The sequence below is a fragment of the Allokutzneria oryzae genome, assembly GCF_042429765.1.
Taxonomy (GTDB): Bacteria; Actinomycetota; Actinomycetes; order Mycobacteriales; family Pseudonocardiaceae; genus Allokutzneria; species Allokutzneria oryzae.
The window spans coordinates 468,771-584,113 of record NZ_JBHLZU010000002.1 but is presented as its reverse complement, the minus strand read 5'-3'; the positions used below and the strand labels follow the sequence as shown (position 1 = coordinate 584,113).

Annotated in this window: 98 protein-coding genes and 1 pseudogene (2 of these 99 cut by a window edge); 60 read left to right on the top strand and 39 right to left on the bottom strand. The window is 67.9% G+C overall.

Annotation, left to right across the window (positions count from 1 at the left end; all coding sequences use genetic code 11):
- Positions 1–473, bottom strand: the start of a protein-coding gene (locus ACFFQA_RS02990) for a UvrD-helicase domain-containing protein (RefSeq protein WP_377850003.1). 1,183 nt of this gene lie to the left of the window's left edge; the window shows 473 of its 1,656 coding nt (coding positions 1–473); the start codon lies at positions 471–473; the stop codon falls past the left edge of the window.
- Positions 457–2,361: an ATP-dependent nuclease gene (locus ACFFQA_RS02985; protein WP_377850002.1), complete on the bottom strand. Its 1,905-nt coding sequence runs from the start codon at positions 2,359–2,361 to the stop codon at positions 457–459. The genes ACFFQA_RS02990 and ACFFQA_RS02985 overlap by 17 nt, the downstream gene beginning before the upstream one ends.
- A 1,398-nt stretch (positions 2,362–3,759) precedes the next feature.
- On the opposite strand from ACFFQA_RS02985, the gene ACFFQA_RS02980 reads away from it, so the two are divergent.
- The 6 genes from ACFFQA_RS02980 (at position 3,760) to ACFFQA_RS02955 (ending at position 9,811) form a co-directional block, all read left to right on the top strand.
- The gene (locus ACFFQA_RS02980) at positions 3,760–5,553 is read left to right on the top strand and encodes a TnsA endonuclease N-terminal domain-containing protein (RefSeq protein WP_377850001.1); all 1,794 of its coding nucleotides are present in this window, start codon (positions 3,760–3,762) and stop codon (positions 5,551–5,553) included.
- Positions 5,554–6,260: 707 nt separating this feature from the next.
- Positions 6,261–7,022 (top strand): sigma factor-like helix-turn-helix DNA-binding protein, encoded by a 762-nt coding sequence (locus ACFFQA_RS02975; protein ID WP_377850000.1) that lies wholly within the window; start codon positions 6,261–6,263, stop codon positions 7,020–7,022.
- Positions 7,019–7,396: a hypothetical protein gene (locus ACFFQA_RS02970; RefSeq protein ID WP_377849999.1), complete on the top strand. Its 378-nt coding sequence runs from the start codon at positions 7,019–7,021 to the stop codon at positions 7,394–7,396. Before ACFFQA_RS02975 ends, ACFFQA_RS02970 begins: the two co-directional genes overlap by 4 nt.
- Entirely contained in the window at positions 7,389–8,135 is a 747-nt protein-coding gene (locus ACFFQA_RS02965) for a hypothetical protein (protein WP_377849998.1), read from the top strand. Before ACFFQA_RS02970 ends, ACFFQA_RS02965 begins: the two co-directional genes overlap by 8 nt.
- A 615-nt stretch (positions 8,136–8,750) precedes the next feature.
- A complete protein-coding gene (locus ACFFQA_RS02960) occupies positions 8,751–9,620 on the top strand; it encodes a helix-turn-helix domain-containing protein (RefSeq protein WP_377849997.1) in 870 nt (289 codons plus the stop codon).
- Complete coding sequence (locus tag ACFFQA_RS02955; RefSeq protein WP_377849996.1) at positions 9,617–9,811, top strand: DUF397 domain-containing protein; 195 nt, start codon at positions 9,617–9,619, stop codon at positions 9,809–9,811. The genes ACFFQA_RS02960 and ACFFQA_RS02955 overlap by 4 nt, the downstream gene beginning before the upstream one ends.
- A gap of 277 nt (positions 9,812–10,088) precedes the next feature.
- Here ACFFQA_RS02955 and ACFFQA_RS02950 read toward each other — a convergent pair whose 3' ends face one another.
- The 4 genes from ACFFQA_RS02950 to ACFFQA_RS02935 form a co-directional block, all read right to left on the bottom strand.
- Positions 10,089–10,382, bottom strand: a complete 294-nt coding sequence (locus ACFFQA_RS02950) for a hypothetical protein (RefSeq protein ID WP_377849995.1) — start codon at positions 10,380–10,382, stop codon at positions 10,089–10,091.
- Positions 10,379–10,840 (bottom strand): hypothetical protein, encoded by a 462-nt coding sequence (locus ACFFQA_RS02945; protein WP_377849994.1) that lies wholly within the window; start codon positions 10,838–10,840, stop codon positions 10,379–10,381. The genes ACFFQA_RS02950 and ACFFQA_RS02945 overlap by 4 nt, the downstream gene beginning before the upstream one ends.
- A 157-nt stretch (positions 10,841–10,997) precedes the next feature.
- Positions 10,998–11,507, bottom strand: a complete 510-nt coding sequence (locus tag ACFFQA_RS02940; protein ID WP_377849993.1) for a hypothetical protein — start codon at positions 11,505–11,507, stop codon at positions 10,998–11,000.
- Positions 11,504–11,818, bottom strand: a complete 315-nt coding sequence (locus ACFFQA_RS02935; protein WP_377849992.1) for a hypothetical protein — start codon at positions 11,816–11,818, stop codon at positions 11,504–11,506. Before ACFFQA_RS02935 ends, ACFFQA_RS02940 begins: the two co-directional genes overlap by 4 nt.
- Before the next feature lie 764 nt (positions 11,819–12,582).
- Here ACFFQA_RS02935 and ACFFQA_RS02930 point away from each other — a divergent pair.
- From ACFFQA_RS02930 to ACFFQA_RS02920, 3 genes are all read left to right on the top strand, one after another.
- On the top strand, positions 12,583–13,806 hold the full coding sequence (locus tag ACFFQA_RS02930; RefSeq protein ID WP_377849991.1) for an NsdA family TPR-like regulatory protein: 1,224 nt from the start codon (positions 12,583–12,585) through the stop codon (positions 13,804–13,806).
- A 103-nt stretch (positions 13,807–13,909) separates the two neighbouring features.
- Positions 13,910–15,010 (top strand): hypothetical protein, encoded by a 1,101-nt coding sequence (locus ACFFQA_RS02925; protein WP_377849990.1) that lies wholly within the window; start codon positions 13,910–13,912, stop codon positions 15,008–15,010.
- A 197-nt stretch (positions 15,011–15,207) separates the two neighbouring features.
- Positions 15,208–15,441, top strand: a complete 234-nt coding sequence (locus tag ACFFQA_RS02920) for a helix-turn-helix domain-containing protein (protein WP_377849989.1) — start codon at positions 15,208–15,210, stop codon at positions 15,439–15,441.
- Positions 15,442–15,490: 49 nt separating this feature from the next.
- On the opposite strand, the gene ACFFQA_RS02915 is transcribed toward ACFFQA_RS02920, so the two are convergent.
- The gene (locus tag ACFFQA_RS02915) at positions 15,491–16,945 is read right to left on the bottom strand and encodes a peptide deformylase (RefSeq protein WP_377849988.1); all 1,455 of its coding nucleotides are present in this window, start codon (positions 16,943–16,945) and stop codon (positions 15,491–15,493) included.
- 263 nt (positions 16,946–17,208) lie between these two features.
- Here ACFFQA_RS02915 and ACFFQA_RS02910 point away from each other — a divergent pair, with 263 nt between their 5' ends.
- From ACFFQA_RS02910 to ACFFQA_RS02885, 6 genes are all read left to right on the top strand, one after another.
- Positions 17,209–17,412 carry a hypothetical protein gene (locus ACFFQA_RS02910; protein ID WP_377849987.1) on the top strand — a complete coding sequence of 68 codons (204 nt, stop codon included), beginning with the start codon at positions 17,209–17,211 and terminating at the stop codon, positions 17,410–17,412.
- Positions 17,413–17,800: 388 nt separating this feature from the next.
- Positions 17,801–18,880, top strand: a complete 1,080-nt coding sequence (locus ACFFQA_RS02905; protein WP_377849986.1) for an AfsR/SARP family transcriptional regulator — start codon at positions 17,801–17,803, stop codon at positions 18,878–18,880.
- Positions 18,881–19,885: 1,005 nt separating this feature from the next.
- A complete protein-coding gene (locus ACFFQA_RS02900; protein WP_377849985.1) occupies positions 19,886–20,173 on the top strand; it encodes a hypothetical protein in 288 nt (95 codons plus the stop codon).
- Positions 20,174–20,401: 228 nt separating this feature from the next.
- Positions 20,402–21,511, top strand: coding sequence for an AAA family ATPase (locus tag ACFFQA_RS02895; protein WP_377849984.1), 1,110 nt, complete (start codon positions 20,402–20,404; stop codon positions 21,509–21,511).
- 27 nt (positions 21,512–21,538) lie between these two features.
- Complete coding sequence (locus ACFFQA_RS02890) at positions 21,539–22,795, top strand: hypothetical protein (RefSeq protein WP_377849983.1); 1,257 nt, start codon at positions 21,539–21,541, stop codon at positions 22,793–22,795.
- Positions 22,779–23,279: a VWA domain-containing protein gene (locus ACFFQA_RS02885; RefSeq protein WP_377849982.1), complete on the top strand. Its 501-nt coding sequence runs from the start codon at positions 22,779–22,781 to the stop codon at positions 23,277–23,279. Before ACFFQA_RS02890 ends, ACFFQA_RS02885 begins: the two co-directional genes overlap by 17 nt.
- Before the next feature lie 248 nt (positions 23,280–23,527).
- On the opposite strand, the gene ACFFQA_RS02880 is transcribed toward ACFFQA_RS02885, so the two are convergent.
- On the bottom strand, positions 23,528–24,262 hold the full coding sequence (locus ACFFQA_RS02880) for a MarR family transcriptional regulator (protein ID WP_377849981.1): 735 nt from the start codon (positions 24,260–24,262) through the stop codon (positions 23,528–23,530).
- Between the two features lie 343 nt (positions 24,263–24,605).
- Here ACFFQA_RS02880 and ACFFQA_RS02875 point away from each other — a divergent pair, with 343 nt between their 5' ends.
- From ACFFQA_RS02875 to ACFFQA_RS02810, 14 genes are all read left to right on the top strand, one after another.
- Complete coding sequence (locus ACFFQA_RS02875) at positions 24,606–25,067, top strand: hypothetical protein (RefSeq protein WP_377849980.1); 462 nt, start codon at positions 24,606–24,608, stop codon at positions 25,065–25,067.
- A 290-nt stretch (positions 25,068–25,357) separates the two neighbouring features.
- Positions 25,358–25,660 (top strand): hypothetical protein, encoded by a 303-nt coding sequence (locus ACFFQA_RS02870; protein ID WP_377849979.1) that lies wholly within the window; start codon positions 25,358–25,360, stop codon positions 25,658–25,660.
- 125 nt (positions 25,661–25,785) lie between these two features.
- Positions 25,786–26,340, top strand: a complete 555-nt coding sequence (locus tag ACFFQA_RS02865; RefSeq protein WP_377849978.1) for a restriction endonuclease — start codon at positions 25,786–25,788, stop codon at positions 26,338–26,340.
- A 397-nt stretch (positions 26,341–26,737) separates the two neighbouring features.
- Complete coding sequence (locus ACFFQA_RS02860; protein ID WP_377849977.1) at positions 26,738–27,886, top strand: pPIWI_RE_Y domain-containing protein; 1,149 nt, start codon at positions 26,738–26,740, stop codon at positions 27,884–27,886.
- Positions 27,883–31,248, top strand: coding sequence for a pPIWI_RE_Z domain-containing protein (locus ACFFQA_RS02855; RefSeq protein ID WP_377849976.1), 3,366 nt, complete (start codon positions 27,883–27,885; stop codon positions 31,246–31,248). Before ACFFQA_RS02860 ends, ACFFQA_RS02855 begins: the two co-directional genes overlap by 4 nt.
- A gap of 3 nt (positions 31,249–31,251) precedes the next feature.
- Entirely contained in the window at positions 31,252–34,008 is a 2,757-nt protein-coding gene (locus ACFFQA_RS02850; RefSeq protein WP_377849975.1) for an RNaseH domain-containing protein, read from the top strand.
- Positions 34,009–34,384: 376 nt separating this feature from the next.
- Positions 34,385–34,633, top strand: a complete 249-nt coding sequence (locus ACFFQA_RS02845) for a hypothetical protein (protein ID WP_377849974.1) — start codon at positions 34,385–34,387, stop codon at positions 34,631–34,633.
- A complete protein-coding gene (locus ACFFQA_RS02840) occupies positions 34,630–35,211 on the top strand; it encodes an RNA polymerase sigma factor (RefSeq protein ID WP_377849973.1) in 582 nt (193 codons plus the stop codon). Before ACFFQA_RS02845 ends, ACFFQA_RS02840 begins: the two co-directional genes overlap by 4 nt.
- Positions 35,208–35,756 (top strand): hypothetical protein, encoded by a 549-nt coding sequence (locus ACFFQA_RS02835; RefSeq protein WP_377849972.1) that lies wholly within the window; start codon positions 35,208–35,210, stop codon positions 35,754–35,756. Before ACFFQA_RS02840 ends, ACFFQA_RS02835 begins: the two co-directional genes overlap by 4 nt.
- Positions 35,757–36,230: 474 nt before the next feature.
- Positions 36,231–37,211 (top strand): hypothetical protein, encoded by a 981-nt coding sequence (locus tag ACFFQA_RS02830; protein WP_377849971.1) that lies wholly within the window; start codon positions 36,231–36,233, stop codon positions 37,209–37,211.
- Positions 37,212–37,543: 332 nt separating this feature from the next.
- Positions 37,544–37,879 carry a hypothetical protein gene (locus ACFFQA_RS02825; RefSeq protein WP_377849970.1) on the top strand — a complete coding sequence of 112 codons (336 nt, stop codon included), beginning with the start codon at positions 37,544–37,546 and terminating at the stop codon, positions 37,877–37,879.
- A 9-nt stretch (positions 37,880–37,888) separates the two neighbouring features.
- On the top strand, positions 37,889–38,488 hold the full coding sequence (locus ACFFQA_RS02820) for a DUF3558 domain-containing protein (protein ID WP_377849969.1): 600 nt from the start codon (positions 37,889–37,891) through the stop codon (positions 38,486–38,488).
- A gap of 76 nt (positions 38,489–38,564) precedes the next feature.
- Positions 38,565–39,695, top strand: a complete 1,131-nt coding sequence (locus tag ACFFQA_RS02815; RefSeq protein ID WP_377849968.1) for a hypothetical protein — start codon at positions 38,565–38,567, stop codon at positions 39,693–39,695.
- Positions 39,692–40,441, top strand: a complete 750-nt coding sequence (locus ACFFQA_RS02810; RefSeq protein ID WP_377849967.1) for an ESX secretion-associated protein EspG — start codon at positions 39,692–39,694, stop codon at positions 40,439–40,441. Before ACFFQA_RS02815 ends, ACFFQA_RS02810 begins: the two co-directional genes overlap by 4 nt.
- Before the next feature lie 197 nt (positions 40,442–40,638).
- Here the strand turns inward: ACFFQA_RS02810 and ACFFQA_RS02805 are convergent, their stop codons facing one another.
- The gene (locus ACFFQA_RS02805) at positions 40,639–42,558 is read right to left on the bottom strand and encodes an ATP-dependent nuclease (RefSeq protein WP_377849966.1); all 1,920 of its coding nucleotides are present in this window, start codon (positions 42,556–42,558) and stop codon (positions 40,639–40,641) included.
- A 503-nt stretch (positions 42,559–43,061) separates the two neighbouring features.
- Between ACFFQA_RS02805 and ACFFQA_RS02800 the strand changes: the two genes are divergently transcribed.
- On the top strand, positions 43,062–44,162 hold the full coding sequence (locus tag ACFFQA_RS02800; protein ID WP_377849965.1) for a DUF4238 domain-containing protein: 1,101 nt from the start codon (positions 43,062–43,064) through the stop codon (positions 44,160–44,162).
- Positions 44,163–44,489: 327 nt separating this feature from the next.
- Here the strand turns inward: ACFFQA_RS02800 and ACFFQA_RS02795 are convergent, their stop codons facing one another.
- Entirely contained in the window at positions 44,490–45,473 is a 984-nt protein-coding gene (locus ACFFQA_RS02795; protein WP_377849964.1) for a hypothetical protein, read from the bottom strand.
- Positions 45,474–45,981: 508 nt separating this feature from the next.
- Here ACFFQA_RS02795 and ACFFQA_RS02790 point away from each other — a divergent pair.
- Genes ACFFQA_RS02790 through ACFFQA_RS02775 form a run of 4 tightly spaced genes read left to right on the top strand, consistent with a single transcriptional unit; the run spans position 45,982 to position 53,402 of the window.
- Positions 45,982–48,414 carry a type I restriction-modification system subunit M gene (locus ACFFQA_RS02790; protein WP_377849963.1) on the top strand — a complete coding sequence of 811 codons (2,433 nt, stop codon included), beginning with the start codon at positions 45,982–45,984 and terminating at the stop codon, positions 48,412–48,414.
- Complete coding sequence (locus tag ACFFQA_RS02785) at positions 48,411–49,610, top strand: restriction endonuclease subunit S (RefSeq protein ID WP_377849962.1); 1,200 nt, start codon at positions 48,411–48,413, stop codon at positions 49,608–49,610. Before ACFFQA_RS02790 ends, ACFFQA_RS02785 begins: the two co-directional genes overlap by 4 nt.
- Positions 49,607–52,693: a type I restriction endonuclease subunit R gene (locus ACFFQA_RS02780; RefSeq protein WP_377849961.1), complete on the top strand. Its 3,087-nt coding sequence runs from the start codon at positions 49,607–49,609 to the stop codon at positions 52,691–52,693. Before ACFFQA_RS02785 ends, ACFFQA_RS02780 begins: the two co-directional genes overlap by 4 nt.
- Positions 52,680–53,402 carry a M48 family metallopeptidase gene (locus ACFFQA_RS02775; protein ID WP_377849960.1) on the top strand — a complete coding sequence of 241 codons (723 nt, stop codon included), beginning with the start codon at positions 52,680–52,682 and terminating at the stop codon, positions 53,400–53,402. Before ACFFQA_RS02780 ends, ACFFQA_RS02775 begins: the two co-directional genes overlap by 14 nt.
- A 459-nt stretch (positions 53,403–53,861) precedes the next feature.
- Here ACFFQA_RS02775 and ACFFQA_RS02770 read toward each other — a convergent pair whose 3' ends face one another.
- Both ACFFQA_RS02770 and ACFFQA_RS02765 read right to left on the bottom strand, forming a co-directional pair.
- Complete coding sequence (locus ACFFQA_RS02770) at positions 53,862–54,491, bottom strand: site-specific integrase (RefSeq protein ID WP_377849959.1); 630 nt, start codon at positions 54,489–54,491, stop codon at positions 53,862–53,864.
- Positions 54,492–54,507: 16 nt separating this feature from the next.
- On the bottom strand, positions 54,508–54,792 hold the full coding sequence (locus ACFFQA_RS02765; protein ID WP_377849958.1) for a tyrosine-type recombinase/integrase: 285 nt from the start codon (positions 54,790–54,792) through the stop codon (positions 54,508–54,510).
- A 40-nt stretch (positions 54,793–54,832) separates the two neighbouring features.
- Between ACFFQA_RS02765 and ACFFQA_RS02760 the strand changes: the two are divergent.
- A pseudogene (locus ACFFQA_RS02760) lies at positions 54,833–55,027 on the top strand (NlpC/P60 family protein); the annotation flags it as partial.
- A 348-nt stretch (positions 55,028–55,375) separates the two neighbouring features.
- On the opposite strand, the gene ACFFQA_RS02755 reads toward ACFFQA_RS02760, so the two are convergent.
- On the bottom strand, positions 55,376–56,677 hold the full coding sequence (locus tag ACFFQA_RS02755) for an alpha/beta fold hydrolase (protein WP_377849957.1): 1,302 nt from the start codon (positions 56,675–56,677) through the stop codon (positions 55,376–55,378).
- 98 nt (positions 56,678–56,775) lie between these two features.
- Here ACFFQA_RS02755 and ACFFQA_RS02750 point away from each other — a divergent pair, with 98 nt between their 5' ends.
- Together ACFFQA_RS02750 and ACFFQA_RS02745 are read left to right on the top strand one after the other, a co-directional pair.
- Positions 56,776–57,822, top strand: a complete 1,047-nt coding sequence (locus tag ACFFQA_RS02750) for a sensor histidine kinase (protein WP_377849956.1) — start codon at positions 56,776–56,778, stop codon at positions 57,820–57,822.
- A complete protein-coding gene (locus ACFFQA_RS02745) occupies positions 57,819–58,463 on the top strand; it encodes a response regulator (RefSeq protein WP_377849955.1) in 645 nt (214 codons plus the stop codon). The genes ACFFQA_RS02750 and ACFFQA_RS02745 overlap by 4 nt, the downstream gene beginning before the upstream one ends.
- A gap of 478 nt (positions 58,464–58,941) precedes the next feature.
- Here the strand turns inward: ACFFQA_RS02745 and ACFFQA_RS02740 are convergent, their stop codons facing one another.
- Both ACFFQA_RS02740 and ACFFQA_RS02735 read right to left on the bottom strand, forming a co-directional pair.
- On the bottom strand, positions 58,942–59,343 hold the full coding sequence (locus ACFFQA_RS02740) for a DUF1801 domain-containing protein (RefSeq protein ID WP_377849954.1): 402 nt from the start codon (positions 59,341–59,343) through the stop codon (positions 58,942–58,944).
- Positions 59,344–59,354: 11 nt separating this feature from the next.
- Positions 59,355–59,720: a DUF1761 domain-containing protein gene (locus ACFFQA_RS02735; RefSeq protein WP_377849953.1), complete on the bottom strand. Its 366-nt coding sequence runs from the start codon at positions 59,718–59,720 to the stop codon at positions 59,355–59,357.
- Between the two features lie 104 nt (positions 59,721–59,824).
- Here ACFFQA_RS02735 and ACFFQA_RS02730 point away from each other — a divergent pair, with 104 nt between their 5' ends.
- Positions 59,825–60,478 carry a TetR/AcrR family transcriptional regulator gene (locus ACFFQA_RS02730; protein WP_377849952.1) on the top strand — a complete coding sequence of 218 codons (654 nt, stop codon included), beginning with the start codon at positions 59,825–59,827 and terminating at the stop codon, positions 60,476–60,478.
- A gap of 88 nt (positions 60,479–60,566) precedes the next feature.
- Positions 60,567–60,902 carry a protein kinase gene (locus tag ACFFQA_RS02725; protein WP_377849951.1) on the top strand — a complete coding sequence of 112 codons (336 nt, stop codon included), beginning with the start codon at positions 60,567–60,569 and terminating at the stop codon, positions 60,900–60,902.
- A 36-nt stretch (positions 60,903–60,938) separates the two neighbouring features.
- Here ACFFQA_RS02725 and ACFFQA_RS02720 read toward each other — a convergent pair whose 3' ends face one another.
- The gene (locus ACFFQA_RS02720) at positions 60,939–61,385 is read right to left on the bottom strand and encodes a hypothetical protein (protein ID WP_377849950.1); all 447 of its coding nucleotides are present in this window, start codon (positions 61,383–61,385) and stop codon (positions 60,939–60,941) included.
- Positions 61,386–61,675: 290 nt separating this feature from the next.
- Between ACFFQA_RS02720 and ACFFQA_RS02715 the strand changes: the two genes are divergently transcribed.
- Positions 61,676–61,993 (top strand): DUF6355 family natural product biosynthesis protein, encoded by a 318-nt coding sequence (locus ACFFQA_RS02715; protein ID WP_377849949.1) that lies wholly within the window; start codon positions 61,676–61,678, stop codon positions 61,991–61,993.
- Positions 61,994–62,753: 760 nt separating this feature from the next.
- Here the strand turns inward: ACFFQA_RS02715 and ACFFQA_RS02710 are convergent.
- On the bottom strand, positions 62,754–64,163 hold the full coding sequence (locus ACFFQA_RS02710) for a cytosine permease (protein ID WP_377849948.1): 1,410 nt from the start codon (positions 64,161–64,163) through the stop codon (positions 62,754–62,756).
- A 109-nt stretch (positions 64,164–64,272) separates the two neighbouring features.
- Here ACFFQA_RS02710 and ACFFQA_RS02705 point away from each other — a divergent pair, with 109 nt between their 5' ends.
- Positions 64,273–65,838: a PucR family transcriptional regulator gene (locus ACFFQA_RS02705; protein ID WP_377849947.1), complete on the top strand. Its 1,566-nt coding sequence runs from the start codon at positions 64,273–64,275 to the stop codon at positions 65,836–65,838.
- Here ACFFQA_RS02705 and ACFFQA_RS02700 read toward each other — a convergent pair.
- From ACFFQA_RS02700 to ACFFQA_RS02675, 6 genes are all read right to left on the bottom strand, one after another.
- A complete protein-coding gene (locus tag ACFFQA_RS02700) occupies positions 65,802–66,683 on the bottom strand; it encodes a polysaccharide deacetylase family protein (protein ID WP_377849946.1) in 882 nt (293 codons plus the stop codon). The two genes, ACFFQA_RS02705 and ACFFQA_RS02700, sit on opposite strands and share 37 nt — an antisense overlap.
- Positions 66,680–67,798 carry an oxidoreductase gene (locus ACFFQA_RS02695; protein ID WP_377849945.1) on the bottom strand — a complete coding sequence of 373 codons (1,119 nt, stop codon included), beginning with the start codon at positions 67,796–67,798 and terminating at the stop codon, positions 66,680–66,682. Before ACFFQA_RS02695 ends, ACFFQA_RS02700 begins: the two co-directional genes overlap by 4 nt.
- Positions 67,795–69,030 (bottom strand): amidase family protein, encoded by a 1,236-nt coding sequence (locus tag ACFFQA_RS02690; protein ID WP_377849944.1) that lies wholly within the window; start codon positions 69,028–69,030, stop codon positions 67,795–67,797. Before ACFFQA_RS02690 ends, ACFFQA_RS02695 begins: the two co-directional genes overlap by 4 nt.
- On the bottom strand, positions 69,027–69,641 hold the full coding sequence (locus tag ACFFQA_RS02685) for a DUF1989 domain-containing protein (protein ID WP_377849943.1): 615 nt from the start codon (positions 69,639–69,641) through the stop codon (positions 69,027–69,029). The genes ACFFQA_RS02690 and ACFFQA_RS02685 overlap by 4 nt, the downstream gene beginning before the upstream one ends.
- A gap of 158 nt (positions 69,642–69,799) precedes the next feature.
- Positions 69,800–70,540: an SDR family oxidoreductase gene (locus tag ACFFQA_RS02680; protein WP_377849942.1), complete on the bottom strand. Its 741-nt coding sequence runs from the start codon at positions 70,538–70,540 to the stop codon at positions 69,800–69,802.
- 74 nt (positions 70,541–70,614) lie between these two features.
- Entirely contained in the window at positions 70,615–71,295 is a 681-nt protein-coding gene (locus tag ACFFQA_RS02675) for a TetR/AcrR family transcriptional regulator (RefSeq protein ID WP_377849941.1), read from the bottom strand.
- A gap of 95 nt (positions 71,296–71,390) precedes the next feature.
- Between ACFFQA_RS02675 and ACFFQA_RS02670 the strand changes: the two genes are divergently transcribed.
- Positions 71,391–72,368 carry a TIGR03557 family F420-dependent LLM class oxidoreductase gene (locus ACFFQA_RS02670; RefSeq protein WP_377849940.1) on the top strand — a complete coding sequence of 326 codons (978 nt, stop codon included), beginning with the start codon at positions 71,391–71,393 and terminating at the stop codon, positions 72,366–72,368.
- Between the two features lie 75 nt (positions 72,369–72,443).
- On the top strand, positions 72,444–72,872 hold the full coding sequence (locus ACFFQA_RS02665; RefSeq protein ID WP_377849939.1) for a hypothetical protein: 429 nt from the start codon (positions 72,444–72,446) through the stop codon (positions 72,870–72,872).
- 86 nt (positions 72,873–72,958) lie between these two features.
- Here the strand turns inward: ACFFQA_RS02665 and ACFFQA_RS02660 are convergent, their stop codons facing one another.
- Complete coding sequence (locus ACFFQA_RS02660) at positions 72,959–73,459, bottom strand: TetR/AcrR family transcriptional regulator (protein ID WP_377849938.1); 501 nt, start codon at positions 73,457–73,459, stop codon at positions 72,959–72,961.
- A gap of 291 nt (positions 73,460–73,750) precedes the next feature.
- Here ACFFQA_RS02660 and ACFFQA_RS02655 point away from each other — a divergent pair, with 291 nt between their 5' ends.
- Positions 73,751–74,950: a S1 family peptidase gene (locus tag ACFFQA_RS02655; RefSeq protein WP_377849937.1), complete on the top strand. Its 1,200-nt coding sequence runs from the start codon at positions 73,751–73,753 to the stop codon at positions 74,948–74,950.
- Between the two features lie 64 nt (positions 74,951–75,014).
- On the top strand, positions 75,015–75,962 hold the full coding sequence (locus tag ACFFQA_RS02650) for a hypothetical protein (protein WP_377849936.1): 948 nt from the start codon (positions 75,015–75,017) through the stop codon (positions 75,960–75,962).
- A gap of 516 nt (positions 75,963–76,478) precedes the next feature.
- Here ACFFQA_RS02650 and ACFFQA_RS02645 read toward each other — a convergent pair.
- The gene (locus ACFFQA_RS02645; RefSeq protein WP_377849935.1) at positions 76,479–77,168 is read right to left on the bottom strand and encodes a hypothetical protein; all 690 of its coding nucleotides are present in this window, start codon (positions 77,166–77,168) and stop codon (positions 76,479–76,481) included.
- Between the two features lie 45 nt (positions 77,169–77,213).
- On the opposite strand from ACFFQA_RS02645, the gene ACFFQA_RS02640 reads away from it, so the two are divergent.
- Both ACFFQA_RS02640 and ACFFQA_RS02635 read left to right on the top strand, forming a co-directional pair.
- A complete protein-coding gene (locus tag ACFFQA_RS02640; RefSeq protein WP_377849934.1) occupies positions 77,214–77,900 on the top strand; it encodes a response regulator transcription factor in 687 nt (228 codons plus the stop codon).
- Positions 77,890–79,179, top strand: a complete 1,290-nt coding sequence (locus tag ACFFQA_RS02635; protein WP_377849933.1) for a sensor histidine kinase — start codon at positions 77,890–77,892, stop codon at positions 79,177–79,179. Before ACFFQA_RS02640 ends, ACFFQA_RS02635 begins: the two co-directional genes overlap by 11 nt.
- A 211-nt stretch (positions 79,180–79,390) precedes the next feature.
- Here the strand turns inward: ACFFQA_RS02635 and ACFFQA_RS02630 are convergent, their stop codons facing one another.
- Entirely contained in the window at positions 79,391–79,591 is a 201-nt protein-coding gene (locus tag ACFFQA_RS02630; protein WP_377849932.1) for a hypothetical protein, read from the bottom strand.
- A 308-nt stretch (positions 79,592–79,899) separates the two neighbouring features.
- On the opposite strand from ACFFQA_RS02630, the gene ACFFQA_RS02625 reads away from it, so the two are divergent.
- The 4 genes from ACFFQA_RS02625 to ACFFQA_RS02610 all read left to right on the top strand — a co-directional run bounded on the left by ACFFQA_RS02625 (position 79,900) and on the right by ACFFQA_RS02610 (position 87,965).
- Positions 79,900–81,096 carry a CaiB/BaiF CoA transferase family protein gene (locus ACFFQA_RS02625; protein ID WP_377849931.1) on the top strand — a complete coding sequence of 399 codons (1,197 nt, stop codon included), beginning with the start codon at positions 79,900–79,902 and terminating at the stop codon, positions 81,094–81,096.
- The gene (locus ACFFQA_RS02620) at positions 81,093–82,265 is read left to right on the top strand and encodes an acyl-CoA dehydrogenase family protein (RefSeq protein WP_377849930.1); all 1,173 of its coding nucleotides are present in this window, start codon (positions 81,093–81,095) and stop codon (positions 82,263–82,265) included. Before ACFFQA_RS02625 ends, ACFFQA_RS02620 begins: the two co-directional genes overlap by 4 nt.
- A gap of 310 nt (positions 82,266–82,575) precedes the next feature.
- Positions 82,576–86,742, top strand: coding sequence for an nSTAND1 domain-containing NTPase (locus ACFFQA_RS02615; RefSeq protein WP_377849929.1), 4,167 nt, complete (start codon positions 82,576–82,578; stop codon positions 86,740–86,742).
- A gap of 38 nt (positions 86,743–86,780) precedes the next feature.
- On the top strand, positions 86,781–87,965 hold the full coding sequence (locus ACFFQA_RS02610) for a zinc-dependent alcohol dehydrogenase (RefSeq protein WP_377849928.1): 1,185 nt from the start codon (positions 86,781–86,783) through the stop codon (positions 87,963–87,965).
- Positions 87,966–88,098: 133 nt separating this feature from the next.
- Here the strand turns inward: ACFFQA_RS02610 and ACFFQA_RS02605 are convergent, their stop codons facing one another.
- From ACFFQA_RS02605 to ACFFQA_RS02575, 6 genes are read right to left on the bottom strand one after another with little or no spacing between them, the layout of a single operon-like run.
- Positions 88,099–89,508 (bottom strand): benzaldehyde dehydrogenase, encoded by a 1,410-nt coding sequence (locus ACFFQA_RS02605; protein WP_377849927.1) that lies wholly within the window; start codon positions 89,506–89,508, stop codon positions 88,099–88,101.
- Positions 89,505–90,569, bottom strand: coding sequence for a bifunctional 3-oxoadipate enol-lactonase/4-carboxymuconolactone decarboxylase PcaDC (pcaDC, locus tag ACFFQA_RS38015; RefSeq protein ID WP_446681668.1), 1,065 nt, complete (start codon positions 90,567–90,569; stop codon positions 89,505–89,507). Before pcaDC ends, ACFFQA_RS02605 begins: the two co-directional genes overlap by 4 nt.
- A gap of 44 nt (positions 90,570–90,613) precedes the next feature.
- Positions 90,614–91,915, bottom strand: coding sequence for a class-II fumarase/aspartase family protein (locus tag ACFFQA_RS02590; protein WP_377849925.1), 1,302 nt, complete (start codon positions 91,913–91,915; stop codon positions 90,614–90,616).
- Positions 91,908–92,432, bottom strand: a complete 525-nt coding sequence (pcaG, locus tag ACFFQA_RS02585) for a protocatechuate 3,4-dioxygenase subunit alpha (protein WP_377849923.1) — start codon at positions 92,430–92,432, stop codon at positions 91,908–91,910. The genes ACFFQA_RS02590 and pcaG overlap by 8 nt, the downstream gene beginning before the upstream one ends.
- Positions 92,429–93,133: a protocatechuate 3,4-dioxygenase subunit beta gene (gene pcaH, locus ACFFQA_RS02580; protein ID WP_377849922.1), complete on the bottom strand. Its 705-nt coding sequence runs from the start codon at positions 93,131–93,133 to the stop codon at positions 92,429–92,431. The genes pcaG and pcaH overlap by 4 nt, the downstream gene beginning before the upstream one ends.
- On the bottom strand, positions 93,130–94,293 hold the full coding sequence (locus ACFFQA_RS02575) for a 4-hydroxybenzoate 3-monooxygenase (RefSeq protein ID WP_377849921.1): 1,164 nt from the start codon (positions 94,291–94,293) through the stop codon (positions 93,130–93,132). Before ACFFQA_RS02575 ends, pcaH begins: the two co-directional genes overlap by 4 nt.
- A 406-nt stretch (positions 94,294–94,699) precedes the next feature.
- Between ACFFQA_RS02575 and ACFFQA_RS02570 the strand changes: the two genes are divergently transcribed.
- Entirely contained in the window at positions 94,700–95,800 is a 1,101-nt protein-coding gene (locus tag ACFFQA_RS02570) for a J domain-containing protein (RefSeq protein ID WP_377849920.1), read from the top strand.
- Between the two features lie 67 nt (positions 95,801–95,867).
- Here ACFFQA_RS02570 and ACFFQA_RS02565 read toward each other — a convergent pair whose 3' ends face one another.
- Both ACFFQA_RS02565 and ACFFQA_RS02560 read right to left on the bottom strand, forming a co-directional pair.
- Positions 95,868–97,673: an exo-alpha-sialidase gene (locus ACFFQA_RS02565; protein ID WP_377849919.1), complete on the bottom strand. Its 1,806-nt coding sequence runs from the start codon at positions 97,671–97,673 to the stop codon at positions 95,868–95,870.
- Between the two features lie 223 nt (positions 97,674–97,896).
- Positions 97,897–98,577, bottom strand: a complete 681-nt coding sequence (locus tag ACFFQA_RS02560; protein ID WP_377849918.1) for a FadR/GntR family transcriptional regulator — start codon at positions 98,575–98,577, stop codon at positions 97,897–97,899.
- Between the two features lie 101 nt (positions 98,578–98,678).
- Between ACFFQA_RS02560 and ACFFQA_RS02555 the strand changes: the two genes are divergently transcribed.
- Genes ACFFQA_RS02555 through ACFFQA_RS02520 form a run of 8 tightly spaced genes read left to right on the top strand, consistent with a single transcriptional unit; the run spans position 98,679 to position 109,843 of the window.
- Complete coding sequence (locus ACFFQA_RS02555) at positions 98,679–100,133, top strand: MFS transporter (protein WP_377849917.1); 1,455 nt, start codon at positions 98,679–98,681, stop codon at positions 100,131–100,133.
- Entirely contained in the window at positions 100,130–101,065 is a 936-nt protein-coding gene (locus ACFFQA_RS02550) for a dihydrodipicolinate synthase family protein (RefSeq protein WP_377849916.1), read from the top strand. The genes ACFFQA_RS02555 and ACFFQA_RS02550 overlap by 4 nt, the downstream gene beginning before the upstream one ends.
- A gap of 3 nt (positions 101,066–101,068) precedes the next feature.
- Positions 101,069–102,214 carry a sialidase family protein gene (locus tag ACFFQA_RS02545; RefSeq protein ID WP_377849915.1) on the top strand — a complete coding sequence of 382 codons (1,146 nt, stop codon included), beginning with the start codon at positions 101,069–101,071 and terminating at the stop codon, positions 102,212–102,214.
- Positions 102,211–103,527 (top strand): ABC transporter substrate-binding protein, encoded by a 1,317-nt coding sequence (locus tag ACFFQA_RS02540; RefSeq protein WP_377849914.1) that lies wholly within the window; start codon positions 102,211–102,213, stop codon positions 103,525–103,527. The genes ACFFQA_RS02545 and ACFFQA_RS02540 overlap by 4 nt, the downstream gene beginning before the upstream one ends.
- 5 nt (positions 103,528–103,532) lie before the next feature.
- The gene (locus ACFFQA_RS02535; protein WP_377849913.1) at positions 103,533–104,417 is read left to right on the top strand and encodes a carbohydrate ABC transporter permease; all 885 of its coding nucleotides are present in this window, start codon (positions 103,533–103,535) and stop codon (positions 104,415–104,417) included.
- Entirely contained in the window at positions 104,414–105,250 is an 837-nt protein-coding gene (locus tag ACFFQA_RS02530; RefSeq protein WP_377849912.1) for a carbohydrate ABC transporter permease, read from the top strand. The genes ACFFQA_RS02535 and ACFFQA_RS02530 overlap by 4 nt, the downstream gene beginning before the upstream one ends.
- A gap of 18 nt (positions 105,251–105,268) precedes the next feature.
- Positions 105,269–107,239 (top strand): beta-galactosidase, encoded by a 1,971-nt coding sequence (locus ACFFQA_RS02525; RefSeq protein ID WP_377849911.1) that lies wholly within the window; start codon positions 105,269–105,271, stop codon positions 107,237–107,239.
- Positions 107,240–107,278: 39 nt separating this feature from the next.
- Complete coding sequence (locus ACFFQA_RS02520) at positions 107,279–109,843, top strand: LuxR C-terminal-related transcriptional regulator (protein ID WP_377849910.1); 2,565 nt, start codon at positions 107,279–107,281, stop codon at positions 109,841–109,843.
- A 303-nt stretch (positions 109,844–110,146) separates the two neighbouring features.
- Here the strand turns inward: ACFFQA_RS02520 and ACFFQA_RS02515 are convergent, their stop codons facing one another.
- The 5 genes in view from ACFFQA_RS02515 to ACFFQA_RS02495 are tightly spaced (at most 17 nt apart) and all read right to left on the bottom strand, a layout consistent with a single transcriptional unit that may run on beyond the window.
- Positions 110,147–111,556, bottom strand: a complete 1,410-nt coding sequence (locus ACFFQA_RS02515; protein ID WP_377849909.1) for an amidase — start codon at positions 111,554–111,556, stop codon at positions 110,147–110,149.
- Between the two features lie 13 nt (positions 111,557–111,569).
- Positions 111,570–112,337: an SDR family NAD(P)-dependent oxidoreductase gene (locus ACFFQA_RS02510; RefSeq protein WP_377850208.1), complete on the bottom strand. Its 768-nt coding sequence runs from the start codon at positions 112,335–112,337 to the stop codon at positions 111,570–111,572.
- Positions 112,338–112,354: 17 nt separating this feature from the next.
- A complete protein-coding gene (locus ACFFQA_RS02505) occupies positions 112,355–113,791 on the bottom strand; it encodes an aldehyde dehydrogenase family protein (protein WP_377849908.1) in 1,437 nt (478 codons plus the stop codon).
- Positions 113,788–114,588, bottom strand: coding sequence for an ATP-binding cassette domain-containing protein (locus tag ACFFQA_RS02500; protein WP_377849907.1), 801 nt, complete (start codon positions 114,586–114,588; stop codon positions 113,788–113,790). The genes ACFFQA_RS02505 and ACFFQA_RS02500 overlap by 4 nt, the downstream gene beginning before the upstream one ends.
- A protein-coding gene (locus ACFFQA_RS02495) for an ABC transporter ATP-binding protein (protein ID WP_377849906.1) crosses the window boundary here: on the bottom strand, positions 114,585–115,343 show its 3' portion. It continues 213 nt past the right edge of the window; only the last 759 of its 972 coding nucleotides appear in the window; the start codon falls outside the window, past its right edge — the gene reads right to left on this strand; the stop codon is at positions 114,585–114,587. The genes ACFFQA_RS02500 and ACFFQA_RS02495 overlap by 4 nt, the downstream gene beginning before the upstream one ends.

Genomic DNA, 115,343 nt, shown 5'->3' with positions numbered 1-115,343 from the left:
AGGCCGCGGACCGCGTCACTGCGTTCCAGCAGCGTGGCAGCGGTGGCGGCGAGCTGGTCGAAGACGTAGCGGCCCTCGCCGGCCAGACGCAGGGTCTCCGAGGGCCAGTCGCCTTCGAAGTCGGCCTGGAGACGCTTTTCCTGGGCAGGGGTAATGAACCGGGCCGGGACCATGGTGAGCAGGCGACTGTGGCTGCGGACCAGGGACAGGAAGAACGCGTGGAAGGTCCTGATCTCCACGCGATCGGCGACCGCGCGCGGCAGGGTGGTGGCCATGCGGTCGGCGATCTGACGGACCGCGGCGCGGGAGAAGCTCAGGAACAGAACCTTCTGCTCCTCGGCGAGACGGGGCACTTCGTGGGCTGCTTTGAGCAGCGCGATCGTGGTCTTGCCGCATCCCGGTCCGCCCTCGACAAGCAGGTGTCCTCGTGCGGCAAGGATGTCGAGGCGGGTGTCGTCAAGCTCCATCGTCATCAACGCCGGTCTGGACGGTCTCGCTGTCCGGAGTGGTGGCCGATGACCGTAGGGCGGTGTCGATCCTGATGAGGAAGTCGACCAACGTCTGGGGCAGCTCTGCGGCGTTCGCACATGCGGTGATCAGCAGAGCCGCGTACCCGTCGTAGCTTCCCTTCCTTGCCTTGAGCAGCTTTCTTACATGTGCACGGATCGCCTCGTCGAACTCATCGGCCGGGGCACCGCACTCCCCCGGATAGTCGGTCCGGCCCTTGACCGTGGAGAGGAAGCGGCGTTGGGCAGCGATCGCGACTTCGTTGACCAGGAGGTCTTCGACACCTATGAACGGGATCACCTCGTAGCAGGTGAACTGTGTGGTCTTGGTCTGCAGTTCCTCATCGAACTCGTCGTTGGGGGTGTCATGGATACCGAAGACCGGCTTGCCCAGAGTGGCGAAGACAGGGGCATAGAGCGGCACCGACACGTCGTTTCCGGCATTGAAGATCGAGATCCCCGCGAGGTCGAGGTGTCGGTAGGCGACGCTGGGGTCGTCGTGGAGGATGGCGGCCACGATCGGGAGCAAGGAGGCTTCGGTCGCGCCTTCCACGACCAGAACCGCGCGGGCCAGAACCGCTTCGGCGAACTGCCGTCGATTGGTCAGGTACTTCTTGACCTTGTAGTCGGCAGGCAACGTCAGCGCGGTACCGGTGAGGTGACCGTCGGTGCCCCGGTCGAGAACGACGATCTGCTGATGGTCGAACTTCTCGATGACGTACGGGGAGTGCGAGGTGACGATCACCTGCCCCATCTTCTCCGTGACGTAGTCCACCAACCGGCGCTGCGCGTGCGGGGACAGCGCGATCTCGGGCTCCTCCATGGCGAAGATGACCGCCTGCTCACCCTGGAGATCGGCAATGTAGGTCAACAGCGCGAACACCAACAGGTTCAGCGACCCCGTGCTCAACCGGCCGAACGGCACACCATGCATCCCGGGCTGGGAGGCGATGAACAGACGCAGGACATCCCGCAGGTGCTCCCGCGTCAGCTCCGACACCCCGAGATCGACCGCATCCGGTCCGTCCACAAGATTCAGGAACCGATCGAGACGTTTCCGTACCTGGCCTCGAATCGAGGAGAAGCCCGACGCCTCATCAGTGATCACAGTCTCGCGGAGCCGGCCGAGGGCCGTCTCCCACAGCGGACCGGCCTGCTGTGATTCCAGGCGGACGATCGTGTCCAGCAGCGAGCCCCGTTGGAAGCTCAACGCACGGGAGCCGATGCGGTTGGGTCGGAGGTAGAGAAACCTGCACCACTGCTTGTCCTTGCGGGTGAACGACTTCAGACCGGCACCCAACTTCGACCGCTCCTCCTCATCGAGATCCTCCAGGGGCCTCGAGGGGTGGGCGAAGAACGTGCCGCCGACGAAGTCGTCCTCCTCCGGGTCGTAGCGGCCCAGGAACAGCACCGGCAACGCCCACACCGCATCCTTCGCGTCGGCCTGGGCCACGAGGTCGGCGGCCTTCGCCGTCGCCGTATCGGCGGAGGAGGCGGTGTCGGAATTCTCCGGTGGCTCCTCGTCGAGGAAGCGCGCCCGGGTCACCGACCAGCGTCGCATCTTGCTGTGGAAGTGGCGCTGCGCCGCCTCGGACAACTCGGTCAGCACGACCTCGATGCGCACCTGCGGCAGCACCCCGTCCTCGCCGACGTGATAGCGGGCGCCGTAGAAGTCGTACTCGTCGATCACCGGACGACGAAACATCCGCTCCGGTCCGAGAGTGAGATCCAGCGCCTCGCAGATCGTGGACTTGCCGACCCCGTTGGAGCCAACCAGTAGCGACTGCGCAGCCAGGGCGACCGTCCCGGCGCGCACACGCCGAAAGTTCTCCACACTGATGCGCGCGACCTTCATCGGGACCACCTCGAGAGAGACACCGCAGCCCGCACCACGAGGATGGCGCAAACCAGGGATGCTGCCGAGTCCGTCATCCGAGGAACGCTATGTCGCACCGCGGCGTCCACAAAGGACATTGGAGGAGGTCACACCAATAGCGCAATGCGGAAACGCACGGTGACCACGAGTACCGGGCATCTGCCCGGACATCCCGTACCCCGCCCACTGGCGCGGCACGCTCCGTGCAGCTAGCGACAGCACTGCCGACAACTTGCGGTCACGGGCTGAAGGGCATGTGCCAGCAGCGGATGCGCTCGGCGAGATTCCCCTGAATCCGCAAGGCCGTAGCCGCGGACGACACGAGCTGCACCAACTCCTCGACATCTGGCCTCACCCCAGTGAGCCCGGGAACGCAACCGAACCGGCGAACCTCGGGGTCTGGGATGAGCTGGGCCGGCCGCGCCTCTGACCCCCTACCCGACCTGCCCCTGGTGGCACCGTCGTCCCCATCGGTTCATCCCAGGAGCCTTCTGTGGAAGTGCTTCTTGGTGGGCGGCGCCTCCGAAGACCCAGGACGTGATCGACGCCCACCACACTCTGAGAGCGACACGGGTTGTCGAACAACGCTCGCGTCATAGGGAGAACCTGTGCGTGAATCATCCGCTGCACTCGCGCTGCAGCCATCCGGCTGATGTTCCTGGATCGACAGCCCACCAGCAGTGAGGATGATGACCATGGCCACCCAGCAGGGCAGTCCCTTCTCCGTACCTCACATCTGCGCGGCTTGCGGCAAACACACCAAGGTAAACCGGCGAACAGGACGTCTTTCCGTTCATAGGTCGGTGCGGGGAGAGGGAAACTGCGGTGCATCGGGCTCGCTGATCCTGGAACCTGATGAGAACTTCGCACCCGAAATGCCGCAGGGGTTCCGCAATCCTGACACCCAGCCGCACCTGTGTGGCGAATGTGGTGTGACGACCAGAGCTAATCGCCGAACCGGCCGCTTGTACTCGCACCAGGCCCCTGGGACGACCGAGGTGTGCAGAGCATCGACCACAGAGGTCCTGCCACCCGAGGGCGGCGACGCGCTGTGGCTCCACCCCGACAACCCCGAACAGCCCTCACCACCGACGGGGCCGATCCCGTTGGCAGAGCGTCCCTCGAGCAGCGTGCGCACGGTCCGCGGCGGCCTCCCCACCCTCGGGCGAGCTCGCCGCACCTGAAGCCGTTGCAAGGGCTCAAGTCTGCCAATCCCCATCGTGGCATCAGCATTCATGAATAGGCCACGGCGGGCGGGAAAGAGCGGGTCGAGCTGGGTGAAGGCGAACGCCGGCCTGTGAGAGCGATGAGATTGTCAGGGGTGACGCCTATCCTCCGGCGCTGTTGTTGTTCGGGGGTAGCGGTGGTGGGGGTTGTGTGGCAGCGGCGCGACAGGGCAAGCGGTGGGACTCGGCCGAGGAGGACATACTGCTGGACGAGCTCCGCGGAGAGAACACTCTGCAGGAGATCGCCGCGCGACACAGACGATCGCCCGGCGGGATCTGCGCTCGTCTCGAGAAGCTGCTCAAACCCGAGCAGGAGTTTCCCAGTCAGGAAGCACTGTTCGCGTGGGCGCGGTCGGAGTTGCGCAAGGGGCATGACGGGCTCGCGGGGTGGGCGGTGGACCGGGCAACTGCTGCTCCGGATCGTGGACACCCTGTACTGGGCACGTTCATGGGACTCGACATGACCGCGCAGGACGACCGCGAGGGTAGGACGCCGGCGCGAGTCCGATCGAACACTCTCACGCGCCGCGATGAGGTCGTCGCGATGTGGTCGGCCGCCACAGCCGCCCACTCCGGTCATCAGGCACAGGCGCCTACGAGTCGCGCCGAGCTCGACGTGCTCGCCACGGTCGAGGACACGCGCCTGCATGAGGCGGCATCCGCGGTGTTGCGCTGCCGGGGCGAGCTGAATCTGGCGCGCTGGGTGCTCGAATGTGATTGGCCGGACGTGGAAAGCCTCCGCCTCACCGCGGAGCAGATCCTCACCGAGGACGAGGATGTTCAACGCATCGGGCAGGAGTTGTTGCTGGCCGGCCTCGGCAAGTCCTCGACGCGGGACCGCGAGATCATGCGGATGCGTCTGGGGTTCACGGGCGAGGCAGCGACCCTCGACGCGATCGCGCTCCGGTTCGACCTGAGCCGGGAACGCATTCGCCAGATCCAGAACAAGGTGCTCGAGCGCGCCCGGGTAAAGCCCACGAGAGTGCGGCGCTGCTGGCACCACGTGCACGACACACTGCTCGCGGCACTGCGCACCGCAGGGCGGGCCGAGCTCGATGCTGCGCTGGTGTTGTCCTTCGTCGAGCTCGTTGCACCGCTGGCGCCACGGGAGGTGGCGGTCACCCTGGTGGCCAGGTTGTGTGGCCTGGGTGCAGAGGACTGCCGCAGCGTGGTCGCAGCGGTGCAGGAGTACTACGCCAACCGTGAACGGCACCGTAAGCAGCAGCTGCAGGAGGAGAAGAAACGCGGTCGACTGACCACGAAGGTCCAACAGATCCTGGACAAGGCCGACTGGCCTCCCGGACACACTCTCCCCGCTGGTGGGCAGGCGAGCCCCCTGCGCCCGCCGATCGAGTCGAATCGACGGAGCAATCCGGGGCAGTGGATCTCCGATCGGCTAGGACGTGCGATCGGCTACGACTCCGAGGCCGAGCTGCGCGTCATCCAGATGCTCGAGTTCGCCGACGATCTCGTGGCGTCCTACTGCGAACAACCCATCAGGCTCTCCTACACCCTCTACGGGAACCGCCACGACTACTACCCCGACCTGCTGGTGGACCTGCGAGACGGACGCCGCCTGCTCCTCGAGGTGAAGGCACGGATCGATGAATTCGCCCTGTACGAGAACGTGGTCAAATTCGACGCCGCCACGCAGTTCTGCCGCACCCTGGGGTGGGGTTTCGCCGCCATCACACCGCGAGGCGAGACCCCGGCCGACCTGGCTGCTCGGCCGGTAGCAGAACACATCGAGCACGTCCTGCACCAGCATCTCGGTCTCGGCCCGACCGACTGGCGCCGGCTCTATCCTCTGGTGATCGAGCACGGGATCCGCTACAGCGACATCGCGACACTGGTGTTGCGTCACAGCTGGTACTGGCACAAACATCCGTTCCGGCTCTCCACGACGCCCCTGGAGGGCAACCGCCGATGGAAACCCCTCGCCTAAGACCGGTGCTGTCGCTCCGAGCACGGACCGCACTGTCGATCCGGGTCGGATGTGTTTCCGTGACGAGCTGACCGATTCGTCCGCTCCGGCGATGGCGGCAGGGCATCGCTGCGTTCAGGTGCGTGCTCGACGGGCGTGAGGTTCGTGATGGCGGAGTCCTTCCTCGCCTTGCCGGCCACCACGGCCGGGGACGTCCACTCGGGCGATCATTCGCTCCCCCCGGGTTGCGTCGCTGCTGTGGTGAGGTCGAGTACTTCGCGTTCCTCGTGTCCTCACGGTTGAGGTTGTCTCCCGCGGCGTTGTCCCGGGCACCGCGTCCGGGCGTGGGGTTTCCCTGTCGATGACTCGCGTTGCGGTGATCGTGGATCCCCACATCTGTCCACGGCACTGATCATGCAGTGCGGCGTCCTTGTCCGGGGACAGCATGCCTAGTAACCGCTCTCACACAGGCAACGGTGAAAGCCGTTGCGCAGGGCGCAATCACGGTACCTGCGGTCGATGAGGCACATGTCGGTGTCGACGACTCTCGCAGCGCCCTTGCCTGCGGAAACCCACCCAATACTCGTGATTTGCGCTCGACGAGCGCCGGGGTGGGAAAAATTCTTGGGACGAGTTCCGAGGGTGTTCGCCTCTGTCGCGGCTACAAGCCGGCAGAGCAAGGCCCTAGAACGCGATAGGGGCGCCTAGATCGCCTCCCAGGGGGTTGTATGAGCAGGACCGATCGTCCGCGACTGTCGCGGGGGACGCTGGCGGAGCAGATCGATCGAGTGCACCGCCTCGGGGCCTGGACGAGAGTGGAACGGAACGGGGAGGTGCACACCGTCTACAGCGCGGCGGCTCGCCAGCTGATCGATACCTTGTGGATGCGGGCATGGCCGACGCTGAAAGCCACCTTGCACAACGGCGAGATCCGCCTGAACCTGGCGCGCCTGGACATGCCGATGGGGATGGTCGACGCAGACCTCTACGAGGCGGTCCGCACCCATGAGCACGTACGGGACGAACTCGCCAGCGCGATGATCACCGCTGCGTTGCCGCCGTTCATGCGGGCGGTCTTCGAGAACAACAAGTGGGATCCGGCCCGGTCGGAGCTGACGACGTTCTTCATCAACGCCTGTTACCAGCGCTACCGCGGGGTGTTCCGCACCTGGGCGAAGGGGTGGCGCCAGCTCCAGCACGACGAGGACACCGCGCTCACCCTCGCCGATACGAAGCAGGTGAACGTCGATGTCGCCGACCGCGCCACGATCCGCCACCTGCTTGCCCATGCCCCGGAGAACGTGCGGCAGGTGCTGGGGTTGATCTGGAAGGGCCACACCGAGGGCGAGATCGCCGCGTTGCTCAACACCAGTGTCGGTGCCGTGCAGAACCGGCTCTACCGGTTCCGGCGTGCGGTGGTGGCCCGCGAGATCCGCGCGGGGCGGATCGCCTGCCCGGCCGGGTACCGACTCGGGGAGCTCTGCCGATGACGCCGACGACCAGGACCTTCGGCGCGGCCGGTGCCGTGGTGGTGACGGCAGCGGCGACGTTGCCCGTCGGGCTGCTGTTCCCTCTTGCCGTTCTGGGGCTGCTGGCGGTCGTGGTGCACGGCGTCGTGCCGCAACGGTCCCAGGACCGGGTCCAGTGGTTGCAGATTCTGCTGCACCACCGCCAGGAAATGGCGCGCCTGCCCCGTCGCGGTGCCCGAAGCACCGGCGAGACGACCGAGACGACACAGGGACCGATCTCGGGCACCATGCCGTCGAGGCACCCTGCCGGCATCCCCGACAACGACCCGGTTCACGGACACCGGAGGCCGGCTGTGGGTGAGAAACACGTTCTGAGGGAGGGGCGCGGTGCCTGAGCCGGCAGCCGTGAACAACCGTGTGGGCCAGGCACACACGGTGATCCAGGTCGGAGCGGTCCACGGCGACGTGCGGATGGTCCAGTACGGCGACGCCTCCAGCGGCTTCGAGCCCAGCCCGATCTCGATCTACGTGTCGATCACCGAGGCAGCCGAGGAGGTGGTGCGGACGTTGGTCGTGGATGGTGACCCACCGTCGGAGGTGCTGTTGAGCAACGCGGTGCAGATGAGAATCACCGTGGAAGCCCTGACAGCACAGGCGGTGGTGCTCGAGGCAGCGCGGCCGGTGATCGTCGAACGGCACTCTCCGAGGTTGGCCTGCGTTCATCACAGCTACGCGCTCGGGGAGGACATGCACCCGGTGTGGTGGGACACCGACCTCACCACACCGCGGCCTCGCCTCCGGCGGATCGGGATGGACCTCTCCAGCACGGCGGAGTTCCCGCGCCGGGATCCCGGAGGGTTTCCGTACTCGGTGTCCATGCAGCGGCCGATGCAGTTCTGGGTCATGCCACGGGTGCGCGAGCACGAGGTGGAGTGGCAGCTGGAGTTGGACTGGATCTGCCGGGGACGTCGGGGAACCTTCGTCATCGACACCGGCGACGGTCCATTCCGCCTGTACCCGGAGGACCAGGATCTCTACGAGCTGCACGACGACATGCCCTGGCGGGATGCGCCCGCTGCGGTGCGGGATCTGTGGGAGCGCCACATCCGCGCAGGAAACACGAAGCCCTCATAGCCGAGATGCGGCTGCGCGCTGCCCTCCCGCCGTTGCGGCGCTGCGATGCCGTCTACAGCGTGCACCACACCACGTCTGAAAGAGGCGGCGCGGGTCTTGGAAGGAGAGCCACGTTCAGCCCCTGATTGTCTGTCGGGGCGGGCTCCAGCTCGCCGCTGACGGAGGTGTGAATAGGGCCTGCCCCAAGCTTGTCCGCGGCCCCTTCACAGGTACAGGGCGTTCCGGGCCTCTCAGCGCATGTTCCGAAGTGCCCCCTCTACAGTGGAACGCAATTTCTCTAAACCTACTATGTCGCTGAACAGGAGGTTGACGGACGTTGCGGAATCCCCGATCGAGATCTCCGCATGATTGACATCAGCGTGACTCGATATATGGCATTCGCCCGTAAGGTACATCCACATCTCGGATTCCGACGGCCGGACGGCGGCCGAAATGGGCTGATCAGTCCCCATATCTCCCCTTTTCCTCGGATAGGGATGCCGCGGCTCGGTCCATTAGTGTGAACAAACGGCAATCGGATAACCACGGAAGGATTCCATCGATCACCACAATAAAGGGGAGTCCCCCTTATTGCACTGCCCTAACCGGGTGATGACCTGTTGAACGGAAAGAGACATGGCGACGGTACAAACCTTGCCCCGGAAACAGCTGGGAATGCTGCTCCGGGACAGGCGCAAAGCGCTCGGCATGGATCAGGACGAGATCGCTACCGCGCTCGGCAAGAACAAGAAGCAAGTCATCAAGATCGAAAGCGGCGCGGCCCGACTGTCCGAAACCGAACTCGAAACAATTCTTGATCTTCTTCAGGTCCACGGTCGGCAACGCGAGACCATCGCAGATATCGGTCGACACGCACGCGCCAGGAAACCCCGCGCCGCGAACCGCCCGTACGCCCGCCTTCTTCCGCCTTCCTTCTTGCGGGTTGCGGACATGGAGACGGAAGCCTCGCACATCTACTCGTACGCGCCGGGCATCGTTCCCGTCCCCCTTCAGGCCCCGGGCTACATGCAGGCGATATTCAGTGGTGACCTGTGGTTCCAATCCGAGGAGGAAGTCACCAGTCGCATCCGATTTCGCCAGGAACGACAGACACGAGTACTACAGCTGGCCGACCCCAAAACGCTGGAGATCGTCTTCACCAGTGACGCCCTGGCGGCCGGCCCGGACGATCGCGACATCATGTGCGAGCAACTGCGACACCTGTTGACCATCCAGAGTGAACACCCCTCGATCTCCATTCAGGTGATGGAACCGAAAGGTGTGCGCAATCCCGCACCGGACGGAGGACTTACGCTGCTCTCGTTCGAGACTGCTGAACCCGAGATTGCGTTCATGCCACCGGTGTACGGCCCGTCGTCCTACGTGGAAGACCGGCAGAGCCTCGACACTCTGTTCCAGATCTTCAGAAGAACTCAACAGCTCGCGCTCGACGTCGAGGCAACCACGCGCTACCTCAAGGCAAAACTTCGGGAGTACGGATCGTGAAAAAGCGGGATACAGGCTGGTTCAAATCAACGTATAGCGGCGGGGCCGGAAACGAGTGCGTCGAGTGCCGCCTGACCGAGAGTCGCGCCTACCTTCGCGATTCCAAGAACCCGAACGGCGCCGTGCTGCACACACCGATCGAGAAGTGGAACGGATTTCTGCACGCCGTCGTAGGCGAGGAGATCCGGTAAACAAGGCCCACAGGCTCGCCTCGGCCCACTCCCTTCTTCCTCTCTCGCCGTGCGTTCCGAAATCCTGCGCACACTGGTTGGCGCAGCCTCGACAAACTGGCGTGCTCCCGGCTGACGGAGCCTGAGCAGCGGGGTTGTTCGATCACCTGTGTCTGCTCGTGCCGGGTGCACATCTACCCGGGTGTTCGGCAGGCATCTCGCCCAGTTCGGGTGTTGTGCTGCGGGTGTTTCCTGTCCTCGTCTTGTCGGATCACCACCGGCCCCTTCCGCCTTGTTCTCATGTTGCGGAAACGTCGTCCCAGTTCTCGGATTCAATCCGGGCGACGGCTTCCACGGGAAAGCGTGCAACCGCGAACAACACTTTCCGCGGTTGTGTCGGGTTGGTCGAGGTGATGACGAGATCAAGGTTCTGTTCTTCGGCTTCGGATACTTCGGCGAAGACGTCGAACAGGTAGTATCCGTTCTCCTCCCCGTAGCTGTTCGCCCACACGCCCACCACCGCGCCGTCGTTCATCGTGACGCGCCATTGGATCGGTAGCGGATCGCCCGGTATCAGCATCGCGCTGATCACCCTCCTCCGAGTAGCGACTTCAGGGCGTACTGGATTTGTGCCTGGGTCTTGGGGTCTTTGTCGATCGCGTCCTGCACCTTCGCCGGAAGCTCTTCGCCGTCGCGACCGATGAACTTGCGCTTGTCTTCGTCGTATTCGTAGTGCTTGGACCCTTTGCCGCCCAGTTGCACGTGCAGACTACCCGGCCGCTTGCCGGGTGCCGGGTTCTCCACGTCGAGCCGGTATGTGTACTGCCCGACCTTCACGCCGTCACGAAGCGTCCGGGAGGTGATCTGCTGGCCGCCCTCGCCGCGCATCTTCTTCTTCGGTTGCTGCGGCTGCGCGTTGCTCTTCGGTGGACAGTTCTGCTTCGGTTTGGGTTTCCCCTTCGCGTCGTGGAAGCCCAGCGCGAGCGCGCGGGGTTCCTGGCACACGCAGCCGGTAAGACTGACCGGGATCACGGCCAGCAGGGCGAACAAGACAGTGAGCGTGGTGATGCGCGATAGTGTCGTGGTTTTCCGCACCATATCGAGCCCCCTTGTGCAGCAGCAGGGATCAACCGGGGTTGTATCTGTGATGCGCTGCTCGTGCAGCGTACTGCCGTGAATCAAGCCGTTTAGGTTGTGGCGCAGCGGTTTACATCCTTCGTCCGGGCGTATCCGACAGGGGATTTCCGGGGTCGGTGAGCACCGGGAGCACGTCGGTCGGCGCGTCCACGTCGGTGTCGAGGTGGTGCCGTCCGGGGGCATCGTCGGGGTCGGTGAGCCAGGCGTGAACGTCGGCGAGCGCGTGCCGTTGACCGGAGAGGGTCAGGGCGTGCCACCACGCGGTGGTCGGGTCGCTGCCGAGCATCACCAGCGCGGCACTCAACGTGTGGCAGAGGTTGCGGCGACTCCAGGTCGGCAGCAGTGCCCGCGCGCCGCGTCGGGGTGTGCGGCAGCGGCGGCACCGACCGTGCTCGTCCACCTGGTGCGCGCGCAGGACCGAGATCGCGAACCCTGCGAGGCGAATCAGCCACTCGTCGGGGTCGCTGCTGCCGAAGCATTCGAGGCCGTTGAGCGCGGTTCCGTCGGCAAGGCGGGGTGTGATGTCGCGGAGGTGGCCGAGCAGCGCTGTGCGGGCGGCGCGGGGGTCGGTGGGTATCACGCCGACCGCCGGGCGTGGCACGGCCGCCACGGCGGCGGTGCGGGCGTGGGGTGGTGGTCGGGTTGTGCGGGTCGGGTGGTCAGGATGCGGGTAGCGGTGCGGCTGATGCGCGCGGTCAGGGGAGCGGCCTGGTCGGGGTCGGCCGCCAGGTGTTGCCAGCCGGGGAGGATGACGGCGTAGGTGTGGGGCAGGGCGAGCACGTCCAGCAGCGCGACGAACCCGGGCTGCTGCTCGCCGGGGTCGTGGTCGGTGAACACCGCACCGACGAGGAACCCGTTCTCGCGGGCGTGGTCGAGGATCTCCGCGCGCAAGCGTGCTGCGCGATCGCGTGCGTGAGTGGGCACTCGGAGATACCCGTACACCACGCGGCCGTTCACGGTGTGCGGCACTGGGTTCTGTAGGGCGTGGTCGAGTTGGCGTATCCGCGTCGCCGAATCGTCGTTCTCGGGTGTGCCCATTGTGCTCCCCTGCCCCGGGTTGTCGATGTGGTGTGGGTGGCACACGGGCCGGGGATGTATTTCCCTGGTACGGAATTCGGTCGGGGCGGGGTGTGCGTGGTGTGTCGGGAGAGGGTGCACACCCCATTATTCCGTTTCGGGATATTTCCGGCCGGTCCCGTGTGCCGTGCCCCCAACACTGACCCACCCCAACCCGAATCGACCCGACACAAACCGAATACGCCGTATTCACGCGGTGAATAGTGGCGTGTTTGTGCTGGTGGGAGCTGTCCACTGTGGTCGATCGACTCGGTGGGGATCACCGGGATGGACTACCCGCGCACCCTCGCCCGTCCGTGCCGGCGGCGGCTACCCTGGGGTTTTCCCTTGCGCGCGAGCGGTTTTCGCGCCCGGGGGTTGTGTGCGGTGTGGTGTCGGGGTCGGGCGGGGTGCACATGGGCGAGGCAGGCGCGACGCGGTGGTGCGGTCGCTGCCCCGCGCGACTGGCCGCCGACAACCCCGGCACCCTGTGCGGCCCCTGCGAGCGCGCCCACCGCGACGCCACCGACAGCGTTCCCGTTGTGCCCCAACAAGTGTGGGAGACAGGGCGGTACCGAGAGGCGCTGCAGGCCCGGCACATGGGCGCGCTGGTGCGCGCCTGGCGCACCGACCCCCACCACCGCAGCGTGTTCGGGCCGGGAGGGATCACGCAAACCCGGCTCGCGCGGTGGGCGAGCATGCCGCAGGTCTCGATCAGCCGCTTGGAGAACGGACCGCCCGAGAAGAACCTCGACAAACTCGTGTTCTGGGCACGCCTGCTGGGGATTCCGGGGCGCCTGTTGTGGTTCGACCTGCCCGAGAACACCCGCCCGCGGACCACTTCCGCGCCCGCACCCAACGCGGCTCCGGTCACGGCGGGGGCGGTGGGGCGGATCGGGGCCGGGGACACCGCTTCGACCACCACACCCGCCCAGGCGATACGGGAGACCACCCGGCACTTGATCGACCTCGACAACCGGTACGGCGCGCACGACGTCGCGCCTCTGGCGATCAAAGCGTTTCGGCAGGCCCGCCGCACCTGGAACACCACAGCCCCAACCCGCAGCGGCCCCGACCGGGAACTGTGCGCCGCCCTGGGCGAGCTGGCCGAGGTCGCCGGATGGATCGCCTTCGACGCCGAACAACACCACCCCGCACGCCGCCTCAACGAGGAAGCGTTGCACTTCTCCCGCATGGCCGGGGACCGCTCCACCGAACTCCTCACGTTGTTGAACTTCTCCATGCAGGAAAGCCACCTCAAGCACCTGAACGAATCACTCATGATCGCCACATCCGCCCTGGAGAACGGACGGCTGTCCCCGCGTGTGCGGGCGATGTTCCATATTCGGCAGGCACGCGCGCTGTCGAAATCCGGGCAACACCACGAAGCGCTGCGCACTTTCGAGCGGGCGCGGGTGCTGTTCGGGGACGGGACGGCCGAGCGTGATCCGGAGTGGGCATGGTGGATCGACACCACCGAGCTCTTGTCGCACCAGGGGTTGATGCATGCCGAGCTGGGCCGCCCCGATCTCGGTATCCCGGTGTTGCACGAGGCGGTGAACGGCGAGAGCACGGGGGCCAGCTACCGCGCCATCACCCTGGCCCAGCTGTGGTCGGTGATGGTCGCTGCCGGGGCCTGGCAGGACGCCCAGGCCCTCACCGACACCCTCGCCGAGCGCGTGAGGGGGATCGGGCACACCCGCGCAACCGGGGTCCTGCTGCGCACCCGCGACGAGCTGACGGCCACCCCGAGGGCACCAGCCGCGCTCACCGACGCGGTGCGGCATCTGATCGAGTGCACCCGCGACGACAACCCCCTGTAGACAACCTGCCGACCCAGCACACCAGAAATTACTACCCCAGTGAATAGGGAGTGATTCCGCGGTCATTTACCTCAATAGCATCGACGCTGCTTTAATGGTCGTCATGCCGTCGGTTCTGGAACAGCTCTACAGGAAAAAGCTGCAACTAATCTCCCTGCTTGCGGTCATTCTCGGTTTCGGACTGGTGGCGCTGGGCCGCTGGATCAGCGTGGACCCCGACGCGCGGTGGATTCCGATCTCCGAATTGGGTACCACGCTGATCGGCGCCGGTGTCGTGGCGACGATTTTCGAGTTCTACGTCCGCCACCAGAACGACAAGCGACTGGACGAACGGCTCGATGCCGCCTTCGTGCGCAACTCGGCGGCGGTGCGAGACGCGGTGTGGAGTGCCTATGCCGCCGGGCCTGAGGATCTGCGGCACCTGTCCTCCGACACCCTCGGTCGGATCGTGGTCAACGCGCTCGGGGTGCAGCTCGATGACGTCGACCTCGCGCGGGATCTGTACGCGGACACACGAGCGCGGGTGATCGGTGTCCCGGAACGCTGGCACGACGTCGCCGTCACAGTGGACCTCCAGCCGTGGGCCGCAGGTCTTACCACCGGGCTGACCTCGATGTTCGTCGCGACGCTGCGGTGTGAATACCGCGTGATCCCTGCTCATCCGGTGTTGCGGTTCACCTGCACCTCGAACGAAGCCGAACACCGCGCCAGCGGGCAGGACGAGTCCACTGTCTCGGCGTGGTTCATCGACCGCGGTACTCCGGTGGATGTCGCGTGCCGGGACACCTTCGAAGTGGTAGCGGTCTCGGTCGACGGGGCGGTGTTGTCGATCGAACGCGCTCATTCCCACGACGGTCAGACCTACACCGCGCGGCTTCCCGACTCCGTGCGGACGGGCTGCCCGGTCACCGTCGCGTACACGTATCGGGTCCTCGTGCGCCGGACCGGGCATGTGCTGCACTTGGACCTGTTGCGCCCCACCAAGGGGTTCCGGGCTCGGTTCACCTACGGACAGGTCGGTATCCGAGACGTGACACCGGTGGATTTCCTGAGCACGTCGACACCGGCCCGCCTGGAGCAGACTCCAGCGTCGTTGCCGTCGCGGTCGGTGGACATCACCGCCGACGGGTGGATCTTTCCGCGTTCGGGAGTGGCGTTCGTGTGGTCCCTGGAGGAGGAGAATTCCTCGACGTCGAGGACTTAAGGCCCCCGGCTCTGGCCGGACGGGAGGGGTGTCCCTGGGTGGTAACAGCATCCAGGGACACCCTGCGGCCGGACTACTTGCCGCCTCCGCCACTGACGCCGGTCACACGAACCACCTCCCTCCCTCGGGAGCGATCACAGCGCCCGGCAGGTTATCCGATTTTGGGATATCCCGAAAGTGGTTGCTGCCCTTGGCAAGTGGAGAAGAGCATCTACTCCGCCGACTATCGGCGGCTGTGCGCGCTGCTCCACACCCTCCGCACCGAGGCAGGACTGACACAGGTGCAGGTGGCGGCGAAACTGAATGTGCCGCAAAGCTTTGTCAGCAAGTACGAGTCAGGGCAACGCAGACTCGACGTGATCGAGCTGGGGCGGGTCGCCCACGCATTGGGTACCACCACGCAAGCGATCCTCGACCGCCTCAACATCTGACGACACCCCACCAAGGGTGTCGCCTGCTGCTCGCGGGACGGTGCCCGGCCTAGCGGTAATTCCATTTCTGACCGGTACCTGTGTACTGCTCGACCGAGATCGTGCTGACCCCCGGGCGCATCCGATCCGTGTACAAGCGGCCTTCGAGGTGGTCGATCTCGTGGGCAACCAGGCGAGCGAGTCCCTGCTCGAACGTGGCGATCCGGCGATTGCCATCGATGTCCGTGTGTTCGACATCGATGGTCAGCGGACGCGGAACCATGCCCCGCACATCGAAGAACGACAGGCATCCTTCGTATTTCTCGTCGGTTTCGGCCGACTCGTCGATCACGCGCGGGTTCAGCAGCGTGATCATCTCGCCGTCGGGAGTGCGCACCAGCGCCGCCGCTCGACCGATCCCGATCTGCGGGGCGGCAATCCCCATGCCTTTACCGAAGGTGTGGACCTGGGAGACGCGCTCCATCGACGCGGCGAGAGCGGCCACAACACGACGGGCATCCTCGGCCTCGGTCGGGAGATCGAACGGGTACGCTTGCTCACGCAGGATCGCTTCTTCGACCTGCACGATCCCAATTTCGCTCATTTGTTGTGTGGCAGTAGTCACGATGGGGGCCTTTCCGGCCTGATCGCCGGGTTTCATGCGCCACTCCAGCCGATACCGCGCGTGCAGGGGTGGATTCTCAGTCATCCACGAAAAGCGCACGCGGTCGGCGAACTGGACGCGCCGAATCTGCGACCGAAACGGTAACCCATCCATCTCCATTCCGGTTTCGGTACCCCATACCGACGGCTGGGCCGTCATAGGGAAATCAAGATCCACCGATAGTTTCTTCGTCGGCAGCCGCACGGCACGCTGGAACCACGGCCCCCATTTGTTCTCGCTGACCTGGTAGGAGTACGTGATCTGCGTTTTTTCTCCGGGATAGAGCGGGAACTGGGCCGAGCTATTGGCAAAGAGCAGCCAGACCTCTTTGAAGGCATCGCGGTCGTGGCGGATCTGAATGCTCATCGGCTCGTCTCCGCAGTGCGCGATGAGCTGGAGCTCGTCCCAGGTCAGCGGGTCACGGCGGTACAACTCGTTCGATCGTGCCGGATCGCCGGGGTAGCGGTCGACCGAGATCCTGACCAGGTATTTCGACACAGGTTCGGTTCCGGCGTTGAGCAGTGTTCGCCGCATCACCGCCTGGTACATCCCCCGGTTGTAGATCAGCTCCGCGTGATCATGCTCGACAATGAGACTGGAGGCCGACTCCCCGGACTCACGCTGAGACGGCGTGCCCTTGGGGGTGTCGTACTCGGCGTGCCAGGCACGGAGCAAGGACCCGGCGGCCTCGAACACGGCATCGGCACGCCTGACGAAATCAAGCCCCGGGCGCTCGACACCGGTCTCGATCTTGCTCAGGTAACTGCGGTCGTAGCCCATCAGCGCGCCGAGTCTGGTCTGCGACAGGCCGCGTACGTCGCGGAGTCGTTTGAACTCTGCGATGAATCCGTTGTCCGTCAACGACTACGACCTCCCCTGTGCCCCGGTGAGTGCCCTGGTGAGGTCCGGTGTGAGCGGACTGTGAGAGGTACGGCCGTGAGCCGCGCTCACCCCTGTCCACACCCCCACCTGTCGCGGTTCCGTAGTGCCATGACCGAAAACCCCAGCAGCGCACCGAGTTTACGCGGTACCGACCCCGCGCGGGTGCGCCGTTGGTGCGGCATTCGGGGTCTCGGGTTCTCGGGCGATGCGCGAGACCCCGACGGAAAGGGGGTGAGCACTCGATGTTGGTGATCGTGCTGGTCTGTCTGTTCCTGCTGGCGCTCGGGGCTCTGGTTGGTGTGGCGTTGGCCGAGTCGGCCTTGTCGCACCGCAGCAGGCAGCAGGCCCGGACGCAGCGGCGCGTGAACGCCGAACTGCGCGAACTGCGCGCATTGCGTAAGCAGTACAGGGCCCGCCACGAGTGTTCGTGCGACCCCGAGCACTGAAACGGCGTAATTCTCACTGCGCGTAGCGCTGCATTCTCACTACACGTAGCGCCGCAACTAGGCCGCAGCGGCGAACATTGGATTCTCTTCATTTTCCATGGAACGCCTTTTCGATCGTTCGCGGTCTCATTTTCTGCACCCATCGCGCAATATTTACTGCTACAAAAAGGGAGATGTGATGAATGTCGACATTGAGTCCCGTGGAAGAATTTCAGGCCAGGCTCGAACACCTGGCCGAGCTGGCCGCCGATCACTCCGATCCCGCGGCCGGCAGGTCAACACCTCGGGCCGACTGCGCGTTCTGCGCTCGACCAACCCCCTTACCTGATCGCTTGCCGTAGCCGCCTGGCGACGCGGTGCGGGAGAACCCCTGCCCGGAGGACCTAACGTGACAACCTACGACGCTCGCCCGACGCCGAAGACCACCGCCGGCACCCCGACCCCGTCTCCCTGGCAAGCCACCGGCGCACACCAGGATCCCAGAAGGTTGCCATCTCAGGATGGTCGACGCGAGGTTTCCCCAACCCACACCACCCCGCCCCCCGCACCCGGCCCCGTGAGGTCCTCAACCACTGCTGTCGAGGTCCTGACCCCACCGGTCCTTCCGGTCTCCGTCGAGCCCGCTGGCGCGGACGAGGACGCCGGGCAGCGAATCAGAATCACCCTCCTGGGCGGACTTGAGGTCAGCTGGTGCGAGGCCGGCGGGAGCCAGCATGACATCACCGCGGCATTGCCGCCCAAGGTCAGGGAGCTGTTGATTTTCCTTGCGGTCCATCCCGATGGAGTCGGCCGGGACGCCGTCCTGGCCGCGCTGTGGCCCGAGTACACCCAGGACTCGCCGACCAACGCCTTGCACACCGCACTGTCGCGACTGCGCAGAGCCGCAGCCACCGCGACAGCGGGCACGGTCACCCGTCTGATGACCGGCGTCGGTCGCTACCGCCTCGACCCCGAGGTCGTCACCGTCGACTACTGGCATTTCCTGCGTGCGGTGGCAGCTCACCGCGCCGCCCTCACCCGTGAGCACCGCGAGGACAGGTTGCGGGCGGTGGTGCGGGCCTACCGCGGCCCGCTCGCCCACGGCTGCGACTACGAGTGGATCGACGCCTTGCGCGAAACCGCGCGCCGCGACGCCCTGGATGCTGTGGCTGCCCTCGCCCGCATCCTGGTGGACACCGACCCGGAACAAACGTTGGGGTTGCTGGAAACCGCGCGAGAACTCGACCCGCATCACGAGCTGCTCTACCGCGACATCATGCGACTGCAGGGCCGGCTGGGGCGCGCCGACGCGGTCGAGCGAACGCTGGGCTTGCTCGTGAAGCGTCTGGCCGAGATCGGGGAACACCCCACGCCCGAGACCACAGAACTCGCCGCGCGCCTATGCGGGCGAGCCGAGGCCGAGACCACTCGAACCCCGAGACACCCTGTCGCGCACAGGGTTTCCGATGCTCGTCGTACAGGCCGGTAGCCGTCACCGTGCCGAAACGATCGAGAACCGGGACTCGCTCGGGACCGGCGAGGTGGTAGTTGTCCACTGGCTTCTGCAATCAGCATGACGTTGCGCCGCACCCACTCCTGCGCCGACGCCATAACCCGCGGCAACTCCACAAGCTCAGGTCGCAGCGATTAGTAGTTCTTCGGTGGAAATCTTCTCCTCGCAACGCCGCGGGAACAAGCCCTCGGCGATCCTTTTCTGCAACGTCGGCGCCACCATGAGGTCCTGGAAAATAGGAGGACGTCCGGGCCATCCTCCATGGAATTTGGGCCGAGCGGGCGACGGGGTTGTCGAGCGCCGCACTTTGCTGCGAGTAGGGCCATCAGGCTGGTCGGCACCGGCCAGGAAAGCCGCCGGCGTGCTCGAGCACACTCCACACCCGCTTTCCTCTGCACACCCGACCGCCGCCACTCGCCCGCCTCTGCCGCGGGTCGTCGTCCCCGGGAACAGCACCCGACCCTGCACGGCAGCAGGGGTGTCGCTCGGGGATCACCACGAGGATCACCACGGGGATCCGGGTAAGTCGCCACCCCAGCATCGGCCTGTTCACGCTGGTAGCAGCCCTGGCCGGGGGATCCGACGCTGTCCCAGACTCGCCTGAGTACACGCAGGCAACAACATCGGTGCCCGGCGAGCCTGTGGCATCCCGGCCCGCGCGAACCGCCTTGTAACGACTGTCTTCGGTGACCTCTGCTGCAGCAGATTTGCTATCCCCGCTCCTCTCCCCCGCTCGGTGTCGCTCCGGTATTTCCGCCCGCCACTCACCGCAGACACACCACACCCGAGCCACCTACCATTTCGCGCATAGGAGAAATTTCCCGTAAATAGTCCCGGAAAATACCGTGTCGGCGCATTGTCGTCCTCGATTGTGTCGAGCTAACCTGGGACGGGTCGCCGGAATGCGGGGACATATTCATCGAATAACCCACTCGACGTCAGCTGTGCCCGTTGCTACCGACTTCAGGAAGAGGAATCACCGTGCACGACAACCGTATTCGCCCCGAGACCGTAGTTCGCCGTTCCCGGGAGGACGCCAGCATCCTCATCACCATCGTGTCCGATCCGGCGGATGCGCATCACACCCGCTACGCGGTGCTCACCCGCGCCGACGGCACTCTTGTGGGCAGCTACTACCCGGCGGACGCAGCCCGTCAGGAAGGCTGGTACGTCGTCACGGCCGACGGCACCCAACACCCGGTGGCCTCCGAAGCCGCCGCCGTCATCCTCCTCACCACCACAGCCCCCGGCGCCCCGCACGACCTCTGACACCTCCGGGCGCGACATACCTCCACCGGAGGAGCCCTCCAGGATGTCCACAGTGGACAGCACCGCATGTCGTAGATACTGCGATCCGCTACAGGTCCGAGAACCCGCTGGCGATGCCGCGCCTCCAGCGTTCTCTTACGCGCCAAGCTACATTGCTGTCCCGACGCCACGCGCCCGGACCACGGGCGCTCGGAAAGCCTTGCATACCAATGCTATCGAGGACTCGTCATGACTGGACCGACGCCCGCTCCTGCGGCGCCCACCCGGTTGCGCAACGGTCACTTGCGCGGCATGGTCGCGCAGCTTCTCCTCGACCGTGCGGGCACCGACCTCACTGTCCGCGAGATCGCCCGCACCCTCGGGCACTCCAGCGGCGCGGTCGGCAACGCCCTCAAGGTGCTGACCGCACGGGGCCAGGCCAAGCGCACCACCACCGCACCCCTGCGGTATCGGGCCACCGACACCACCCCGGCCGCCGTCCTGCACCCCATCTCCTCCGTGGCCCGCGCCGCGATACCCGAACCCGAGGCACCGCCGTTGTTGTCGGGGCCGGTGCGGCGACCGGGCGGGCAGCTCTACCACCCGCGAAACCTGGCCGGGCTGCCCGACGTCACCGCCCTGCGTGCGCTTCGGCAGGCCGGGGTTCCCGCCCTGCTCTACGGCCCGCCCGGCACCGGGAAGACCTCGGTCGTGGAGGCGGCGTTCCCCGATCTCGTGACGCTGCAGGGCGATGGGGACACCACGGTGGCCGACCTGGTAGGTGAGTACACCCAAACCCCGGACGGGCGTTACGTGTTCGTCCACGGCCCCCTGGTGACCGCGATGCGCGAGGGCCGCACCCTGTTCCTCGACGACGCCACCCTGATCCCGCCCACCGTGCTCGCCGTGGTCTACCCCGCGATGGACGGCCGCCGCCGGATCGTGGTCAAAGCCCACGGCGGGGAAGTCATCGAGGCCGCCGAGGGGTTTTACGTCGTCGCCGGACACAACCCCGGCGTGCACGGCGCGGTCCTGGGCGACGCCCTGTCCTCCCGGTTCAGCGCCCAGATCTTGGTCACCAGCGACTACGACCTGGCCACCGAGCTCGGCGTCGACCGTCGTGCCGTGCGGGTGGCCCGCAACCTCGCCACCCGCCACGCCAGCGGCGAGATCGGCTGGGTGCCCCAGTTGCGGGAGTTGTTGTCCTTCCACACGATCGCGCCCGTTCTCGGGGCAGTGACCGCTGCCGGGAACCTGATCGGCATCGCCCCGGAGGAAGACCGGGAGATCGTCGCCGAGGTCGTGCGCGCGGTGTTCGGCACCGCCGTGCAGCCCCTGGCCCTGGGCGCCCGCATCTGACCCCCGTACCCGGGAGGAGAGCCTGCCATGAGCGGCCATCTGATCACCGACGACACCGCGACCGCCACCGTGGTCGACCCGGCCGCTGCGCCGGGATGGTGGGCGCTGTCGGCCGCGATGACCGACCAGGTGGTCGACGTCGCCGACCGGGAGGACCTGATCGTCACCATCGCCCCTGGTGCCGGGCATGGTGCCCCCGCCTGTTTCTTCCCGGCCCGGGCGATCATCGAGATCGACGGACTCCACCTCGGCACCCTTGACCCGGCCACCGCGAGACCGCACCGCATCGCCGACCGTGCCCGCTACGCCACCGCGTGGGGCCTGCTGGTCCACGAATGCGCCCACGTCCGCCACTCCCACTGGAGCGCACCCTCCGGGACCCCGCCCGGGGCTCTGGAGGCTGCGACTTTGTTGGAGGAGTCCCGGATCGAGGTGGCACAGATCCGGCGCCGCCCGGACGATCGCCACTGGCTGCGCGCCGCGAGCACCCGCCTGATCCTGCACGACCTCCTCACCACCACCGGCGCCGGGGCCATGACACGGCAGGAGGCAGCCCAGGCCGCCGGGCTGGTGTTGGCGCGCACCGACGGCGGCATCTTCACACCGGCCGAGACCGCGCCCCTGGCGCGCATCGTCGCCGATGTCCTCGGATCCGGGCTTCTCGCCGAGCTGCGCGAGGTGTGGCGGCAGGCCCGCATCGTCGCCGATACCGATGCCACCGGCATGATCGAACTCGGGTACCGGTGGTGCACGCTGGTGGGAATCGAGCCCGACGCCCCCACTACCGCCCCGGACAACCCGATGCTCGGACCGTCGCGGCCGTCGGCGATCACCACCGCTATCGCCGAGGTCCTGGCCACCGTGGCCACAGCAGTCACTGCCCTCGCCCCATCCCCAGGGGGGCGCGCACCGCACGAGCACTGCCACCGCCGACGCGGCCGCACGGGAGAGCGCCGAGCAGGCCGCCAGCACCGTGTTCACCCCCACCGCACACCCCCGCCGGAAAGGAGCAGCACGCACCCCGGTCACCGGCACCCGCACCCCCACGACCGCCGAGCGCACCGCCGCCCGCACCCTGGCCCGCGCACTGAGCACAGCAGGCATCCGCGACCGGGTGGCCACCCCCGTCACCTCGGCCGTCCCACCGGGACGACTGCGCATGCGCGGCGCGCTGGCCGTCGACGCCCAACGCGCGACCGGAGCGATCCCGACTGCAGAGCCGTTCACCCGCACCACCCGCACGATTACCCCCGCACCGCCGCTGCGGGTGGGCATCGCCTGTGACGTCTCCGGTTCCATGCGCGCCTACACCGCACACGTTGCCTCGGCCGCCTGGATCCTGGCCCACGCCGCCCACCACACCCGCATCCCTGCCACTACCGCCACGATCGCCTTCGGCAGCGGTGTCCACGCCATCACCCACCCCGGATCCGCCCCGGCCGTGGTGACCGAGTTCGCCGCCCGCGACTGCTACGAGGACATCCCCACCGCGATCGACGCCCTCGACGGTGCCCTCGGACTCGCCCACCCCGGCGCGGCGCGGCTGCTGGTCATCGTCTCCGACGGCCACTACGACCCCCACGCCCGCCGCGACGGCCAACACCGGCTGGATCGGTTGCGCGCCAATGGGTGCGGCGTGCTGTGGCTGGCCACCAACGCCGCAAACGAGCCCCTACAGGGCGCGTTCGTGCACCAACTGAACGACCCCGCCACCACTGCGCGCGCCATCGGCCGCGCCGCCACAGCGGCCCTGCGCGCCGCACGCTAACCCCAGGACACCTCATGCGCGGCGGCTCGACGCCGCACGCCTCCGCCCGTCGATGCCCTACACCGGTTGCACCCCAACAACATCGCGCAGGACACAGCGAGACCCGGTCACCGTCGAGAACCAGGGGCGGACACAACGGCGGGCACACTGCACGGGACGACGACGCCTCGGCGCGGTCGACCGGGCGTCGGCACAACACGGCCGCAGTGCCCGACGAAGCGATTGGGCACTGCGGCACGTGCTTGCTGTCAGCGAGTCACGATGGTGTACCGCTTCGGGCGCTCGCCCGTCTGCGCGGCATATCCCTCGGCGACCAGCTTCTCCAGCGCGTTGGTGATCGCCCCGGCGGAGCGGCCCAACATCCGCCCGATCTCCGTCGGCCCGCACTCCCGGCCCGACCGTGCGCGCAGGAAGTCCTCGACCATCCCGCGCAGCTGCCCCGACACCAACCGACCCGTGACCCTGCCTGTCGATACCGCATCAGGTGCGACCGGGGCGGGAGTCGTTGTTGGCGTACCGCTCACGGGCGGCTCGCTCGTCGCGTCGCCGTGCTCGGGCGCGCTGCCACCGCCGGTCCCGTCCGGTGCGGGCTGGTCGTCCTCCGCCGAGGCGTCGCCGTCGCCGTTGACCGTCTGCACTGCCGGGTCGGGACCGGTCCTGTCGTCGGGCGCGGGCGGGTCGGTGTCCTCGGTCTCGTCGGGGGCGATTCTCCATCGGTCGGCGGTGCGACGGCCACCGGTGGCGATCCCGGAGATCCGCTCGACGCTGCCATCAGTGCTCCAGGCCGCGAGAATCTTCGCGGCGGTGGAGCGCCCGACCCGGGCCGAGGCCGCCAGCTCGCTGGTGGTGGTACCGGGATGGGCGTGCAACGCCTGCCACACCTTGTCCTCAGCGGCCGTACGGGACGCCGACGGGGTGGTCTCGGGGACAGCGCGCAGGGCACGCAGCGAACCCGCGGTCGTGTTGGTGTGTTTCGTGGGCATGACGATCTCCTCGACGTGTGTGCCGTAGATAGGGGTCATGCCCCGGCCGGGGCGGTACGGCCCTGGGGTGCGCATCCGTGGGTGGTGCGGGCCGCACCTCTATGGACGCTTGGACCATCGGAGAAAGTCAAGCGCGCGATCGGGACACCCGCCGTCGTCGAGGAGATGAATTTCCTTCTGCAGCAAAGGGATCGGTCCTCGCCGCACTGATCGCGGAAGGCTCACGCCGATCGGGGCATCGACCACACAGTGTCGCGATCGTCGGGTTGACACCGCCCTCGAGACCAAGCGTCCATAGACGACGACCAATCACTGAAGCGCTGAAACCCAAGGGGCACAAGGCATGTCAACCTCCCGCCATCTCGACCACGCCCCCGTGGAGAACTACGTCATCCGTGGGAGCCACTCGGGCACCGGACCCGGCTACACCCTGGAGGCTGCGGCGGTCCGCATCTGCGAGGACATCTCCGAGCTCCGTCATGACGGCGGCATCTCCGACGAGGTGCACACCACCGTCACCGTCCTTCCCCAGCAGGGAATGCTGGAGATCAGGGTTCTCGGCCTGGAGTCCGAGGCCGACCCGGATCGCGTGATCGGGCTCAACCTCCTGACCGATCTCTTCGTCCTCGCCAGCATGCACAACACCGCCTCCATGGATGAGCGAATCCCGCCCCAGTTTCGTATGCGGATCCTGCTCATCGACGCCGACCACACCCCTTACGCCGCCCTCCTGGGCACCGCCGTGGGAGATCTCGACATCGAGCACACCGACACGAATACGGCCCGGGACAACGACATCCCCTGACAGCCCACACCAACCCGGCACCAGGAGCACACGGCCCTTGCGTCGAACACGCCCACAGGTGGGGCACTGCTCTCCTCGAACCGAGAGTCCTCATTCGACACGATGACCGAGGATTCGCCGTGTGCCAACGCTTCCCTCTTCCCGAGACGGTCGCCGACCGGGCTCGGGCACGTGATGCACGTCTGCATCGAGGTCACCGCACACGGGTGTCCCCCCTGTTCGGGTGGCCTTCCCGCAGCGCTGCGCACGGTTGCGCAGCACCCGTCCGATCGCGTGCCATTCTGCTTGCCATGCACAAGAATTGCGTGACCACGGCCCTCTACGGATACGGGCGTCTGACCGTGTTCCAGGTGCGGGAGAGTGTTGCCGTCCTCGAGACTCTGCTGGAGCAGGGCCTGTGCCCTCGCTGCGGCGGGCAGCTGCCCGAGTGGCCCGACACCTCGCATGCGATCTACGACGCCTGCGTGGAGATCTGCAACACCCGCGGGAACGACGAAGCCCTCGCACAGTTCCGCAACCACGGGATCGTGCCTCCCCTCGCGGAGTGGCCCACACTCTCGACCGCGCCCCGCCGGAGCCACGCGAAGGTCTGAATCTCCTTCTCTTCGGAAGCGCATCTGTTCTCGGCGGTCGCACGACAGCTGCTGTGCGGTCAGGCGGGTCAGGTACTCCACCTGACCGCGCAGCGCGGTGTTGGTAGGCGAGCTACCCTCGCCCCATGCCGGTAGAACGCCATCGTGAGACCGCGTGGCTCGCCTACGAGGAACACATCGCTCAGGTAGCCGTGGCATCGAACCCATGGATCGTCAGTGCCCATCAGGGCGTCGTCCACAATGGCACGGCGCGGGGGCGGCAAACCGACGTCGTGCTCGTCGGCGTCCTCTCGCACAAGCAGATCCTCGTGCCGGTCGAGTGTAAGCACCGCAAGCGTCCCGTGGGCATCGGGGTCGTGGAGGAGTTCATCGGCACACTGCTCGATCTGAACCTCGATGGTGGTGTTCTGGTGTCCTCCTCGGGGTTCACCGAGCCCGCTCGTCTGCGGGCGCAGCGCTCGTCGAGCCCGGCGATCCTCCTCCGACACGTGCCGTACGCCCCCTGTAGGGGATCAACTCGGGCTGAGGAGGCGATGATCCTCACCCACGAGGACATGGCCGATCCCCGATGGAGTCACGAAGGCTTCTTCCTGGACGCTAGGATCAGGATGATCTGCAACCGCATAGCGCCCCTGCCATCAATCACTCAACGTCTCGGACGTCTCGCGCGAGCTGCGTAGACATGACGGGTCCGCGATTGACCGCGTGCGTCTCCGCCAGAACCTGAACGAGCAAGCACTGGTTCGCCACGTCGCACACGAGCCTCGAGACAGGTGGTCGCGCAGCGGGTGGGGTTGGTGTGCAGCAGCAGATCCGACATACAGGGCCGCCCAAGAGCGGCTCCCTGGGCAGCTGATGCTCTATACGGGGTAGGAATTTCCCCGGAGCGACCACCCAGATGGGTGGAGGTGGGGGTAATGGTCCGGTGTGGGTAGCCGGAATTATTGACTAGGCCAGCTTGTCGGATGACAGGACAAGCTTGCCATACCGGAGTTGTTCACCCGGTGTGGTGACACAGGTCGATCCCGTTGCTCCGAGGGGTCTTTGATTGTCGGTGCCGCTGTTTAGCTTCTCGCCATGGCACAGCAGACCTCGCAAGAACGAGCGCCGGATCCTGATGAGGAGACGGTGACGCCGGTACCGGAGCAGTGGCATCCGGTAGTGCTCGGCATGATCGCCAGCGGTCTGCTGGAGCTTTCCAATGTCTTGCAACGGCAGGCAACGTTTCCCACGCCCTACCCTGCCACCCTGCAGCGAGCGCTGGATCGGATGACCGTGATGGCCATGACCGCCGACGTCGAGGTCCCGCGCAGTGTGATGGACCTGGCGGCCTGGGCGCACTGCCCCTTCTCCGAGTGGCCTTTCCGGCCCTACGTGGAGGGGATGACCGGTGACGAGGTGCTCCTGGTCAAGGGAACGCCGAGCAAGGCCTGTTTGGAATGGGCAGTGATCTCCGGCGATGTCGAGGGTGAGATCCGTGAGCGCCTGCTGATCCACGGCGTGCTCGATGCGTGTAAGGCCGACAACGACCAGAACGCCTACGTGAACTTCCGGGCGCTGCTGGTGGAGAAACCAGCGATGTCGGAGCAGGACCTCGCCTTCCTCCGCAGTGACGCCAAGTTCACGTTGTTGGCCGAGGAGATCCGCAGTGCCTACCAACCCGCACCGGCCGAGGCACTCATCGACGGCGAGGCGCTGATCTGCGCGGGGTGCAAGAACCTCTGGACCCTCGACCTCGACGGGGCACGTCGTTGCCAGGAATGGGACTGTCCGGATCCCAGCAGGATCGAGACCCGGCTGCCTGCCGCGGAGGGGGTGGTGTGGCTGCGGCGGGAACTCCGCATGTTCATCTCCGGACCGGGGCGAGCCGAGCTGCGCATCGCTGACGCCCTGCGCCGCCACGGGCTGAACGTGCACCTGTGGCCGGGCTTCGATGCCTGCGACATCCTTCCCGAATCCGTTCCCTGGGCGGCGGATGTGAAGTCCTGGACCAACCCCGTCAGGTTGGCGTGGCGGTTGACCGAGCGTCCCTTCATCGTCCCGGACAACGCCGAACGCGGGTACATCGTCATCGCCCAGGAGCAAACCCGTGGACGGCCGGAATACATCCGAGCGTTGCGTAACCATTGCAGCTGGCTCAAGAAGGCGTCCACGCGCGTGGAGGTCGTGACCGAGAAGACCTACATCGACCGCGTGGTCGCAGAAGCTCGGAAGAGGCAGTCGTGAGGGACAGCAAGTCCTGGAAGAAGAACATCGCCGACGATCTGGCCCAGGAAGGGGATGCCCCCGACGCTCGCCGTACCGGCATCCGGCTGGTCGAGGTCGAACTCCTGCTCTACCTCGCCGGCCAGGTTGCTCCCACGCATCCGATTCAGCATGCGTGGGCTCTTCTGGGCGGTTATCCCTTCCTGGCCGCGAGCCAGGACACCATCCCGACCGAGCACCAGAGCATGATCTCCACCGCGCGCCATCTGCTGCTGTGGTTCAAGGACAACGCTGACTGGCTCCAAGCCCTGACGAGCTACACCGACTTCCAGGAAGGCATGCGTGGCTACGACCTGGACCTCAGTCACGGCACCGCCACCCCCCGGCAGCCGACGGTGCTGCCGGACCGATTCGACTACTACCAGGACGTATTGACCCACCCGCCTCCGGACGCCACGACCACGATCACCGTGGCCGAGCCGGGGCAGTTCTTCAACCAGGCTCAGAGCGACACCAGCGTCACCATCCCGGACTGGTTTCCGGCCAGCCCCGCCACGGCCGGGCACGATGTACAGCCCCGGACCGATCGTGAAGCGGTGGAACCACGGTGGAAAGAGCTCGAAGCCGCCGCGCTCTGGGGTGATACCCGTGAACGAGATCTCGGCTGGCCCGAGGAGCAACGGTCCAACTGGGAAGAGCGTCTGGCCCGGGTCACCTTGGAAGTACGCCAGGCGGACAACACCTTCTCGGGGACCGACATCCTCACCATCGACGGAATCATGCACATGATCGGCATGGTCGGGGCAGGCAAGAGCACGCTGGTCGATGTCCTCATCCTGTGGTGCCACCTGAACGGAAAGCGGATCTGCATCGTCGCCGACAACGTCACTGCGGTCCTCCGTAAGACCGTGCACCTGCAAGCCCTGGGAATCGCCGCGGCACCCATCCTCGGGCAGAGCAACCGCGTCCAACATCTCACCCGGCTGCACCGGTTGACCAACGCACGCAACGGCCGCATCGCACCGACCGACGAGCGCATGTTCGACCTACTGAGCACATCCTGCGCCCTCGACGGACTCCGCGATCACGCCGCCACCCCGTGGGAGATCCGCCACGCACCCTGCCTCGGCCTGGTGCCTGCCGAACCGGCCGCCAAAGACACCGCACCCACCATGAGGGCATGTCCGGTGTGGCACAGCTGCCGACGCCACCAACCTTCCCGGGATCTGGTCCAGGCAACGGTATGGGTGGCCACCACCGCCAGCCTCGTGCACACCGCCGTTCCCACGCACCTCAACAGCGAACGACTGCGCTACCTCGAATTGGCATGGCGGCGCAGCGACCTCATCGTCGTCGACGAAGCCGATCGCGTTCAAACCCAACTGGACTCGGTGTTCAGCCCCGAGCAACAACTCATCGGTGAGGACTACGACGCCTGGCTGGACGAGGTCATCGACCGCACCAAGAAAACCATCCGCCAGGCAGGGCGCGAACCCATGCACGAACCCCGGGTGCGTCAGTGGCTGCTTAACCTGGACAACGCCAACACCGCCGTGGACATCATCTACTCCGCGCTCTCCCGCGACGGAGCCCGCCGCCAACCCGCCCTCTCACGCCGCTGGTTGGACAAGGCGTACTTCACCGAATGGACCTTGTCCCAACAGCTTGCCCAGTCCTGGGCCGGACACGGCCCTGCAGTCGGCAACTCCCACCAACCCACCGAAGGATGGCAGGACAGCAAGGTCTTTCTCCGTTTACGGAAAGCCTTCGACGAGCTGATCGACGACCCACTGGGAACAACGGAATCCGAGAACCCGCTGACCCAGCAAATGCTCGTACTCACCGCGCAGATCCTCCGTGATGCCAACGAAACCGTGCGAACACGACGGGTCAGCGACTGGCTGACCGGCATCGTCAAGGATTTCAGCGCCGAGGGCATGACCCTGACCCTCGACGACATCGAACGACAAGCCGTGCGACTGGAGTTCACCCTCGCCGTCGCAGTGCTGGCCTACGCCCTGGACCACGCGATGATCATGTTCCGCGCCATCGAGATGGAACTGGGATTGGAAGGGACCAGCTCGGCGCTGTTCCACCGTGCACCACCGGACTACCAGCCCGTCGTTCCCGACTCACCCATGGGCAACGTCCTGGGATTCCAGTACCTCGACGACGACACCGACCGACGCCGGACCAAGACGAAAATGGGCCGCCTACGGTTCTTCCGCTGTCACGGCATCGGACGATGGGTCCTGCTCCACCTCCACGACCTGTTCGCCACCGACACCGACCGCGGCCCCAATGTCCTGCTGCTGTCGGGGACCAGCTGGGCCGGGACCTCCGCGCGCTACCACATCGACATCCCCGTCACCGCGATCCTGGCCCCACCACCCACAGAGCTCGATGCCGTACGCCGCAGTCGATTCGAGTTCTTCCCCCTGTTCGCCGGCGACCACAGCTGTCCGATCAAGATCTCCGGCAAGTTCGGCGAACAACGAGAACTCGCCCTCCGGCAGATGATCGCCCAGCTCGCCGATCCCGGTGCAGGCAAGAGCATCCTGGAACAACACCGCGACGGCCTACCCGCCAACCGGCAACGGCTCCTGCTGTTGGTCGGCAGCTACGCCGAAGCCCGCCTGGCCGCCCAACACCTCGTTTCCTTGCGCAGCAACTGGAAAGACCACGTCCTGCACCTGGTAGCCGACGACGAGGAGTTCACCCACTCCTGGGACGGCCCCACCGGTCTGCGCCGCAGCGAGGTCCACACCCTGGCCGCGACCCCAGCCTGGATCCTGATCGCACCACTACTGGCGATCGAACGTGGCCACAACATCCTCAACGAGGATAACAAAGCCGCCATCGGCGCCGCTTACTTCCTGGTCCGCCCCCACCCTCGCCCCGACGACCTGAGCTACGTCATCCAACGGGTCAACCGGTGGGCCACCCGCCAGATCCACGACCGTTTCCCCGTCGTCGACCCGGCCGACCGTGCCGAACTGGGCCGCTGCGCCACCGCGTTCCGATCAGCAGGACACCGCCAATGGCGATGGCTGCTCAACCTCAAGCTCGCCTACAGCAACCTGCCCGTCCTGGAACGCCAAGCCCTGGCCTGGACCCAGCTGGTCACCATCTGGCAGGTCATCGGTCGCCTCGTCCGCGGAGGGGTTGCCGCAGAGGTCTACTTCTGCGACGCCGCCTTCGCCCCCGGCGCGGCGCGCCGCTCGGACACCGACACCGACGACGCCTCCTTGAGCCTGCTCATCGGTCTCCGCGAGGTCCTGAGCCCTTACTTCGCTCCCGGCAGTACCGACCCCGACACCTACCTCGTCGATGCCCTCTACGGCTGCCTCCACGAGGCTCTGTCCCAGCTCGAAGGACTGTGACCCATGGCCGCATCCCCCCGCTACCGACACCTGCAGACCGCTGCGTTCCGCCTGCGCCCGGACGCACCGCTGCAGCGCCGCATGTACCTGCTTCGCTTCCCCGAGGCATGGAAGAAACCCCTCACCACCCTGTCCAAGCCTCGCCGCGACGGCAAGGAACACCGCTCCGTCCCGATCCGCCTCCTCAACGAGGTCCTCGCCGCGCTCGTCCCCGACGTGATCACCGTCGCCACCAAAGCCACCATCGGCGAGCAGGCGCCCTGGATCTACAGCGACACCGAGGTCGACACGCGAGCGCTGTTCAGCATCGTCGCCGCCTGGGTCCGCGCCTACTCCAGCGACAGGAAGAAGACCACCACGCTCCTGGAACAACTCGACCACGGCGACCTGCACTGGGAAACCCGCGACATCAACTTCACCACCCTCACCAGCGACCCCGGAGACGACGAGGAACGCGCCCAGGAGCTCTATCGACTCCTGCCCCACGTCCTGGCCGCTGAGCTGAGCAACCCCGCCCTGTGCCACGAGCACTACAACCCGCCCGACCCCAACCACGATCCCGAGACCGAGGACACCGCCGACACCGAGCAGCACTCCAGCACACCCCGAACCCCGCAAGCCAGGTCCTGGTTCCACCGGGTCCCGGCCCCACAGGGCGCTGCGGTCATGAACTGGCCTCCGCACCGCATGCCCGCCAGACCGCTGTCGTTCCTGCTCCGCATCACCACCCAAACCCGAGCCTTCGACGATCAACCGGTGATCCACCTCTCCGTCGGCACCCGCCGATGGGCGCACAAGGACTCCAAGCTCAGCTTCAACCGCGACCACAGCGTCTACCTCCTGCCCGAAGTCCCCTGGATCAAGGGAATCGAGAAGTCCCGCAGCTTCCTGGTCGCCGGGATCGAGTCATGGAAGAAACCGGCACCGGACACCGACGAAGGCTTCGAATACTCCGCCCGCTGGTCCGGCGGCAAGATCGGCAGAATCCTGGCCGACCTCGGACTGGATGCACGCCTGCCCGACCCCGACGACATCAAGAAGACCCCGGCGCGGGGGCTGACCAAGACCGACGCCGCTGCCCTGGTCTACCGCAACGGCATGTATTCCTTCGACCACCCCGTCGCCCCCGGCGCCTCGCTGGCGGACAAGGTTCCCCTGGTGGACTGGGTGAGCTCGACCCTCTCCCCGTACCTCGAGCGCATCGCCCCTCTGCCCAGGGGCAACAAGGTCCTGGTGGACCGCGATGAGCTCAAAGCCGGCAAGTACGGCTGGGTCGACCCCGCACGGCTACGGGCAGCGATCGCCGAGACCGTAGGCCCCACTCTCGGCGTTGACATCTTCTACGACACCCGACAGACCCGGCAGGATGCCTGTACCACGCTGGCCACCCTGCTTGATGTCGACCTCACCGAAGCCATCGACGCTGCGGCGGCGGCGACCGTCACCGTCGTCACCGACGAGCTCACCATTGTGCTGACCGTGCGTCCCGTCGGACGATGGGGCGGCTCGCTCGCCGGGGACGAGAGCCTCATCGGTGTCAGGGACCGGCTCCAGGCTGCTGTGACCACCCGCGTGGACACGATCACCGACTCCCTGGGTACTGCCGACCTGCCCACCGTGTCGATCGTGGAAATCAAGGGCAGGAAGTCCTACAGCGGGAAACTACGGGCCGCCGACCCGAAGTTCGCGATCAAGGTCGGGCTGTCCCGAACCCTGCGCCTGAGCCAGTGTGTCACCGCCTCACGGCCGGCCGGTGTGGATGAGGACGGCAACGACATCCCGCCTCCGAAATCCAATCTCGAGAAGATGACCAGCAGCTGGTACGACCTCCTGCGCCAACTCGGGGTCCGCGTCGGTGACCTACCGGTGAAGCTGGAGGGAACCAGCATCACCCAAGCCCCGGCCTACCTGGCGTTCTGGCTGATCCGACAGAACCGCCGCGGCTGGGAGGGCATCACCCGGCAGATCCCGGTGGCAGTCCTGATCGACCCGAGTGGACGCTCCATCAAGGTGCACGCACCCAATGTCGGGTGGATGCCCCTACACCAAGCACAACACGAGATCAGCAGACTCCACATGCTGACCGACCAAACACGCACACCCGAAGAGATCACCCGCTTCTTCGAGGGCGCACTGCGCAGCGTCGCCCGGCAGCATCCGTCTTTGCTGTTGCTCACCTGTGCCCAGAACCTGCGCTGGGGATGGCCCCACCTCAACAACCTCGACATGGCGATCGACACCATCAAATTCGGAACCCACCCCCAGAACATCACCCGCTATCCCGGGCTCCGCCACATCCGGGTGCGTACCACCGAACGCGACGAAGTCCCCGACACCTACGCGGTCAACGCCACGAAAGCAGGCCACGCGCCCGGCTACTGGCCCATCGACGACCGCACCTACTACAGCACCGGCGAAAAACCCCACAGCGCAGGAAAAGCCACCCTCTCGGCCTCGAAGATCGTTCTCCGATGGCGCAAGGGAAAGCCGGTCGCCGCCAGCACCAAGGCGATGGTCTGGAACGCCCGCGCCGTCGAGACCACCGTGGCGGGAATGCAGCCCGGCGACAACGCCGAGGACTGGGCAGCGCTGGCCCACGGCCTTCGCTGGGCGACCTCACACTACGACTACGCCGTCTCCCTGCCATGGCCCTTGGCCATCGCCCGCAAGCTCGGCGAATACGTCATGCCCGTGGAGCTGTTGGAAGACCTCGAAGAGGAAGACACCTCCGGCGCCGACCAGGAGGCCGAGCCGCAGTAAACACCTGCAGTAACAACGACACTGCGACCACGGGGCTGTGTCTGGTCGGTGTTCGCCGCTGCGCCAACACCATCGCTGCCCCCGCAGCGGGCGAACACCGGCCGAATAACCACACCTATCACCTGGGCGGAGCTACCAGGCGCGAGCAGATCAACACCGTGACGACTGCCAGGTTCTTCCTCCTGCCCAATCGGTCGGGCTTCCAACGGCCGGTCGACGTAGTGGGAGGCCCGAGCTGGGCAAGCGTTGGGGCAGCTACCCCTCATCACTGCGGCCAGCCGTAGTGACGGACGTCACAGTCAAGGTTGGGGTCGCTCGAGCGATGTCTTCACACGTCCGCCTCGATCGAGGCGTCCAACCCAGCCAGGAGCAGTTCATGGTCGACGACACCACGGCGAGCGGAGCCTCCACGCCGGAGACTCCGATCACGGGTGGCCATGCGACAGGGCCGGAGCCGATCGTGAGCGTGATGCTGCGAGAGCGCTCGCGCCGCACCACGATGACCAGCGTGCTCGACCGGCTCGTCCAGGGCGGAGGGCAGTTCGCCGAACTACGGGCCGACGGCAGCGGCTGGTCGGTCTCTATTCCCGCCTCCCCACCACACCACGAGGCGCCCGCCCGGTGAGTGACAAGCCAACTCCGGGCTCGGCCTCGGCCGCCAAGAAGGCTGCCGAGGCCGAGTTCAGGGTGTTCCACAAGGCGATGTTCGTCCGGTTGCGCCGCTACAGCTCGAGGCTGCTGCGGCAGACCGAGGGCGGCTACGACATTGCGCAGGAAACGCTCGCCGCCCTCTGGAAGAAATGGGACTCGATTCCCCCGGACAAGCGAAGGCAGGCGGCCTACGTCATCGCCCACAACAAGGCGGTGGATGAGATCAGGAAGCTCGTCAGCCGCGATACCGCTTTCGGGAAGCTGCCGGCACCTCCAGAAACCTACGACCACGACGCGGCTGCGGATCTCGCCGTGATCCAGGCCGCGATCGAGGACTTCGCTCCTCAAGAGCGCGCAATCATGATCATGACCATGGACGGTCTGGAGCCCTCGGAGATCGCTGAGGTGCTGGGCATCAGACCAGGCTCGGTCTGCTCAAGGCTGTCGCGCACCCGCAGCAAACTGCGAGCCCTGGTCGGGAGGCGACGTCGGGGCACCCACTCGCAGAGACCGACCAACGACCCCGCACTAGGAGGAGGTTCGTCCGCGTGATCAACAGCTTCCTGATGATCGCCCTGAGCACGGTGGCGTTGGCCTCTGCGGCGGCGGTGATCCTGCGACTTCGGGCGCCCGTTCTCAGCGAGGACGAACTGGACCGTCTGTTGAACGAACTCAACCGCACTGAGGTACCGGAAACAGTCGAAGAACGCGCTGCGCAGCAGGCAAGCCTCGCCCAGATCTTGGCCGACCGGCCGGTCAGCACCTCCACGCCCGACATGCCGCCACGTTCACACCCACAGTCGGGCCATTCGCGCCCAAGACCAACCCACGCCAGGACTCATCCGCAGCGACACCGCAGTCCTGCGCTTCGGGCTCGCATAGCCCTACTCGCAGCCCTACTCGCGCATGTGGCCGCCTTGGCGGGGCTCGCCTACGAATATCTCGGCCTGGTCACTGCCGTTGTCGTCGTCGGCCTCGGCTTGCCGGCCGCGATAGTCCTGAACCTCTGCCGATTCAAGCCGGTGCCGCGGACCCCGCTCGGATTGCGGACACAGGAGAAACACTGCATGGAGAGGAACAGGGAGCTGCCCCAGTGAGATAGCGGTAGATCGTGATCTTGGCAGCGCGGAGTTGGCAAACGGATGCGGAAGATTCTTGCTCTTACAGAAAGGATCTTATGCATCGGAGTGGGCCTCGATAAAGCAGGACACGGCGGGCGCCGTGGTCTCGATCACCGCGCCCGCCGCCTGGCGGCAGACGGCCTACCGCATGGCACAACTCGCCCAGGGCGACGGCACGGCGGCTACGACATGGCTTCCTTCCCCTATCCAGCCGCATCGCCATCGCCCTCGTGCGCGCCTCCGCCGACCACACGGCCTGCGCACCTGCGGAGTTGGCGTGGGCGCTGCCGTTCCGCGACCACGGCCGCGCCCTGGCACATGCTGTTACCGCGGGCAGCGGGTGCATCTGGGTCGCCTTATCCGGTCACGGCCTCGCAACCGTTACCTCACACCGGGTCGCTCTGCGAAGGTGAGAGATGTAGCAGGGCTGGCCGAGGAGAGGCGCGGAGCATGAGTGGCACAGGACCAGCAGGTGTACCGATCCCGCAACGCTGTGCCCACCTGCCCACTGATTCCCGTGGCTACCCCATCATCGCCACCGTCGGCCGCGACGAGGACACCATCGACTTCGGGACCGTCTCCGAGTACCGCAAGCTCGTGCTGGCGACCTTCGACCTCTGCGGAGTGTGCGGCCTGCCCTTCGGCGAGGAACTGCGCTGGCAGGTCGGCTTCCGGCCAGAAGCCCTGGAGGCCACGGGAGGCATCGAGGCTGCCGAGGCGCCGGTTCACGAGATCTGCGCCCTGTACTCCGCCCAGGTGTGCCCGTTCGTATCCTCCCCGTACGCGCGCCTGGGCGATGAGTACCGCAAAGGCGCCAGGCGACCGGAACAGGTGATCCTGGCCGGCTCCACGCGCACCGAGCAGCTCTGCGTCCGGCCCTCACCCTGGCAGCCCGGCACGAAGATCCTCACCTTCCGGATGGCCGACCTCACCCGCAGCCATGTCCTGCACGATGCCGAACAGGCGCGGGCGGCCTACACCGAAGCTCTCGCCGACGACACACCACTGGCGCTCGATACCCAACAGGAACAGCTCACCGCGTTGCTGTGTCCGTTGACGCAGGAGGAGAACGGCGGGCTGTTGGCGGGTGCAGCCTGGTGCGTCGGGGCTGCGTTCTGCCCCGATCTGGGTGCCGTGCTGGGCATGGATGTCTTCGCCCGGGACAGCCGATACCGACAGGTCGCCGAACAGACCGTGCTCGATGCCGGATTCGCCGACGCCTACGCCGGCACCAAGCGCGATGCGTCTCTCCAAGCGGGCTTGAGATGGTTGTCGACCCGCACCGAGTTGCCCGAGCTGCTGAAGCACTGGCGGCGCAGTGCGCGAGGGCGACTCGTCCGCACCGCTCGCAAGGACAATGGACCGAGCCAGGAGCAGCGACGCAAGAGCGCGCGACGGAAGCAGAAGGCCGCACGCCGCAGAAACCGCTGAGCCCCGGACCGTAAGGCCTCTTCCGCGACGGTCCCGTGGACCAGGGATGGGACACGTGTCGACAGTTCGGAACGACCCGAGTGATCGCTGCTCCGCTCCCCGAATCCCCTGACGTGCTCCTTGTCAAGGAGACAGCGTCGACGGATCGTAGGCACCTGTCTGGGTTGACATTCTCGGACGCTCCCGGAGCTGGCGCTTGCTATGGCAAACTGGTCGATCGGGGGCGATGCCTCGTGTACCCGCAGATGTTCGGGTCGCGAGCAGAGCGTAAGGGGGACGCGGTGGGGGCGGATCGGAGTGTCGGGAACACCGGAGAACGACCGGCAGCGCCGATGCAGACCATCGAGTACAACCGCGACACCATCCTCCTTCTCTACACCGCTTTCCTCGACGAAGGCCTGTCCCTGCGCAGGGATATCAGCGAGTTGTCCAAAGACTTGTACATGCCCCAGTTGGGTGGGGATCCGGTGAGTTCGGACGCGCGCGATGCGTTCACGCACAAGCTCCGGGGCGCCCCTGATTCGATCGTCAAGCGTTCCCTCGAGCACGCGGACAATCTGATCCAGACCGCCCATGCCCTCAAGGAAGTCGCCAAGACCTACGGCTATACCGAGGAGCACATCGAGGCGTCGTTCAAGTCCATCCTTCCCGGCCTCTACAAACCTTAGGTGTGGCGCGTGCGTTCCAGATCTCCGATGCTTCCCATCGTCGTTGTCGCGGTTTCTCTCGCCGGTTGCACCAGTGTCGGCGCAGGGACTCCGACTCCGGCGGGTACGACTGCGACGACGTCCGTTGCCGCCTCGGGGTTGCCGGCCCGGCCGCGCGAGGTCAGCCTGAAAGGACTGACGGGGCAGGACATGTGCAACCTGATCACTGTCGATCAACGTCGACAGCTCAATGTCGATGTCGGCAACGTCAGGCCACGCGAGAACGGCAGCCGCAGCAAGGAACCATCCTGCGCTTTGAACCGCATCGATGCCGCGCCCTATATCGAGGTGGATCCTTTTGTCGTCACCAGCGAGGACATCACGAACCTGGTGGGACGCCGCGGCAACACTGAAGGGCGACCGGTCGTGATCGGAGGATTCCCGGCGGTGGAATCTAACCTGGTCGGGGTCCGCGACGAGTGCTACGCCCACATCGGAGTAGCTGCAGGCCAGGTTCTGGGTGTCCAGGCCACCGAACCCAGCGAGGCCATGTCCATGCCGGAGATCTGTGCTTTGGCTCGTCGCGCCGCTGGGATGGCGCTGGAGAATCTGCTCAAGCTCAGGCCGTGAACAGGGGGCGGCGGTGAAGGAAGCGATCGGTTCCTACCGGTATGAGAACCATCCATTGCCGGTGAAGTATCAGTGGATGCAACAGGGGCAGGGGCCTGCCGCCGTCGCCGGTGTGTCCGACACCGTGAAGAAGGTCGGTGACCGTCTGCTGGAGTCGAACATCCGGCTCCGCACGGCCTTGGCCAAAGCCGGGCAGGAGTGGACCGGGGTCGCGGCGCAGCGGCTGCAGCAGTCCGCCAACGCTGCCTACCAGGCGCTCGACGACGCCACCGATGATGCGGGCAAGGCCAACACACAGATCGCCTACTACCGGGACTCCTTCGCGGCCACGAAACCGAAGATCCCGCCGCCCCGCGAGAAGGTCGGGTTCTTCGAGGCGCTCATCAAGAACCGGGGTAACCCGATCGCCGCGTTGAGCGAGGTCACCGTCGATCAGTACACGACGTTGGCGGCCAACGTCATGGCGGACAACGAGGCCAACAGAGCCCTCTACCAGCACGAGAAAATGGCGCAGAGCTCCCTGGAAGCGGTGCCTCGGGTGCCTGCTCCGCCGCCGATCGCGGTGAAGGGCGCGATCGCCGAGCCCGGCCCCCAACCGGCGCCCCCGGGGCCGAGTCCGGTTCCACCACCAGGTGGCGGCAGACCACGAGACATCGGCGGTGGCCGGGACGTCGGTGGGAGCGCCCTACCCGGTGACGGCGGCCCGCCGGTGCCCGGCCAGGAACCCCGAGCGCCGGTGCCGCTCGAGCGAGACGGCCAGGTTCGCCTGGACCGGGGCGAGATCGATCAGGCCAGGGCGGACGTTTCCGGCCGACCCGGTCCCTTGTCCGAGGCTGGAGGCACCGTGTCCTACGGCGGTGGCGGACCCGGTTCCGGTGGCAGTAGCGGGGCGTTCACCGGGTTCGGCCCGATGCTCGGCGGTGGCGGTGGCGGTGGGGCCGGTGGTGGTGTGCCGTCCAGCCCGCCTCGAGCGCCCTGGGCAGGAACCGCTCCCGTCCCGGGTGGCGCTCCGGGCACCGGTGCCGGCCCGAGCGGTGGGGGGATGCGTCCTGGTGGGTCGGCCGGTTCGCTCCTGCAGCCCGCGGTCGGCGGGGCGGGTAACGGTGAGGATGATCAGGAGCACTCCAACCGGTTCTGGCAGAAGAACGACGACATCTTCGGGGTGGACGATCTGCCCAAGGTCGCGCCCCCGGTGATCGGGGAATGAACGCCGACCTCCAGCTGACCGCCATCGAGCTGGACGTCTGTTGGGAAGTCCTGGGGTTGGGTGAGACGCCGCTGCAGCTGGAGTTGCCCAGCCCCGGCGGCACCTGGGAGCAGCGCCGATACCTCACCGGTCAGGTCCTCGCCACGCTGGCCCGGCGCGGGCTGGCCCACGCCGGCGCACTGCATCCGGGCCTGGAGAACGACCTGCGTCACCTGGCGCAGGCACGCTGGATCGCCGACGCGCGGGTGGCGATCGACGGACGCTGTGTCCGTGCGATCGCCACCGCTTGGTCCCGGCAGGGCGTGCTCCTGGTTCGCGACGACGAGCACGTCCGGTTGCGCCGGACCAGCGACTCCGCGGTGCTCGGTGAGCTCGTCGCTGTCGCCGGGCAGGTGCGGGCCGGATCCGGTCACTCGGTCAACGTCGGCGCCGAGGCGTTCCAGACTGTTACCGCAGGCGCTCCGGCCTCCGAACACGTCCTGGCCGACCGGCTCATCGACCGCGGGGAAAACCCGCGAGAGATGCGCGCGCTCGCCTGGATGTGCAGCGGTGTCACCGCTGTCGGGCAGTTCGGGATCGTCACCGGTCACCGCCGTGCCGCGCAGGTGATCGGGTTCCACGACACCCCGACGGGCCGCTATCTCCAGATCCGCAACAACGCGTGGCTGACCATCGCCCCGGCCGACAACAACCTGCTCGCCGCACGCCTCCGGGAACTGCTGGACAGATCACTTCCCGCCGCATAGAGATCCCGCGCACAGGTGTGCTTGCCCTGCGGCTATCTGTTCGACCTCCCGGCAGACGCCCCTGGGGGACCACTGCTTCAAGGACAGCCAGGTGGTCTACGGCGTAAAGCCCTGTGCTCGTTGTGGTTCTCGGGAGGGAGCCGAGCTCCATCACCGGGCGCCCGTGGCATTTCGGCTGCGCCGGGTGTACGAAGAGATCAGGACGGCAGCAGGTTGTTGAGTTTGGTGAACAACCGCTCGGCCCTGTTCAGGGTTGTATCGCTGAGAGCAGGGATCAACGAGACCTGTTCCCGCAACAGCAGTGCGGCAGGTTTGTAGTGGCTGAACTTGCCGCCTGAGGTGTCGTGGGCGCGGAAGTACGTCTCGACCTGGCGAACGATTCTGGGGTCGTTCTCGTTGAGCGCCGCTGCGGTGATCGGCGACGTCAGGTGGCCGGCGTAGGCGCGGTTGACCAGCTCGAGGTAGAAGTCGCGCTCGAGGAGGTCCTCGATGTCGGCATCGGCGGTGTCGGTGAACTCCCTGATCTCCACCAGACCGTGCTTGCCCAGCTGTGTGGTGTCCTGCAACCGCTTGATGGCGCCACGGTCCTGGGTACTGGAGTCGGTCAACACCGCGACGTTGATCTTGTTGGCGCCGAGCAGCGTGGCGAAGGTCGACAGTTTGCCCGAGCCGCCGATGGGCGTCTTGACCCAGCGAGGATCCAGGCCGGTGCGCCCCTGCTGGGTCAACGCCTCCGACAGCACGTCGAGGTAGATCAGATCGCTCGGCCCCTCCAACAGCAAGCAGTGCGGCCCGATGAACAGGCTCTGGGTCATGTCGATGCCCATCGCCGCGTACAGCGGGAAAGCAGTGTCCTCATCGGCCTTGAAGATGTCGGCGGAGATCTTGGTGCCGACGTCGTCGTGGTCGATCACCGTGCGCACGCGCTGCAAGTGGTTGGGAGAAACCATGAACGGTGAATGGGTGGTGTAGAGGACCTGGTGCTTGGGGGCCAACCGCTCGTCGATCAGCCGCAGCAGGTCTTCCTGCGCGCGGCCGTGCAGCGACAGGCCCGGTTCGTCGAGCAACAGGATGAGATCCTGATCGGCTTCCTGCTCCAGCTCTGTGAAGTACGCCAGGAACGAGAAGAACCAGACGAATCCGCGGGAGCGCTCGTCGAAGGGAACCGACACCCGGTGACGGCGGTTGTCGACCCGGATCTGCAGGATCGGCCCCTTGTCCAGCGGGCTCTGCGCTCCCGGTTCGGGTTGGAAGAACTGCAGCAGCACCGCCAGTTCGGTGTTCTGTGACCAGTACCGAAAGACCTCGTCGGAGATCGTGGTGCTGGCGTTCTCGAGCTCGCGCACCAGATGCTCGTGGTTGGTGCTGCCGTTGAAGTCATCCGGCGTGGCGCCCGCCATGTCGAGCAGACTGACCAGGGCCTGCTCGCCACGTGTGAGCACGTTCTGGCTCCGGCGCTGGATGAGATCCGGGATGGACACCTTGCCGGGCATGACGTCGTAGTCACCGAAGTAGACGAACTTGGGCACCCGTGGGGCCAGCAGACTGTGCAGACAGTTCTCGGCGGTGCCACCCCCTGCCTCCAGCTGCTGGAGCATCGTCGTCACCGCAGTAGGCCGGTCCGGGAGAGCACGCAGGGCCTCGACGAATTCCTCGACGGTGTTTGTCGGCTTGATGTTCTGCTTCGAGGTGGGGTCCAAGCGCTCCATCAGATGCCAGAGCATCTTCTGTTCGTTGTAGTCGATCTCGAGGTCGTAGCCGTCGTCGCGGTAGCCCGCGGTCAGAGTCACCCGGTCACTGGTGAGCGCATCTGGACCGAACTCGTCGGTAACCAGGGCCTTCTCGTCGGCGTTCAGCTCGAAGGTCGCCCGCACCACAGGGATGAACTCGTCAACAGCCTTCAGTTTGCGTCGACGGGTCAGCTTGGCCGGAAAGTCGATGACCTCGTCGAACGTGGCGGAGGACTCGACCGGGTTGAGCCGATAGAGAGCACGCAGCATCGCGGTCTTGCCCGACTCATTCTTGCCGACCAGGCAGGTCACGTCAGGCTCCACTGCGAACTCCTCGGAGTCCTCGACGGAGCGGTAGTTGGTGACATGGGCGTGGAGCAGCAGCACTCGCGGTTCCCTTCGGCCTGGCATCGGCACAGCGAAGCGACGAGAGCCGACTCCCCCTGCAGTCAGTGACCCGTCAGTTCGCGAGATTCACGAGGTGGTGTCCGGACGCACGTGGCTCCATCTCGTGCCAGCGCCCACCTACGTGTGCACTGGGTCTTGCAGTGCGAAGAAGCGTAATCCGCGCCACCGACAGTCCCGCCGCGCACGCGGATCGTTGTCCGAAACGAAACCCCCAGGAGATGCCAGCCCCTGGGGAGGACCTGCCACAACCCTCGCGCATGTCCGTCGTTGCGATCACCAGCTGCCGAACTCCACTCCCTACCAGTCGTCGCTGGCGCCCAAGTTTTCCGGGCAGCATCGGCGCGGTGTTGAGTATGTGCTTCCGCACCACGCATGTTTCGAGCACCTACCCGAAGGGGCGGGTAGTCACGACTCACTCTCACCTCGGTGACAGGCCTGTCGACCCGATCGATGTGCTGGTGCAGGGCCGTTACCGTGCGGGGATGACCGATCTGGTGCGTCGACAGCACGTGGTCTCGAAGTTCTATCTCAACGAGTTCGCCGACGACCGGGGCCGTATTCAGCGAGTGGAGCTGCCGGGAACGCATCGCCACTGTATGGCGACCACCAACGCCAGTGTCGTCAAGGACTTCTACACGCTCACGCTGCCTGACGGCACCCGCAGTGACGCCTTCGAACGGATGTTCTCCACGATCGAGAGTGCTGCGTCTCAGGCGTTCAGGGCCGTCGTCCAGAAAGGCCAGTGGCCTGTAAACGGTATGCACCGGGAGGCCATCGCCGCCTGGAGCGCGTTACAGCATCTACGCAGCGAAGGAATGCGCAACAGCCACACCCAGCTCCAGGCTCAGATGATTCGCATGGTGGTCGGTATCTCGGGGAAGCAGGCTCTGCGCGAACTTATCTCTCAGGCCGAGAACCGTGAGGTTGATGACAACGAACTCGATGCCGAGTGGGCCGACATCACCAAGCCTTCCGGCCCGGATCTCCTGCCGCGTCCTGAGTCGCAGCTACGGGCGTTGCGGAACCTGTGGGAGCCGACAACTCGGCAGATGATGGCCCGAAGGTGGACCGTGGTTCGGTTCGAACGCAAGACGCTGGTGACCTCAGACCATCCCGTCGCACTTGCGGTGCGCAGCGACTACCCCGAATACATGGGTGTGGGGCTAACGAATACCGAGGCGTTTGTGGTGCCGTTGAGTCGCCGGGTCGGCCTTGTGATGGGCAAGATCGGCAACCACCCAGGCCGCGAGCTGGAGATACCGGGCACGACACGTCTGGCTCGCGCGTTCCTCAGCGAGATCGTTGGGTCCTGCCGTCGATACCTCTACCACCACCCGCTCGACGATCCGCTCGCCGGACTGGAGCTCCCGCAACCACACCATCAGGAGGTCGGACAAATCGATGCCGGGTTCATCCGGGAGGATGGTTTGTTCTCCTCACTGCGGGACGACTCACCCGAGGCCGAGGCGACAGCACGAGGGCTCGCAGCTATGCGACGCGCCCACGGCACGCAGAAGGGCTTTACGATCAGAGATATTCCGTGGCCGATCCCACACCGGCGGAGCAACATCAAGCACCGGTAGACGGCCAGAAGGCGAATTGAGGATTTCGACCTGTTGGGCAAGATGCCTTCGCTCGTTCCTGATGTCAGACACGGTCCTTCGCCCATAAGGAACTATTGCGTTCAACGATTCTGGCGACGGGAGACCCGGCGATGCCGGGCTCCTGGCGGGCTCCGCTGCGATGTGCGAACCCGACAGTGCCCGGCATCAACCGACATGAACCCTTGCCCTGCAACCGGTTTGAGCTGCACAAACAGGTATTACGTGTCACCCCAAGGCATTCCGAGTAACTCAGCTCAGCTGTCTTTGATCCGCTGGGCGCGATGGTGGGGTGAGCAGATATCGCTGCTAATTGTCGTAGCGTTGTGTCACAACGAAATCCGTACCGTCGAGCGCTTCTCCGACGGGGGTTTTCGCCCACGCAGCGAGCTGCTCGGATCGGCCTCCGCTGCGGTTCAGTAGTGTGACGATCTCGGCGACGGTGGGCGGTGCCGGACGGAAGCAGCTCACCACGGTCTGCCCCGTAGCGCTGGTGAGGTCATCTGGATCGTCGAGATCGCTGACCCACAAGCCAATCTCGATCCTCCAGTCGTCACGGCCATGTTTGCCGTTGGGCCGGGGGGCGTCCACGTTGAGGTAGTAGTCAAAAGGATCATCTGTGATCGTGAAGTCGTCCATGAACATCGCCTCGGCGTTGGTACACCGCGCGTGCGCGTCGAGCAGCAACCGCAGATCGGCGACCCCTTGCCTGAGCTGCTCGGCAGTAGCGCCGCGCTCCATCCGATTCAGGCGTTCGCGGTCCTCGGCGCTCAGTCCCTCCAGCCCGCCTTCGAAGGCAACGAACGGACTCTGGAAGTCCCAGTACCGCTGGTTCTCGGTCTCGGGGATCTCGATCCCTTCCGAGTACTCGACCAACGCGTCGCGAAGTCCGCGTGCCTCCGTCTCCAGTTCAGCGGTGATCGCTTTCTGCACCGGCGCCGGCACGGCCGCGGTGGCAGCGTCCAGATCGGTCAACGCCTGATGGAGGAGCCACGTCGCTTTCTCGTACCACAGGCTGTGCGCGCCCTCGAGCAGCTCGCCACGGACGCTTGGGGCGGTCAACGCCGCAAGGTGGTCGTCCGGGTAGCTGCGAACGCGGTCGCCTCGGGTGTCCCAGACGCTGACAGGCACGGTGGCACAGGCCGAAATCCGGTTGAGCGCATCAACAATCGGCGCGGCACGCGCGGAGTCATCCACGCTCGTGACGGTGGACGACACCACGCCGCCCGGTCCGCGATAGGTGGCCAGGATCTGCACCTTGCCGCGGTTCGGATGCTGGGAATAGACGGTCATGGCGATGCCCTTTCGGCCGACGGCCCACGATCGGGCACGTCGACAGGTACTGGGAAGCGTAATGGGGACAGGCGGTGGCGCAGGCGCGTTCCGACGCTCCATGCCTGAAAGGGAAGTCAGTGGTGGCTCAGGTCCGATCCCAAGCTCCCTGCCCGAACTCGACCGTACAGCACGTGTGTCCTGACGACCACTGCCGCAACAGGCCCCCGGGGCGATCACGCGATCGAGTCCTCTGGCGCAGCGGCTGCGGCTGCCGTTGACAACGTGTGCCGACTGATCTGTGGTGGCTCTGCGCGAACGCAACTTGGCAGCCACCTGCCGTACGGCGTGGCATGCCTGACTCGCTGCTGATTGACAGTACCGTTAGAAGGTTGAGGTCCCGTGGTCACCATCTGCGATGCCGAGTTTGTGCTGGTTGGCGGATGGAGGATGACCACAACAGCTTGAGGGGTCAGCTGTACTCTCGCCAACGAGCCAGATCTCAAGCCAGCAAAAGGGAGTGCGCGTAGTGGCGCTGAAGAAGTCGGACCTGTACAGCTCGCTCTGGCGCAGCTGCGACGAGCTCCGCGGCGGCATGGACGCCAGCCAGTACAAGGACTACATCCTCACGCTGCTGTTCGTGAAGTACGTGACGGACAAGGCCAAGTCCGACCGGACTTCCTTGATCGATGTTCCCGTGGGTGGCTCCTTCGACGACATGGTCGCTCTCAAGGGTGACAAGGAGATCGGCGACAGGATCAACAAGATCATCGGCAAGCTGGCCGAGGCCAACGGGCTGGAGAAGGTCATCGACCTGGCCGACTTCAACGACGAGGAGAAGCTCGGCAAGGGCAAGGAGATGCAGGACCGCCTCTCCAAGCTCGTGACGATCTTCACTGACCTGGACTTCCGGGGGAGCCGCGCTGAAGGCGACGACCTGCTCGGCGATGCCTACGAGTACCTGATGCGGCACTTCGCCACAGAGTCAGGCAAGTCGAAGGGCCAGTTCTACACCCCGGCCGAGGTCTCGCGCGTACTCGCCAAGGTCGTCGGCATCGGACCGGGCACCCGCCAGGACCACACGGTCTACGACCCCACGTGCGGATCGGGCTCGTTGCTCCTCAAGGTGGCCGACGAGGCCCCACGAGGCATCACCATCTACGGCCAGGAAAAAGACAACGCCACCTGGGCACTGGCCAGGATGAACATGATCCTCCACGGCAACGAGGACGCCGACATCCGCAAAGGTGACACGATCACCAGCCCGCAGTTGATCACGGGAAGCCAGCTGCGGACCTTCGACTTCGCTGTCGCCAATCCACCGTTCTCGATCAAGTCATGGAGCAACGGCCTGGAGAACGAATACGGCCGCTTCGAGTTCGGCAGGCCGCCGGAGAAGAACGGCGACTACGCCTTCCTGCTACACATCCTCAAGTCCCTCAAGAGCAACGGCAAGGCCGCAGTCATCCTGCCGCATGGTGTGCTCTTCCGCGGTAACGCTGAGGCCAGCATCCGTCGGGAGCTGCTGCGCCGTGGCTACATCAAGGGCATCATCGGCCTGCCCGCCAACCTCTTCTACGGCACCGGCATCCCGGCCTGCATAGTCGTCCTCGACAAGGACAACGCCCAGGCGCGGACCGGCGTTTTCATGATCGACGCCTCCAAGGGCTTCATCAAGGACGGCAACAAAAACCGCCTCCGCAGCCAGGACATTCACAAGATCGTCGATGTCTTCAATCGGCAGGTCGAGATCGAGCGCTACTCGCGCATGGTGCCGCTGCACGAGATCGCCGATCCGAAGAACGACTACAGCCTCAACATCCCGCGCTACATCGACTCATCCGAGCCTGAAGACATCCAGGATCTCCACGCCCACCTGCACGGCGGTATCCCGGACCGCGACCTGGACGCACTCAGCGGCTACTGGGACGCTTTCCCAAGCCTTCGTACCACGCTCTTCAAGCCAAACCGCCCCGGCTACAGCAATCTTGCGGTCGGCGTGACCGAGGTACAGCAGACCATCCTGGACTCCGATGAGTTCCAGAAGTTCGCTACCGAGGTGCTCGGCCAGGTTGACGACTGGTTCATCGCCCACCGGCCTATCCTGCAAGCGATCGACGCCAACACCGTCCCGAAGGACCTGGTCACTACGATCAGCGACGACCTACTGGTCCGGTTCAAGGACACACCCCTGCTCGACGAGTACGACGTCTACGAGCAGCTCATGACCTATTGGCACGGCGTCATGCACGACGATGTCTTCCTCATCATGAACGAGGGATGGCTGGACGCTGCGAAGGCTCGCAAGACCATCGAAGACAAGGAACGCAAGCTCACCGAGACGCCCGACCTCATCGTTGGCTCGGGCCGTAGCGCCACCAAGTACAAGATGGACCTCATCCCACCTGCACTCGTCGTCGCACGCTACTTCGCGGACGAGCAGACCGAGGTCGATACGCTCAACGCGGCGGCCGAGGAAGCCAGCCGCGCTGTCGAGGAGTACATCGAGGAGCACGCTGTTGAAGACGGCTTGCTTGCCGAGGCGATGGACGACGGCAAGGTCTCCAAGGCTATTGCTTCCACCCGCCTCAAGGTGGCCCGACACGAAGGAGCCGACCCAGAAGAGATCAAGGCACTCCAACACCTGATCAAGCTGTACAACGACGAAGCCGTCGCAAAAAAGGCCACCAAGGAGGCCCAAGCCGCACTCGATCTCGCGACTCTCAAGAAGTACGGTGACCTCGCGGAACCTGAGATTGAACAGCTTGTGCTCGACGACAAGTGGCATGCCACGATCGCAGGCCGTGTTGGTGGCGAGGTTACCTCTTTGACGCTCGCGCTAGTTGGCCGCATCCAGCAACTCGGTGAACGCTACGCCGAGACTGTAGGGGAAATTGAGAGTGAGCTCGCCAAGCTCCAGAGCAGGGTCGCTAGCCATCTTGCGGACATGGGGGTGAAATGACAGGCTTGCGGAATTCTGCGGTCGGACCAATCCCGGAGGATTGGGAGTGCACGACGGTCGGTTCTGCGTACGAAATTCATAATCAGAACCGGCTACCGCTCAGTCGGGAACGACGGCGCGAGATGGCGGGCCCATATCCCTACTATGGCCCAACAGGGGTACTCGACTACATCAATGAGTGCAGGTTTAACGGCAAGTTCGCCCTTATAGGCGAGGATGGCGACAACTTCCTTAAGTATGCTACTCACCCTATGACACTACTGACGCATGGGCAATTTAATGTCAACAATCATGCTCACGTCATTGGTCCACGCGGCGCCAATCTGGTGGAATGGTTCCAAGCGTATTTCGAAAATCGCGACATCACAACGCACCTAACGCGCCAAGGTGTCAGCCGATACAAGCTTACGAAAGCTGCATTGCTGGATCTGCCGATGGCGCTTCCATCAAAGGCTGAACAACAGGCGATTGCGAACGTGATATCAGACCTTTCCGATTTTCTGCGATCACTAGATAAGGTTCTTGCCAAGAAACGCGCGATCAGGCTTAGCGTTATGCAGCAGCTCCTCACGGGCACGACACGGCTGCCTGGTTTCACGACAACGTGGACGCGTTGCAGTATTTCAGAGCTCCTTCGGCCCCGCGCAGAGCGTAATACTTCAGCCGAGAACATGACCGTGCTGACGTGCACAAAGCACATGGGCTTTGTGCGGTCTATGGACTACTTCAAGAATCAAGTCTTCAGTCGCGATCTCAGGGGTTATCGAGTTATCTATCGAGGAGATATTGGATACCCTGCCAACCACGTTGAAGAGGGGTCGATTGGAGTACAGGAAGTCGAAGATCGAGCGCTTGTGAGCCCTATTTATGTAGTCATGGAGCCTAAGTCGGGTGTCGATAGCTACTTCCTGCAACGGATGCTGAAGCTTGACGCTTACCGGCAAAAGTTTTCGCAGGCTACGAACGCTTCCGTCGATCGACGGGGCAGTTTGCGTTGGCCGGAATTCTCCCGCATCGAAGTATCTGTTCCAAATATCGAGGAGCAACAACGCATCAGCCACGTACTCCGAGACTCGGAACTAGAGATTGCAAAGCTGGAGCAGAGGCTCCGCGTTGCACGTGACCTCAGGCGGGGTATAACGCAGCGGCTACTCGCAGGCAGAGTCCGCCTGCCTGTCGCGGAGGCAACGCTATGAGCAACGTCGGGCAGCCCGAGCGCAAGGCTCAAGATCGTGTCGTCAACCTGTTCCGCGAGCACCTCGGTTACGAGCACCTCGGTAGTTGGGAATATCGCGAGGGGAACTCCAATATCGAGGTCGAACTGCTCTCGCGGAATCTCCGAGTCCGCGGCTACAGCGACAACCTCATCAACAAGGCGGTCGACAAGCTGAAGAGCGACGCTTCGCTCGGTGGCGGTCGCGACCTGTACGAGGCGAACCGTGATGTGTACGGTCTGCTGCGCTATGGCGTGAAGGTCAAGCCCGGTGTGGGCGAGCAGACGGAGACGGTGTGGCTCATTGACTGGGCACGGCCGGAGGCCAATCACTTCGCCCTGGCGGAGGAAGTGACGGTACTCGGCCAGCACACCAAGCGCCCCGACATCGTGCTGTACGTCAACGGCATCGCCCTCGGGACGATCGAGTTGAAACGCTCGAAGGTCGCCGTCTCCGAGGGTATCCGGCAGAGCTACGGGAACCAGCGGCCCGAGTTCATCCGGTCGTTCTTCACGACGGTGCAGCTCGTGATGGCCGGCAACGACGTGGAAGGGCTGCGCTATAGCGTCATCGACACGCCGGAGAAATATTGGCTTGCCTGGCGCGAGCCGTCCGAGATCGCCGACCCGCTCGATCGTTCCCTGACCCAGCTCTGCTCGAAAGAGCGTCTGCTGGAGCTGGTCCACGACTTCATGGTCTTTGACGCGGGGCAGAAGAAGACGTGCCGACACAACCAGTACTTCGGCGTCAAGGCGGCCCAGGAGCGCATCGCCAAGCGCGAGGGCGGCATCATCTGGCACACGCAGGGCTCCGGCAAGTCGCTGACCATGGTGTGGCTGGCCAAGTGGATTCGCGAGCACCAGCCGGATGGCCGCGTGCTGCTCATCACCGACCGCACCGAACTGGACGAGCAGATCGAGAAGGTCTTCCTCGGGGTCAACGAGTCGATCTACCGCACCAAGAGCGGCGCCGACATGCTGGCCACCCTCAACACGAGTGAGGAATGGCTGGTCTGCTCACTGGTTCACAAGTTCCGCGGTTCGGAGGACGAGTCGGCCCGCGACCAGGCCGAGAGCGAGTTTATCCATGAGCTGAACGCGACCGTCCCCAAGGACTTCCGCGCCAAGGGAAACCTCTTCGTCTTCGTCGATGAGGCTCACCGCACCCAGTCGGGCAAGATGCACGACGCCATGAAGGCGCTCATGCCGGGTGCCATGTTCATCGGCTTCACCGGCACGCCGTTGCTCAAGGCCGATAAGGCCACCACGATCGAGAAGTTCGGCAGTTTCATTCACACCTACAAGTTCGATGAGGGTGTGGCCGATGGTGTCGTCCTGGATCTGCGTTATGAGGCGCGCACCGTCGACCAGGAGCTGACCTCTCCCGAGAAGGTTGACAAGTGGTTCGAAGCTAAGACCAAGGGCATGACGGACCTGTCCCGCGCTGAGCTGAAGAAGCGCTGGGGCACCATGCAGAAGGTCGTCAGCTCCGAGCCGCGAGCCCGGCAGATCGTGAACGACATCCTGCTCGATATGGAGATCAAGCCGCGTCTGTCGGATGGCCGTGGCAACGCGATCCTGGTCAGTTCGAGCATCTATCAGGCGTGCAAGTTCTACGAGCTGTTCACGCAGGCCGGGTTCAAGGGCAAGTGCGCCATCGTCACGTCGTACGCGCCACAGGCGGGTGACATCGCCAAGGAGGACTCCGGTCACGGCGCTACCGAGAGACTGCGCCAGTACGAGATCTACCGGCAGATGCTCGCCGACCACTTCAACGAGCCTGCCGACAAGGCGATGACCAAGGTCGAACAGTTCGAGAAGGACGTCAAGGACCGCTTCATCAACCATCCCGGTCAGATGCGCCTGCTCATCGTCGTCGACAAGCTCCTGACCGGCTTCGACGCCCCGAGCGCGACCTACCTGTACATCGACAAGAAGATGCAGGACCATGGCCTGTTCCAGGCCATCTGCCGGGTCAACCGCCTCGACGGCGAGGACAAGGACTACGGCTACATCGTCGACTATCGCGATCTGTTCAATTCGCTTGAGTCCGCGATCACCGACTACACCGGCGGTGCCCTGGAAGGCTACGAGAAGAAGGACATCGAGGGCCTGCTGTCCGACCGGATCGAGAAGGCTCGCGAGGATCTCGACGAGGCTCTGGAGAAGATCCGCGCGCTGTGTGAGCCGGTCGAACCGCCGAAGAACACCCTGCAGTACCAGCAATATTTCTGCGCCCGCGAGCAAGGCAACGCCGAGCAGCTCAAGGCCAACGAACCCAAACGCGTCGCACTGTATAAGTCGGTAGCGGCCGTGACCCGCGCGTACGGCAACCTCGCCAATGAGATGAACGCCGCTGGCTACAGCGATGCCGAAGCCACAGCGATCAAGGACGAGATCGCCCACTACGCCAACGTGCGCGACGAGGTCAAGCTGGGTGCCGGCGAGAACGTCGACTTCAAGCAGTACGAGGCCGGCATGCGCCACCTGCTTGACACCTACATCAACGCAAAACCCTCTGAGGTGGTGTCCGACTTCCAGGACGCCGGGCTGATTAAGCTGATTGTGCAGATGGGTGCCGGTGCGCTCGACAAGCTCCCCGCGGGTATCAAGAAAGACCCAGAAGCGGTAGCGGAGACGATCACCAACAATATACGCAAGGTGATCATCGACGAGCGCGCGATGAACCCGAAGTACTACGACAAGATGTCAGAACTGCTTGACGCCATCCTCGAAGAGCGGCGTCAAGGGGCACTGGACTACAAGGAGTACCTCGCGAAGCTGCTGGAGCACGCGACCAAGCTCGGCAAGGGCGAGTCCGACACCGAATACCCAGAGTGGGCCAACAACGGTGCCCGCCGCGCCCTGATCGACTTCTTCTGGCCGTCAACCGAGATCGCTGTCGAGATCGACACCACGGTCAGGCACACCAAGCCCGACTCATGGGTCGGCAACCCGATCAAGGAGAAGAAGGTCAAGCGCGCAATCGCTCGGGCACTGCCAGACGACTTCGACCGGCTTGATGAACTGTTTGAACTGGTACGGGCACGCCATGAGTACCGCTAGCGCCTACCTCACAATCCTTGGCATCGACGTCGATGTCATCTACAAGGACATCAAGAACCTGCACGTCGGCGTCTATCCACCACTCGGCCGGGTCCGGGTTGCAGCTCCATACAAGCTTGACGACGAGCACGTCCGATTGGCCGTGATCCAACGGCTGCCGTGGATCAAGCAGCGACGCGAGGAGCTTCGCTCCGCCGCACGTCAGTCCGAGCGCGAGATGGTCACAGGCGAGTCTCACTACATGTGGGGAACTCGCTACCGACTGAAAGTTATCGAGCGTCCTGGACGCCCTCACTTCGAGATAGACGGCGAGCGATTGCTGCTGTACGTACCTGCGGGCACGACAGCCGAACAACGACGCACACTGCTCGATCGATGGCACCGGGAACAACTGCGACAGACGATCCCGAGCCTGATTATCAAGTGGGAACCCCGACTGGACGTGTCAGTGCCAAGGTGGACTATCAGGCGCATGAAGACCAAATGGGGATCATGCAACCGCGAAACAGGCCACATTTGGTTTAACGTCGAACTCGCCAAGAAACACCCAGACTGCCTGGAATACATCGTCGTCCACGAGATGACGCACCACCTCGAACGGAACCACGGCCCGCGCTTCACCAAGCTCATGGACACGTTCCTGCCGAACTGGCGAGCCCTCCGCAATCAGCTGAACAATGCACCCCTCGCACAGGAACAGTGGACATAGCCATCGCAGGAGCAGATGCTTCCATAAGCCTTGATCAAGTCGGACTACGCCTCCCCGGACACCCGCCAGCCTGGCCAACAGTCTTGGGGTCGACCCCCAGCTCTTCGTACCGTCGTGTTCCCGCCGGTAGGCGTAGATGTCGTCTCGGCCGGTGAACAACGACCGGGATGACGCGACGCGGTCGCGGGCAAGCCGATCAGCATCCCACCGAGCGGGATGGCTTTGGAAGAGGCGTCGTGTGCCCGGAGGGGCGCGAGTCGCCAGTCGATGACCGCGTCCGGCGCTGCCGACTGCCACGGCCCCATTGCACCAAGCACTGAACGCATGCCAGTGCTGACCACGGTGCGAAACTGCCGATGGGAGCAGAACGTGGGAGCAGATTGGGAGCCGCCAGGCGCGTCCAACCGGGTTGAACAGCGCCGAACGGCTCCCAACACAGCCGTGCGACCTGCTGAAGTCTTATTTCCTCAGGTCAGAGTAGTTGTTGATCTTAGTTGACACGGTAGAGGTCACAGGTTCAATCCCTGTATCGCCCACCAGTATGTTTTGCTGGTCAGACGGCCCGTTGACGATCTTCGTCAACGGGCCGTTTGCTGTCCGAGTGCATGCCCGGCTGGACGGGAGCCCAACTCCGAGCCGGGTCACCGGCCAGGGGTGGCAGCCAGACCCGGCGGCGGAAGTTGGAGCGGCGATACAGCCTCCGTCCGCGCCGGTGAACACAAACCGCGCTGTCGGGTGGCGGTGCCGTAGTTCGGTGAGTGTCTCGACGAGGAACCCCGGCAGGTAGACGGTTCGGACGCTGGCGGGGGTCTTCGGCGGCCCGAGCCGCAGGCGCCCGTCGGCTTCGTGCAAGGCGCCGACCTCCGGGTCGATGGTGATCTCTCCGGCGTCCAGGTTGATCCGGCTCCACTGCAACCCCGCCAGCTCCCCCCACCGCATCCCGCAGTAGGCGGCGGTGATGATCAACACAGCGTTCTCCGGCGAAGCCCGCACGGCCAGGGCATCGACCTCGTCCGGACTGGCATGGGGACGCTCCGGGCGGTCCCCGACATCGATCCGCAGCTTCCGGCACGGGTTCGCCCCGATCAACCCCTCATCGACAGCCTCACCCCAGGATCATCGAGAACAGCGTCACCACATCCCGGACAGTCGATTCCGCCAGGGACCGGCGGAGCTTTTTCACCCAGCCCTTCGCCGCGATTCTCGTGACCTCTCCCAAGGCCACGTCGGTGAAGCGAGGCAGAACGTGGTTCCGCAGGTGGGAGTTGTACTCCGCCCACGTCCCTTCGCTCACATCGTGCGCCTCCGACCACTCCCCGATCCACGCGTCCACGGTCGTCCGCGCCAGCCGGGGATCGACGAACTGGTCCCGTCGCTGGTCAGACTCCACATCCGCTGCCCGGTCCCCCGCCTGACCGCGTGTCGAGAATCCCGGTGATCTCGTGTTCTACGGCAATCCCTCCACCAAGATCCGTCACGTGGGTATCTACCTCGGTGGAGGTCTGATGATCGACGCACCGGACTTCGGACAGGTTGTCAAGATCGAGCCCTACCGGCATCGAGGAGACGGCTACGCGGGAGCTACCCACCCAGTTGGTTCTCTTGCTGTAGGTTCCCATTATTGATTGCACTTTCTCGCCGATTCTGCGCCTATGTTGCGCTTGCGCAACATAGGTGAGACAAGACTTGCATCGCCGTTGGGGCGCGCGTTGTGTCTGACGGTTGGGAGACACGGGCCGAATCCGTAGGCTGCTACAAGATCAAACGAAAACTGCGAGCGGAACCTACAGCCACTCGATGCAGGTTCTCATTAATGACTTCGTTTTCTCATCAAGATCTCGTCTGCGTTTCGTAGGCGAAAGATCACTGAGAGGAGGCTGGCGTGTCCCCACCACATCGGTCGCTAGCCGCCTTGCTACGCGGCTTCTTCGTCCGCGCGGGCCTACACGCCTTCAAGCTCTGGGAAGACACTGTTAGCCGGTGAAGTAGTGGTCGACCTGATCACGTGCGGCCGGGTCGTGTTGGTACAGCACGTGTGCCCATTTTTGAATCGGCAGCATGGTCGAGTTCGGGACGCGGCGGATGACGTCTTGGGTTTCCGGCTGGTTCACCAGTCCCGAGACACCGAGCAGCGGGGGCAGTTTCGCTGTGCTCAGCGGGCCGCGCGGATTGCGGGTGGGGACAGGGAAGCCCGCGCACGTGGATGCCTGGTATCCGGATCGGAAGGTCGGGAAGTCTGGGGCGGTGCGCTTTTCGCGTTCCGCTGATACCGCGTAGTCGTCGTAGTTTTCGTAGCGGAAGCCGTCCGCGCACTGGGTGGCGAGTCCGAAGGCGGGGGTCCAGAACTTCCGCTGTCCGGCGCGGGCGGCGAAGAGCGTGGCGTCGCCTTGGCGTGCCTGGTTGATCGCCGCCGCCAGCTCGGCGTGCTTGGCGTTGTCGATCAGTAGGGTGTATGCCGCGTTCTGTAGGTCGAAGGCGTTGTAGGACAACGGTTTCGGAGCGCCTTTGACAGGGATCGGAGCGCGGGTGAGCAGATCCCGCCACGCGGCGGCCTCGCGCGGGTGACGGGCGGCGAACTCCGTGAAAGCACGTTGGTTGGTGGTCTGCATCATCGCTTCGAGAGCGGCATTGTCGGCGGTGTGGTTGATGATGCCGTCCAGCGCCATGGCCCGCAGCCGCCCCGGGAACAAACGGGCGTAGGTGACGCCGAACACTCCGCCGTAGGACTGGCCGAAGTAGGAGATCGTGTCCTCGCCCAGAGCTTTGCGGATCTGATCCATGTCCCTGGCCTGGGAGGCGGAGTCGCTGTGGTCGAACAGCTCCGGGTCGGTGTCGCGGCAGCGAGCAACCAGAGCGGCGTTGTCCTTCGCCTTGCGCTCGTAGTCCGCCCGGTCCGCGGGAGCGTCGCTGACCGGGCCGTCCACACAGGACGGAGCCTTCGCCAGCAGGGTGCCGCGCGGGTCCCAGGTGACCACGTCGAAACGGGTGCGCAGTCCCGCGAAGGCCGACTTCGCGCGGGCCAGTGCCGAGATGCCGGACGCTCCGGGACCACCCGGGTTGAACAGCACCACGCCGATCCTCTTGTCCGGATCGGTGGCTTTGAGGCGGGCGACGTCGAGGGTGATCGACCGACCCCCCGGACGATCCCAGTCCACGGGGACCGTGGTGGTCGAGCACTCCAGGTCTGGGGTCTTCGGGCAACCTTGCCATGCCACCGGGGACGGGGCGGTGCAGGCGGCGGTTGCCAGGAGCAGGACGAGCGGTCGAACGATCACTCCCGACAGCCTGCCGCCGATGAGGACATTGGGCGTCGCCCCGGGGGCTGACCTCGAAACTGACCGGGGTCAGTATCGCGCCCGTCTATCGTTGCGGCGTGTTCGGACAGCTCCGCGTTCCCGACGGCGCGCTCGCGATCGGCGCCACCGCGCTCGGCCTCGCGATCTACCACACGGCCTCTCGCGAGCACGTGACCGCCCTTACCGCGTTCGGGCACGTCGTCGTGGTCGTCGGCTGCGTTCCTCTGGCGTGGCGGCGGGTTCATCCGCTCCTGGTGCTCGGAGCCGTCGAAGTGGCCCTTGCCACGGCCGTGGTCGCTGAGCCCTATCTCCAGGGTCTGTTGACTCCGTGTTCCTGGCTCGCGGTCTATTCCGTGGCGGCCTCGCCGAAACCCTTTCCCCGGCTCGTGTTCGTCCTGGCCTGCACCCCCGCGGTGGCGTGGGCCCTCGCGCAGGATGACGTCTCGTGGCCTCGGTTCGTGTTCTTCGCCGTGCAGTCGCTGGGCATCACCGCGGCGTTCTGGGCCCTGGGGCACAGTCGACGTGTGCGGCAGGCACAGCAGGAACTGCTCGTCGAACGCGCCGCCGCCGAGGAGCGGGCTTATGTGACACGGGAACTGCATGACGTACTGGCGAGCACACTGACCGGGGTGGTCACACTGGCGCGCGGAGCTCGTGACCAGCCTGAGCTGGCCGGGCAGGTGCTCGCGGAGATCGAACGCGCCGGCCGCGAGGGACTGACCGAGACCCGGGAGGTGTTGCGGGAGAAGGGGAACTCCCGCCCGGGCCTGGACCGGCTGCCGGATCTGGTCGATCTCACCAGGACAGCCGGCGTGCCGGTACGACTGGTGGTCGAAGGCGACCCGAAGGGAATGCCGGAGGCAACCGGCTCGGTCGCCTTTCGGATCGCCCAGGAGGCTCTGACCAACGCCGTCCGCCACGGCGACGGCAACGTCACCATCCACATCGGACACAGTGCGGTGGCCGTGGACATCGAGGTGACCAATTCCGGCTCAGGGCACGAGAACGCGAGCGGGCTGGGGCTTGCCGGGATGGCCGACCGAGTCCGGGCGCTCGGGGGCACCTTCCACGCCGGGCCCACGGCGGGAGGCGGCTGGTCGGTGCGGGCGAGGCTGCCGAGATGACCGGGATCCGGGTCATGATCGCCGACGACTCGCGGATCAGCCGCCTGGGGTTGCGGCTGCTGTTCGACGAGGCGGACGGCTTCGAGGTCGTCGGTGAGGCGGCCGACGGTGAGCAGGCCGTCACGGAGGTGTGGCGGCTGCGGCCCGACGTGACCTTGCTGGACATCCGCATGCCCGGGGTCAACGGGATCGAGGCGGCGCGGCGGATCAAGGCGGCCGAGCCCGCGACCAGAATCCTCATCCTCACCACGTTCGACGACGACGCGTACGTGCATGGCGCTCTGCGGGCGGGTGTGGACGGGTTCCTGCTCAAGGACGCCCGGCGGGAGGAGATCCTGAACGCGGTGCGCTCCGTCGCAGCCGGGAAAGCTCAGCTCTCCCCCTCGGTGGCACGCAAGGTGCTCGACGCGGTGGAACTGCCCGAGCCCGACGCTAGGATCAGCGCCCTGTCCAGCCGTGAGGTGGACCTGCTGCGGCTGGTGGCCGAGGGGCTGACCAACGCGGAAATCGCCGCACGGCTCGGGCTGCGGCCAACGACTGTCAAGACCTACGTGTCCCTGTTGTTCGGGCGGCTCGGCATGCGGGACCGGGTCGAGGCAGTCGTCCTCGCCCACCGGAGTGGGCTGATGCGCCACCGCTGATCCGGTGGCGCCGGCCCTGTCTCGGGTCGTGGCACGCCTTCGTGAACCAACTGGGAAACGCGCCAACGCTGCTCACTTGCGATCAACCGAGATCGACGACTTTAAGGTCCGCATCGGCCGGGGCGACAGTCCACGGACGCGCCAGCCCAGAAGCCCGCGCGACAGGTAGCGCGGAAAGTCAGCGAGACACGGGTCAAAACCGCAGGCCACTACAAGATCAAATGAAAACAGTCGTGGGAACCTGCACTTGCCGCTGTAGTTTCCGCGCAAGAATGACAGTTTCCGCGCGCAGGTGATAGTGGTCCGATCTTCTGATCAGGTGCCGCGGAAGGAGTTCCCGGCCGGTTCGCCAGGGTGATCGCGCCGGCACGGCGGATGCCGCCACCGCCCGGGCAGGCGGGATCGGCATCGACCTCGCGTTCACGCTGATTCGTCCTGGCGATCATCCTGTGGCAGGTGGCGTTCAGCCGGTAGGGCGTCACAACCCCTGCGCGGCCTTGATCTTGCGCCAGCCGCCTGCGCGGTTGTTCGCGATGATGTGCTTGAGATACCGAGTGAGCGCGGGCACGTTGATCGGCTCGCCCTCGTGGTAGGAGATCATCCGGCCGGTCTTGTTCTGGTGCCCGGCAGTGATGATGCCCTCGGGGTCGGGGACGATGCCGCCGTCGTAGAGGAACACGTTCACGTGGTTCTTGGCGGCGAGCAGCGCGCAGACGTTGCCGTTGAGCACGAAGTACGGCTGGACCGTCCGCTTGATCGTCTCGACGACCTCGGGGTCGGCCGCGTGCACGATGTCGCGCACCTGGTGGCAGATCTGCTGCTGCCAGTCCGGCAGCTTGTCGATGTAGTCGTCCACGCGCGGGTCCTTGTCGTAACTCACGATGTCCTCCGCTAGAGCCACAGACCGACGATGGTGCCCACGGCGAGCAGCTTGATCAGCCAGTCTCCGCCATGCCGGGCCGCTGTTGCCACCGGAACCTTGTCCCACATGACCGATCCGGACAGCAGCACGAACGGGAACGCCACCCACAGCACGAGCGCGAGCAGCAGCATCGGGCCGATCGTCGCGATGTCCATGGCCTTCGCCAATCCGACGATGGCGCCCGCCACCAGGGCGCTGCGGCCGAACTCGGCGACGATCCGCAGCGGCGACGGGCGGCCGTCCGAGGCTCGGTCGCGGTCCAGCACCGAGTACCAGACGGAGCTGATCACGAAGGACGCGAGCGCCGAGGTCAGGATTGCGGCGATGACGGTCATCTCACACCGCCCGTCCGGCTGAGCACGCGAGGACAAAACTACACTGGCTAGTGTTCATGTCAGAAAACTAAACCGCCTAGTTTCTTGAGTCAAGGGAGTCGTCCATGGCAGGACGCCGCGAGGAGCGGTCAGCCGCCAAGCGCGCGGAGATCGTGGCCGCCGCGCGAAAGGTCTTCACCACGCACGGCTACCTCGGCACCAGCATGGACGCGGTCGCCGCGGCGGCCGGTGCGTCCAAGCGGACCGTGTACCAGTACTTCGCCGACAAGGAGGAGCTGTTCACCGCGGTCGTCCTCGAGACAGTGGACCGCGGCTACGAGTTCTTCCGGCCGCACATCCTCACCCTCGCCGAGACCGATGACCTGGAGAACGCGTTGCGCCGGCATGCCAGGGTCACGGTCGCCGGGATCATGAACCCCGAGGTCCTCCAGATGCGCCGCCTGGTGATGGCCGAGGCGGACCGGTTCCCCGAGGTGGGCCGCCAGTACTACGAACGCAGCTGGGTGCGGACGACCGGCCTGTTGGCGGAAACCCTGACGCGCCTGACCGAGCGCGGCTTGCTCCAGGTCGACGACCCTGAGCGCGCGGCCTACCTGTTCACCTGGCTCGTCGTGTCGATCCCGTTGCAGCGCACCGCGTTCATGGGCAATGCGGCCATCTGCACGAAGGCCGAGCTGGACGAAGTTGCCGACGAGGGCGTCCGTGTCTTCCTCGCCGCGTACGGGGTTCGCGCCCAGTCCGGAAAGAACTTGCCGTAGCCGGGCAATTACTCGGCACCTTTCTCCTCATGCGTGACCGACTTGCCGCCGGTGGCTACCGGCGGGTCGCGCGGCTCGTCACGGCGGGATGGGCGTGGTGTGGCGCGCGCACGACGAGTTCCTGCGCCGCGACGCCGCCGACGACGAGTCCGCACGCCGGGTGCTGCGCGAGGCACGAGCGGCCGCGGGGTTGCGGCATCCCGGTGTGGTCGCGGTCCACGACGTGATCGTCGAGGGCGGCAGCCCACTGATCGTGATGGAACTGGTCGAGGGGCCGTCGCTCGCGCAGGTCGTGCGTGCCGAGGGCCGCTGCCCGAGGTGCGTGTCGCCGCGATGGGGTTGCGGCTGCTGCGTGCGCTGGGGGCCGCGCACCGCGACGTCAAGTCGGCCAATATCCTGCTCGACGGCGACCGGGTGGTGCTGACCGACTTCGGCATCGCGACCTCGGGCGACACGACTCTCACCGAGGCCGGGCCGGTCCTCGGCTCGCCGCCGCGGGAACCGCGGTCGTGCTCCTCGGCGCGCTCCCGGCCGGAGCGGCACCCCACCGCTCGAGCCGTGCCTTCGTGTGCTGTGGCCCGATATCGTCGGCAAGGACCGGCTCGAACGTGGTCGCGTCGACCGACTGGATGTGGGCCCCGGTGACACCTGGCTGGCCACCGCGAACATGGCGTGCGTACTCGGCGGACTCGGCCGCGCGGGAGATGGTGTCCGTAGCGGGGCCGCTGGCCGTGCCGGCCTGCGTCGCGAGGGTGTTACCGATCTTCGCGTTGTGGACCGAGTGATGGCGGGCCGAGCCGCGCGCGCCGGACTGGCTGGGACCGTTGCGTAGCAAGGGACTCGTCGTGCTCAACGCCTCGGCCAACATCCGACGGGCGCCCTCGCGGACGATCTCATCGATCAACAACGCGGAATCCGATTTCGATGACTGACCACAGCGGGTCGATGTAGCCCAGGGACTCACCGCGTGCTCGGCGGCAGCAGCACGCGCTCGGCCAACTCGGCGGAGTGCGAGAGGGTGAAGTCGAACTCCGCAGCCACTTCTCACGATTCATCGAGCCACCTAGTGCAATGAAGGTGATTCGCATTCCGCCTGACAGGAAGCAGCTTCAGGCAGGCATGAAGTCGCTGCGACTACTTCAAGGTTATCTATAGTGTGCCCTCCGACATTGTCCACTAGCCGGAAGGCACACTCCCATGCGCAGAAACCTCCGGGCCGTCGTTACGATCGCGACCGCCGTCGCGGCGGGGACAATTCTGACCACGACAGCGAACGCCGCACCACAACCGCAGTTCGCGGCCACAGCTTCCGCCTGCGGACACTATCAGGAAAACGGTTCTGCCTACTACGGTCATTGCGGCCCCACTTCGATCAGAATTCGCGTGGACTACACGAGTGGTGGATACGACTACGGATGCGTGAAAGCATTTAGCAACACCTGGCTTGGAGCCACGATCAATATTCGCTGGTCCGAGTACGTGGACACCAATGTCAACCAGTGCAGGTGGCTGTAACAGATACTTTTCCAAGAACGTCTTGGACAGGAGACGTCGCGGTGGGCCCGCTCTCGCATTGGCCGCCCTCGCCGGAGTGATCACCGCGACGGCAGCGGATGTCGTGGCCCGGATCGCCAATCACAGCGGTGATCACAGCGATGAGCGCCTTACACCGGGCTAAGCCCTCCAGGAATCGAGTTATGTACTCGTGACGACGTCGGGCTCGCTAGGCGAAGGACCTGCCGAGCCTGCCAGGACCAGATTTCGCGCTCCAGGGTGAACGGTTTCCTGGCGCGGCGACCACAGGACCTCTACTGCGGCGAATGTGATTCGAATTCCAGCGAGCGTGGATTCGATTCAGATACGAGCGAATCGCTTCCGTCACTTCGACCGGCGCCAGCGGAAAACCGCCTGGAATGGCGTGCACCCCGACTTACTTCCGCAGTTCAGAGCCATTGTTGATCTTAGTTGACGCGGTAGAGGTCACAGGTTCAATCCCTGTATCGCCCACCAGTTGCCGGCCAGAAGGCCTGCTGACGATCTTCGTCGGCAGGCCTTACCACCCCTCACCATTCCAGCCGGTCCACGCGCACACAGCGGCACGGGGTCGGTGCGCCACGGCGGGGTACCGCTTGGCATCTTCGGCCTCGGCCCAGCCCTGGCGGGGGTGATCTGCTGTCAGGCCGAGGTGACCACACCCGCCAGCACCCCGTACTCCGGCCGGTGTCACGTGGGAGGGCACCACTTCGCCCGCCCACGTGACGGTCTCCGGCTCAGGTCACAGGTGATCGGACGCCGCTGGAGCACTGGCTGCCCCGGACCGCGCTCTGACGCGCTGGAGCAGGTAGTAGAGCCCACCGGCCACCACCGATCCGGACAGCCACGAGAAGTCGGTGTTGTTCATCGCGAGGGCCAGCGGACCGCGCATCGCCGGCACGAGTCCGTACTGCCACGTCCACGCCGCGACCACGCCCAGGCCGAGGCAGAGCAGCGCGCGCCAGTTCACCACCGCGGGTCCCCTGTAGAGCGAGGACACGTCGAGCCGTCCGCGGCGCAGCACGAAGTAGTCGACCAGCACGATGGCCGCCCAGGGGCTGATCCAGATCAGGATCGAGGACATCCAGTTGTCGAAGGCGTGCGCGAAGCTGTCCGCGCCCATCAGGAGCAGCAGCACGGCTGTGGCGACCGCGCCCGCGATGAGGGTGAGCTTCCAGCGTGCCAGGCGAACTCCGATGGACAGCGCGGCCAGGGAGCACGAGTAGAGGTTGAGGATGTTGGTGGCGACCGGCCCGTGCATGATCAGCAACAGCACCGGCAGCGCCATCGTGCCGAACGTGCCGATGACGATCGCGGACGGGTCGCTGCTGCCGCCCGCGCTGGCCAGGCACGCGCCGAGCGCCGCGAGCCACACGGTCGGCAGGTACATGCCCAGGGCCGAGGCCCAGAACACCGAACGCGTCGAGGCGCCGCGACGCACGAACCGGCTGTAGTCGGCGGAGTAGGGCACCCACGAGATGCCCCAGCCCACTCCGATCGCCGTCAGCAGCTGGGTCACCGCCGTGACCTTGTCCGGCACGGTGGTGGCGGCCGCCGCGGTCCAGTCCAGCTTCGCCTGGCTGAGCGCGAGGACGGTCATCACCGCCATGACCAGCACCGTCGCGGGCACGGTGTACTTCTCGAAGGTCCGGATCGCGTAGAAGCCGTAGAGCGCGAGCCACAGCTGCGCGATCATGATCACCGCGGCGACGACGTACTTGAGCCACGGGCCGCCTTCGACGCCGAGCTGGCGCAGCACGGCGAGCATCAGGTCGAGCACGACCCAGGTGTTCACCCCGACCCACGCCATCGTCAGCAGGCCCTGCACCACGCCGGGGACCACCGCGCCGCGCCTGCCGAAGGGCGCCCGGCCGAGGACCATCTGGTTCACGCCGGTGCGGTGGCCCATCACGTTGCACAGACCGAAGACCGCGCAGCCGACGAGGTTGCCGAGCGCGACCACGACGAGGGTCTCGACCAGGCTCAGCCCGAGGGTGACGCCGAGCGCGCCGAGCACCCAGTTGATGGGTGCGATGTTGGCGCCGGACCAGATCCAGAACTGCTCCCACGGCGTGGAATCCCGCCCGTGGTCGGGAATCGGCTCGATCCCGTGCGCGTCGAAGGGCACGTTTCCCGACTGCTCCACCGCCATCGCAACCTCCAGGGTTCGGGGTGATCTGCCTTACCGAAGCACCCGGGGCACCCTCGGGGCAGTGGAGGAACATCCACCCCTTGGCCGCCGCCCTGTATAAGTTCACACCGTGTTCACGATTCGCTCGTTGCTGGACGATCCGGCGCTGGGGCTGCGGCTGCTCGTGGAGGGGCGGCCCGGCGCCCTCGACGAGCGCGTGGTGTGGGTGCACAACACCGAGCTGCCCGACCCCTCGCCGTACGTGCGGGAACGCGAGCTGGTGCTCACCAACGGGATGTGGCTGGAGCAGGCCGAGGCGGCGGACTTCGTCGCCGACGTCGTGCGCGCGGGCGCCGCCGGGGTCGTCTTCGGCCTGCGCGAGCAGATGCCCCGCACGCCCAGGGCGGTGATCGACGCCTGCACCGCGGCGCGGCTGCCGCTGGTGGAGATCGCGATCGGTGTGCCGTTCACGGCCGTCACGCGGGCCGCGGCGGGCCACTACGCGGAGATGCGCCAGTCGAGCCTGCTGGGCATGGTCCGGCGCGGTGACGCCCTCACGGCGGCGCTGTCGCGAGGCGCGGGGGCCTCCGGGGTGCTGGAGGTGCTCCGCCGGGACCACGACCTGCCGCTGGCGGTCGTCGACCGGGCAGGGCGGCTGCTCGCGGCCGGTGGGGCCGAGCTGACCGCGGACCAGCGCCACGTCGCCGCGGAGCGCCTGGGCGACCGCCCGCCGCCGCTGGAGGCTGACCTCGGCGACGGCGTCACGGCGAGCGTCTTCCTCGTCGGCGCCGTCGGAGACCTCGACGCCGCCCTGCTCTGCCTGCGCCCGCTGCGCGAGCTCGACAGCGGGGAACGCGACGCGCTGGAGCAGGCCGCCCGGTTCCTCAGCCTGGAGGTGGCCAAGCAGCAGGCGGTGCACGCGATCGAGCTGCGCTTCGCCAGCGAGCTGCTGGACATGGTCCTCTCCGGTCCGCAGCGGGCGGCGGAGGTTCCCGGCAGGCTGCGCGCGTTCGGCGTGGACCCCGGCGGTGCCCTCGCCGTGCTCGCGCTCGCGTTCGCCGGCAGCACGAGCGCGCCGACCTTGCCCGGTCTCGCCGAGGCCGTCACGGAGTTCTTCCTCGCCGAGAACACCCCGGCCGCCGTCGCCGGGGGCACCGGGGACGTGGTGGCGGTGCTGCCGTGGCGGCGCGCCGAGGACGAGCTGCGCGAGATCGCCGAGCGGCTGGCGCGAGCGGTCGACGAGCGCTTCCCCGGTCTGCGGACGGTGGTCGGGATCGGGGGCGGCGCGGAGACCTCCGCCGGGCTCAAGCAGCCCCTCGTGCGCTCACGCGACGCCTGCCACGTACTGCGCCGCCGTTCCGGGGGACCACGCGTGGCGACCGTCGCCGAGCTGGGCACCCACCGCCTCCTGCTCGGCCTGCACGACGCGGACACCTTGCGGGACTTCGCCGACGTGGTGCTGGGTCCGCTGCGGGAGCACGACGCGCAGCGCGGCAGCGAGCTCGTCGCCACGGTGCGGGCCTTCCTCGACAACGGCGGGCAGTGGGCCGCCACGGCGGAGGCGCTGTACGTGCACGTCAACACGCTGCGCAACCGCCTCGCCAAGGTCACCGAGCTGACCGGCCGCGACGTCGCGCGCACCGAGGACCGGGTGGACCTCTACCTCGCGCTCGAAGCGGAGGGCTTCTCCGGGTAGCTGGGCGGCGCAGGCAGCGGCCTGGCGGCGAGCGCGGGATCGGCGAGCACCCTCTCCGCCAGGTCGGCGCACCGGACGAAGGCCACGTCGCCGCACTCCAGCGCGTACTCGACCAGCCGCCGCAACGCCATGACCCGCCCGGGTCGCCCGGAGAGGAACGGATGGCAGCACAGGTTGAACAGGCAGCCGTAGTGCCGCATCCCGTCCAGCTCCGCCCGCCACATCTCCAGCGCCTTGACCGGCGACTCGATCACCGAGCCGATGTGCGGTTCCGGCAGGAAGGCGTACTGCTCCCAGTCGTCGAGCGACCAGTGCACGGGCAGCTCGGCGATCTCGCCCCGCCCGGTGGCGATCCGGTACGGCCGGTCGTCGGCCATCAACGAGGAGTCGTAGCGCAGGCCGTGCTCCGCGACCAGTCCCGGGGTCTGCCACCGCGCGCCCCACAGGGCCGCGCGGTGGCCGAGGATCTCGATGCCCTGCCTGGCGAAGACCTCCATCGCCCTGGCGAAGTCGTCCCGCTCCTCCCCCTCGCTCATCGAGGTCGGCGCACGGTGGGCGTAGGAGTGGTGGGCGACCTCGTGACCACGCTCCACAATGGACGCGGCGAGCCCCGGCCGGTGCTCCGCGACCCACCCGGGGACGAAGAACGTCGCCGGGACACCGAGCTCGTCGAGCATGTCCAGGATGCGCGGCACCCCCACGTCCGGGCCGTAGGACTGGTGCGACATCGTCATGAGGTGCTCGGCGTAGTGGGCCCCGGCTGCCAGCACCGGGCTCTCCGCGTCCACGTCGAAGGTCAGGGTGGCGACCGCGGCCGCCCCGCCGAGCCAGGAGTTCGTCGTCATGCCTGCCTGCTCTCCCGCCAGCGGCGCACGTTGTCCAGGGTCACCTCGGGGTCAAGCATGCCGTGGTCGAAGCGCTCCAGCTCGACGTCCTTGGCCACTCGGCGCGGCAGGTCCGGGTTGGCCAGCGCCGCCCGTGCCACGGACAGCAGGTCCGCGTGCCCGCCGTCGAGCACCCGCTCGGCGAGGACCGCGTCGTGCATCCCCCCGTTGGCGATCACGGGCAGTCCGGTGACCTCGCGGGCGATGCCGGTGGTCGTGCGCCCGCCAGCCAGCCGGGCGGTGTCCAGCCAGTTGCGGCCCTCGCTGGCGATGTGCAGGTAGTCGGCCCCTGCCGCGGCCAGAGCCGTGTAGGCGGCCTCGGCGTCGCGTTCCCCGTCGGGCCAGCGGTAGGTGAAGTCGTTGACCTTGGTCTGGGACAGCCGGACCCCGACCACGAACCCCGGCGGCACCGCCTCCTTGATCGCGCGCACGACCTCGGCGGCGAGCCTGATCCGGTTGGCCATCGGCCCGCCGTAGGAGTCGGTGCGCTGGTTGGTGTAGTCGGTGATGAACTGGTCGAGCAGGTAGCCGTTGGCCCCGTGCACCTCGACGCCGTCGAACCCGGCGGCCACCGCATTGCCCGCGGCGGCGGCGAATCCCGCCACCACCTCCTCGATGTCCTTTGTGGACATCGCACGCGGAGTCGGCCACGGGCCGCTGCCGCCGTACTCGGGCATCATCTCGCCGCGCGGCTGAACCGCGGACGGGGCGATCCGCTCCGAGGTGTACCGGTTGCCCTGCGACAACGCCCCGGCGTGCATGAGCTGGGCGATGACGACTCCGCCTGCCGCGTGCACGGCGCCGGTGACCCGGCGCCACCCCTCGACGTGCTCGGCGGAGGCCAGGCCGGGCTGGTTGAGGTAGCCCTGGCTGTGCGCGGCGTCGGGATAGACCCCCTCGGTGATCACGAGCGGGAACCCGCCTTCGGCGAACTCGGCGTAGTAGCGCGCCATCTCGTCGGTCGGGACGCCATCGGGCGAGGCCGAGACCCTGGTCATCGGCGCGACCGCGTAGCGCGAGGGAAGCTCGTGCTCGCCGAGGCGGAACGGGGAGAGGGCGGGGTGGGACATGCTCATCGGACTGCCTTTCGATTGTTCTGGCCGGGAAGGACGCACCGCTCCACCTCGGTCGCCGTGGCCAGCAGGAGATCGTCGTGGTGCGTGGTGGCCGACAGCAGCACGGTGCCCAGCGACACGCCTGGCATGTCCAGGTGGCTGGTGAGCATCGTGCTGCGCAGGACCCGCCGGTTCACGGCTTCGGCGACGTCCAGGTCCCTCGTCACCGACTCCACCGTGGGAGCCGGGTCGCGGACGGTGGGGAACAACAGCACCTCACCGTCCAGTTCGGACTGAACACGCCGCTTCAACTCGGGAAGGGCTTGGCGGACAGGGTCTTCGCTGTTCGGCTCGTAACGGCTGAGCCGACGCGCGACAAGTGGGTCGATGTGCGGTGAGTCCCGGAGGTGCCCATGGGCTCGGTAGGCGTCGGCGAGCACCAACGGACCGTGCTCGTCGAGGAGGAGCTGCGTGTCCTCCAGTGCGCGAACTCTCCTCCGCACCACAGGGAAGCCTTGCTGTTCAAGGGTTTTCACGACCGCTTCGAACTCTTCGCAGATCTCCGGAGCGCAGTCCTCGGTCAGCTCCCCGATGGGCACCACCAGCCGCCGCCGGGTTGCCGGGGCGACCGGACGTGTGCGCAGCACCGCGTCCACCGCGGTGATCACGTCCATCGACCTCGCCAGCACACCGACGCTGTCCAGCTGGGGCGACAACGGGTGCATTCCCCCGCGGTCGTAGCGCGATGTGCTCGGCCGGTATCCGACGAGCCCGCAGTAGGCGGCGGGGACGCGGATCGAGCCGGAGGTGTCCGAGCCGATCCCGACCTCCGCGGCTCCGGCCGCGACCGCGACGGCCGAGCCGGAGGAGGAACCGCCGGGCACGCGGTCGGGCGCCAGCGGGTTGACGGGGTCACCGAAGTGCGGGTTGAGGCCGAGCCCGGTGAAGGCGAACTCGCTGAGGTTGGTCTTCCCGATGGACACGGCCCCGGCCGCCGCGAGCCTGGCGACCACGGGGGCGTCGGCGGTGGCGGCCGCAACGGCGGCGCGGGTCGCCGAGCCGTTGGTGGTGACGGTGCCCTCGATGTCGAAGATGTCCTTCCACACCACGGGAACCCCGTCGAGCGGTCCCTTTACGGCGTTGGCGCGGTGCCGTTCAGCGCTCGCCTCGGCCTCGCGGAGCGCGCGGTCCGGCAGCAGGGTGATGAAGGCAGTGCGCACATCCACCGACTCGGCCCGGTCGAGCCACTTCACTGCGCTGCCCCGACTTCGATCAGCAGCGGACCGGTCTCCGTGCCGTTGATGCCGACCAGGTCCTGCGGGCAGGCCGAGACGACCACGACGCAGTCCAGCTCGGCCCGCAGAGTCACGGCGGCACCGGCGGGGGCGGGCGAGGACCGCCACTCCAGCTCGCCGGTCGGGGACACTCGGATGTCCATGAACAGGTTCACCGGCTGGGGCACCGTGGCGGTGCCGATGTCCAGTCCCTCCAGCGCGGTGGCCAGGTTCTCCGCGCACGACGCGTGCCAGCCCGGGTGGCCGAGCCGCTGGTAGCGGGCGGGGTCACAGGCGGGGATGAGCATGTCGTGACGCCCCGGCGAGGTGTCGGCGACCAGGGTCAGGACGGGCCGCCTGCGGGTGGTCACGAACTGCTCGCCCACGCCGGGGAACAGCCGGTTGACGTGCCCGCGGGTGTGCGCCGCGCTCAGGTGCTCGGCGGGGTCGCCTGCGACGAAGGCGAACAGGTCACCTACCTGCGCTCCCTCCGGCGTGCTCACCCGGACCAGGTCTCCGGCCCGTGCGCGCACGGCCCGGCCCTGCTTGGCGGGCACCGTCACCCGCGTGATCGACGAGGTCAGCTCCATGGACCCAGCTCATCACCGCGACGAGCGGCGTCGCCATGGAGGATGCCCCAGTGATCATGGATAACACTGGATGATCCTCCATTACGGCGCGGCCGTTCGGGCTTCACTGACCGCGAAGGGGTGGACCCACTCAGGGCACGACCCCGCGATGGCGGGCGTCAGGCGATGCCGCCGTTGACGCGGATGGTCTGGCCGTTGACCCAGCGGGCCGGTCCGGCGAGGAAGGAGACCGCCTCGGCGATGTCGGTGGGACGGCCGAGGCGGGCCAGCGGCGGCTGGGCGGCCATCCTGGCGATCGTCTCCTCGTCCTTGCCCGTGAGGAACAGATCCGTCGCCGTGGGACCGGGGGCGATGGCGTTGACCGTGATGTCGCGGCCCCGCAGCTCGCGGGCCAGGATCAGGGTGATCGCCTCGACCGCGCCCTTGGTCGCCGCGTAGACGCCGTAGCCGGGCAGGGACAGGCCGAGCACCGAGGTGGAGAAGTTGATGATCGCGCCGCCGTCGCGGACGCGCCGCGCCGCCTGCTGGTCCACCGCGAAGGTGCCGCGGATGTTGACGCGGTGCACCCGGTCGAGCAGGTCGAAGTCGGTGTCCGCGATCGGCGTGGGGTCGCTCATGACGCCCGCCGCGTGCACGACCACGTCCACCCCGCCGTACTCCTCCTCGGCTGCGTCGAAGAGCGCGGCGACCGCCTCCGGGTCGCTGACGTCGGCGCGGAAGGCGATGGCGCGCCCGCCCGCCTCGGTGATCGTCGTGACCGCCTTGGCGGCCTCAGCCTCGTTGCCCGCGTAGTTGACGACGACCGGAAATCCTTCCGAGGCAAGGCGTTGCGCCGCCTCGCGGCCGATGCCACGGGATCCGCCGGTGACGATCGCGACGCGCCCGGTGTTGGTGCTCATGGGAGTTCTCCTGCGTGAAGGTGTGCGGTATCGCCGGACGCCGCGGTCGCGACGCCCGTTGTCCTGAGGTGTTCCTATGTGCCGAGCCGAGCCAGAAGCTCTTGCAGCAGGCCGGTTTCCGCCGCGGTGAGCGCGTCGGAGCCGGAACGGGACAGCAGCGCGCCGAGCCGGGTGGCGGCAGCGCTCAGCCGATCGTCACCCGGCTCACCGGGCTCGGCGTCGGTGAGGATCGCGGCGAACACCGCGTCCCTGGTGCGCCGCGAGACGTCGTCGCCGTAGGTCTCGGACCGGGTCACCAGCATCAGCGCGACGCCGACGTTGGCGGACATCACCATCTGCGCGGCCACAGGTGGTGAGACGCGGAGCTTCCCCACCGCGGCAACGCGTTCCAGCGCCGCGAGCAGCATGCGGTAGCCCTCGTTCGCACTCTCCGGCGGCGTGCTGACCGCCGGGGAGTGCATCAGCCGGTAGTAGGCCGGGTTCTCCACCGCGAAGGCGACGTGGTTGTCCCATCCGCGCCGGAGGTCCGCGACGGGGTCCGCCGAGGGCCGCGCCGCGCGCTTGCCCGCCAGGTAGCGCTCGAAGCCGTGGTCGACGACCGCCGACAGCAGACCTTCCTTGTCCCCGAAGTGCCGGTACAGCGTGGGAGCGCCTACCCCGGCCGCCTCGCAGACCGCCCTGGTGGAGACGTCGGCGACCGGGGAGGTGGCCAGCAGTCCGGCCGCCGCCTCCAGAATCGCTGTTCTCGTGCTCACGTTAGCAACGATAACACTCTGACGTGAACATCGCTACACGCATCCTGTTATCAGCGTTACCGGTTGGCGTCCACGAGAACGGGTAGCCCTGCCAGATGCGCGTCGGATACACGTTGATGACCGAGCAGGCCGGACCGAAAGACCTGGTCAGACACGCCTCGGCCGCCGAAAGGGCCGGGTTCGACTTCGAGGTCTGCAGTGACCACTACTCGCCGTGGCTGGACGAACAGGGGCACGCCCCGTACGCGTGGAGCGTGCTCGGCGCGGTCACCCAGGTCACCGAGCGGGTCGAGCTGATGACCTACGTGACCTGCCCGACCATGCGCTACCACCCCGCCGTCGTCGCGCAGAAGGCCGCGACCGTGCAGCTGCTCTCCGACAACCGGTTCACCCTCGGACTCGGCTCGGGTGAGAACCTCAACGAGCACGTGGCCGGCAAGGGCTGGCCTTCGGTGCACGTGCGGCACGACATGCTCGCCGAGGCGGTGCAGATCATCCACGGGCTCTTCGACGGCGGGCACTTCAGCTACGCGGGCGCGCACTACCGGGTGGACTCGGCCAAGCTCTGGGACCTGCCGGAGACGCGGACACCCGTGGCGGTCGCGGTGTCCGGCGCGGAGTCCATCGCCCGCTTCGCCCCGGTCTCCGACGCGATGATCGCGGTCCAGCCCGAGCGGGCCCTGTGCCGCGAGTGGGACGAGCACTGGGTCGACCGCGGCGAGGGGCACGCGCGCAAGATCGGCCAGCTGCCGGTCTGCTGGGACCCCGACCGGGCGAACGCGGTCTCCCGCGCGCACGAGCAGTTCCGCTGGTTCGGCAGCGGCTGGACGGTGAACTCGGAGCTGCCCGGCACGAGCGGCTTCGCCGGGGCGACCCGGTTCGTCACGCCGGACGACGTCGCCGCGGCCATCCCCTGCGGACCGGATGTGGAGCCGATCCTGAAGAGCGCGCGCCAGTACGCCGACGCGGGTTTCACCGATCTCGCGCTGGTCCAGATCGGCGGCGAGCACCAGGCGGGCTTCTTCTCCTTCGCCGAGCGGGAGCTGCTGCCCGCGCTGCGCGAGACCGTGTGACAAGCCCGTGTCGCTGCCCGGTCCACAAAGGACTCCGGTCGACACTGGACCGGGGACAGCTCAGGGGAGGTAGCCGTGGACCAGGACGAGACGACCGCGCAGCTGAGCCTGTTCGGCCTTGAACCGGAGCCCGAGCCCGAGGCTCCCCGGCGGTCGCCGGAGCCCGCCAGGATCCCGGAGCAGCGCGCCGCGGAGGTGCCGCTGTGCCCGAGCTGCCACCGCGAGGGCTCACCGCCCGAGCAGCACGCGCGGGACATCGCCCAGCAGTGGCTGGAGATCACCGCGGCCGGGCAGATCGCGGTGCGCCGGTTCTGCGCCGCCTGCCAGCCGCACTTCGGCCTGGAGTTCCTGGCCTGCGAGCTCTGCGGGCTCGACCTGTTCCTGATCGGAGAGCTGGCCCACGAGGTGGCCTCCGACCGGCTGCCCACGGTGCTGCTGACCTGGCTGGCCGCCGAGGGGTGGAGCCCCCATCCCGTGCTGACCTGCCCCTCCCACGCGCGCTGACCCGACTTCCCTGACGAGGTCGGCCCACGGCTCCCATAACCCGAGCCGATTACGGATATCGCGAGGGACTATGCCCGCCGGCGCTGTTAACGGGCAGGCTCGGCCGGCGTAGACCACAGGCCCGCGAGGAGTAGCCGGACCTGCTCCGGCGGCCATGCGTCGGCAATTCGGAAAACCGCGGTTGTCGCCACGAGCAGCAGTTCCGGATCAACATCGGAGCGCACGAGTCCGAGCTGCCTGCCGTTGTCCATGACAGTGGTCAGCCAGGCCGCCAGCCCCGCCCCGCCGCTTCTCTCCAACGCCGCCGCCGAGAGCGCGAGATCATCCGGATTGGCGGCGAGGTGCTCCTTCACCCGAGCGGCGCGTTCGGCGAGCCGCGCCCAGAAACCCTCGACGTCCCCGGCGGGCGTCCACCGGCCGAGACTGGCGATGAGCTGCGCTTCCACGTCTTCGAGCACCACGCCGAGCAGGTCGTCGCGACCGTCGAAGTAGTGGTAGGCGGCCGTCTTGGAGATACCGGCGGCCGCGATGATCCGGTTGTAGGAGGCGTGCTGCGGGGACTCCCGCGCGAAATGCGCCCTAGCCACCCGGAGTATCTCGGCCCTACGGTCTCCTGGCAGTCGGGTGAAGCGCGGCAACGGCATGTGTACCACTGGTACACCCCAGCGGTTCGCACCACAAGTGAACACGATTCCTTAAAAGCACCTTAAAGACGCCAGAACGATTCCTTAGTTTGATCACGAAGAGTGCATAAACAATTTCCCTCCAATTCTGTTAAAAGTGTTCTAGCTGCAAGGTCTTGTCGTTACGTGGGGCGCGGGTCACAGTTTTTCCGTCAACCCCTGCACGGTTCTTCTTCACCCTGCGAAGGAATCGTAATGACACTTTCTCGTTCCAGACTGCTGGCGGGAGCCGCCGCGGCAGCCCTGCTGCCACTGGGCGCGGGCGTCGCCGCCGCCGCCCCCACCACCCCCGCGTTCGACCCGCAGATGGTCTCCGCGCTCGCCGCCGAGCTGGGCGTCAGCGCCCGGCAGGCCACCGACCGCCTGCTCGCCCAGTCCGAGCAGCAGGGCAAGCTCACCCAGCTCCAGGGCTCCGGCGCGGCCGACGGCGCGTTCTTCGACGGCACCGGCCGCCTGGTGGTCAACGTGACCTCCGACGCCGGCACCGCCAAGGCGGCCGAGCTCGGCCTGACCAGCCGCCGCGCCGCCAAGGGCGAGTCCCGGCTGCTGGCGGTCAAGAAGGAGCTGGACCGGGTCGCCGCGGCGGGCGTCCCGGTCGGCGTGACCTCCTGGCAGACCGACCTCGCCTCCGACACCGTGACCGTGCGGGTCAGTGACGAGTCCCGGCCGGAGGCGCAGGCCCTGCTGGCCGCGGCACGACGGCACGGCGACGCGGTGCGCGTGGAGCGCGACAGCACCCCGCTCGCCGCGCACCTGTCGGTCTCCCCCGGCTCGAAGATGACCTTCTCGGCCAGCGGCGGCGGCTACTGCTCGGTCGGGTTCGGCGCGCGGGACAGCCAGGGCAACCGCTACCTGGTCAGCGCGGGCCACTGCCTGGAGAGCTCGCCGTCGCTCTACAGCGGCAGCACGAAGTTCGGCGCGACGACCGACACGCGCTTCCACAAGGGCACCAACAGCGTGGACATGGGCATCGCACGGCTCGACGCCGAGGACTCCATCGCCACCAGCGTCTACACCCACGGCTCCAGCGCGGGCAGCCCCGCGGTGCGCGGCTCCGCCAGGACCGCCGTCGGCGGCGCGATCTGCAAGTCGGGCGCGACCAGCGGCTGGACCTGCGGCACGGTGCGCTCCTACGACGTCTCGGTCACCTACACCGACCCCAACGGCGGACCGAACACCACGGTCACCGGTCTCGCCAGCTCCTCGGTGTGCACCATGTCCGGCGACAGCGGCGGGGCGTACATCTCCGGCGACCAGGCGCAGGGCATGACCTCCGGCGGCCCCATGGGCCAGCAGTGCACGTTCAACGGCGGCAACCAGTCCGGGAAGTCCTCGTACTTCCAGCCGCTGACCGACGCGCTGTCCCACTACGGCCTGACCCTCACCACCAGCTGACCCACGGGGACCGTGGCCGGGCGGCGGGCACGGTCCCCCACGACACCTTCGGGGGGTGTTCGGCATGACCCTGGCCCACCAACTTCCGACCCAGGCTCGGACCATCGACCAGGAGCTCGACGAGATCCTGCGCACGGGTCCCTTCGACCTGGCACTGCGCACCGCGCTGGACCGGCGCGGGCTGCCGCTGGACCGGATCCAGGACCGGCTGGCCGCTCAGGGCGTCACGGTGAGCCTGTCCACCCTGAGCTACTGGCAGCGCGGGCGGCGCCGTCCGGAGCGGGCGGACTCGCTGCGCGCGGTGGCGCTGCTGGAGGACATCCTGCGGCTGCCGCGCCGCTCGCTGAGCAGCCTGATCGGTCCGCCGCGCCCCCGCGGCCGCGGCGTGCGCGCCCCGGAGCGGCTCAGCATCACCGACCTCTACGGCGCCGACTCCGCGGTGAGCCAGGCGCTGGGCACCTCCTACGAGCACATCAACGACAAGCTCGACGCGCTGTCGCTGCACGACAAGATCACCGTGGCCGCGGACCGGACGATCCGCCGCATCCGGTCCTGCCAGGTGCAGCGGGCCAACTCCGACGGCGCCGACCGGCTGGTCGTGATCTTCCGGGGCGACGCCGAGCAGCCGCTGCCGACCGCGCTGCGGTCGCTGTCCGGCCAGCGGTGCGTCACGCGCTTCGACCGCGAGCGGATGGTCATGGTCAACGAGCTGTTCTTCTCGCGCAGGCTGGCGAAGGGCGAGTCCGTGCTCGTCGAGTACGAGGTGGAGTTCGACGAGGCGGCGAGCGCGGCGAGCACCTCCTACGAGCGGTGTGTGCGGGCGAACGTGCCGCAGTACCTGCTCCAGGTGCGCTTCGAGGGCGCCATCCCGGCGCACTGCTACCGGTCGAGCAGGCTCGGCCTCGGCGCGCGGGATGAGCGGCAGGCGGTGAGCGTTGACCTCACGCGGATGGCCTATCTGCACGCGCTGGACTGCCAGAAGGGCTTCCACGGCATCTCCTGGCAGTGGTGAGCCGGCGGGGTCCCCGGACGCGGGGACGCGGGGCTCGGTCGGCTCGGTGTCCCGCGCGTCGCGCGGACGGGTTCCAGGCCGTGTCCCGCACGGAGCGGCACCACCACGCCTCCCCCTCTCCCTGCTTCGCGTTTTGTAGCCTTAATGCGAAATGGGAGCGCTCTCTTGCGCATTTAGGTGACAAAACGCGAAAACATCGACCACGCAGGCCGGCCCCCGCACACCCGGCGCGGCATGGGGTCGGCACGCCACGTCGGGACGTGCGAGTCCGGTTCTGGGCCGTGTCCCGCACGGAGCGACACCACCTCACCGACCGTCCACCCCTCTCACCACCCGCCCGCCCCTTCACCCTGAGCCCACCGCGCACACCCCCTGCTTCGCGCTATGGGAACTTAACGCGAAATGGGAGCGCTCTCTTGCGCATTTAGGTGACAAAACGCGAAAACGCCCGCCGGGCCAGGCGGGGTGCACAGCGCGGTGCCAGGTCGGCCCGTTGGGTCCGGCGGCGTGGCGGGCCTAGGTCTGGATCTCGGTGATGCGCCAGGCCGGGCCCTCGACCCAGTTCGCCTGGATGCGGGAGACTGAGGTGGGGGAGGCGAAGGTGACCACGACCGAGGTCGCCGAGACCTGTTCGACCTTGACCGAGTGACCGGAGACCGGCTTCGCCGAGACCACGGAGACGTCGCTCTCGGCGAAGCGCAGCGTGGAGTCGCCGCCCTTGGTCCGGATCGTCCTGGTCTGCCCCTCGGTCGGCTTGCCGAGCAGGCTCGGGTCGGCCGCCGCGCTGGTGGTCGTGGTGGTGTTCGAGCCGGTGGGCCGGTTGCTGGAGGAGGGCGTGCCGCCGCCGTTCTGGCTCGGCCGCGTGCTCGGCGGGGCCGTGGTGACGACGGGGTCGCCGGGGTTGGGGCCGGGGGGCTGGATCGGGATGCCCGGGATGTCCCGGCTCCCCGTGGGGCCGGGCGGGCCGCCGAGCGCACCGGAGTGGCCGGGGACCGAGGTGGCCGGGCCGAGCGCCACGTCGTCGGTGGCGCTCCCGCCGCGCTGGCCGTGGCCCGCGGAGCCCGAGCTGGCGTTGAGCTGGTCCAGCAGGTCGAGGCGGCCGGGGGCGGCGGCGACCAGCACCGAGCGCAGCCCCAGCCAGGCCATGACGACCGACAACGCGGTCGCCACCAGCCACAAGCCGAGATAGCCCACCCGCCGCTTCATCACTCCATCGTGCCATTGCCGGGCAAGACCGGTTAACGTGCCGCCATGCCATCGGTGCTGCTGGTCGAGGACGACGACGCCATCCGGGGCGCGGTCGTCCGGGCGCTCAACGACTTCGGCTACGCCACCTACTCGGTCGGCACCGGGTTCGACGCGCTGCGCGAGGTCACCCGGGCGGTGCCGGACGCGGTCGTGCTCGACCTGGGCCTTCCGGACATCGACGGGGTCGAGGTGCTGCGGATGATGCGCGGGATCTGCGACGTCCCGGTGATCGCCGCGACCGCGCGGGACACCGAGGCGGAGATCATCCAGCTGTTGCGCGAGGGCGCCGACGACTACCTGGTGAAGCCGTTCTCCGGGGAGCACCTCGCCGCGCGGCTGGCCGCCGTGCTGCGGCGCAGCCGGCCGCGGGCCCAGGACCGGCTGCTTGCCGCCGGGGACATCGTGGTGGACCTGGACAGCAGGCAGGCCCGGCTGGCCGGGGTGGAGCTCAAGCTGACCCGCAGGGAGTTCGACCTGCTCGCCTACCTGGTGGCCCGGCCGCACAAGGTGATCAGCCGCGAGGAGCTGCTCGCCGAGGTGTGGCGGCTGCCGCCGGGCCGCGACGACCAGACCCTGGACGTGCACGTGTCGTGGCTGCGGCGCAAGCTCGGCGAGCGCGCGTCGGCACCGGTGTACCTGCACACCGTGCGCGGGGTGGGGATCAGGCTGGAGATCCCGGGTGCGCCGTAGCCTGGCGCTGGTCTCGCTCGCGGTGACCTCGATGGTGGCGCTCGCCTTCCTGGTCCCGCTGATGCTGGTCGTCTACGACCTGGCGCGGGACCGGGCGCTGACCGAGGCCGAGCGGCAGGCGGGCGCGCTGACCCCGGTACTGGCGATCACCTCCGACCCGCTGACCATCGCCACCGCGCTGGCCTCCACCGAGTTCGGCCTGCAGCAGCGGATCGCCGTGCACCCGGCGGAGGGCGGCCAGATCGGTACCAGCCGGGTGAGCCGCGAGCAGCTCACCGAGGCGATGCGGCGCGGCCACGCGTCCACTGTGGATGTCACGGACGGCAAGGCGGTGCTCCAGCCGGTCGCGCTCGGCGAGCGGCGGACCGCGGTGGTGGAGTCCTACGTGCCGCAGGAGGAGATGCTGCGGGGGGTGACCGAGGCGTGGCTGTCGCTGACCGCCGTCGCCACCTCGCTGGTCCTGCTGTCGGTGCTGATCGCCGACCGCCTCGGCATGCGGGTGGTGCGCTCCGCGCGCACGCTCGCCGACGGCGCCAAGGCGATCGGCGACGGCGACCTGGACACGCGCGTCGCGGTGTCCTCGCCGCCGGAGCTGGAGAGCACGGCGGCGGCGTTCAACGGGATGGCGGAACGGATCGGCGGCCTGATGACCGCCGAGCGCGAGCTGGTCGCCGACCTCTCGCACCGGCTGCGCACGCCGCTGACCGCGCTGCGGCTGGACGCGGACACCCTGGGCGAAAGCCCTGGCGCGCAACGGATCCGCAGCGCCGTGCACGCGCTGGAGCGGGACGTCGACGAGATCATCCGCCGCGCCCGCAGGGGTCTGGTCGACGGCGGCCCGGCCGGCTGCGACGCCGCGCTGGTCGGCCGCGAGCGGCTGGCGTTCTGGGCGGCGCTCGCCGAGGACCAGCACCGGCCGTGGCGTCAGGTCGGCGCGGACCACCCAGCGCCGGTGCGGATCGCCCGCGACGAGCTGGCCGCGGTGCTGGACGCCTTGCTGGGCAACGTTTTCCGGCACACCGAGGAGGGCGTCGGCTTCGCGCTGGGGGTGCGCAACCGCGCCGGGGTGGTGACGATCCTGGTGGACGACTCCGGTCCCGGTATCGCCGATCCGGAGGGCGCGCTGAGCAGGGGCAGCAGCGGAGCGGGCTCCACCGGCCTCGGCCTGGACATCGCGCACCGGGTGGTGCGCGCGGCGGGTGGTTCGCTGCGGATCAGCTCCGGACCGTTGTCCGGCACCAGGATCCGCCTCGACCTGCCCGCCGCGGACGCCACGTAGTCGTGTCCTGCGCGTGGTGAGACCACCTCACCACGCCTGACACCCTCACCCGCACGCCCCTCTTCTCGCGTTGTGGAGCCTTAACGTGAAATGAGAGCACTCTTTCGCGCAATAAGGCTCCACAACGCGAAACCCATGAGCACGGGGGGGCGGCGCGCCACCTCGGGGGATCGGGACGACTTGCGGGACAGGCGCAGTCGCTCGCTCTTCCCTACAGGGAACGCTTCCCCTCGTCAGCGACGAGACCGAGCATCTCCAGCAGCTGACGGCAGTCCTCGGCGTCGGAGGCGTGCACGGCGACCGTGCGGGCGGCTCTGCCGTTCTGGATCTCGCAGTGGACCTTCTCGACCGCGCGCGCCTCGGCGATGCGGCCGTGCTCAACAACGGGGCTGGCGTGTCTTGCCCAGGTCATGCGGCACCTTCTCTCGTCCCGGCCGGGGAGGGGACCCGGGACATCTTCGGTCATTTCCGAGCGGCGCCGCGCTGCATGCACACGTGGCGCGAGGGGCGGGGAAAAACGTCCCGCGAAGCGGATCCATCATGGCATTCCCCGGCCGCCGAATACAGACACGGTGCGCTAACCACGCTATTTCCGCTGGTCAGACCGTTGTGGAAATTTCGCATAGCACTTCTGCGTAATGGGACGGCCACGGACCGTCGCGGAGCTCGTGAACGCGGGTCGGATGCAAACCATTGCGGCGCGCGGGTCACCATGGGGGCATGCGCGCACCAGGACCGCTCTCCGGGATCAGGGTCGCCGACCTGTCGCGGGTGCTCGCCGGGCCGTACGCGACGATGCTGCTGGCGGACATGGGCGCCGAGGTCGTCAAGATCGAGCAGCCGGGAGTCGGCGACGAGACGCGCTCATGGGGCCCGCCGCACGCCGGTGGCGAGGCCGCGTACTACCTCGCGTTGAACCGGGGTAAGCGAAGCCTCGCCATCGACATGAAGGACCCGGAGACGCTGGCGCTGACCCGCGAGCTGTGCCTGCGATCGGACGTGGTGGTGCAGAACTTCCGTCCCGGCGTCGCCGACCGCCTCGGCCTCGGCGCGGCGGAGCTGCGGGCGGCCAACCCCGCACTGGTCTACTGCTCGGTCAGCGGTTTCGGCGCGCGGCGCGAACCGGTGGACCGGCCGGGCTTCGACGCGGTGATCCAGGCGGAGAGCGGCCTGATGGCGATGACCGGCGAGGAACCGACGAAGGTCGGCGTGGCGGTCACCGACGTCCTCGCCGCGCTGAACGCGGCGGTCGGCGTCCTCGGCGCGCTGTACCGCAGAACCGCGACCGGCCAAGGCGATCACGTCGAGGTGTCGTTGCTGGACTCGGCGCTGTCCGGCATGGTCAACCTGGCGCAGACCGCGATCGTCTCCGGCGAGGACCCGGTGCGCCACGGCAACGCCCACCCCAGCATCGTCCCCTACCAGGCCTTTCACACCGCTGACGGCCAGATCATGGTGGCAGCGGGCAACGACGTTCTCTTCCGCGCGCTGTGCACGGCCCTCGACCTGCCGGGACTGGCGACAGACCCGCGCTACGCCACCAACCCCGACCGGGTCGCGAACCGCGCCAGCCTCGTCCCTGTCATCCAGGCACGACTGTCCACAAGGGATTCTTCGCACTGGGTGGACGTCCTGATGGCGCACGGGGTGCCTGTTGGCGAGATCCGTGGTGTTCGGGACGCTCTGGCCGCGGCGGCTCGCGCGGGTGATCCGGCGACAGTGACCGTGCTGCACCCGACGGCCGGACCACTCGACCTCGTACGAGCGGGTTTCTCGGTGACCGGGCAGTCCGTCGGTCTACCGCCGCCGCTGCTCGGCGAGCACAGCGTGGAGGTCCTGACCGAGCTCGGTGTCCCCTCCTCGCGCATCGCCGCCCTGTCCGAAGCCGGTCTGATTGGCACCCAGGAGAACGCATGAGCACCCCCGACCCACAGGACTTCCTCGACCTCGACGGCCAGCTGGACGACGCGGAGCGGGACATCGCCACGACCGTGCGCGCGTTCGCCACGAGGCGGCTGGCCCCGCACGTCGCGGACTGGTTCGACGCGGGCACGATTCCCGATCCCCGCGGCCTGGCAAAGGAGTTCGGCGAGCTCGGCGTGTTCGGCATGCACCTCAGCGGCTACGGCTGCGCGGACGCCGGTGACGTCTCGTACGGCCTCGCGTGCCGAGAGCTCGAAGCGATCGACTCCGGTGTCCGCTCCTTCGTCTCCGTGCAGGGTTCGTTGGCGATGGGCGCGATCCACCGGTTCGGCTCGGAAGAGCAGAAGCAGCAGTGGCTGCCGGGAATGGCGGCGGGCGAGGTGCTCGGTTGCTTCGGCCTCACGGAACCGGACTCCGGAAGCGATCCCGGTTCCCTGCGCACCCGGGCGCGGCGCGACGGAGCGGACTGGGTGCTCGACGGGACCAAGATGTGGATCACCAACGGCTCGGTCGCCGACGTCGCGGTGATCTGGGCCCGCACCGACGAGGGCATCCGGGGCTTCGCGGTGCCGACGGACTCCCCCGGCTTCACCGCGACCGTGGTGCCCCGCAAGCTCTCGCTGCGCGCTTCGATCACCGCGGAGCTGAGCCTGTCCGGCGTCCGTCTCCCCGCATCGGCGCGGCTGCCCGGCGCACAGGGGCTGGGCGCTCCGCTCTCCTGCCTCAACGAGGCCCGCTTCGGCATCGTGTGGGGCGTGGTGGGGGCGGCCAGGTCCTGCTTCCTCGCGGCGCTGGACTACGCGAAGACCCGCGAGCAGTTCGGCCGCCCGATCGGCGCTTTCCAGCTGACACAACGCAAACTGGCCGACATGGTGCTGGACGTGAACCACGCGGGCATGACCGCGTTGCGGATCGGGCGCCTCAAGGAGGCGGGCGCCTGCCACCACAGCCACATCAGCCTCGGCAAGCTCGGCAACGTGCGGGCGGCGCAGCGGGTGGCGAGCGCGGCGCGGTCGGTCCACGGCGCGAACGGCATCACCCTGGACTACCCGGTGCTCCGCCATCTGCTGAACCTGGAGACGGTGGCGACCTACGAGGGCACCGAGGAGGTCCACGCCCTGGGCCTCGGCCAGGCCCTCACCGGTCACTCCGCCTTCCGCTGATCGGCGCACCGGGTGCGCGGTCCGGCCCAGTCCGCGTCCACTCGGCGGAGCGGAAAGCCACCGGTTCGCACTCATAGCGGGAAAGAGAGCGCTCCCAAAACCCCGCTGTGAGCACGAAACGGGGTTCCATCGACCACGGTTGCCAGCGTGCCGATGGAACTTGGCCGGGACGGCTGGACCAACGGTGTTACAACGCCGACGCAGGTCACGGATGCGCATCAGGGTGTTGCCTGTGTGATCAACCTTTACGCCACGGACCGCTGGCGCGTGCGCTGATTACCTTCACAGGCCCAGGCCCACGGAGGTCGCTGTGACGGAGATCGACGGTAGCGCCCCGCAGCGGATGCGGCGAGGTTTGGGCTCCGCCGTGAAGAAGGTCGCGGTCGGCACGCTGCGGTACGCCGGGCCGCCCGCCATCCTGGCCTTCCTCGCTGCTTCCGCCGTCGCGCCGGTCGCGATCTCGCTGCTCGGCGTGACCACCGGGGCTTTCGCCACCGCAGCGGTGCAGCTCCTCGGCGGCATGGGCGGGAACTACCTCGCCGACGTCATGGTGAGCGCGGCGGGCAAGCTGCGCGGGCGCGGGAAGCCGGTGACCGAGGACGAGATGCGGGCCGTGCTCGTCGAGGAGCTGACCGCGCGGCTCACCGGCTCCGGGGCCGACGCCGCCGGGCTACGCGGGGAGATCTCCGGTCTGCTCGGCGACATCCAGGGCGTGCGGGTCGCGTTGGAGAGCAGCTCGAAGGACGTGCGCGGGGAGCTCGCCGCCGGTCTGCTCACGCTGGGCACCGACTTCGCCGAGTTCCGGTGGATCCTGGCCAGCACGGCGGACACCACACTGGACATCCAGCGGATGATCGGCGACCAGCTGGCCGACCACCGGCGGCAGATCTCCCTTGCCGAGCAAGCGCTCTTCCAGATCACCGCGCTGCGGGCCGACGTGCTCTCCGGGCTGGACCAGCGGCGCCCCGACCAGGACTCGCCTGAGCCGCCTGGTGACTCCGAGTGCCCTTACCGAGGGCTGGCCGCGTTCCAGGCACAGGACGTGCGGTGGTTCTTCGGGCGCGCACGACTGACGTCGGTGCTCGTCGGACAGCTCGCGGCGCGGGCGGTGTCCGGCGGAGTGCTCGTGGTGCTCGGGCCGTCCGGCAGTGGGAAGTCGTCGTTGGTGCGCGCCGGGCTGACCGGAGCGGTGTTGCGCGACGAGCTGCGGTTGCCGCACGCGCGCGGGTGGCCGGTGCGGTTCGTCGTGCCCGGCGCCGATCCGGTGCTGGCGCTCGCGGAGCAGCTGACCGATCTGCTCGGCACGCCGACCCCCGACCTCCGCACCCAGCTGGCGGAGGCCCCTGAAGCCGTTGCCGCGCAAGCTCGTTCGGTTCTGCTGGGTGAGCGCCAACGGCTGCTGCTCGTCGTCGACCAGGCCGAGGAGCTGTTCACGCAATGCGACTCACCCGCGACGAGGCGGCAGTTCCTTGCCGCGCTTGATGTCCTGACCTCGGCGAGTGAGGAGGCCGTGCCGGTCGCGCTCGCCGTGCTGGCCGCGCGGGCGGACTTCACCGGCCGGTTCACCGAGCACTCCGAGCTGGCACGCTGGGTCGCCGACAGCCCCGTGCTGGTCGGGGCGATGACGCGGGCCGAGCTGGCCGACTGCGTCGAGCTTCCCGCGCTCGCCGCCGGGTTGACCGTCGAACCAGGACTGGTCGAGCTGCTGATCAGCGACCTCGGGGCCGCGCGACGGACGGACGGCGACGACCTGCCCAAGGCATATCCGCCGGGAGCGTTGCCGCAGCTGGGATACGCGCTCCTGGCGACCTGGCGGTTGCGCGAGGGCACCACGCTCACCGTCGACGGTTACCGGCGCAGTGGCGGCATCGGCGGAGCCATCGCGCAGGCTGCCGAAGACCTGTACAGCTCGTGGGATCCCGAGCGGCAGAAGCTGGCCCGCGCGCTGCTGACCGCGCTCGTGGCGGTGCCCGAGGACGCGGATGCCGTGCGCCGCAGGCTTTCCCGCGAGGAGCTGCTGCCCACCGACGGGCGTGCGCATGCGGAGGAAGTGCTCGCCGAGCTCGCGGGTCAACGGCTGGTCACCATGGACGAGCACACGGTGGAGCTCAGCCATGAGGCGCTGCTGTCGAACTGGCCCCGGTTGCGGGACTGGCTCAACGAGGACCGGGAAACCCTGGTCCGGCAAAGGCAGCTAGCCGCAGCGGCGAGGTCCTGGCACACCGAGGGCCGCTCCCCTGACGCGCTGTGGCGGGGTGCCCGGCTTCAGGCGGCACCAGCACCGAAGTCCACTGTGGAGGATGAGTTCCTCACGGAGGCCTCGCGCGCGGAACGACGGCGGCTGCGCGCGCGAAGGCTCGCGGTGGCCGCGCTCGTGGTCATGCTCGTCGCCGCTGTCACCGGTGTAGGGCTCGCGTTGCGGGAGGCTTCGGCCTCGCGGCAGCAGGCACGGGAAGCCCTGTCCCGACAGCTCGCGGCGGACTCCACCGGCGTGTTCAGCACCGACCAGCGGAGCGCGCAGCTGCACGCGCTGGCAGCGTGGCGAACCGAACAGACCATCGAGGCGCGCGGTGCGGTGATCGGGCAGGAACTGAACTCGACCGTCGGCAAGCTGATCGGGCACAACAGCTTGCTCGGCGAGGTCGCACTGACAGCGGACGGCGGCACCGCGGCCACCGCGGGCAGTGACGGCGTGGTGATGTTGTGGGACACCAGAACCCGCGAGATCCGGCACAAGCTCATGGTCAGCGACACCGCTGTCGGTGACGTCGCGTTCAGCCCGGACGGCAAGCGGCTCGTCGCGGTCACCGGCACCCTCGGCAAGGGGATGCAGGTGTGGGACGTCGTCGCGGGCAAGCGGCTGCTCACCGTGCCCACCAGTGCTCTGACGGTCGCGCACCACCCACGGGACCCGGTCGCCGCGATCGGCGAGTCCGACAAGGCCGTGCACCTGCGCAGCACAGTCGACGGTTCCGAGCTCGGGGTTCTCGCCGGGCACACCGGGTTTCTCTCCGCCATCGAGTTCAGTCCGAACGGACGGCTGCTGGCCACCGCCGACCACACAGGCGGGCTCCGGCTGTGGGATGTGGCCGCCAGGAAGACGTTGTTCACGCTCTCAGGCCACAAGGCGTCCATCGGCGCGGTCGCGTTCAGCCCCGACGGCAGCCGGATGGTGACCGCGTCGCTGGACGGTTCGATCCGGTTCTGGAGCACCAGCACCGGGAACAACGTCTTCACGGTGGACGTGTCGAGCGCAGGGCCGACGTCCTCGGTCGCCTACCTGCCCGACGGCGGGTCGGTGGTCGCCGGGGTCGGCACGCAGGTGCGGCTGATCGACACCTCGACCTACGAGGACAGCATCATCGACGGCATGCACACCGGCGCGATCTTCGGCGTCGCCGCGGCCGGGCCAGGGCGGATGATGGTCGCGGTCGGCGAGCGCGGCGAGGCGGTGCTCTACAACTACCGCAACACCGGGCTGTACGGGCACACCTCCGCCGCGATCTGCGTGGCCTTCCACCCCAACGGCCAGCTGCTCGCGAGCACCGGCGACACCACCGTGCGGTTCTGGGACGTGCGCGATCGCATGCAGCTCGGCGGGATTCCCCTGCCACAAGGTGTTTTCCCGCAGTGCGTGGAGTTCAGCCCGGACGGCTCCCGCGTGGTGACCAGCTTCAGCGACGGCACGGTCCGGGTGTGGGACACCGCATCGCGCACCGAGCTGGACCGCCTCAACATCCCCGACCGGCGACCGATCGCCGTGCGGTTCAGCCCCGACGGGAAACGGGTCGCGGTGGCCGCGCACATGCCGCTGCCGACGACGACAGGCCCACAGCCGACAGGAAAACCCAGCGTCCAGGTGTGGACTCCGATGACCGGGGCCGTCCGGGTCTTCGAGACCGAGGAGGACCCGGCCGGACTCGTCTTCGCTCCGAACGCCCCCTTGTTCGCCTACGGCGACGCGCGCGGGGTCGTGCGGCTGGTCAACGCGGACACCGGGCTCCTGGTTCGCGAGTTCGGTACCCCGCGCGATCGCGCGTTCGTCAACTCCGTGGTGTTCAGCCCGGACGGCAGCCGGATCGCGGCGAGCGCGGCGGACAAGACGATCACCTTGTGGGACACCGCGACCGGACGGGCGCAGCCGTCCATCCGCACCGCCTCACCACCGCGCGGGCTGGCGTTCAGCCCGGACGGGGCGATGCTCGCCACGGGGGCGGCCGATCCCGCGATCCGCTTGTGGCGCACCGAGGACCTGTCGCTGGTCGCCGTGCTGGACCGGCACAACAGCCGCACCAACGAGATCCGGTTCAGCCCGGACGGCAAGCTGCTGGCCAGCGCCAGCGGGGACCACCGGGTGATCCTGTGGCGGACCAGCGCCGAGGACGCGGTGCGGGCGATCTGCGGCCGGATCTCCGGACCGGGTTTGGCCGAGGAGTGGAACGCGCGGTACCGGGAGTACGGGCCGGTGCCCTGCTGAGGGTGTTTGCCCAACAAGCGCAGTGGTATCCGGCTGCCATGAAAGCAGTGACGTGGCACGGAAGACGCGACGTCCGGGTCGACACCGTCGCCGACCCGGAGATCCGCGAGCCGACAGACGTGATCGTGCGGATCACCACCACCGGTATCTGCGGCTCGGACCTGCACCTCTACGAGGTGCTGGGGCCGTTCATGGCGGAAGGGGACATCCTCGGCCACGAGCCCATGGGCATCGTCGCCGAGGTGGGGCGCGAGGTCAGCGAGCTCAAGGAAGGTGACCGGGTCGTGGTGCCCTTCACCGTCTCCTGCGGCACCTGCTTCATGTGCGGGCAGGGGCTGCACTCGCAGTGCGAGACGACGCAGGTGCGCGACCAGGGCACGGGCGCGGCGTTGTTCGGCTACACCGAGCTCTACGGCCAGGTCCCCGGCGGGCAGGCCGAGTACATGAGGGTTCCCTTCGGCGACACGCTGCCGATCAAGGTGCCGGAGGGGCCGCCGGACGAGCGCTTCGTCTACCTCTCCGACGTGCTGCCGACCGCGTGGCAGGCGGTGGAGTACGCGGCGGTGCCGAAGGGCGGGACCCTCGCGGTGCTGGGTCTCGGGCCGATCGGCGACATGTGCACCCGGATCGCGCTGCGGCGCGGCGCGGGCCGGGTGTTCGGCGTCGACCTGGTGCCCGAACGGCTAGCGCGGGCGCGGCGCAACGGCGTTGAGGCCTATGACCTCCGGGAACACCGGGACGACCTGGTGGAGGTGATCCGGGACGCGACGGCGGGGCGCGGGCCGGACGCGGTGATCGACGCGGTGGGGATGGAGGCGCACGGCTCCCCCGGGGCGAAGCTCGCCCAGCAGGCGACCGGGTGGCTGCCTGACGCGGTGAGCCGGCCGCTGATGCGTGGAGCCGGGGTGGACCGGCTCCACGCGCTGAGGCTGGCGATCGAGCTCGTCCGCAGGGGCGGCACGATCTCGATCGCCGGGGTCTACGGCGGGATGGCCGATCCACTGCCGATGCGGACGTTGTTCGACAAGCAGGTCCAGGTGCGGATGGGGCAGGCCAACGTGAGGCGCTGGGTCGGGGACGTCATGCCGCTGCTCACCGACAGCGACCCGCTCGGCGTGGAGGGCTTCGCGACGCACCAGGTGCCGCTGGACCAGGCGCCCCAGGCGTACAAGGCGTTCCAGCGCAAGCAGGACAACGCCGTCAAGATACTGCTCAAACCGTGAGGAAGGGGGTGGCCGGACCCACCCCCAGGCTGCGTCCGGCCACCTCGTCAGCCCCAGGTGCGGTGAGACTAACCCGGACGCGCGGCGCGGTTCCCGGATCGTCGGCGAGTGACCGGTTCGCCGGGATGAGCGGTCAGTTCCTCACGGTTATCCAACGCTGTTCAGTAAAAGCGTCGATATTGGCCGCGGCACCACCGAAACGGGCTCCGGTTCCGGACCAACGGACTCCTCCGAACGGCGCGTGCGCCTCGTCGTTGATGGTCTGGTCGTTGATGTGCGCCACACCGGTGGGAATCCGTTCGGCCAGGGCGAGACCGCCGACGACGTCGCGGGTCATGATCCCGAGCGAGAGCCCGTACTCGCTGTCGGCGGCGAGTTCCACCGCTTCGTCGTCCGTGGTGAACGGCAGCACGGTGGCGACCGGTCCGAAGACTTCCTGATCGTAGGCGGGAATCCCCGGACCGGCGTCGGCGAGCACGGTAGCGTTGTAGAACAGCCCTTCGTAGTCGCCACCGGTGACCAGTCGAGCACCAGCCGCGACGCTGGCGGTCACGATCCCGTGGATCCTGTCTCGTTGTGCCGCGTCGATGATCGGCCCGATGTCGGTGCTCTTCGCGACATCGGCCAATCTGTCCACATAGGACTCGTACAGCGACTCGTGCACCAGGTGGCGCCCGACGGCCATGCAGATCTGCCCCTGGTGGAAGAAGGAGCCATGAGCGCCCGCGCCCACCGCCACGTCCAGGTCGGCGTCGGCGAGGACGATCAGCGCGGAGTTCCCTCCGAGCTCTAGGTGGGCGCGCTTGAGGTGCCGTCCGGCGAGCTCGCCGACCGCGCGGCCCGCTGCCGTGGAACCCGTGAAGGAGATGATCCGCACGTTCGGGTCGGTCACCAGTGCCGCGCCGGTCTCGGCGTCGCCTGGCAGGACGTGCAGGAGCCCGTCAGGCAGTCCGGCTTCCTCGAAGATCCGGGCCAGTGCGACACCTCCGCACACCGCCGTGCGCGGATCCGGCTTGAGCAGGACCGCGTTGCCCAGTGCGAGCGCGGGAGCCACTGAGCGGATCGACAGGATCAGCGGCGCGTTGAACGGCGCGATCACTCCGACGACACCGACGGGAAACCGCTTGGTCATGCTGATCCGCGCGCTGCCACTGGGAATCACCTCGCCGAGCGGATGCGAAGGCAACGTGGCGGCCTCGTAGCACTCGGCAGCGGCGATGTGCAGCTCGAATCCCGCCTTGTCCGGTTTCGACCCCGACTCGCGCTCGATCCAACCGCTGAGTTCGTCCGAGTGCTCGCGCCACAGGTCGCCCGCTCGGCGCAACACGGCAGCTCTGTCCTCAAAGGACAGTGATGCCCAGTCGCGCTGCGCCCGCGCGGCCACCTCCGCCGCGCGCGCGACGTCCTCCGGCCCTGTCAATCCGACACGACCCAGCTCAGTGCCGGTGGCCGGTTCGACGACCGAGGCGTCACCACGCCCGCCCGGCTCCCAGGTTCCGGTGAAGACTCTGCCGTGCCAGCGCTTGTCGCCGAGGAGGCTCATTCGATGACTCCGTTCTCACGCAGGGTACGTTGCGCCACCTGGAAGGCGGAGTTCGCGGCGGGAACTCCGGCATAGACGGCGGTGTGCAGGATGACCTCACCGATCTCCTCGGCGGTAAGGCCGTTGCGAATGGCTGCTCGCACGTGCAGAGCGAGCTCCTCGTGGCAGTGCAGCGCGGTGAGCGCGGCCAGGGTGATGCAGCTGCGCGTACGCCGGTCCAATCCGGGGCGCGTCCACACCGCCCCCCAGGCGGCTTCGGTGATGTACTCCTGGAACGGTGCGGTGAACGGAGTCGGCCGGGCGGATTCCACGTGCGCGTCACCGAGGACTTCCCGTCGAACCTCTTCTCCAGCAACGCGTTTGTCCGGGCGAAGGTGGCCGAGGATCAGCGCGGTGAACTCCTCCGGCCGCTCCGCCACCCCGATGTGCGCGGCTCCGGGGACGACAGCGAGGCGCGAGTCCGGGATGCTCGTGGTGATCCGAAGTCCGTCCTCGGGCGGCGTGGCCTTGTCCTGCTCGGCGGAGATGACGAGGGTCGACGCGGTGATCTTCGGCAGCTCGTCGGCCAGGTCCATCCGCTGGATGGCCGTGCAGCACGAAGCGTAGCCTTCCGCCGTGGTGGCGGCGAGCATCTCCCGCCAGTAGCCGATGTCGCCGCAGTCCTCGGTGAACCAGCGGGCGAGCGCCATGTCCGCGACAGCCGCCGTCCCTCCGGCCCGCACCTTCTCCGCGCGCTGCCCCCACATCTCCTTGGTGCCGGGCGCGATGGAGGTGCAGCACAGCACGAGCCGTTCGATGCGCTGCGGGGCGTTGGCCGCCAACCACATGCCAACCATGCCACCGAGCGAGAGACCGACGTAGTGCACGCGGTGGATCCCCTTGTCGTCCAAGAGCTCCAACACGTCCGTGCCAAGTTCGGCGAGCGAGTACGGTCCTTGCGGCGCGGCCGAGCCACCGTGCCCGCGGTGGTCGTAACGGATCACCCGGTACCCGGCCTCGACCAGTGCGGGCACCTGCTCGTCCCACATGCGCAGATCACTGCCGAGAGCGCCGCTGAGCACCACGACCGGGCCGTTCTCCGGCCCTTCGCTCAGACTGTGCACCTTCACTGTCGTGCCCTCCTCAACGCCCGCTGGACGAACTCCCTGGAACTGCCTAGGTACTCGGCCGGATTCAGAAGCTCTCGCAGCCGCTCCCGGCTCAGGTGCGCCCCCACCACTGGGTCTCCGGCAAGGGCTTCGACGAGGTCACCCGCCTTGGCACAGCACGCGGTGACGGCGTCGTGCGCTTGCTGTCTACCGACCAAAGGCGTGAGCTCGGTCGTCACGCGTTCGGTCAACGTGCCACTGCCGAGGAGGTTCGCGCGCATCCGTTCCGGGTGGACACCCAGGCGTTCGAGGCTCGTGCGCAACCAGTACGCCGCAGAACCACTGGTGCGCAACAGGTCTACGAGTGGACGCCACTCGGAGTGCCACGCGCCGGCAGCGCGCTGGTGCTCCTGAACTCCGGCCTGCAACAACGTCGCCACCAATCCAGGAGCCTGGGTCGCACAGCCAAGCGTGGCGACCGCTGCGATGGGATTTCGTTTGTGCGGCATGGTGGATGAGCTTCCCGTGCCGGTCGGCCCCACTTCGCTGACTTCCCCGATCTCGGTCTGCGCGAGCAGTGTTATGTCGCGGGCGATGGTGCCGAGCACTCCGCACATTGCGCCGAGCGCAGCCGCGATTTCGGCGACTCGGAAGCGCATGGTGTGCCAGGGCACGACGGGTTCGGCGAGGTTGAGCCTGTGCGCCAGTGCCGCGACGACCTCAGGTCCCTTGTCGCCGAGTGCGGCCAGGGTCCCGCTCGCGCCGCCGAGCTGGACGGCCGGGCGGAGCCCTGCTACGCGATCAGCCGCTTCGACGAGGCCGACCAGCCAGCCCGCGGCGGTGGCCCCAAAGGTGACCGGAAGTGCTTGCTGGAGAAGAGTTCTGCCGGGTTGGACGGTGTCGATGTGCTCCTCGGCGAGCCTGGCCGCGCACTCGGCCGCGACGCGGACATCGGCGAGCATCACGTCCACACTGTTCGCGGCGATGATCATCGCGGCGGTGTCCAGGACATCCTGGCTCGTCGCCCCCTGGTGCACGTGTCCCCCGCCGACGCGGTCGCTCAGCGCGCGCACGAGCGGAGCAGCCGGGTTGCCCGCGCCCACCGACCCCCGTGCGAGCTCGGCGGGATCGTAGAACTCGGCCCGGCAGTGCCCAGCGATGTGATCGGCGTGTGCCCGGTCGATCAGCCCGACATCGGCGAGGGCCGCGGCGAGCGAAGACTCGAAGTCCAGCATCGCCTGAATCCACGCGGCGTCCGAGACCACCTCGCGCACCCTGCCCGCCGCGAGCACGCCATCGAACAGACCCGGTTCAGACATCGAAGAACACCGTCTCTCCTTCACCTTGAAGGCGGATGTCGAAGCGATACCCGTCCTTTGCGGGCTCGGCGAGCAACGTCTGTCTTCTCTCCACGGGAACGGAGGCGAACACCGGGTCGGCCATGTTGTCATTGTGCGGAAAGTAGATCCTGGTCACCACGCGGTGCAGGAGGCCACGCGCGAAGACTGACACGTCGATGTGCGGAGCCGCGCCGGGGAGCGCTCCAGGCAACAGCGTCAGGACTCCGAATTGTCCGTCCACAGTGGTCGGGCTGCGACCGAATCCTCGGAAGCCCGCAACGGCACCGCGAGGGTCGTCCGGATGGTCGAACCGGCCGTCGGGATCAGCCTGCCAAGTCTCCACCAGCCCGTCGGGAACGGGGTTTCCCTCCCCGTCGGTGAGAGTGCCGCGAACCCACACCGCGCCCGGTGTCCCCTCCGGTACGACGAACTCACCGTCCGGCCAGGGGAGTCCGATGTGGAGGAACGGGCCGACGGTCTGCGAAGGTGTGCTCATCGGTGCTCCGGAGTCTTGTCCCTGCCGCGCAGCACGATGTCGAACTCGAAGGCCAGCGCCCAGTGCGGCTGCGTCGCGGAGAAGTCGAAGCGGGCGATCATCAGCTTGCGGGCGCGTTCGTCCGGAACGGAGTTGATGATCGGGTCATGCGGGATCAGCGGGTCGTCAGGGAAGTACATCTGTGTCACAAGCCGCTGCGCGAACGCCCGGCCGAAGACCGAGAAGTGGATGTGCGCGGGGCGCCACGCGTTGTGGTGGTTGCGCCACGGGTACGCGCCGGGCTTGATGGTGACGAACCGGTAGCGGCCGTCGGCGTCGGTCAGCGCGCGGCCAACGCCGCCGAAGTTCGGGTCCAGCGGCGCCGGCCACCGGTCGCCGGTGTGCCGGTAACGTCCGGCGGCGTTGGCCTGCCAGATCTCCACCAACGCGTCGGGCACACCACGGCCGTCGCCGTCGAGCACCCTGCCGTGCACCAGAATCCGTTGCCCCACCGGCTCTCCGGCGTGCCCGAGAGTCAGGTCGCTGTCCGCGCCGGTGACCCGTCCGGGCCCCAGCAGCGGGCCGGTGATCTCGGTCAACCCGTGCGGCAGCAGCACGAGGCGCTCGTCGGGATGGCGCAGCCGCGTGGAGCCGTAGTCCGGCGAGTCCAGCAGCGGGTGGGTCCCCTCCGGGTCCCTGCGGTATCCGGTGATCGGGTTCACGCGTCCTCCGAAGCGCCGACGTAGTCCTGGGCGAGAGCGGTCGCCGCGGCGGTCGACGACGCGACGGACCGCAGCCGCGCCAGGCTCAACCGCCGTTCGAACGGATCGGCCGAGCGATGCAGCATGGCGGTCATCTCCGAGGAGAACCGCTCCGCGCGCCAGACCCCGCGCAACCTGGTGTCCGAATAGGACAGAGCGTCTCCCTCACGGCCGTGCAGCAGCCACGCGGTGAGCGCCCTGGACAGCAGCCGCACGTCGGCGACGGCGAGGTTCAGCCCCTTCGCGCCGGTGGGCGGCACGATGTGCGCGGCATCTCCGGCGAGGAACAGCCTGCCGTAGCGCATCGGCTCGGCGACGAACGCCCGCATCATGGTGATTCCCTTGTCCACCAACGGCCCTGGCACGAGCTCGAAGTCACCGTCCACCTCGAGCCGCAGCGCCAGCTCGTCCCACACCCGCTCGTCGGACCAGTCCTCCATCCGCTCATCGGGGCCGACCTGGAGGTAGAGCCGGGTCAGCTCCGCCGACCGCATGCTGTGCAACGCGAACCCGCGCTCGTGATGGGCGTAGATCAACTCGTGGTGCGCTGGCGCGGTCTTCGCCAGGATTCCCAGCCACGCGAAGGGGAAGACGCGTTCGAGGCAGGTCAGCTCGCTCGCGGGTATCGCGGACCGGCTCACCCCCCGGAAGCCGTCGCACCCGGCGATCACATCGCACCGCAGGACGTGCTCGCGCCCGTCGGCATCGGTGAACCCCACGCTCGGCCGGTCACTGGTGACGTCGTGCAGCACCACGTCGGAGACCCCGAAGCACGGTTCGCTCTCGGCGGCCTCGACCAGGTCCCGCACCACCTCCTGCTGCCCGTAGACGGTGATCGACCGCCCGGTCAGCTCGGTGAGCGGCACCCGGTGGTCGGCCCGGTCGAACCGCAGCGAGAAGCCGTGGTGCTCAAGCCCGACCCGGTCGAGCCGATCACCGAGCCCGGCCTCGCGCAGCAGCTCCACCGTCCCGTGTTCGAGCACCCCGGCCCGGATCCGCCCGAGCACGTGCTCCCGCTGCCGCGACTCCAGCACGACGGCGTCGACGCCCTCCAACCGCAGCAGGTGCGCCAACAGCAGCCCGGCGGGGCCGGCCCCCACAACAGCGACCTGAGTCCGCATCCGCCCTCCTCCCGTTCCCCACACCTTCCCCACCTCCTCCCGCCGCCCACACCCCGCCTTCCACTCACCGGAAGCCCTCCGGCGAGACCACGCCTTCGCTTACCCAGAGCGATCGACAACCTCCCCAGACACCGCGACGAGCAGGCGAATGGCGAGGCAACGCCCACGAACAGCCCCGCAGCACCAGGCGGGACGAAGTTGCGCCATTCGCGGGCTTATGGCCCCTTTTACAGAAGTCGAGGCGTCCATAAGCCCGCGAATGGCGCCGGTTGGGCGACGCGGGGGTGGGTGCGGAAAGTAGTGGGGCGCGAGGAGAGGGCCTGGTTGGCGGAGCACCCGGACGGGGTGATCATCACCGAGAGCGACCACATAGGGTGTTCACGCGAGCACAGGAGGTAGGCACAAGTTGGGCTTGGTCGACTACTACGAGCTGCTCGGCGTCTCCAGGACCGCCTCGGCTTCGGAGATCAAGACCGCGTACCGCTCACTGGCGAAGGTCATGCATCCCGACGCCGGGGGCACCGCGGGCACGTTCCGGCTTCTGCGCGAGGCGTACGAGGTCCTCGGTGATCCGGTGCAGCGCGCGAGCTACGACCGGGGCGGCGTCGCCGTGGCGAGCCCGGCGGGCGGGGGAACCGCCACCAGGACCCGGCCGCGCCCGGCGCGCAAGCGCGACTTCGGCACCGACCCGGACTTCGAGCCCCCGGCCTCCCTGCTCGACCCCGAGGACATCCCGTGGTGGGACGAGGTCGATCCCGCGGCCAGGGTCCGCTACCTGCCGGTGACCAGTCCCGGCCACGCGCCCGCAGTGTCGGCGGTCAGCGGCTGCGTGCTGCTGCTCGCGCCGGTGCTCGTGGTGGACCTTTCGCCGCTGCTGCTGACGTTGTGGCTGGTGACGGTGCTGGGAGCCACGATGGCGATGCTCCGGCTGGCCCGCCGCTACGTGGCGTCCGGCCGGGCTGACCGCGAGTTCGCCGCGCAGGTCGGCGGCCACCAGGTCTTCGGCAAGCCCGGAACCGAGCGGGACCAGGTCGCCGAGCGCCGCACCGCCGAGCTGCTCGGCGACTACCTGACCCGCCTGCCCGGCGCGCGGATCTTCCACGGCCTGTCGCTGCCCGGATCGGTCTTCGCCGACGTCGACCACGCGGTGCTGTGCGGGCGGCGCCTGGTGCTGATCGAGTCGAAGCTGTGGCTGCCGGGCCACTACGAGGCCGACGACGACGGCGAGCTGTGGCGCAACGGCAACCCGTTCCGCGGCGGAGCGGTGCGGCTCCCCCAGGCGGTCGCGGCCTTCCGCAAGCTGATGCCCGGCGTGCAGGTCCGCGGCGCGGTCCTGATCTACCCGAGCCGCACGGGCACGGTCAGCACCGGCGAGCCGCCCAAGATCCCCGCCCCGCCCATGACCCCCGAGACCTTCGTCCAGGAGCTGGGCGCCTGGCTGGCGGAGGACCCCACGGCCGTGAACCGCAAGGCCCTCCGCACCGTCCTCGACCGCGTCGTCTCCTGACGCGCCATTCGCGGGCTTATGGACCTTCGCGAGCGCGCTCAGAGGTCCATAAGCCCGCGAATGGCTTCTAGCGGGAGACGGAGTCGAGGGGGAGGTGGAGTTCCAGGTTGCGGGGAAGGGACTCGTTGGAGGTGCGGAGGCGGTTGAGCTCGTGCGCCGAGAGGGCACGGCGGTAGACGCGCACCTCGTCGATCTCGCCGCGGAAGCGCTGGGTGCCGTCCAGGCGCTGTCCGATGTGGACACCGCTAACGCCGAACTCCTTGCCCGCTGTCACCGAGCCCGCCGGGGCGTCCGCCGACGCCACTTCCGCGCCGTCGACGCGCATGACGAACTTGCCGGAGACACGTTGCAGGACAACGTGATGCCACTGCTCGTCGTTGTACGGGTTCGCCGAGGAGATCGTGACCGTGCCCTGTTCGGCGCCCAGGAACGCGCGGAGACGTCTGTCATCCGGCTCGGCGCGCAGCCACAGGCCAGGAGTCGGGCCCTCGCCCTGGCGGTAGGCCCACAAGATCGTCCGCGCACCCGAAGGTGAGCCGTAACGGAACCACGCGGCGACCGTGAAGTCCGAGGCGTCCAGGTCCACAGCGGAGGAGTACGGGATCTCGACGTACCCCGTTCCGTCGAAGCTGAGTGCCTTGTCGAAGTGTCCGTCCACAGTGGTCGCGCCGCCGCGCACGTAGGCGCGGTCGAACGGGGCCGAGCGGTCCGGTGTCGTCGGGCCGGGAGCGGGCGGGCCGGGAATGCCCGGCGGGGTCCCGTTGGGTTTCGCCAGGTACTCCTCCGTGAAGCGGGCGAAGCGGATCGACTCGTAGGCGCTGGTGGTTCCGCCTTCGTAGAGCAGGCCGGTGCGACCGGCGCCCAGGGCCACCATGTCGGAGTACGCGGCGGGTCCCCAGTGGATGACCTTGCCCTGCTTCCACGTGTCCCAGGTCCTGCCGTCGTTCCGGCTGGACCGCACCGTCATCACCTCGCGGGACGCGGCGTGCGCCGGAGCCGAGAAGAGCAGCCTGGGCCCCAGCCGGATCGTCGCGCCCTGGATCACCGGCGCCACCAGACGCGGATCTGTCGCGAATGGACGGTCGAAAGTCGTTCCCCCATCGGAAGAAGTCGCAAAGGCACGGTGCCCCGGATCGGTGCCGTCCTGGTCCCGAGCTGCCACCAGGACGCGGCCGTCGGACAGCTCGATCGGGCTCATCTCCTGCGGCTTCACGGTCTTCGTGGTGCGGTCGTCCACCGCGCCGATGCGCCACGTCATGCCGCCGTCGTCACTGAGCAGCAGGTGCCCGCCCTGGAGCACACCGTCCCGGCCCTCGTGGTTCCCACCGACCACCATGCGGCCGCTGCGGAGCTGGATCCCGTGCGACGGACCCGTTGCGTACCAGTAGTCCCACTCCGGACGCGTGGCCTGGGCCGCGATGTCGCGCGGAGTCGTCCACGTGACGCCGTTGTCGTTGCTGTACTGGACGTAGGGCGTGCGCTTGTTGTCGTTGTCGCCCGGGTTGTGCGTGCTGAGCAACACGATGCGCCCGGTGTCGCGGTCGACGATCGGCGCGGGGTTGCCGATGGTGTCGGCGCCCATGTTCGCGACGAGCTTGACCGGCCCCCAGGTCGCGCCGCCGTCGGTGGAGCGGCGCACCACGAGGTCGATGTCGCCGTCGTCGCCGCAGTCCTTCACGCGGCCCTCGGCGAAGGCCAGCAGGCCGCCGTCCTTCGCCCGGACGATCGCGGGGATGCGGAAGCAGCTGTAGCCGCCGGTTCCCTTGGCGTACAGGACCTGCTGGTCGAACTCGGGTGTCGCGGCGACCGCTGTCGCAGGGACGGCACCCACGATCAGAGCAACTACCAAGGCACGTAAAGGAACCAGCGTCATCGCGGTCTCTCCTTCTCGGCGAGCCTGCACATCAAGTCGTCCCGAGCCCCCGAGCTGGCACCACCACCCCGTGCACGCGTGGGCCGGCTGGCGTGGTCGGGGTTTTCGCGTTTTGTCACCTTCTTGCGCAAAAGAGCGCTCCCATTTCGCATCAAGGTGACAAAACGCGAAAAGCGGGGCGTGCGGGTGAGGGCGCCAGGGGGTGGTGAGGTGGTGTTACGACCTAGTCCTTCTCGGCGAGCCTGCTCATCAGCGTCGCCACTCGGGTCTCGATGTCGGCGAAGTGCTCGGTCATGGCCGCCCGCGCGGCGGCGGGGTCGCCGGTGCGCAGCGCGGCGACGATCTCGCCGTGGCCGTGGCCGATCTCCTCGGCCGCCTTGCCCGGCGGCTCGATCTCGGCTTCCAGGCGGTGGTAGACCGTCCAGAACAGCGCGATCAGCTGCAAGGCGAAGTCGTTGCCCACCGGGCGGTAGAGCGTCTGGTGGAAGCGTTCGTCCGCGTCCTTCTCGCCCGACTCCATCCGCGCGGTCAGCCCGTCCAGCTCGGCGAGGAAGTCCTCGTCGGCCAGCGGGACGACCTTGCCGATCAGGTCGGTCTCCAGGATGCGGCGGATCTCCACCAGGTCCGCGAGCACCGAGGCGTCCTTGCCGAGCGACTGACGCGCCTGGAACAGCAGCCCCGGGGTGAACGCGGTGATCGGCGCGGCGCCGACGAACGTGCCGTAGCCGTGCCGGATGTCCACGATTCCCAAGGTGTGCAAGGCACGCAGCGCCTCGCGGACGGAGTTGCGGCTCGCGCCGAGCTCGTCCATGAGCACCGGTTCGGTCGGCATCGACTCCCCCGGGGCCAGGCCCCGGTCCAGGATGAGATCGACGATTCGGTCCTGCAGCTGTGGTCTCGCCACCACGTCCGCCCCTCTTGCCAGCCGCTCGGCCGGCGCGTAGCTTCCCTGGACATCCTACGTCCTACGTTGGATGTTTGGCCAGGGTGGAGCAAGGAGGCTCTATGGCCCGGACCCGCTGGTACCACCAACTGACCCGCAAGGACTGGAAGGCGTTCGCCGCTGCCTGGCTCGGCTACGCACTCGACGGGTTCGACTTCGTGCTGATGGGCCTCGTGCTGACCGAGGTCGCCGCGGAGTTCGAGCTGGACACCGTCACCGCCGCGACGCTGTTGTCCGCCGCGTTCATCTCCCGCTGGTTCGGCGGCCTGGTGCTCGGCGCGATCGGCGACCGGCACGGCCGCAAGCACGCCATGGTGCTCAGCATCGTGCTGTACTCCGTCGGCACCTTCGCCTGCGGCCTCGCGTGGGGGTACTGGCCGCTGTTCGTGGCCCGGCTGGTCGTCGGCATCGGCATGGCCGGCGAGTACAGCGCCAGCGCCACCTACGTGATCGAGAGCTGGCCGCGAGCGTTGCGCAACCGGGCCAGCGGCTTCCTGATCTCCGGCTTCTCCCTTGGCGGAGTCGTCGCGGCGCAGGCGTACCGCTTCATCGTCCCGGAGCTCGGCTGGCGGGCGCTGTTCCTGGTCGGCATCCTGCCGATCCTGCTGGCGCTGTGGCTGCGGCGCGGCCTGCCCGAGGCCGCCGACTGGGAGCACCAGAACGCCACCAGCGACGAGCGCACCTTCGTCGAGGTGCTCTACCAGGGCAAGAGGGCCGTTGCGAACATCGCGCTCACCGTTGCGGTGGGACTGGCGCTGTTCGGGTTGTTCACATCGGTCCCCGCCGCGTTGTTCTGGCCTCTCGTCGTGGTCGCGGCTGCCGGGCTGGTGACCTTCGCCGCGCAGTTCGCCGGGAAGCGCACGCCCATGATGATCACGTTGATGGTGGTCGTGTTCTGCGCGTTCCTGTACTCGTGGCCGATCCAGGCGCTGCTGCCCACCTACCTCAAGACCGAGCTGGGCTACGCCCCCGCGCAGGTCGCGGACGTGTTGTTCTTCGCGGGCTTCGGCACCATGTTCGGCTGCTGCCTCGCCGGGTTCGTCGGTGACTGGCTCGGCACGCGGCGCGCGTACAGCCTCACCCTGCTCGCCTCGCTGCTGTTCGTGCTCCCGGTGTTCGCACTCGGCGGGAACCAGTTGCTGCTGCTGGGAATCCTGCTGTTCTGCCAGCAGGCGCTCGCGCAGGGCATCTCCGGAATCCTGCCCAAGTTCGTCGCCGGGTACTTCGACACCCGGCAGCGCGCCGCCGGACTCGGCTTCACCTACAACGTCGGTTCGCTCGGCGGGGCGGTGGCACCGGTGCTCGGTGCCGCCATCGCCGAGCAGACCGGGCTGGCGACCGCGCTGGGCGGGTTGACCTTCGGGCTGACGCTCGTGGTGATCCTGCTCGTCGCGGTGGACGCGCCCGCGAGGGTACAACGCCTGTTCCACTCCGGCGACCTCGTGGTCGACCGCACGGTGGCCGCCGACCAGGTGGCACCGGAGCTTCGCACGGAAACGGAGAACACCCAGCCATGACAGCTCTGCCGAACTCGGGCGTCATCCCTCCACTGTGCACACCGCTGACCCCGGAACGGGAGGTGGACGCCGCTTCCCTTGAGCGCCTGGTGCACCACCTGCTCGACGCGGGCGTGCACGGGTTGTTCGTCACCGGCTCCACCGGCGAGGTCGGCTACCTGACCGACTCGGCCCGCGCCCGCACCCTGGAGATCGTCGCGGGCGCGGCGGCCGGGCAGGTCCCGGTGCTGGCCGGGGTGATCGACACGGCCACGCCGAGGGTGGTCGAGCAGGCGCGGGCGGCGAAGGCGCACGGGGCCGACGTGCTCGTGGCCACCGCGCCGTTCTACGTGCCGACGGACCCGACCGAGTTCGGCGGGCACTTCCGCGCCATCCGGTCCGCCGTCGACCTGCCGCTGGTCGGCTACGACATCCCCAGCTCGGTGCACAGCAAGCTGCCCGCCGAGGTCGTCGCCGAGCTCGCCTCGGACCGTGTGCTGGACGGGCTCAAGGACAGCAGCGGCGACCTCAACGGCCTGCACGCGGTGCTGGACCTGGTGCGCGGCACCGGTTTCCCGGTGTTCAGCGGTTCGGAGACGCTGGCGGACGTGAGCCTGCGCTGCGGCGCGAGCGGCCTGGTCCCCGGCATCGGCAACGTCGATCCGCACGGCTACGTCCGGCTCTACAACGCCGCCCGGCGCGGCGAGTGGGACCTCGCGCAGCGCGAGCAGGACCGGCTGCGGCGGCTGTTCCGGCTCGCAGCCGTCGGCGACCGATCGCGGATGGGCGGCTACTCGTCGGCGATCGGCGCGTTCAAGGAGGCGCTGGTCGCGCTCGGCGTGATCGACAACGGCACCACCAACCTCCCGATGATCCAGCTCAACGACAGCGAACGCGCCGCCGTGCGCGGATACCTCGTGGAAGCCGCCCTGCTCCCCAACGCAGAGGAGTGACCCGTGAAGCGCGCCCTGCTCACCATCGTCCTGTTAGGACTGTCCACAGTGCCCGCGTACGCCGCTGCCCCGACTGAGACGACCGTCTTCCAGTCCGGCACGGAGGGCTACCACACCTTCCGCATCCCGGCGATCGTCAAGGCACGCGACGGAGCCCTGCTCGCCTTCGCCGAGGCACGCAGGGCCAGTGCGAGCGACACAGGTGACATCGACCTGGTCATGAAGCGCTCGACCAACGGCGGCAAGACCTGGGGCAAGGTGCAGGTGGTCGGGGACAACGGACCCAACACCTTCGGCAACCCCGCCCCGGTTGTCGATCGGCGCACCGGGCGGATCGTGCTGCTGAGCACGCACAACGCGGGCACCGCGCACGAGTCGGACATCCGCAAGGGCACGGTGAAGCCCGAGGACAGCCGTCGGGTCTTCGTGCAGCACAGCGACGACAACGGCCGGACGTGGAGCAAGGCCCGCGACATCACCCCACAGACCAAGCAGGCCGATTGGCGTTGGTACGCAACCGGTCCAGGCCACGCGATCAGCCTGCGAAGCGGACGTATGGTCGTCGCGGCCAACCACTCATCCGCCCCGCCGAGCGGCAGCTCCGACAACGGGACCGAGGCGAAGTACTACGACGCTCACCTGGTGTACAGCGACGACGGTGGACGGAACTGGCACATCGGCGCGAAGGACATCAACGCCGACGGCGTGGTGAACGGCAACGAGAGCACGGCGGCCGAGCTGCCGGACGGCCGTGTGTACGTCAACACGCGTGACCAGAACGGCACATCGGACGGGACTCGCGCGGCGACGTACAGCACGGACGGCGGGCGGAGCTTCACCGCGCCTTTCCAGCCGGTGCCCGCGCTCGTTGCTCCAGTCGTCCAGGGCAGCACACTGCAAGTCCACAATGGACCACTGCTGTTCTCCGCTCCGGGTGATCCCACCGCGCGGCAGAAGATGACCGTGCGGGCGAGCAAGGACGGCGGGAAGACCTGGCCGAAGTCCGTGGAGATCTCCACTTCGAAGGCGGCCTACTCGGATCTCGTGCAGCTCAAGGACGACAAGGTCGGGCTGCTCTACGAGACCGGGGTGACCGGGACCTACGAGCGGATCGTGTTCCACACCTTCGGGGTCGGGAGCGTGGGATGACCGCGTTGTCGCGTCGCTCAGCGTTGCGCGGCGCACTCGCCCTCGGCGCGGCCGGGCTCCTCACCGGGTGTTCGGAGTCCGGCCCGCATCCACGCCGCCTCCGAGGCCCCGGTCCCGCGCGGTTGTCGTTCTGGGCGTGGGTGCCCGGCATCGAGAAGCCTGTGGCGCTGTGGAACTCCGAGAACCCTGATGTGCGAGTTGACCTGGTCCGAATTCCGGCGGCACGCAGTGGCGGGTACGCGAAGTTCTACGCCTCCTTGGAAGCCGGGCAGCAACCGGATCTGATGCAGGCGGAGTTCTCCGAGCTGCCCGCGATGATGATGTACGGCGGCCTTGAGGAGCTGACGCAGCACGGCGGCGACCGCTACCGCTCGTCCTTTGTGGACTGGATCTGGCAGCAGGGCAGCTACGGCGGTGGCGTCTACGCGATCCCGCAGGCGTCCGGCCCGGTGGCGCTGTACTACCGCAAGGACCTGTTCGACAAGTGGGGCATCGTGCCACCGCGAACGTGGGCGGAGTACGAGGAGGCGGCGGAGCAGGTGCGCTCGCGCGACGCTCACCTCGGCACTTTTCCGCCCAACAACGGGCAGTTCATGGCCGCGTTGGCCTGGCAGGCCGGTGCGCGGTGGTTCGGCACGAAGGACCAGCGGTGGTCGGTGGACATCGACAACGAGCCGACGCGGCGGGTCGCGGACTACTGGCAGCGGCTGGTGCGGCGCGATCTGGTGAAGACCATCCCGGACAGCGGCAGTGGTTGGTACAAGGACCTCCAGGACGGCAGGACCGTCTCGTGGGTCGGCGCACACTGGGCGGACGGCGTACTGCGGGGCGGTGTCCCCAACGGCGCCGGGAAATGGGCTGTCGCACCGATGCCGCAATGGAACGACAGCGGCCCCTTCGTCGCGTCGAACCTCGGTGGGTCGAGCACAGCGGTGGTGCGCGGAACCGCGTACCCCGAGGAAGCGATGCGGTTCGCGGTGTGGCTCAACACCGATCCGCGCAGCATCGCGTTGTTGCTGGCCGGTGGCTTCGGATGGCCCGCGCTCAAGGACAACGCACATCTCGCCGAGCTCCACGCGCCGAGCGAGTACTACGGCGGGCAGACGATCAGCCAGGTCTTCGGGGCGGCCAATGCAGGCGTTGACACCGAGTGGAAGTGGGCGCCGACGACGACGCAGATGATGCAGCACCTCGCCGATGGCATGGGCAGGGCCGTTGCCGGACAAGGGAACCTGCGTGACGTCCTCCCGGAGACACAACGCAGGACCTTGCGCGACATGGAGAAGAAGGGGCTTCCGCTGAGCGCGGGGTGACAACCATGAGAAGACGACTCTCCATCGCCGGTTTCCTCGCGCCGTTCCTGGTGTTGTTCTCCGCCTTCTTCCTGTTGCCGATCGGCTACTCCATCTATCGCAGCCTGATGGTCGTCGAGCGCACCGGCCCGCTGGGGCTCGGTGGCGCCGAACAGGTCTTCGGCGGCCTGACCAACTACCTCTGGGCCGTGCAGGAACCGGGATTCCTCGCCGGGATCGGCCGGATCCTGCTGTTCGGCATCGTGCAGGTGCCGCTGATGATCGCGGGTGCCACCGTGCTCGCGTTGTTCTTGGACTCCATCGACGCGAGATGGGCAGCCGCGCGGTGGAAGGGGTTCTTCCGCGTCGCCTACTTCCTGCCCTACGGCATCCCCGGGGTGCTCGCGTCGATCCTGTGGGGATTCCTCTACACGCCGGGGATCAGCCCGTTCTCCGAGCTGCTGGGCGTGGAGATCGACTTCCTCGGCCAGGACACCGTGCTGTGGTCGATCGCCAACATCGTCACCTGGTGCTTCGCCGGGTACAACATGCTGGTCATCACCGCGCAGCTCAACGCGATCGACCCGAGCCTGTACGAGTCGGCCCGCATCGACGGCGCGACCGCGTGGCAGGTCGCGTGGCACGTGAAGCTGCCGCTGATCCGGCCCGCGCTCGTGCTCACCACGGTGTTCAGCATCATCGGCACGCTCCAGCTGTTCGCGGAACCCATGGTGCTCAAGGAGCTGTCCACCGCGATCGACGTCCGGTTCACCCCGAACCTCAGCGCGTACACCGAGGCGTTCGCGAACAACGACTACGGCCTGGCCGCCGCTCAGGCCGTGCTGCTGGCGCTGACCGCGTTCGTGCTGTCCTTCGGCTTCCTCAAGCTCGTGGCGAGGAGGGACCGGTGAAGCCGACCACGAAGATCACCGTAACCGCGTTGCTGTGCGTGGCGGCGCTGTACTTCCTGATCCCGGTGTACTGGCTGGTGATCGCCTCCACCAAGAGCACGGGCGACCTCTACGGCTCGTCCGGCTGGTGGCTGTTCAACCCCCAGCTGATCGACAACCTGACGAAGGTGTTCACCCACAACGACGGGATCTTCCTGCGGTGGGTCGGCAACACGCTGCTCTACGCGGGAGTCGGCGCGGCGGTGTCCACCTGGGTCGCCGCGGCGTGCGGCTACGCGTTGGCGAAGTTCCGGTTCCGTGGCAGGGAGACCGTGTTCAACCTGGTGTTGGGCGGCGTGCTGGTGCCGTTCACCGCGCTGGCCCTGCCGCTGTACCTGTTGTTCAGCCAGCTCGGCCTCGCCGACACCGTGTTCGCGGTGCTGCTGCCCTGCCTGGTCAGCCCGTTCGGCGTGTACCTGTGCCGGATCTACGCCGACGCGGCCGTTCCGGAGGAGCTGCTGGAGGCGGGGCGGCTCGACGGCGCGGGCGAGGCGCGGATCTTCCACACCGTGGTGCTGCGGATGATGGCGCCCGCGCTGGTGACCACGTTCCTGTTCGAGTTCGTCGGCATCTGGAACAACTACTTCCTGCCGCTGGTGATGCTCTCGGACACCGAGCTCTACCCGATCACCCTCGGACTCGCGCTGTGGCAGTCCACTTCGGACAGAGAGCCGGTCCTCACCCAGCTGACCATCGGCGGCGCGCTGGTGTCCGTGCTGCCACTGATGATCGCGATGGTGTTCCTGCAACGGTTCTGGCGTGGTGGCCTGACCCAGGGCAGCGTCAAAGGTTAGAAAGGAAGCGAGTTCACCGTGACCCTCCCCATGGGGCGAATCGCCTTCGGCGGCGACTACAACCCGGAGCAGTGGCCACGCGAGGTGTGGACCGAGGACATGCGCTTGATGCGCGGGGCGTCGGTGTCCATGGTCTCGGTCGGCATCTTCTCCTGGGCGCAGGTGGAGCCGCGCGACGGCGAGCACACCTTCGACTGGTTCGACGAGGTGATGGACAACCTGTCCGCCAACGGGATCGCCGCCTCACTGGCCACCATGACGGCCTCTCCTCCTCCGTGGCTGGCCCGGAAGCACCAGGAGATCCTGCCGGTGCTGGCCGACGGCTCCAGGATGTGGCCGGGCGGCCGGCAGGCGTACTGCCCGTCGAGCCCGGTGTACCGCGAGTACGCGACGCGGCTGGTGCGGGTGATCGCGCGGCGCTACGCCGACCACCCCGCGCTCGCCTTGTGGCACATCGGGAACGAGTACGGATGTGACACTCCGGTGTGCTACTGCGACGTCTCCGCGGAGGCGTTCCGCACGTGGCTGCGCGCCCGGTACGGCAGCGTGGCGGAGCTCAACGAGGCTTGGTCGACGACGTTCTGGTCGCAGCGCTACGACGACTTCGCCGAGGTGCTGCCGCCCCGTCAAGTCCCGGCCTTCAACAACCCCACCCAGCAGCTGGACTTCGCCCGCTTCTCCTCCGACGAGCTGCTTGGCTGTCTGCTGGCGGAGAAGGCGGTCATCCGCGAGCTGACCCCTGACGTCCCGGTCACCACGAACTTCGCGGGCTACTCGCACGCGTTGGACCTGCGGCGGTGGGCCGAGGAGCTGGACGTGGTCAGCTTCGACTCCTACCCCGAGCCCTTCGACTCGCGCGCCCATGTCGAGGCGGGGCTGACCTACGACATCTACCGCGGCGCTCGCGGCGGCCAGCCGTGGTTGCTGATGGAGCAGGCGCCGAGCGCGGTGAACTGGCGGGAACGCAACGCCGCCAAGGAACCCGGGCAGATGCGGCTGTGGAGCTGGCAGGCCGTGGCCCAGGGCGCCGACGCCATCATGTACTTCCAGTGGCGGCAGTCCAGGGGCGGTGCGGAGAAGTTCCACTCCGCGATGGTTCCGCACGCTGGGCCGGGCTCCCAGTTGCACCGGGACGTGGCCGCACTCGGTGCGGAGCTGGCGTCGCTGCCGGAGATCGTCGGGACACGACCGCGCAACGATGTCGCTTTGGTCCTGGACTGGGCGAGCTGGCGCGCGCTGGAGCTGGACGCCCGTCCATCAAGTGATGTAAAGCAGATCGACGCTTTGCTGGCACACCATGCGCCACTGTTCGACGCCAACGTCGGTTGCGACGTCGTGAGCCCGGCCGACGACCTCGGCGCCTACCGCCTCGTCGTGGTGCCGAACCTGTACCTGGTCAGCGAGGCCGACGCGGCGCGGCTGACCGAGTACGTGCGGACCGGCGGTCACCTGCTGGTGTCGTTCTTCTCCGGCATCGTCGACGAGTCCGACCGCGTGCACCTCGGCGGTTATCCGGCACCGTTCCGCGAGCTGCTGGGCTTGCGGGTCGAGGAGTTCCTGCCGCTGGACACCGGATCCGCGCTCCAGGTCGAGCTGCTGGGACAGACCGGCGGCGCGATGTTGTGGTCGGAGCGGATCGTCACGGAGGGCGCGGAGGTGTTGGGGCGCTTCGATGACGGCACTCCCACGCTCACCAGGGCGAAGTTCGGCCAGGGCGTCGCGTGGTACCTCGGCACCCGGCCCGATCCCGGGCTGATGCGAGCGCTTTCCGACCACGTCGTCGCCGAGGCGGGTGTCGAACCCGTGCTCGCCGGGCTGCCGAGCGGCGTCCAGGCGGCGCGGCGGGGCGAGTTCCTCTTCCTGCTCAACCACAATCCGCATGGGTCCACTGTGGACGTGGACCGTCCGATGACCGACCTGCTCTCGCCGGGGAAGGGTGCGGCGAAGCGCGTGGAGCTCCCGGCGAGGGGGGTTGCCGTGCTGCGATAGGGGTTGGCGGGTCCGTCCGGGCGGCTAGACTCGGCGGCGATGACCGCTGGGAGCCAAGAGGATTGGCCGCTCATCGGCCGTTCCGCCGAGCTGGGCTCCATCGCGGCGGTGCTGCGGCGCGGCGAGCGGGGCGGAGTGCTGCTCACCGGCGAGGCCGGGATCGGCAAGTCCCGGCTGGCCAGGGCGGTGCTCCAGCGCTGCCGCGAGGACGGGATGCTGGTGGTCACGGCCACCGGTTCCGAGGCGACGCGGGAGATGCCCTTCGCCGCGGTCGCGAACTGGCTGCCGGAGGGCGCCCCGCCGAGCACGCGCGCGGACTTCTTCGGCGCCGCGACCCGGCGGCTGCGCTCGGCGGCCGACGGGCGCAGGATCGTGCTGGGCCTGGACGACGCGAACTTCCTCGACGACGTCTCGGCCGCCCTGGTCCAGCACCTGGTGACCACGGTGGACGCCCGGCCGCTCGCCACCGCGCGCGGCGAGGCCGCCGGACGCGAGCCGGTCGCGGCGCTGCGCAGGCGGGGCCTTGTCGAGGTGTTCGAGGTGCGGGCGCTGACCGGCGGCGAGGTCGGCGAGCTGCTGCGCGGCGTGCTCGGCGGCCCGGTCGACGGGCTGACCTCGGAGCTGTTGTGCCGCAACACCCAGGGCAACCCGCTGTTCCTGCGGCACCTGATCGACTCCGGCCTGGAGACCGGGGCGCTCGCCGAGCGCGACGGGGTCTGGTGCTGGAGCGGCCCGCTGACCGCGCACACCCGCCTCGGCGACGCGGTCGCGGCGGCCATCGGCACGCTCACCGAGGCGGACGCGGAGGCGATGGAGTACATCGCGCACGCCGAGCCGGTCGAGGCCGGGGTCCTGGAGCGGCTGGTGCCGGCACGGGTGCTGGAGGGCCTGGAGTCCCGGTCGTTGATCACCGTCGAGCCGGGCGGCAGCCGCCTGCTGGTGCGCTGCGCCCACCCGCTCTACAGCGAGGTCACCCGCGCGCGGACCGGCAGGCTGCGCCAGCGGCGGGTCTTCCAGCGGCTCGCGGGCGTGGCGGCGGGGCCGGACGAGGACCGGCTGCGGCTGGTCGACTGGCGGCTGCGGGCGGGGATGGCGGTCTCCGACGACCAGGTGCTCGGCGCGGCCGAGGACGCGCTGACCCGCTGCGACCCGCGACTGGCCGAGGAGCTGGCGCGGCAGGTCCCGCGCCGGGCCGCGGTCGGCGTGCTCGGCCAGGCACTGGTGGCGCAGGGCAAGGCGGAGGAGGCGGAGTCGCTGCTGCGGTCGGCGACCACCGGCGATCTGATCGCGGTCCGGGCGATCAACCTGCTGTGGGGCCTGCGCAGGCCGGAGGCCGCCGAGGAGGTGGTGCGCACCGCGGCGGTGGCGGCCCCGGAGCTCGGCGTCGCGGAGCTGGCGATCGACTTCTTCGGCAAGGGCGCCATCCGCGCGGTGGGCCGTGCCCAGCTGGAGTCGGTGAACCCGGTGGTGGCGGGCGCGGCGGCCACGCTCAGCGCCTACCTGCGCACCTTCGCCGGACAGCCGGGACAGGTGGTCGCGGAGTTCGGGGAGCTCGGCCTGTCCCACGTCTGGGCCTCGTTGCGCGGCGCGGCGCGCGCCTGCCACCTGCACGCGCTCACCCTGACCGGCAGGCCGCGCGAGGCGCTGCGCACGGCGGAGCGCTACTACGCGGAGGCGATCGCCGAGGGCGACCCGGCGGAGGTGGCCCTGATCGCCCTGGAGCGCGGGGTGTGCGAGTCGTGGTCGGGCCGGGTCCGGAACGCGCTGCCGCACCTGCGGGAGGCGCGCGCCCTGGTCACCGACGCGATGCCGTTCCCGATCCAGGCGTACGTGGTCAGCGAGTACGCGGCGTGCGTGTCGGCGCTGCGCGAGCCGGAGCAGACGACGGAGCTGATCGCCGAGGCACGGGCGCGGATGCCGCGGCGCTCCGGGCTCAGCGACCACATGACCTTCGGTGAGATCAGGGTGCTGGCCAACTCCGGTCAGACGGCCCACGCGGCGAACCTGGTGGAATCCTTGGTGCACAGGCAGATCGCGACCGGTCGGCTGACCAACGCGGTGGAGTGCCAGTACTACCTGTGCCGCCTCCGCCCGTCGGTCCAGGCCGCGGAGCTGCTCACGGAATTGGCCGCGCGCTGCGACAGCCCGGCGTTCCCCCTCTTCGCCGAACACGCCCGCACCCTGGCGACCGGCGACGTCGGAGGGCTTGAGTCCGTGGCGACGCGCATGGCGGAACTCGGTTACCACGGCATGGCGCTGGAGGCGGCGACGGCGGGCGCGGACGTGGCCGCGGCCAAGGGCGACTCGCGGGCGGCGGCCAGGCTGGGGCGAGTGGCGGAGCAGCAGCTGGCGGAGTGCGGTGGTTTCCGGCGGGTGTGGCTCGGACCGGTGACCGGTCCGCAACCGCTGACCGCGCGGGAACGCGAAGTGTGCGAACTGGCGGTCGCCGGGCTGGACAACGCCGGTATCGCCGCGAGGCTGGCGGTGTCGGTGCGGACCGTGGGGAACCACCTGCAGCACGCCTACGCCAAGCTCGGCGTGCGCAGGCGAACCGACCTCGCCGCGGCCCTGGAACTCCCCGTCCTGCCAGGGCTGCCGCTGTAGCCGGCCAGCAGCGCCGGGCTGACCGGCTACCGCCGACTCCCCCCGCCTGACCGGCTACCGCCGACTCCCCATCCGCTACGAACGCCACGCCACCTCACCACCCCCCTCAGTTCGCGTTTTGTAGCCTTAATGCGAAATGAGAGCGCTCTTTTGCGCAACAAGGTGACAAAACGCGAAACCCTCGACCACGCCAGCCAGGCCCACGCGCACATGGGGGCACGGGGGTGGAGCCCTACGGCGAGGAGGGCGAGGTTCGTGGGCCAGCCGCCGTTGCTGCCCAAGGGGCAACCCCGGCGACCCCGCCTATTCGTTGGTGGAGCGGGCGATCCGGTCGGGGCTCGGCCACGGCGGCTGAGCCGGGCGCAGCCGCTCGTACATCCGGACCAGCCCGAGCACCCCGACGTCGTCGAAGCGGTTACCGGCGATCTGCAGCCCGATCGGCAGGCCGTCTCCGGTGAACCCGCAGTTGACCGACGCGGCGGGCTGGCCGGACATGTTGTACGCCACGGTGAACGCGATGTGCTCGAAGGGAGCGAGCGGATCGTTGGTGGGGGCGGCCAGCTCCGCGGCGAAAGCGGGCACCGGGGACACCGGTGAGAGCACGTAGTCGAAGCGCCGCATCATCCGCTCGGCCGCGACGGCCATCGCGTCCATCTGGCTGAAACCCCGGTACACCCGGGTTCCGGAGAGCCCCGCGCCGCTCTCCACCCACTCGCGGATGAACGGCAGCACCAGATCACGCCGCTGCTGCGGCATCTCCGCGAAGTCGGACCAGAACCGCATGCGCCAGAAGTCGTTGAGACCGTCCAGCATCTCCCGCGTGATGGTCGGGCCGACCGGTTCGACGGCCGCGCCCGCGGCCTCGAAGGCCCGCGCCGCCTCGGTGACAGCCGCGGTGACCTCGGGGTCCACCGGCAGGCCGAACCCCGCGTCCAGTTGCAGGCCGATGCGCAGGCCGCGCGGGTGGACCGGCGGGCACCGCCAGTCCAGTTCCTGCGGCGGCAGGCTGAGGTGGTCCCTGGTGTCCGGTTTGGACAGTACGGACATCAGCAGCGCGGCGTCCACGGCGAGCCTGGTCATCGGGCCCACCACCCGCCCGGGGTAGGGCGGGTCCACCGGCACCCGGCCGAAGCTGGGCTTGAGCCCGACCAGCCCGCACCACCCGGCTGGCAGCCGGATCGACCCGCCGATGTCGGTGCCGATGTGCAGCGGACCGTATCCCGCCGCGCCGGCCGCGCCGGCGCCCGCGCTGGAGCCGCCGGGGCCTTTGCCGGTGTCCCAGGGGTTCCTGGCCACCGGGTGGAAGCTGGACAGGCCGGAGGAGAGCATCCCGTAGTCGGGCATGGTGGTCTTCGCGAAGATCACCGCGCCTTCCTCGCGCAGCCGGGCGGCGGCGGGCGCGTCGGCCTCGGCGGGCCGCAGCTCCGTCGCGGCGGTGCCCAGCGGCGTCGGGGTGCCCCTGGTGGCCACGTTCTCCTTGACGGTGACCGGCAGCCCGTCAAGCGCCCCAACGGGTTCCTGCCGCCGCCAGCGCTGCTCCGACGCCTTGGCCGCGGCCCTGGCGCCCTCGGCGTCGAGGGCGTAGGTGGCCCGCAGCACGGGCTCGCACCGCTCGACCCTGGCGAGCACCGCCTCGATCATCTCGACCGGCGACACCGCCCCGGACCGGAACATCACGAGGGCCTCGACGGCTCCCAGGTCGGCCAGCTCCACCGGCGCACCCCTCTCAGTTCGGCGGGTCGAATCGGCCGTCGACCGCCGTCCACCCGCCGTCGACGGCCAGAACCGAGCCGGTGACGAACGTGGAGGCGTCGGAAGCCAGGTACACCACGGCTCCCGCGAGCTCCTGCGGCAGCGCCCACCGACCCAGCGCGCCCTTGGCAGCATAGGCCCGGTACCAGTCCGGGCTGGCTTTGATCTGGGCAGTCAGCGGGGTTTCGACCACACCCGGAGCAACCGCGTTCACTCGGACGCCTGATGGTCCGAACTCGGCGGCGGCGGTGCGCACCAGCTGCACCAGGCCCGCCTTGGTCGCCGCGTAGACGCCCTGGCCCGGTTCGACCGTGTTCGCCCGGATCGAGGAGAAACCGATGATGGAGCCACGACCGCGCCGGGTCATCGGCCCGCCGAAGGCGCGGAACACGTCGAAGGTCGCGCGTAGGTTCAGCGACATCACCTTGTCGAAGTCCTCGCGCGTGTAGTCCAGCAGTCGTTTGCGCACGTTGGTCGCGGCGGTCAGCACCAGCCCGTCCACCTCGCCGAGGTCGCTCGCGGCGGCGTCCACCGCGTCCGCGTCCAGCACGTCGAGCTCGTACGGGCGTGCGTCCCCGATCAGCTCGGCGGTCTCCGTCGCGGCGGCGAGATCCCGGTCCCCGCAGACGACCTCGGCGCCCTGCGCGGCCAACGCCCGCGCCGACTCCCTGCCGATTCCGCTGCCCGCGCCGAGCACGACGACCCGCTTGCCGTCCAGCCGGAAGAGCTTCGAGTAGTCCACTTCGGACCCTCCCATCGTCACGCGGGCCGGATAACGGCCATCCTGGTCACGGTCAGTTCCTCGATCGCGAAGCGCGGCCCCTCCCGGCCCGCCCCGGAGTCCTTGACACCGCCGTAGGGCATCACGTCCGACCGGAAGCCCGGCACCTCGTTCACCACGACACCGCCGACCTGGAGTCGCTCAACGGCCTCGAACGCGGTCTTGAGCGAACGCGTGAAAACGCTGGCGTGCAAACCGTAGCGCGACGCGTTGACCACATCGATCGCTTCGTCCACATCGGACACAGTGCGCACGCAGACCACCGGACCGAAGATCTCCTCGTCCCAGCAGTCCACCCCGTCGGGCACATCCGCGAGCACGGTCGGTTCGATCACACCGTCCACTTCGGAACCACCAGCGAGCAGCTTCGCCCCTGCGGCGCGCGCGGCCTCGATCCAGTCGAGCACCCGTCGCGTCGACCTCTCGTCGATGAGCGCGGACACCCTGGTCTTCTCCTCGCGCGGGTCACCGACGACGACCTCGCCAAGGCGGTCAAGCACCCGTGAGAGGACTTGCTCCGCAACGGATTCCACGACGATCAGGCGTTGGACGGAGATGCACGCCTGACCGGAGGCGTAGAACCCGCCGCGCAGCACGGCATCCGCCGCCGCGTCCAGGTCGGCGTCGTCGGCGACGACCAGTGCGGCGTTGGAACCCAGCTCCAGCAAGGTTTTCCTGGGCGCGGCGGCACGGGCGATGCGGTGGCCGACAGCGGCGGAGCCGGTGAACGACACGGCTCCCAACCTCGGGTCGGTCACCAACGCCGAGCCCACCTCGGCGTCGCCGGTGACGAGCTGCGCGATCTCGGCGGGCGCGCCTTCCGCCGCGGCGGCCTCGCGCACCAGGTGCAGCAACCACAGCGTCGCCAACGGCGTCTGCGGCGCGGGTTTGCACACGATCGGGCACCCCGCTGCGATCGCGGGGGCGATCTTGTGCGTGGCGAGCAGCAACGGGTAGTTGAACCCGGCGATCCCGACCACGACACCGATCGGCTTGCGGGTCCAGAACCCGATCAGTCCGTCACCGGAGGGCAGCAGGTCCAGCGGCACGGTCTCGCCGTGCAACCGCGCGACCTCCTCGGCCGCCGCCGACAAGGTGACGAGCGTTCTCGCTACCTCAACCTTGCAGTCCACCAAGGGTTTCCCGGTCTCCAGGACCAGCAGGTCCTCGAACTCGGCGCGCCGTTGCGCCACGGCGTCGTGGACGCGCAGCAGCACGGAGCGGCGCACGCGCGAGGACAGCGCGGCGATCCGCGGCGCGGCGGCGACGGCGTGGTCGATCGCGGCGCGAGCCTGCGCCGGAGTGCCCACCGGCGCCTGCGCCACTTCGCTTCCGTCGTAAGGAAACCGGATCGTCTCGGTGCGCTCCGCCGGAACCCATCCGGCTCCGATCGGCAGTCCTTCTGGGTAGCTCATTCGGAAAACCTCCGCAGCGCTGTTCGCAGTGTCGGCACTGCCGCGATCAGTTCGCGGGTGTACTCGTGTCGGGGTGCTTCGTAGATCTCCTCGGCCGCGCCCATCTCGACGATCTCTCCGGAGCGCATCACCGCCACGGTGTCGCAGACGTGGCGTACCACCGAGAGGTCGTGCGAGACGAACACCAGGGTCAGCGAGAACCGCTCGACCAGGTCGGCGAGCAGGTTGAGGATCTGCGCCCGCACCGAGACGTCCAGGGCGCTGACCGGCTCGTCGGCGACCAGGACGCTCGGGTTCGGCGCGAGGGCGCGGGCGATGGAGATCCGCTGCCGCTGGCCGCCGGAGAACTGGTGCGGGTACCGGTCGGCGGACCGCTCCGGAAGGCCGACCGCGTCCAGCAGCTCCGTGAGCCGCCCGGCCGGGTCGGAGTGCCCTTGCGCGACAAGGGGTTCGCAGATGATGTCGCGGACCCGCATCCTGGGGTCCAGCGATCCCATCGGGTCCTGGAAGACCACCTGGAGCTCGCGCCGCAGGAACTTCAGGCGCCGCTCCGGGAGCCCGGTGATGTCCTCGCCCTGGAAGGAGATCGTGCCCGAGGTGGGCTTGTCCAGGGCGGCGAGCAACCGGATCAGCGTGGACTTGCCGGACCCGGACTCCCCCACCACGCCGAACCGCGTCCGGGTCGGCAGGTCGAACGACACCCCGCGCAGCGCTTCGACCTGCGTCCCCGGAGTGGTCAGCGCGGTCCGCGGCCGCCGGTAGACCCGCCGCAGATCGCGCACTTCGATGACGTTCACGCGCGACCTCCAACGGGATGCCAGCAGGCGAACCCTCGATCGTCCACTTCGGACAGATCAGGAACCTCGGCGCACTGCCCGGACGCGTCGGTGCAGCGGTTGCGGAACACGCACCCTCCTGGGAAGTCCCCGGCCCCGGGGACGGCACCGGGGATCGTCCGCAGCCGTCCGCGTTCGTCAACGGCCTCCAGGTCGGACGCGTCGAGCAGACCACGGGTGTACGGGTGACGCGGCGCGGTGAAGACCTCCCTGACCGGCCCCGACTCCACCAACCGCCCGCCGTACATCACCAGCACCCGCTCGCAGGTCTGCGCGACCACGGCCAGGTCGTGCGTGATGAACAGCAGCGCCGTGCCGCGCTCCTCCGTCGCCGTCCGGATCAGCTCCAGCATCCGGGCCTGGACGGTGACGTCGAGCGCCGTGGTCGGCTCGTCGCAGATCAGCACGGCGGGGTCGTTGGCGAGCGCGATGGCGAGCATCACGCGCTGCCGCTGGCCGCCGGAGAGCTGGTGCGGGTAGGCGCGCGCGATCTCGCGGGGCTCTGGCAGCCGCACCTGACCGAACAGGTCCACCGCGGCGGCGCGCGCGGTGGCCTTGTCCGGTCGTGTCCCGTGGACGAGCATGACCTCGGCCACCTGGTCGCCCACGCGCATGGACGGGTTGAGCGCGGTCATCGGCTCCTGGAAGACCATCGCCATGCGCCGCCCGCGAATCCGCGCGAACTGCTTCTCCGAGGCACCGACGAGATCGTGGTC

Bases quoted from the DNA above. Each gene is read 5' to 3' on its own strand.
- ACFFQA_RS02680 (WP_377849942.1), bottom strand. From the start codon at position 70,540: ATGAGCACCAACACCGGGCGCGTCGCGATCGTCACCGGCGGATCCCGT.
- ACFFQA_RS02825 (WP_377849970.1), top strand. From the start codon at position 37,544: ATGCAGACCATCGAGTACAACCGCGACACCATCCTCCTTCTCTACACC.
- ACFFQA_RS02730 (WP_377849952.1), top strand. From the start codon at position 59,825: ATGGCAGGACGCCGCGAGGAGCGGTCAGCCGCCAAGCGCGCGGAGATC.
- ACFFQA_RS02870 (WP_377849979.1), top strand. From the start codon at position 25,358: ATGCACAAGAATTGCGTGACCACGGCCCTCTACGGATACGGGCGTCTG.
- ACFFQA_RS02550 (WP_377849916.1), top strand. From the start codon at position 100,130: ATGACAGCTCTGCCGAACTCGGGCGTCATCCCTCCACTGTGCACACCG.
- ACFFQA_RS02575 (WP_377849921.1), bottom strand. From the start codon at position 94,293: ATGCGGACTCAGGTCGCTGTTGTGGGGGCCGGCCCCGCCGGGCTGCTG.
- pcaG (WP_377849923.1), bottom strand. From the start codon at position 92,432: ATGAGCACACCTTCGCAGACCGTCGGCCCGTTCCTCCACATCGGACTC.
- ACFFQA_RS02610 (WP_377849928.1), top strand. From the start codon at position 86,781: ATGAAAGCAGTGACGTGGCACGGAAGACGCGACGTCCGGGTCGACACC.
- ACFFQA_RS02895 (WP_377849984.1), top strand. From the start codon at position 20,402: ATGACTGGACCGACGCCCGCTCCTGCGGCGCCCACCCGGTTGCGCAAC.
- ACFFQA_RS02970 (WP_377849999.1), top strand. From the start codon at position 7,019: ATGACGCCGACGACCAGGACCTTCGGCGCGGCCGGTGCCGTGGTGGTG.
- ACFFQA_RS02685 (WP_377849943.1), bottom strand. From the start codon at position 69,641: ATGGAGCTGACCTCGTCGATCACGCGGGTGACGGTGCCCGCCAAGCAG.
- ACFFQA_RS02930 (WP_377849991.1), top strand. From the start codon at position 12,583: ATGGGCGCGCTGGTGCGCGCCTGGCGCACCGACCCCCACCACCGCAGC.
- ACFFQA_RS02670 (WP_377849940.1), top strand. From the start codon at position 71,391: ATGCGCGTCGGATACACGTTGATGACCGAGCAGGCCGGACCGAAAGAC.
- ACFFQA_RS02880 (WP_377849981.1), bottom strand. From the start codon at position 24,262: ATGCCCACGAAACACACCAACACGACCGCGGGTTCGCTGCGTGCCCTG.
- ACFFQA_RS02555 (WP_377849917.1), top strand. From the start codon at position 98,679: ATGGCCCGGACCCGCTGGTACCACCAACTGACCCGCAAGGACTGGAAG.
- ACFFQA_RS02775 (WP_377849960.1), top strand. From the start codon at position 52,680: ATGAGTACCGCTAGCGCCTACCTCACAATCCTTGGCATCGACGTCGAT.
- ACFFQA_RS02695 (WP_377849945.1), bottom strand. From the start codon at position 67,798: ATGAGCATGTCCCACCCCGCCCTCTCCCCGTTCCGCCTCGGCGAGCAC.
- ACFFQA_RS02725 (WP_377849951.1), top strand. From the start codon at position 60,567: ATGGGCGTGGTGTGGCGCGCGCACGACGAGTTCCTGCGCCGCGACGCC.
- ACFFQA_RS02715 (WP_377849949.1), top strand. From the start codon at position 61,676: ATGCGCAGAAACCTCCGGGCCGTCGTTACGATCGCGACCGCCGTCGCG.
- ACFFQA_RS02925 (WP_377849990.1), top strand. From the start codon at position 13,910: ATGCCGTCGGTTCTGGAACAGCTCTACAGGAAAAAGCTGCAACTAATC.
- ACFFQA_RS02910 (WP_377849987.1), top strand. From the start codon at position 17,209: ATGTTGGTGATCGTGCTGGTCTGTCTGTTCCTGCTGGCGCTCGGGGCT.
- ACFFQA_RS02520 (WP_377849910.1), top strand. From the start codon at position 107,279: ATGACCGCTGGGAGCCAAGAGGATTGGCCGCTCATCGGCCGTTCCGCC.
- ACFFQA_RS02505 (WP_377849908.1), bottom strand. From the start codon at position 113,791: ATGAGCTACCCAGAAGGACTGCCGATCGGAGCCGGATGGGTTCCGGCG.
- ACFFQA_RS02985 (WP_377850002.1), bottom strand. From the start codon at position 2,361: ATGAAGGTCGCGCGCATCAGTGTGGAGAACTTTCGGCGTGTGCGCGCC.
- ACFFQA_RS02890 (WP_377849983.1), top strand. From the start codon at position 21,539: ATGAGCGGCCATCTGATCACCGACGACACCGCGACCGCCACCGTGGTC.
- ACFFQA_RS02845 (WP_377849974.1), top strand. From the start codon at position 34,385: ATGGTCGACGACACCACGGCGAGCGGAGCCTCCACGCCGGAGACTCCG.
- ACFFQA_RS02975 (WP_377850000.1), top strand. From the start codon at position 6,261: ATGAGCAGGACCGATCGTCCGCGACTGTCGCGGGGGACGCTGGCGGAG.
- ACFFQA_RS02875 (WP_377849980.1), top strand. From the start codon at position 24,606: ATGTCAACCTCCCGCCATCTCGACCACGCCCCCGTGGAGAACTACGTC.
- ACFFQA_RS02865 (WP_377849978.1), top strand. From the start codon at position 25,786: ATGCCGGTAGAACGCCATCGTGAGACCGCGTGGCTCGCCTACGAGGAA.
- ACFFQA_RS02960 (WP_377849997.1), top strand. From the start codon at position 8,751: ATGGCGACGGTACAAACCTTGCCCCGGAAACAGCTGGGAATGCTGCTC.
- ACFFQA_RS02655 (WP_377849937.1), top strand. From the start codon at position 73,751: ATGACACTTTCTCGTTCCAGACTGCTGGCGGGAGCCGCCGCGGCAGCC.
- ACFFQA_RS02860 (WP_377849977.1), top strand. From the start codon at position 26,738: ATGGCACAGCAGACCTCGCAAGAACGAGCGCCGGATCCTGATGAGGAG.
- ACFFQA_RS02535 (WP_377849913.1), top strand. From the start codon at position 103,533: ATGAGAAGACGACTCTCCATCGCCGGTTTCCTCGCGCCGTTCCTGGTG.
- ACFFQA_RS02785 (WP_377849962.1), top strand. From the start codon at position 48,411: ATGACAGGCTTGCGGAATTCTGCGGTCGGACCAATCCCGGAGGATTGG.
- ACFFQA_RS02800 (WP_377849965.1), top strand. From the start codon at position 43,062: ATGACCGATCTGGTGCGTCGACAGCACGTGGTCTCGAAGTTCTATCTC.
- ACFFQA_RS02650 (WP_377849936.1), top strand. From the start codon at position 75,015: ATGACCCTGGCCCACCAACTTCCGACCCAGGCTCGGACCATCGACCAG.
- ACFFQA_RS02630 (WP_377849932.1), bottom strand. From the start codon at position 79,591: ATGACCTGGGCAAGACACGCCAGCCCCGTTGTTGAGCACGGCCGCATC.
- ACFFQA_RS02625 (WP_377849931.1), top strand. From the start codon at position 79,900: ATGCGCGCACCAGGACCGCTCTCCGGGATCAGGGTCGCCGACCTGTCG.
- ACFFQA_RS02830 (WP_377849971.1), top strand. From the start codon at position 36,231: ATGAGTGGCACAGGACCAGCAGGTGTACCGATCCCGCAACGCTGTGCC.
- ACFFQA_RS02710 (WP_377849948.1), bottom strand. From the start codon at position 64,163: ATGGCGGTGGAGCAGTCGGGAAACGTGCCCTTCGACGCGCACGGGATC.
- ACFFQA_RS02590 (WP_377849925.1), bottom strand. From the start codon at position 91,915: ATGTCTGAACCGGGTCTGTTCGATGGCGTGCTCGCGGCGGGCAGGGTG.
- ACFFQA_RS02645 (WP_377849935.1), bottom strand. From the start codon at position 77,168: ATGAAGCGGCGGGTGGGCTATCTCGGCTTGTGGCTGGTGGCGACCGCG.
- ACFFQA_RS02620 (WP_377849930.1), top strand. From the start codon at position 81,093: ATGAGCACCCCCGACCCACAGGACTTCCTCGACCTCGACGGCCAGCTG.
- ACFFQA_RS02540 (WP_377849914.1), top strand. From the start codon at position 102,211: ATGACCGCGTTGTCGCGTCGCTCAGCGTTGCGCGGCGCACTCGCCCTC.
- ACFFQA_RS02850 (WP_377849975.1), top strand. From the start codon at position 31,252: ATGGCCGCATCCCCCCGCTACCGACACCTGCAGACCGCTGCGTTCCGC.
- ACFFQA_RS02640 (WP_377849934.1), top strand. From the start codon at position 77,214: ATGCCATCGGTGCTGCTGGTCGAGGACGACGACGCCATCCGGGGCGCG.
- ACFFQA_RS02565 (WP_377849919.1), bottom strand. From the start codon at position 97,673: ATGACGCTGGTTCCTTTACGTGCCTTGGTAGTTGCTCTGATCGTGGGT.
- ACFFQA_RS02735 (WP_377849953.1), bottom strand. From the start codon at position 59,720: ATGACCGTCATCGCCGCAATCCTGACCTCGGCGCTCGCGTCCTTCGTG.
- ACFFQA_RS02810 (WP_377849967.1), top strand. From the start codon at position 39,692: ATGAACGCCGACCTCCAGCTGACCGCCATCGAGCTGGACGTCTGTTGG.
- ACFFQA_RS02815 (WP_377849968.1), top strand. From the start codon at position 38,565: ATGCAACAGGGGCAGGGGCCTGCCGCCGTCGCCGGTGTGTCCGACACC.
- ACFFQA_RS02795 (WP_377849964.1), bottom strand. From the start codon at position 45,473: ATGACCGTCTATTCCCAGCATCCGAACCGCGGCAAGGTGCAGATCCTG.
- ACFFQA_RS02745 (WP_377849955.1), top strand. From the start codon at position 57,819: ATGACCGGGATCCGGGTCATGATCGCCGACGACTCGCGGATCAGCCGC.
- ACFFQA_RS02605 (WP_377849927.1), bottom strand. From the start codon at position 89,508: ATGAGCCTCCTCGGCGACAAGCGCTGGCACGGCAGAGTCTTCACCGGA.
- ACFFQA_RS02700 (WP_377849946.1), bottom strand. From the start codon at position 66,683: ATGACGACGAACTCCTGGCTCGGCGGGGCGGCCGCGGTCGCCACCCTG.
- ACFFQA_RS02780 (WP_377849961.1), top strand. From the start codon at position 49,607: ATGAGCAACGTCGGGCAGCCCGAGCGCAAGGCTCAAGATCGTGTCGTC.